The sequence below is a fragment of the Microbispora sp. H10949 genome (genome assembly GCF_014161435.1).
Lineage (GTDB): Bacteria > Actinomycetota > Actinomycetes > Streptosporangiales > Streptosporangiaceae > Microbispora > Microbispora triticiradicis.
The window spans coordinates 130,235-245,577 of the sequence record NZ_JABBWZ010000010.1 but is presented as its reverse complement, the minus strand read 5'-3'; the positions used below and the strand labels follow the sequence as shown (position 1 = coordinate 245,577).

Below are 115,343 nucleotides of genomic sequence, written 5' to 3'. Positions count from 1 at the left end.
GCCGACGAGGGTCAGCCCGTCCGCCGTGTGCAGCTCGATGTCCTCGCGCCGGGCAGGCAGCACCGTGGAGGCCCTGATGTCCATTCCCACCTCGTATACGTCGTGTCAGTAGCGACTGCGGCCCGGGCCGCGGTTGACCCGGTTGCGCCAGCACGCGGTGTGCCAGTGCCGCCGCTCGTCCTCGCCCCCGGACCACGCCGGCCAGCTCACCACGTGCGGCAGCCCCGGCCTGATCTCCTGCTCGCAGCCGGGACACCGGTAGGCCTTGCCCTGGGTGACGCCGGAGACGTTGCGGACGACCCATTCCCCGTCCGGCGCGCTCTCCACGCGGTCCACGCCCGGAACCGAAGCGCCGACCGGTCGTGCCGCGCGGCCGTCCGGGCGTTCGAACGGGCCGCGGCGGCGGGCACGGCGGGGGCTCACGGCGGGCGTCCTTCCGGGGCGTTCATGTCAGGCGGAACGGGAGATCTCACTCCATTCTTCCAGCACCGGTTCACGCGCGTACGCCGGGATGCTCGTCGCGTCGGTCACGCCGGGACGACCGGGCGACGGCGCGGACACGTCGCGCCCCGGCGGACGGTGCCGCAGAACGGCTCCGGCCCTCCGGAAGCCCGATAGGGTTGGCGCTCATGCGGCTGGTCATCGCGCGGTGCAGCGTCGATTACGTGGGGCGGTTGACGGCTCACCTTCCCATGGCGCCCCGGCTCATCCTGATGAAGGCGGACGGCAGCGTGTCCATCCACGCCGACGACCGGGCGTTCAAGCCTCTGAACTGGATGAACCCGCCCTGCAAGGTCCGCGAGGAGACGATCGACGGTGTGCTCACCTGGTCGGTGGTGCACGGCAAGACCGGCGAGAAGCTGGTGCTGACCATCGAGGAGGTCCTGCACGACTCCAGCCACGAACTGGGCATCGATCCGGGGCTGCGCAAGGACGGCGTCGAGGCGCACCTGCAGGAACTGCTGGCCGAGCACATCACCACGCTCGGGGACGGCTGGACGCTGGTGCGCCGGGAGTACATGACCGCCATCGGGCCGGTGGACATCCTCTGCCGCGACCACCTTGGCGGCGCGGTGGCCGTGGAGATCAAGCGGCGCGGCGACATCGACGGCGTGGAGCAGCTCACCCGCTATCTCGAACTGCTCAATCGCGACCCGCGTCTGGCACCGGTGAAAGGGATCTTCGCCGCCCAGGAGATCAAACCGCAGGCACGCGTGCTCGCCACCGACCGCGGCATCGACTGCGTCACGCTCGACTACGACGCCCTGCGCGGCATCGAGCCGGAGAACCCCACTCTTTTCTAGATACTTTCCAGAGACTTCGCGAAGACCGGCGAAGCCGGCGTCACGTTCCTCCAGCTCCACACCCCGTCTCGCCACGGGCCTGACCGGCCCAGGTGAGACGGGTGATCGACGTGCGGCGGGCCCGGTCCCGGCGCGTCCCCGGGACGGCACGCGGCGGGTCACGGCTGCCGCTCGCCGCGGGGATGACGACCGCCTCGCCCCCGAACGGTCCGAAATCGCAGATGCAATTGCATCTGTACCGGTTCACACCTATTGCTAATAGTCGTGAGGATTGATGCTTATGTCAAGCCATTCGGCCGGTTTAGCATGTTCCCAAATCAGCTAATTCCCAGCACTTCCACTAAAAGGATCTTGCGTTCATAATGGGGAGTTCTGGGGGACTAGGAGAGCGCGAGGTGAAGAGTGGCGGGAAGGGACTATCGGGGGATGTCGGCTGCCGAAAGGCTGGCAGACAGGCGGGAACGGCTCATATCAGCCGCTTACTCCTTGTTCGCACACCCCGGCTTCCACTCCACCACCATCGAGCGGCTCTGCGCGACCGCGCGTATCTCGAACCGCGCCTTCTACGAATGCTTCTCCAGTCGCGAGGACCTGATGCGGGCGGTTTATGACCGGTGCATCGAGGAGACTCTGACCTCGGTGGGCGAGGCCATCGAGAAGGCCCCGCCCACGCTCGACGACCGCATCGTCGCGGGCATCGCCGAGTACGTCCGCTTCGTCACCGCGGACGTGCGGCGCGCCCGGGTGATGCACCTGGAGGTACGGCGCGCCGGCAACGTGCTGAGCGGCGCCAGGCAGCAGGCCGTTGCAGCCTTCACGAAAATCATCGAAAGCTCGGCGCGGGGCGCGGGCCGTACGCCTCCCCTGGACCTTCACCTGCTGGCGCTCGGGCTCATCGGCGCCATCACCGAGTTGCTCATCGAGTGGGTGCTGACCGACCCGGCTCCGCCCACGGACGAGCTCGTCGAGACCTGCGTGTTCATCTTCCGCCGGACCTTCGCCGCGGACGGATCCCAGGCGGCCTCCGCTTACTGAGGCGGCGGACGGCGGCTACGCTGAGCGGCATGACCCGAGCCGACAACGACAAGCCCGTCGTCCTGTCCAAGATCTACACCCGTACGGGCGACGACGGCACGACCTCCCTCGGCGACATGAGCCGCACCCGCAAGACCGATGCCCGCCTGGCGGCGTACGCCGACGTCGAGGAGGCCAACGCGGCGATCGGGGTCGCCCTGGCCACCGGCGGCCTGCCGCAGGACGTGGTGGCGGTGCTGGGCAGGGTGCAGAACGAGCTGTTCGACGTGGGCGCGGACCTGTGCAACCCCGTCGCGGAGGATCCCACGCAGCAGGAGTACGCCCCACTGCGGGTGGAGGAGTCCTACATCGTCTGGCTCGAAGAACAGTGCGACCGCTTCAACGCGACCCTCAAGCCGCTGCGTAGTTTCATTCTGCCCGGCGGGGCCCCCGCCACGGCCTTCCTCCACCTCGCCCGCACGGTCGTACGCCGGGCCGAGCGGATGGCCTGGGCGGCGCTGGAGGCGCACGACGACGTCAATCCCCTGACGGCCAAGTACCTGAACCGCCTGTCGGACCTGATGTTCATCCTGTGCCGCGTGGCCTCCGCCGGCGACGACGTCCTCTGGAAGCCGGGCGCCACGCGCTAGCGCGCTCACCGAGCGCCGCGCCGGAGGCGCGGCAGTTCTAAGCCGCGTCGAGGTGGGCGCTGGGCGGGGCGGACTCCAGCCAGGCGAGGAAGCCGGTCAGGGCGTCCTCGCTCATCGCCAGGCACAGCGGGCCGGCCATGACGGGCCGGGTGGCGCTCGCCGCCGAGCGGTCCGTCGAGCAGACGACGGTCCAGTAGCCGGCGGGCCCCTCACCCGAGCCGAGCATCCTCCGGCTGGAAACCGTGAGGCCGCGCCTCGCGATCGCGTGGCGCGGCCTCAGGCCGAGTCCCAGGAACGGGATCCAGTGGAGTTCTCCCCCTACGTAGCGGGCGACCCCGCTCTTCCAGCCTCCCCGGCCGTCGCGTACCCGGCAGACGATCGTGCCCCGGGCCCTGGCCAGGGCGAAGCCCCGGAGGACGAGGAGTGCGAGCACGGCGACAACGCCCGTCAGAACCTCAAGCGCCGCCACTGCCGCCTCCTCTGCCGTGTCAGACCTCTTCGCCGGCGGCCCGCAGCCGGGCGGCCGCCCGCCTGGCCTGGTGCCGCGCGTCCGCGTCCTCCTGGTCGGCCTCGATCGAGGCCTGCGCACGCTGCAGCGCGTCCTTGGCCCGTGCGACGTCGACCTCGGAGCCGAGCTCGGCCGTCTCCGCCAGAATCGACACGTCGTTGTTGGCGACGGAGATGAACCCGCCGTGCACCGCCGCGACGAGGTCGGCGTCGCCGTCGCGCTTGACGCGCAGCACCCCGCCCTCGACGAGGACGCCGAGCACGGGAGCGTGTTCCGGCATAATACCGATCTCGCCGTCCACGGTCTTGGCAATGACCATGTCGGCCTCGCCCGTCCAGAGCTCACGTTCCGGCGAGACGACGCCCACGCGAAGCTTTGCCACTTCTCAGCTCCCTTTCGACGGACGCCTGCACGGCCCGGCGGACGCCGGGCCGTGCAGGCGCCGAAGGTGTCCTAGCGCTCGAGGTCCTTCGCCTTGGCGATGGCCTGCTCGATGCCACCGACCATGAAGAAGGCCTGCTCGGGCAGGTGGTCGTACTCGCCGGCGCACAGCCCCTTGAAGGAGGCGATGGTCTCGTCCAGCGGGACGAACTCGCCCGGCTGGCCGGTGAACGCCTCGGCAGCGTACATCGGGTGGGACAGGAAACGCTCGATGCGGCGCGCCCGCTGAACGGTGACCCTGTCCTCTTCGGAGAGCTCGTCGATGCCCAGGATGGCGATGATGTCCTGCAGTTCCTTGTACTTCTGCAGGATCCGCTTGGTCTCCTGGGCGACCGCGTAGTGCTCGTCACCGATGATCTGCGGGTCGAGGATCCGCGAGGAGGAGTCGAGCGGGTCCACCGCGGGGTAGATGCCCTTCTCCGAGATCGGCCGGGACAGCACGGTCTGCGCGTCGAGGTGCGCGAACGCGTTGTGCGGGGCCGGGTCGGTGATGTCGTCCGCGGGCACGTAGATCGCCTGCATGGAGGTGATCGAGTGACCGCGGGTGGAGGTGATGCGCTCCTGGAGCACGCCCATCTCGTCGGCGAGGGTCGGCTGGTAACCCACGGCGGACGGCATGCGGCCGAGCAGCGTGGAGACCTCCGAACCCGCCTGGGTGAAGCGGAAGATGTTGTCGATGAACAGCAGCACGTCCTGCTTCTGCACGTCGCGGAAGTACTCCGCCATGGTCAGAGCGGACAGCGCCACCCGCAGACGGGTGCCCGGGGGCTCGTCCATCTGACCGAAGACGAGCGCGGTGTCCTTGAGGACGTCCGCCTCCTCCATCTCCAGCCAGAGGTCGTTGCCCTCACGGGTGCGCTCGCCGACGCCCGCGAACACCGAGGTGCCCGAGAACTTCAGCGCGACGCGGCGGATCATCTCCTGGATCAGAACGGTCTTGCCGACGCCCGCGCCGCCGAACAGACCGATCTTGCCGCCCTTCACGTACGGCGTGAGCAGGTCGATGACCTTGATGCCGGTGGGCAGCATCTCCGTGCGGGCCTCGAGCTGGTCGAACGCCGGGGCCGGACGGTGGATGGGCCACCTCTCGCTGACCTGGATCGAGGCCTTGTCCGCGTCGAGCGGCTCGCCGAGGGCGTTCCACACGTGGCCCTTGACGGAGTCGCCGACCGGCACCGAGATCGCGACGCCCGTGTCGGTGACGGCCGCGCCGCGGACCAGACCGTCGGTGGGCTGCATGGAGATGGCCCGGACGATGTTGTCGCCGAGGTGCTGGGCGACCTCCAGCGTCAGGGTCTTGGTCTCGCCGGCGAGGTCGACGTCGACGGTGAGCGCGTTGTAGATGTCCGGCATGGCCTCGACGGGGAACTCCACGTCGACGACCGGACCGGTGACGCGGGCGACACGGCCCACGGTGGTCTCAACAGTCTGTGCGGTCATTTCACTCTTTCCCCGCTGCGGCGTCAGCCAGCGCGTTCGCGCCACCGACGATCTCGCTGATTTCCTGGGTGATCTCGGCCTGACGCGCCTGGTTCATCTGCTGGGTGAACACGCGGATGAGTTCGTTGGCGTTGTCGGTGGCCGACTTCATCGCACGGCGCCGGGCGGCGTGCTCGGACGCGGCCGACTGGAGCAGCGCGTTGTAGATACGCGACTCGATGTACCGCGGCAGCAGCGTGTCGAGCACATCACCGGCCGTCGGCTCGAACTCGTAGTACGGCGGGATGCCCTCGGGGGGCGTCTCCGACTCCTCGACCTCGAGCGGCAGGATCCGCTTGACGATCACGTTCTGCGTCAGCATCGAGACGAACCCGGTGTAGACGACGTGGATCTCGTCGATCCCGTCCTCCACCTTGAACGACTGGATGAGCGCGTCGGCGATCTCCTTGGCGTTGGCGTACGACGGGTTGTCGGAGAAGCCGTCCCACTCGCCGAACATCTCCCGGCCGCGGAAGCGGTGCCAGGTGAGGCCCTTGCGGCCCACGACGTACGGCTTCACGGCCAGGCCGCGCCCGGTCAGGTGGCCCTTCAGCGCCTCGGCCTCACGGAGGATGTTGGCGTTGTAGCCGCCCGCGAAGCCGCGGTCGCTGGTGACGATCAGGACGCCCGCGCTGGCGGGCTGCTCCTTGGCCACCGTGAGCGGGTGGTCGACGCCCGAGGTGTGCGTCAGGACCGCCGACACCGCGTGGGTGATCTCCCGCTCGTACGGCACGGCCGCCTGCATCCGCTGCTGCGCCTTGACGATGCGCGACGAGGCGATCAGCTCCTGCGCGCGGGTGATCTTCGCGGTGGACTTGACCGACCTGATCCGCCGCCGCAGCTGTCGAAGCTGGGCACCCATGGGTTACGCCTCGGCCTTGCGGACGTGCCTGACGACCTTCTCCTGGCCGACCTGGCTGGCGTCCAGCGCCTCCACCGGCTCGTCCCTGACGAGCAGCTCACCGCTGGAGGTGGTGAAGCCCTTCTTGAACTCCGTGATGGCGTCCTTGAGAGCGGTCACCGTGTCGTCCGCCAGCTCCCGGGTCTCCCGGATGCTGTCGAAGACGCCCTTCTGGGTGGACCCGAGGTAGTCGAGGAACTCGGCCTCGAAGCGGCGGATGTCCTCGATCGGCACGTCGTCGAGCTCGCCGGTGGTGCCGGCCCAGACCGAGACGACCTGCTTCTCGACCGGGAACGGGCTGTACTGCGGCTGCTTGAGCAGCTCGACCAGTCGGGCACCACGCTCCAGCTGGGCGCGGGAGGCGGCGTCGAGGTCGGACGCGAAGGCCGCGAAGGCCTCCAGGTCGCGGTACTGGGACAGCGACAGACGGAGCGTGCCGGCCACCTTGCGCATGGCCTTGACCTGGGCGGAGCCGCCGACTCGGGAGACCGAGACACCGACGTTGATCGCCGGGCGGACACCGGCGTTGAACAGGTCGGTCTCCAGGAAGCACTGGCCGTCGGTGATGGAGATGACGTTGGTCGGGATGAACGCCGACACGTCGTTGCCCTTGGTCTCGATGATCGGCAGGCCGGTCATCGAACCGCCGCCCATGTCGGCCGAGAGCTTGGCGCAGCGCTCCAGCAGACGCGAGTGGAGGTAGAAGACGTCGCCGGGGAACGCCTCACGGCCCGGCGGACGGCGGAGCAGCAGCGACACGGCGCGGTAGGCGTCGGCCTGCTTGGTCAGGTCGTCGAAGACGATCAGCACGTGCTTGCCCTGGTACATCCAGTGCTGGCCGATGGCCGAACCGGTGTACGGGGCGATGTACTTGTAGCCCGCCGGGTCGGACGCGGGAGCGGCGACGATGGTGGTGTACTCCATCGCGCCCGCCTCCTCCAGACGACCGCGGACCTGGGCGATCGTGGAGCCCTTCTGGCCGACGGCGACGTAGATGCAGCGAACCTGGCGGCTCGGGTCGCCGGAGAGCCAGTTCTCCTTCTGGTTGAGGATGGTGTCGACCGCGATCGCGGTCTTGCCGGTGCCGCGGTCGCCGATGATCAGCTGACGCTGGCCGCGGCCGATCGGCGTCATGGCGTCGATCGCCTTGAGGCCGGTCTGCAGCGGCTCCTTCACCGGCTGACGCTGGACGACCGAGGGGGCCTGCAGTTCCAGGGCGCGGCGCGCCTCGGCCTGGATCGCGCCCTTGCCGTCGAGCGGGTTGCCCAGGGGGTCGACCACCCGGCCGAGGAAGTCGTCGCCGACCGGCACCGACAGGACCTCGCCGGTGCGGCGGACCTGCTGGCCCTCCTCGATGCCGCTGAAGTCGCCCAGGACGACCGCGCCGATCTCGCGCACGTCGAGGTTCAGCGCCAGGCCGCGGGTGCCGTTCTCGAACTCCAGCAGCTCGTTCGCCATCGCCGAGGGCAGACCGGAGACATGGGCGATGCCGTCGCCGGCGTCGACGACGGTCCCGATCTCCTCGCGCGCTGCGCCTTCCGGCTCGTACGCCTGGACGAAGCGCTCAAGGGCGTCCCGGATCTCGTCCGGCCGGATCGTAAGCTCCGCCATCTCTTTCTTGTCTCCCTATTCGCCTCAGCCGGCCAACCGGCGGCGGACTTCTTCGATACGTCCGGCGATCGTGGTGTCGATGTAGTCGTCCCCGACCCTCACGGAGAACCCACCGAGCACCTTCGGGTCCACCTCGACGTTCAGGTGGACGTCTCGCCCATAGGTGGCTCGCAGCCAGGCCGCGAGCCGCTGCTTCTGCTGCTGCGTGAGCGGCACCGCGCTGCGGACCACGCCGACGAGGCGCTCGCGCGCCCGCGCGACGATCCAGCCGAACTCCTCCAGTGCCGTCTCCAGGCTACGTCCTCGCGGGTGCACAACCGCCTGCGTGACGAGCCGTACGGTGGAGGGCGCGGCCTTTCCGCCGAGCAGCGTGGCGAGCAGGCCGCTCTTGCGCTCGGCCGGGATGGCCGGGTCGCTGAGCGCGCGGCGCAGCTGCGGGTTGGCGGCGAGGATGCGGCCGAAGCGGAACAGCTCGTCCTCGACGTCGTCGAGGCGGCGCTCGGACTCGGCCTCGGCGGCGGCGGACATCACGCCGACGCGCTCCAGGGCGTCCGGCAGGTCGCCGGCCCTGGACCACCTGGCGCCGACCGCGGCGACCGCGATCTCCAGCGTGGCGTCGCCGACCTTGCCCTGCAGCAGGGAGCGCAGCACGCTCTCCTTCTGCCCCGCCGGGCGCGAAGCGTCCGAAAGCCCCCGCCGCAACCCGTGCTCACGGTCGAACAGGTCGGCGACGGCGAACAGCTCCTCGGCGAGGGCGCCGAGGTCGGCGGCCGCGGCGGCGGTGTTGAACCGCTCCTCGACCTCCGCAAGGGCGGTCCTGCTGAGGCCGCGCATCAGCGGACCGCCTCCGGACGCGCCTCGAGCTCCTCGAGGAACCGGTCGACGACGCGGCGCTGGCGGGCCTCGTCCTCCAGCGACTCGCCGACGATCCGGCTCGCCAGCTCGGTGGACAGGCGCCCGATCTCACCGCGCAGCTGGGTCAGCGCCTGCTGGCGGTCGGCCTCGATCTGCGCGTGGGCGGTCTCGATGATGCGCCGCGCCTCGGCCTGGGCCTCGTCGCGGAGCTCGGCCTTGATCTGGGCACCCTGCTCCCGGGCCTCCTCGCGAAGGCGGGCCGCCTCCTGGCGGGCCTCCGCGAGCTGGGCCCGGTACTGCTCCAGAGTCCGCTGGGCTTCGGCCTGGGCGTCCTCGGCCTTCTTGATGCCGCCCTCGATCACCTCGGTCCGCTCGGCCAGCGTCTTCTGGATACGCGGGGTGAGGATCTTTCCGACGACGACGAAGACGACGAGGAAGGCGAAGCTGCCGACGACCAGCTCGTAAACGTGCGGGATGAGCGGGTTGTTCATCTCCGCCGCGAGGGTGTTAGCTGCCGAAATCATGGGTGCAGCCTTCCGTCAGAGTGGGTACGTCAGCTCGTGGGGTAGATGAAGGGCGCGACGAGGCCGATGAGGGCCAGCGCCTCGGTCAGAACGAAGCCGAGCAGCATGTTCTGGCGGATCAGGCCGTACGCCTCGGGCTGGCGGGCGATCGCCTGCACGCCCTGACCGAAGATGATGCCCACGCCGATGCCGGGGCCGATGGCGGCGAGGCCGTAACCGATCGCGCCGAGGTTGCCGGTGACTTCAGCGAGAACGCTCATTGGTGTTCTTCCTTTACTGGTCGGCCGGTGAGTGCCTCACTCACCGGTCTGGTCTACGTCAGGGGCGGGTCTCAGGTGTCCGTCAGTGGTCCGCGTGCAGGGAGCCGCCGATGTACATGGCGGCGAGCAGCGTGAACAGGAACGCCTGCAGGAACTGGATGAACAACTCGAAGCCGGTCATCGCGATCGTCATGACGACACCCACGACGCCGAGGCCCGAGCCGAGCGGCGTGAGCTTCTCGAACAGGAACCAGAATCCGACGGCGCTGAAGAAGGCCAGGATCAGGTGACCGGCGAACATGTTCGCGAAGAGCCGGACGGCGTGCGTGAACGGCGCGATGATCAGGTTCGACAGGAACTCGATCGGCGCCAGCAGGAAGTAGATCGCCTTCGGCAGTCCGGGCGGGAACATCATGTTCTTGAAGTAGCCGCCGAAGCCCTGGTGCTTGATGCCCAGATAGATCTTGAGAATGTAGATCGTGGCCGCGAAGACGATCGGGAACGCGATGTGCGAGGCGATCGGGATCTGGATCAGCGGGATGACGCCGAAGAAGTTCCACAGCAGGATCAGGAAGAACAGGCTGATCAGCAGCGGCATCCAGCGTTCGGCGTCCTTGCCCAGGAACGGGCGGGCGACCTGGTCGCGGACGAACTGGTAGCCCATCTCACCGATGTTCTGCATGCCCCGGGGCACCAGCTTCGGATTGGCGAAGGCGCTCCATGCGAGAGCGGTCACCAGGAGGGCGCCGACGACGGCGAAGAGCACGGGCTTGGTCAGCCAGTAGGGCGCGCCTTCGAAGAGAGGCGGGAAGTCGAAGATCGACGGCCCCGGCGCCGTGAACGCGTCCTCGGCGACGAGAACGAGGGGGGTCACCTTGTCACCTCGCCTACCCGCTCGGGGCGCAATGCCCGAAGCATGTGCTTGTTCGTCCGTTCGCTACGCTCGCGCACGGGCGTTCCCTTCAACGATTGGATCAACGGAAGAGCGTGGGAAGCGGGCCGGCTGTCAGCGGCCGTACTTCAGATAGATGAGGTAGGCAGCCAGCCCGACCCCGAGAACGACGCCTATGGGGATGAACGCGTGCACGCCGGTCCACCAGCTCAGCAACCAGCCGATGCCGCCCCACAACAGGATCCCGGAGATCAGATAGCTCGGGACCGACCAGGCGGCGTCGGCGAAGTCGCGGCCGTCGGTCTCGGGCCTGCGCTCCTGTTCGCTCATCGCGGGCACGACGATAGCAGGAGCCATGCGGACTAGTCATATCGGGCTGCCCCGTACGCATGGTCATCCGCGTCCCCGCCCGGGGACCTCGGCGTCCGGCTCGACGTAGAGCATCTTGAGCTTCATGAATCCGCGCATCTCACCGATGGTCCACGCGAGCGTGCAGGCGATGACGCTCAGCGCGAGCACCCGGGAGTCGAACGCGGTCGTCCCGTCGAGGGCCCGCAGGATCGCCATGATCACGAGGACCTTGACGGCGTAGCCCACCACGGCCGCCGCCATCATCGCCATGGGCGAGACCCGGCCGGCCCAGGAGACGACGGCCAGGCCGACGGTGAAGAAGACGGCGACGATGACGAGACCGATGCCGGCGCCCAGAGCACCCTTCGCACCGGTCGCGATCGCCGCGACGAGGACGGCGACGAGACCGACGATCAAGGTCGGCACGGCGGCGCCCTTGAGCACGCGCACGTCGTTGGCCTGCATCGGAACTCCAGGATCGGTTGTCAAACGAGCGATTGCTACCTGCCGGGGCGTCGTGTGCCTCACCCCTTGCTAGTGAAAGCTATCACAAGCCTCGGAGTGCCACCTTTACCTGGCGTTTCTGCTGGTGCGGGCGCGCCGGTCGGGGGTCAGCGGAAGGTTTCCGCGTCCGTGCGGGAGGTCGTGGGCGGGATGGCTCCGGCACCCGAGGGGCCCTGTCCGGGGTAGGGATTCCGGCCGTTCGCGGGAAGCCTGCCGGGCGCGGCCTGCCCCGGCACTACGGGCGGGGCCTGCCCGGGCGCGCCGGGCGCGTGCCGCCCGGTAGTCAGGGGCGGCGCCGGCGGGGGGACGACGGGGAAGACGAGCGTGTCGTGCTCGGTGGTCGTGGGGCGCGAGGGGCGAGCGGGGCGGGAGGCGGCCGCAACGGCGGCCGCGTGCGCGCCGGCCTTCTGGTCGCGCGCCAGGGTGCGGCGCGACCGCCACCGCGGCAGGCCCATGATGACCAGCACCGCCACCGCGAACACGATCGTCAGCGGGAACACGACGACCCCCACGCCGACGATCGACAGGCCGACGATCGTGAAGGCGAACAGGAACGTCCACGCGTACATGATCAGAACGCTGCGCCGGTGGGAGTGGCCGATGTCGAGCATCCGGTGGTGCAGGTGGCCGCGGTCGGGGGCGAACGGCGACAGCCCGGCCGACGTGCGGCGGACGACCGCCATTATCAGGTCGGCGAGAGGCAGGACCACGACCGCGATCGGCAGCACGAGCGGCAGGATCACCGGGAACTTGTTGATCTTTCCGGCGATCGCGTCCGGCTCGACCGACGACAGGATCGTGATCATCGAGGTGGCCAGCAGCAGGCCGATCAGCATCGCCCCGGTGTCACCCATGAAGATCTTGGCGGGGTGGAAGTTATGTGGCAGGAAACCGGCGCACATCCCGATGAGGATCGCCGCGATGGCGGCCGTTCCGTTGATCCGCGAACCGCTCGCGGTCTGCTGGAGCACGATCGAGTAGGCGAAGGTCGCCGCGGCCGCGATCCCGACGATGCCCGCCGCCAGGCCGTCGAGGCCGTCGACGAAGTTCACCGCGTTGATCACGACGACCACGATCATGATCGTGAGGATCGTGTACAGGGTGGTGTCGAGCGCCTGCGACCCGCCCATGAACTGCGGCAGCGGGAGCCACTGGAGATACATGCCGAACTTGACGAGCACGGCTCCGGCCGCGACCTGGCCACCGAACTTGACCAGCGCGTCCATGCCGAGCCAGTCGTCCAGGAAGCCGGTGACGACGATCAGGCCGCCGGCCGCCAGGAGGGCGAGCACCGTGTTGCCCGTCTGACCGCTGTCGAACGCTCCGCCGACGTACGGGAGGTTGGCCGCCACCAGCAGCGCCGCCGCCATCCCGCCGAACATCGCCAGGCCGCCCAGTCGCGGGGTGGGCACCTTGTGCACGTCCCGCTCCCGCACCTCGGGTGCGGCGCCGATGCGCAGCGCGAACACCCGGACCGGCGGCACGAGCAGATACGTCACCGCTGCCGCCACGAGTGCCAAGAGGAGATATTCCCGCACGGACCTAGTTTCCTGGATAGGCGGTTCAATTGTGACGGGCAAAAGACACAGATCGCCCTATCCCTGGGGATATGCCGGATGCTCCGCGGTCAGCCCCTTTACCCGTTCGAGAACTGACGGTATCGCACCCGGCCGCCGGATGGCCCGGACGACGAGAGACCCGATCTCCTCCATTCCGGCCGCGCCCACGCCCTCGGCGCCGCGCGGGAGACGCCGAAGTCCGTCCCGGAGCGCCCGATCCGGGAGGGCACGGTCAGGTGCCCGGCGTACGGCCGGTGCGGCGGCCGGCGGGCCACCGGCGGCGTGACAGGTGCCGGCGGGTGCCGGCAGGTGCCTCGGAGGCACCCTCAGGTGTCAGGAGGTGAACGCGTGCGGCGCGCTTGTCTTGCCGGGGATCCAGCGCGGCGTGTCCGCCGCCTGGTCGCTGATCGCCGTGAGCACCGCCTGGCGGTACATGCCGAGCCTGCTGCGCCACTCGGCGACGTCCTGGACGTACCGGCCGGCGACGGGCGCGTCCCAGACGTCCCTGCTGCGCGCCATCTCGTACGGCTTGTCGAGGGACTTGGTGAGCTGGTCCAGCAGCGGGAGCACCTGCATCCACAGGTCCACGAGCTTCTGGTACTCCGGGTTGAACACCCAGTGCGTCGGCTGCCCGCCGGGCGAGAGCAGGTCGGTGCTCGACGGCGCCGGCGGGGTCTCGCCGGGCTGCAGCGGGGTCGGCGCCGGGGGGTCGGCGTAGCTCACGATCGCGCCTCCTGTGCGGGGCCGGCGGGAACGCCGGCGATGGTGATCGCGTGCCCTGCGGCACGGTGCCCGATACGGCGCCCGGCGGGGGACCAGGCCGCGGTCCCCACGCCCGGCGACAGCGTCGTTCGTGCTCGCACGGTCAGTTCTCCGGGGTCGGCGGACCGGGGTCGACGGCCTCGACACGTCCCGGAGGCCCGTCGGGCTGGATCTTCCTCGCCGACCAGTCGCCCTCGCCCCACTCCCCCTCGGGGACTCTGACGTCCGGCATGTCGTGGGGAGCGATGTCGCGGTGATGGTCCGTCAGCATCTGCAGCGCCGCGTCGTCGTGCATGTGACGGGCCGGATAGGTGAGCACGTCCCCCGGCTGCGTGGCGGCGACCGCACGCGGATCGGGCCACGAGTAGCCGTCGCCGTCACCGGTCCGCCCAGCCGCGCCGTCCCGGTCCGTTCCCGTCACGCCGGACCCGGTGCCGTCACCCCCGGTCGCTCCGTGGCCACCCCATCCCTGGCCGTTCCCCGCTCCCTGGCCACCCGCTCCGTGGCCACCAGCCGTGCCATGGCCGTCCGCTCCGTGCGTACCGTGGCCGCCGGCTCCGTTACCACCCGCGCCGTGACCATTCGCACCGTGACCACCCGCGCCATGACCACCCGCGCCATGACCACCCGCGCCATGACCACCCGCGCCGTGCGTTCCGTGTCCGTCCGCCGGGCCGCAATCACCTGTCTCTCCCTGAGCACCCCCGCCGGGCCAGCCCGCCGCACCATGCCCACCCGGCGCACCGTGCCCACCTGTCCCACCGTGCCCGGCGTGCGTCGCGCCGCAGGTGCAGCCCAGCCCGCCCGCGGAGGCCGCTCCACAGGTGCAGGAGAAGTTGGAGGTCGTGCCCGAGGTCCCGGCGGAATCGTCGAGGTGGGTGATGTCCACCTGCTTGGGCGATTGCGCCGTGCCGTTCCCCGCGCCCGGGTGATCGGCCAGGCCGCCCGTGGCCGTGCCGTTCGGGTGGTCCTTCAGTGTGCCGGTGGCCGTGCCGTTCGCGGCACCGCTGTGACCGCTGCCAGTCCCGGTGTGACCTCTCTCCACGCCGTCCATCGCGACGCTGGCCGTCGTGCCGTTCGTCGCACCGCCGCCGGTGCCCGTATGACCGGTGCCTGTATGACCGCTGCCCGTATGACCGCTGCCCGTGCCCGGGTGATCGGCCAGGCCGCCGGTGCCTGTGCCCGTGCCACTGGCCGTGCCGGTCGCGGTGCCGGTGCCCGAATGATCGGCCAGGCCGCCGGTGCCTGTGCCTGTGCCCGTGCCGCCGGCCGTGCCGGTCGCGGTACCGGTGCCCGCCGGACCGTTATCCGCCCTGTTCATCTCGAGACTGGCCGTCGTCGTGCCGTGCGTCGCGCCGCTGCCGCTGCCGCTGTCGGTGTAGCTGGTAGCGGAGTTGTACGTGGCCGTCTGGCCAGTGCTCGCGGTGTGGGTCGTCGCCGTGCCGTGACTGTCGGGAGTCCCCGGAACAGAGGTCGCGGTGCCCGCCGCGTACGGATCCTCCGTGGCGTTGTCGGCAGGCGTGCCGACGTAGTCGCCGTCGGGATCGCCGGGCGCGAGCCCGGTGTGAGAGGGCTGGTCCGCCGTCTGGTGGCTCGGTTCGAGCGGGTTGACGTACCCGGGCGCCCCGTTCGGGTGCGGACCACTCCCGTTCGCCGTCTGCTGGGCGTGGGTTGTCGCGCTCCCCGCGTCGGGCTGGTTCAAGGGAGTGCTGACGACCCTGGTCCCGTCGACCGTCATCTCCTGCCGGCCGGCCCTCTGGTCGACGTCGTCCGGATGGTCGATGCCCGGAGTGTCGATGATCTGCGAGTCGTCGCGGACGCCGGGCTGCTGCCCCTGCCTCGACCCCTCCGAAGTCGCCTGCCCGTGGCCCTGGCCCTGGGTCTGCCCGGGGCCGGAATCGCCTGTGTCGGAGACGTCGACCGGCTGGACGGGGTGGGTGATCTGGGCCGCGTCCTGTGCGGGCCGCATCTGCGGAAGCTCGCCCGTCGCCGTGCCGTGGGTCTTCTCCGCGTGCTTCGCCCCGGCCGAGCCGCCGCCGTCCGTGGCGGAGCGAGGCGCTCCGTCGGACGCGCTGTGCACCTGGTGGGAGCTCTCGCCCCGCCCCGCCGCGCCGGAGTCGCCCGAGCCGTGGCCGGCGGGCGAGTTGCGAACGGAGTGCTCCTTGTCGTGGACCTGCCTGTCCCCGGGCTGCGTGGCCGTGCTCTCCGCCCCGCCCCCCGCCGTCCCGTGCTTCGGGGCGGGCTTGTGGTCGGCCTTGGAATCGGCCTTCTGGTCAGCCTTGTGATCGGCCTTGTCTCCCTGCGAGTCGGACTTCGGCGCCGGGTCGTCCGCCGGCGCCGTGATGTCCTTCTCCTGCGTGTAGGTGGTGCCGTTGACCGTGGGCGCCTTGCCGGTGCTCTGCTTCTCCTTCTTCTCCAGCAGTTCAAGCCGGCCGGTGACGTCCTTGACCATCGTGGAGCAGGCGTCGGCGACCTGCGACGGCCGGTGCGTCACGTGCACGGACACGCCCGCGTTGCGCGTCAGCTGGGTGACGCGGGCCTCGATGGTGCCCATCTGATTCGCTGCGTGCTGAACTTGCGACAACAGCTCACGGACGAGCTTCGGATCCATCCCGTCGAGCTTGGCCATGGACGCGCCTCCACAGAGATATCGGCGCACTTCACGGTAGCCGGGGTGACTTCAGTAAAGAAGACCGATAGCCAGACGGCATCGATCATCCTGCTCAGAGCCGTGACAGCGTCTCAGAATGTGAGACGCAGGCCCGGAGCGCGGTCACTCCTCCGTCGCGAGATACCCCACCACGTTCCGGATCTTGTCCACGGGGATCGCGCCCTTGCGCAGCACCCGGGGCACGGCGGTGGTCAGGTCGAGGATCGTGGAGGGGACGTCGTCGCCGCAGGGGCCGCCGTCCAGGTAGACGGTCACCAACTCTCCGAGCTGCTCCTGGGCCTGGTCCGCCGTCGTGGCGGGCGGGTTGCCGGACCGGTTGGCGCTGGAGACCGCCATCGGACCGGTCTCCTTGAGGAGGTCCAGCGCGACCGGGTGGAGCGGCATGCGGACGGCGACCGTTCCCTTGGTGTCGCCGAGGTCCCACGACAGCGACCGGTTGGCCCTCAGGATGAGCGTGAGCGGCCCGGGCCAGAAGGTGTCCACCAGGTCCTGCCCGTACGTCCCGAGGCTCTCCACGAGCGCGTTGGCGGCCCGCACGGTGCCCACGAGAACGGGGACGGGCATGTCCCTGCCCCGCCCCTTCGCCTCCAGCAGCGCGTTGACCGCGGAGGCGGTGAAGGCGTCGGCGCCGATCCCGTAGACCGTGTCGGTGGGAAGCACCACGAGTTCGCCATTGCGCACGGCAGAGGCGGCGTCGGTCAGGCCACCGGTCCGCTCGGTCGGGTTCGCGCAGTCATACCGTCGGCTCACGAAGCCATCCTTCCACGTCTTTCGCCCGGCGCCGCCGTCGTGACCGGCTCGCCGGGCCGATCGAAATCAGTCCTGACTCAGTCCTGGGTCAGCCGCGCGGTGACGAACCGGTCCCGGCCGGTCAGGTCCTGCCGCAACCGGACGTCGCGCCAGCCCTTCTCCTCCGAGAACAGCCAGTACACCGCGTTGCCCTGGAGGTCCGCGTGCTCGACCACGACGAACCCGCCCGGCCGCAGCAGCCTGCGGGCCGTACGCTCGACGGCCCTGACCTCGTCCAGCCCGTCCTCGCCCGACCCGTACAACGCCCGGGAGGGATCGTAGTCGCGCACCTCGGGGTCCCGGGGAACCGCTCCCGGCGGAATGTACGGGGGGTTGGAGACGACCAGGTCCACCTGGCCGTTCAGCTCGGGCAGGCAGTCGGTGAGGTCCTCGGGGTGCAGCGTCGTGCGTCCCTGACCGTGTTCGAGGACGTTGCGCTTGGCCCAGCCGTACGCCACGGGGTCGATCTCGACGGCGTGCACCTGCGCCAGCGCGACCTCCTGCGCGATCGACAGCGCGATCGCCCCCGAGCCGGTGCCGAGGTCGACCACGACCGGGGAGGCGACGTCCATCTCCTGGAGCCGGTCGATCGCCCAGCCCGCGACGACCTCGGTCTCCGGGCGGGGCACGAAGACCCCCGGGCCGACCTCCAGGGACAGATAGCGGAAGTAGGCCCGCCCGGTGATGTGCTGCAGCGGCTCGCGCGCCTCGCGCCGGGCGACCCCCTCCCAGAAGCGCGCGTCGAAGTCGGCGTCCTTCACCGTGTGCAGCATGCCGCGCGGCACGCCGTGGACGAAGGCCGCGATCTCCTCGGCGTCCGTTCGCGGTGACGGCACTCCCGCCTCGGCGAGCCGGGCGGTGGCGAGGGCGATTTCGTCGAGCAGGAAGGTCATGGTCTCTTACGGCACGGGGTTCGCGGCTGGGCGTGGCGGTCGCCGGTCCGCGGAGCACGGGCCGGTGGGTTGGCGCGCGGCGGGGTCGCCGAGTCTCCGGGTCTCACGCATCATCTCCCAGGTCCTCCACGGTCTCCCATCGTCCCCCCGCCGCTACCTCGCCCGCCGCCGTCTCACGTACGGGCGGCCAGCTTCTCCGCGAGTTCGGCGTCGAGCAATGCCTGTATCACCGCGTCGAGATCGCCGTCCAGGACTTGGTCCAGGTTGTAGGCCTTGAAGCCCACACGGTGGTCGGAGATGCGGTTCTCGGGGAAGTTGTAGGTGCGGACCCGCTCGGAGCGGTCGACGGTGCGCACCTGTGACTTGCGCTCGGCCATCGCCGCGGCGTCGGCCTCCTCCTGCGCCATCGCGAGCAACCGCGCGCGCAGGATGCGCAGGGCCGACTCCTTGTTCTGGAGCTGGCTCTTCTCGTTCTGGCAGGACACGACCACGCCGGTCGGCAGGTGCGTGATCCGCACGGCCGAGTCGGTGGTGTTGACGCTCTGCCCGCCGGGCCCGCTGGAGCGGAAGACGTCGATCCGCAGGTCGTTCGGGTCGATCTGGACGTCGACGTCCTCGGCCTCGGGATACACCAGCACGCCCGCGGCGGACGTGTGGATGCGGCCCTGCGACTCGGTGACCGGCACGCGCTGGACGCGGTGCACGCCGCCCTCGAACTTCAGCCGCGACCAGACGCCCTCCCGCCCCTTGATGGCGACGGTGACGTCCTTGTAGCCGCCGAGGTCGGAGTGCTGGGCGTCGATGACCTCGGTCTTGTAGCCGGCCCGCTCGGCGTACCGCAGGTACATCCTCAGGAGGTCTCCGGCGAACAGGGCGGACTCCTGGCCGCCCTCACCCGCCTTGATCTCCATGATGACGTCCTTGTCGTCGTTCGGGTCGCGCGGGACGAGGAGATGGGTGAGCTTCTCCTCCAGCACCGGGATGCGGCCCTCCAGCTCGGCCGCCTCGTCCGCGAACGCCGGGTCCTCCGCGGCCAGTTCGCGCGCCGCCGCGAGATCCTCCCGTACGCCTTCGAGCTCCCGGTACGTCGTGACGATCGGCGTGAGCTGCGAGTACCGCTTGCCGTACGTCCTCGCCCTGCTCTGGTCGGCGTGCACGGCGGGGTCGGCGAGCCGCAGTTCGAGGTCCGCGTACTCGCTCATGATCTCGTCGAGGTTCACCGCACGCTCCTTACGCTCAGTCCTCGGTAAAGGCCGCAATCACCAAGAACGCCGACCCGGTGACGCCCCCGAACAGAGGGCGCCCCGAGCCGGCGTGTTGGAGGAGCTACTTGCCCTGGGCCTTCTTGCCGAAGCGCGCCTCGAAGCGCGCCACCCGGCCACCGGTGTCGAGGATCTTCTGCTTGCCCGTGTAGAAGGGGTGGCAGGCGGAGCAGACGTCGGCGTGGATGACGCCGTTCTTGGCGGTGCTACGGGTGGTGAAGGAGTTCCCGCAGCTGCAGGTCACCTGGGTGACCACGTACTCCGGGTGGATGTCGGCCTTCATGTCTCAGTCCTAACGCTAGGTGCGGTCGCCGGGTCGCTCTGCCTGTCGGGGCTGCGCGCATCGGGCACACCACGATGCGCTGCGCGGGAACCGGTACCGCTGCGGTCGGCTACCAGTGTGCCAGATCCTCCAACCATCCCAGGCCATGCGCTATTCCCACGCGCAGGAGGGCTGCCGGGCGGGGCCGCCGGTCTGACAGAAACGCCGTGAAACAGGACCGGGGTTGACAGCTGTGTGGACGAGCCACATCCGTACCACTAGGCTCCCGTGTCCAAACCCGACTTTTCCCTCAATTTTACCAATGTAAGGGGTAACCATGAGGAAGGGCTTGCGGCTCGCCTTGGCGACCGCAACGGGGGCCGCTGTCCTCGCCGCAGGAGCGGCCATCACGACAGTCACCCCCGCGTACGCCGCTGCGGCGGTCGCAGACATCAAGATTGACACCACGGTGAGCTTCATCCCGCCCACCGGCAGTGACTCGATTCCGTTCGTCGTCAAGGTCAACGACCCCTACGTGGGTTCCAAGGCCCCGGACATCAAGGCCGAGTTCTGGAAGGAGGGGGAGGCGACCACCAGCGCGGGGCACGCCGCGTCGGTGACCGCCCTGAGCGACCTGGCGAACACGACTCCGGCTCCGACGCCGGCGAGCTCTGTGGACGTCAAGGGCAGCATCCCGGTCTCCTCCAGCGACAAGCCGACCACCGCCACGGGCAAGTGGACCCTGAAGGTGACGGTCGACCCCGAAGGCAGTGCCGGTCCGGTCAGCAGGACGGAGACCTTCGAGGTCAAGGCCGCGACGCGGGTGACCAGCGCGAACGTGGACCCGGACCCGGTGTATCTGAAGTCGGGCAAGGAGGTCGACGTCTACGCGGCCTTCCACCTGGAGAAGTTCGGCGACGAGAAGATCACCGACGTCCGGCTGGAGTCGAAGGACTCGGACGACTACTACTCGCTGACCACGGGCCTCGAGGCGGACGACTCCTACCACGACTCCACGTCGATGGACTACAGCACGTCGACGGGCAGCTGGCAGCTGCGGATCAGCATCAGCCGGGCCACCAAGAAGTACTCCTTCACCAAGGCCTTCGAGGTGAGGAAGAGCGGCAGCTCGAAGGCCAAGTCCAAGATCACCCTGTACGCCTCCCCCAGCAAGGTGAAGAAGGGCAAGGCGACCAAGCTCTACGGCAAGGTCTACCGCGGCTCGAAGGCGTGGAGCAAGAAGATCCTGAAGCTCTACTTCAAGAAGAAGGGCACCAAGAAGTGGAAGTTCGTCGGCTACGTCGGCGCGACCTCCACCGGTAAGTACACCAAGAGCGTCAAGCCGAAGTACGACGGCTACTGGCGGACCACGGCCGCCGCGACCAGCCTGACCTACGGCTCCCTGTCGAACATCAAGTTCGTCGACGTGAAGTAGCCCTCGGCTGTACGGCTCGCCCCATCAACCCCTGGCGCCGGCCGTACAGCAGCACAGATCGCCGAAGGCCCGCGCGGACCAGTCCGTGCGGGCCTTCCCGCGTCTCCGGGCGCGGACGCCGTGCCCGGAGACGCGGACGCCCCGGACGGGCGGGCCGTCCGGGGCGTCGGCGAGTGACGTCCTGGTGTCAGTCGCGGTCGTTGCTGACCGTGGTCTTCTGCACCTGGAGCAGGAACTCCGCGTTGGACTTGGTCTCCTTCATCTTCTCCAGAAGGAGCTCCAGCGCCTGCTGCATGTCGAGGGCGTGGAGGACGCGGCGGAGCTTCCAGACGATGGCCAGCTCCTCCTTGCCCATCAGGATCTCCTCCTTGCGGGTGCCGGAGGCGTCCACGTCGACCGCGGGGAAGATCCGCTTGTCGGCCAGGGAGCGGTTGAGCTTGAGCTCCGCGTTGCCGGTGCCCTTGAACTCCTCGAAGATGACCTCGTCCATCTTGGACCCGGTCTCGACGAGGGCCGTGGCGAGGATCGTCAGCGAGCCGCCGTTCTCGATGTTGCGGGCGGCGCCGAAGAACCGCTTCGGCGGGTAGAGCGCGGTCGAGTCGACACCACCGGACAGGATCCGGCCGCTCGCGGGCGCCGCGAGGTTGTAGGCGCGTCCGAGACGGGTGATCGAGTCGAGCAGGACGACGACGTCGTGCCCGAGCTCGACCAGCCGCTTGGCCCGCTCGATGGCGAGTTCCGCGACGGTGGTGTGGTCCTCGGCCGGGCGGTCGAAGGTCGAGTGGATGACCTCGCCCTTGACCGACCGCTGCATGTCGGTGACCTCTTCCGGACGCTCGTCCACGAGGACGACCATCAGGTGGCACTCCGGGTTGTTGCGGGTGATCGCGTTGGCGATCGCCTGGAGCACCATCGTCTTGCCGGCCTTGGGCGGCGACACGATGAGTCCGCGCTGACCCTTGCCGATCGGCGACACGAGGTCGATGATCCGGGTGGTCAGGACGTTCGGCTCGGTCTCCAGGCGCAGCCGCTCCTGCGGGTACAGCGGCGTGAGCTTGTTGAAGTCGGGCCGCTGGCGGGCCTGCTCCGGGTCCATGCCGTTGACGGTGTCGAGGCGGACGAGCGCGTTGAACTTCTCACGCCGCTCGCCGTCCCTCGGCTGCCGGACGGCGCCGGTGACGACGTCGCCCTTGCGCAGGCCGTTGCGGCGGATCTGCGCGAGCGAGACGTACACGTCGTTCGCACCGGGCAGGTAGCCGCTGGTGCGCACGAAGGCGTAGTTGTCGAGGATGTCGAGGATTCCGGCGATCGGGATCAGGACGTCGTCGTCGCTGATCACCGGCTCGTTGCCCTCGAAGCGGTCGCGCCCGCGGCGGCCACGCTCGCGGAAGCGGCCACGCCGCCCGCGGGCGTCGTCGCCCTGCTGGTCGCCCTTCCCGTCGGAGCGGTTGTCCTGACGGTTGTCCTGGCGGCTGTCACCACGACTGTCGCCACGGCTGTCACCACGGCTCTGCTGGTCGCGGCGGCCCGGGCCGTCGCCGCCGTCGGCGACGCGCTGGTCGCCGCGCTGGTCGCCGCGCTGGTCACCACGGCTCTCGCGGCTCTCACGGCTGTCGCGGTCCCCGCGCTCGCCACGCTCCCGGCTGCGCTCGCCGCGCGTGCGGCGCTCCCGGCGCTCGCCGCGCTCGGGGCGCTCGCCCCGCACCTCGGACGGCGCGGACTCGGCCTGCGGCTCGGTGGAGAGCACGGCGGCGGATCCGTTCTGCGCGGCCTCGGCGACCACGGCGGGCGCGTGCTCGATCGCGGGGCGCTCATCGCGCGGCGCGACGACCGGCTCGGCGGCGGCCACGGGCTCGGCGGGCGCCGTCGCGGGCGCGGCCGAGCGGGAACGTTCCCTGCGGGTACGGGTGGGGCGCTCCGCGACGGCGGGCGCCGCCTCCGCGGCGGCCTTCGGCTCGGCCGCGGCCTCTCCCGCTCCGCCCTGCTTCTCCTGGATGGCCGCGATGAGCTGGCTCTTGCGCATCCGTCCGGTCCCCGTGATGCCGAGGCTGGTCGCCAGGGCCTGAAGCTCGGGGAGCACCATGCCTGCCAGGCCCGTGCCGGAGCGACGTCGCGGACGGGCCGGGGCGGATGTGGGGGTGTCGCCGGCGGCCTGGCCGTCGGAGAGGAGTTCGGTGGTGTCGCTCAACTAAGGGTCCTTCCCAGGGGTCGGGCGCCAGAATCGTGCGTCCAGGCGTCCCGGTGATGCGACCCGGCGGGACAGACCGGGTCGGGCTTCGCGAATCTCATGTGTCGGCGACCCTCGGGATTCGCGAGCGGTAGGTGCCCGGGGGCGATCCCCCGGATTGCCGCCACCGACCAGATGTCTTGGTGGTTCGAACGCGCATGTCTCCGAGCGCGCCGCCTCCGGTCATGCCACCCGAGGGTGTGCCGACTGGAAGAAACGGTTTCGGGGAAATCGCCTTGCCCGCGTCGCGGGACGCGAGACGAAGTGCAGCGATGTGCGAATGACAAGCACGCACCCAACACGGGGGCACCTGGTGCGGCTATCAGCCTAACATCACCAGCGCGCACAGCTATTCCCTGAAGGTCGAAGAAGTATCAGCGTGTCTCGGGAAACCGAACGAACGCACCAGACGGGTCGACGTTCATTGGCTGGATGTGCCAGTCATTACCCACTTCTGCCGCGATCAAATCCTTGGCATCCGTTGTCGTCAACGCGAGCACCGTCGGACCTGCCCCCGAGACGACGGCGGGCACCCCCGCCGTACGGAGCCGTCGCACCAGGTCGGCGGTGCGCGGCATCGCCGGCGCTCGGTACCTCTGGTGCAGGCGATCCTCGGTGGCGGCGAGCAGGAGGCCGGGTTCCGGTCTCTCCGTGAGCGCCGCGACGAGCAGAGCCGCCCGCCCCGCGTTGGCCGCCGCGTCCGAGTGCGGTACGTCCTTCGGCAGCAGCCCCCGTGCCTCCTCCGTGGACAACCGGAAATCCGGGATCAACGCCACCGGCCGGACGTCCTCGTGCGGAGTCAGTTTCACCATACTCGCCGCCCCCGACTGGTCGGTCCAGGCGATGGTGAGCCCGCCCGCCAGGCAGGGCGCCACGTTGTCGGGATGCCCTTCCAGCTCGGTGGCCAGCGCGAACACGTCAGCGTCCGGAAAATCTTCCGCGCCGCGCCCCCGCGCGAGGGCGCGGGCGGCGAGGATGCCCGCGCAGATCGCGGCGGACGACGAGCCGAGCCCCCGCGCGTGCGGGATCCGGTTGCGGCACCGCAGTTCGATGCCGCCGGGCTGGGCGAACCCCATGCGGTCGAAGGTCGCGCGCATGGTCCTGACGACGAGATGGCCCTCGCCGTCGTCGAGTTCGCCGGCGCCCTGACCCTCCACCTCGATCCGCACGCCGGGCGAGTCGGAGATCGCCGCCTCAACCTCGTCGTACAGGTCGAGGGCGAGGCCGAGGCTGTCGAAGCCCGGGCCGAGGTTGGCGCTCGTCGCGGGCACGCGTACGACGACGCCGTGACTGTCGGTCAATTCGTCACCTGGAGATGTGCTGAGTGTCAGAGGGAGGGTCAGGCGAGTCCCAGCGCCGCCGCGGCCGCGTAGGCGTCGGTCGGGATCGTCACCGGAGCGGGAGCGCCGGAGATGGCCCAGTCCGGGTCCTTCAGGCCGTTGCCGGTCACGGTGCACACGACCCGCTGTCCCGGCGTGAGCAGGCCCTGCTCGTGGGCCTGCAGCAGGCCGGCGACGCTCGCGGCCGAGGCGAGCTCGACGAAGACGCCCTCCTCCTGCGCGAGCAGCTTGTACGCCGCGGCGATCTGGCGGTCGGTCACGGCCTGGATGTCGCCCCCGGACTCGTCGCGGGCGGCCTCGGCGAGCCGCCACGAGGCGGGGTTGCCGATCCTGATCGCCGTGGCGATCGTCTGCGGATGGGTGACCGGCGAGCCGCCGACGATCGGCGCCGCGCCGCTGGCCTGGAAGCCCAGCATGCGGGGCCGCTTGGTGGCCACGCCGTCCTCGGCGTACTCCTTGTAGCCCATCCAGTACGCCGAGATGTTGCCGGCGTTGCCGACCGGGATGCAGTGGACGTCCGGCGCGTCGCCGAGCGCGTCGACGATCTCGAAGGCCGCCGTCTTCTGCCCCTGCAGGCGGTGCGGGTTGACGGAGTTGACCAGCGCGATGGGGTAGGTCTCCGCGAGCTTCCTGGTCATCTCCAGGCAGTCGTCGAAGGAGCCCTCCACCTGGAGCAGCTTCGCGCCGTGGACCAGCGCCTGGGCCAGCTTGCCCATCGCGATCTTCCCGCGCGGCACGAGGACGGCGCAGGTCAGCCCGGCCCGTACGGCGTATGCGGCGGCCGAGGCGCTGGTGTTGCCGGTCGAGGCGCAGATGACCGCCTGGGCGCCCTCCTCGACGGCCTTGCTGATCGCGAGGGTCATGCCGCGGTCCTTGAAGCTGCCGGTGGGGTTGAGCCCCTCGACCTTCAGATGGACGTCACATCCCGTGATCTCGGACACCCGCCTGGCGGGGACGAGCGGCGTACCGCCTTCGAGCAGGGTCACCACGGGCGTCGTCGCGGAGACCGGCAGACGGTCGCGGTACTCCTCGATAAGGCCACGCCAAGCCCTGAACATGGTTGCTCCTCCCACGCGTGCGTACGCGTGTCACCAGGGGTATCGGTCACCGAGTCTACGGCCAACCGTTTGACGTGCGGACTCCGTTGTCCACCGACTGGACATATTGGGCGTCACCTTAGGGAACCGTCAGTGGCTTTCGCTAGTGTGGGCGAGCCCTTTGACCATCGCTGTGAAGGATGAGGCGTGGCCCACCTGACGGGCGTCGAGCCCCGGCCGAGGATTCGCCACAACGACTACTCTCCGCTCACGCCGCCACCCCTCGGCGGTTGGAGCCCCACGCTCGGCGCGAGTGTCGTGATCCCCGCGCACGGTGGGCAGCACCGCCTCGATCTGACGCTGGCCGCGCTGGCCGCGCAGACCTATCCCGCGCACCTCACCGAGGTGATCGTGGTGGACGACCGCAGCGATCCCCCGCTGCGCCTGCCCGAACTGCGGCCCGAGAACACCAGGATCGTCTCCGTGCCGGACGGCGGGTGGGGCGCCGGGCACGCGATGAACGCCGGCATCGCGGCGGCCGAGGGGGAGATCGTGCAGCGTCTCGACGCCGACATGGTGATCTCGCGTGAGCACCTGGAGGCGCTGTTCCGCTGGCACCACCTCACCGACTACCTCGTCACCATCGGCGGCAAGAGGTTCGCCGAGGAGCCGGCGCTCACGCCCGGCCAGGTCCACGACGCCGTACGGCACGGCTCGCCGGAGGACCTGTTCGACCCGTCGGCGCTGGTGTCCAGTTCGACCGAGGAGACCATCCGCCGCCTCGACGGCCTGCGGGCGAGCAAGAACCCCTACCAGGTCTGCACCGGGCCGACGGTCTCCCTGCGGCGGGCCCTGCTGGACGAGGTGCGGGGCTTCGATCCCGAGGTCGTGCGCGGCCAGGACACCGAGTTCGCCTACCGGCTCGCCCAGGCGGGGGCCGTCTTCGTCCCCGACCCGGAGGCCCGCGCCGTCCACCTCGGCCTGCCCGCGCAGCGCGGCGAGCACGGCAGGGCGATCGTCCGGCTGGTCGAGGCTCATCTGGCGCACCGGGTGCCGCTCCGCCGCGATCTGCGCAAGGAGCCCGGCAGGCGGTGGCGCGTGCCGTACGTCGAGGTCGTCTTCGACGTGACCGGGGCGGACGAGCCGCGGATCGTCGCGGCGGTCGACGTCGTGCTGCGCGGCACGCTCCCGGACGTCGCGGTGACGCTGACCGGCCCCTGGACGCTGCTCGACGGGGGCCTCAGGTGGGCGCCGGGGACGGAGGCGTTCGATCTCGCCCTGGTGCGGGCGGCGTTCGGGCACGACGCTCGGGTGCGGTTCGCCGAGAGCGCGGCGCCGACGGCCGCGCCCGTCCCCTTCCGCTACACCGCGCCAATCGACGCGCCGCCCGCCCCGGCGCTGCTGGAGCGGGCGGTCAAGGCGATGCTGGAGGAACGCATCGGCCTGCTGGTGCTGGAGGCGCCCGGCGGCCGTACGGCCACGCTGGAGCGCACCGAGGCCGCGGCCCGCGCCCGCCTCCTCGCCGCGCCCGGAGAGGCGATCGCCGACGTGATCGCGCAGACCCACGGCGTACGGCACGCCGCGCCGGGCGAGTTCGACGGGGCCTCGACGACCGGCCGTGAACCGGCCGCGCGACCAGCCGCCCGATCCGCGCAGCCCGCCCAGCCCGCGCAATCCTCCGGGACGGCGCGGGCGGGGAACGGCACGCCGGGCGGGAGCGACGGCGCGGGCGGGAACGGCGCGGCGCGGCCGGAGGACCGGGCGCCGCGGCAGCGCCGCGGTCTGTTCCGCCGCTCCTGACCACCGCGCGTCCTGCGCCGTTCCGCCGCGCGTCCCGCCCCTGCCCCGTTCCGGCGCGCGGCGGTTCAGCGGACGGCAGCCAAGCGGGCGCGGCGGCCCGGCGGGCGGCGGTTCAGCGAGCGGCGGTTCAGGAGGCGGATCAGCGGGCGGCGGTCAGCGCGGCGGGGGCCGCGGTCAGGACTTCTTGAAGGTGAAGGGCCGGCTCAGGCCCCGGGCGATGCCGCGCAGGCCCTGGCCCTGGTTCTGGCCCTGGGCGCGGCGCAGCGCCGAGATCTGCTTGCGCAGGGCGCCGATCTCCCGGCGGAACTCGACGGCCGACTTGCGCCATCGCCCCGCCTCCTCGCGCCACTTGGCGACCTGACCGCGCAGCCGCTCGACCTCCTTGGTGAGCCGCTCGACCTCGGCCTGCGCCGACACCCTGGCCCGGTAGGCCGCACGGGGGTTCAGGTACGGCGCGGCCTCTCCGAAGGCGCTGAAGCCGAAGCTCTCACCGTCGACCCAGTAGGTGCCGAACATCTCGTCCACGAGGTCGTCTGCGTTCTCTCCCTCGGCCGCGATCAGAGCGGCGCGGGCGAAGGCCTCGGTGCGCTCCAGGCGGGCCGCGACGATCCCCTCCGCGTCCTCGGCCAGGAGCACGCTGACCAGCCCGCGCTCCCGCCCGCGCAGCACTTCGAGCAGCCGGCCGAGGGTGTCCTCACCCGGCGACCAGCCCGGCGGGACGCGCAGGCGGTACGGCGACGTGGTGTCGGGCGGCGTCGTGGCGAGCCGTACGCGGCCCTCGTGCGCGTAGTGCGCGCGCAGCAGCACCAGATCCAGGCGCGGGTCCCTGAGCGGCGCGCGCTGCTCGGGCGCGAGTTCGTCCCACGGTCCGGTCATGACGACGGCGAGGTCGGTCACGGTGCCGGCGAGCACGCCGTCCACGGTCGCCCGGACCTCGTCGTACGACCCCGCCGTCGCGTCGACGACGACCTCGACCTGCGGGACCTTCCACTGCCGGGAGGGATGGGTGCGCAGCCACCGGTAGCCGGGGACGCGGTCGGTCACCAGGGCGTGGCTGACCCGGTTGATCCGCTCGCTGTCGCGCATGCGCATGGACGGCCCGAGGTGGTAGGCCCTGGCCTCGGGGTCCGGGATGAAGACCGCCCCCGCCTGCGCCAGCCGGTAGCCCATCTCGGTGTCCTGGCCGAGGATCATCTCGGGGTCCATCGCCCCGGCCCGCTCGAACAGCCTGACGTTCGCCGACGACGCACCGCCGATGTGGATGCTGAACGGCCGCGGCGAGCGGGTCAGCCCCTGCGACCGCGCGACCAGGTCCTCGATCCAGGCGTGCGGCTCGGCGGGCTCGAAGAGCCCGGCCAGGTCGTCCGCGCCCGCGACCTCCTCGGGAGCGGGCAGCGCCGCGGTGCTGAAGCGCAGATAGGAGGTGACCGACAGGTACGGCGCGAGGTGGTGCCAGCGCATGTGGGCCTCCACCTCCGCACGCTCCGGCACCACGTCGGAGTCCATCCAGTGGATGACGTCCCCCGTCGCGGCGGCCAGGCCGGCGTTGCGCGCCCTGGCCCGGCCCGGCGCCTCGCAGACCAGCAGCCGCGTGCCGCGCGGCCGGATCTCGGGCAGGCGCAGCGGCGGGTCGCTGCCGTTGTCGACGACGATCACTTCGAGCAGGTCGGCCGGGTACGTCTGCGCGGCCAGCCCGGCGAGCGTGAGGTCGAGCTTCGCCTGGGCGCCGTACGCCGGGATGACGACGCTCGCCCGCAGGCTCGGCGTCCACGCCGATCCGAGCGCGGGCGGCTCCAGCACGGTGTAGTCGTTTCCCCTGATACGTGGCGTCATGGCGTGTCCAGCAGCAGACTCGGGCGAAAGCCGCGCCATTGGTTCGTCGCGACTCGCAGGAAGTGGGCAAGGGGAAGGTTCCAGGTGTGGTCGGCGCTGAGGGACCGCCGCAGGACGTAGCCGAGGCCGTGCGTGCGGTAGATCCGCCCGCCCGCCTCCTCGACGGAGCGCCGCAGGTGGGCGTCCTCACCCCGGTCCTGCGGACCGAAGCCGCCGACCTCCTCCAGCAGGGCGCGGCCGAGCAGGATCGTGCCTCCCGCGACGTGGTCGGTCCACACCTCGCTGCTGTAGTCGGTGCGGCGGATCGTGACGTCCAGAGGCTGGAGGTAGAAGAACTCGGGAGCGGTCCCGACCAGGTCGGCGCCCGAGTAGGTCATGGCCAGCAGCAGGTCCGACAGGTGTTCGGGGCCGTACCAGTCGTCGTCGTCCCATTTGGCGACGATGCCGGTGGACGCCCGCGCGGCGGCCTCGTTGAGGACCGTTCCGAGCGGCGTCTCCTCGGCGGCCTCGACCACGGTGACGGGGCGGGGGAACTCCTCGATCGCGGACCGCACCCGCGCCGCGGGGAAGCCGTGCAGCGCGACGACCACCTCGAAGTCCACCCCGCGCTGGCGGGCCATCTGCCGCAGCGCGTCGCCGACGTACCGGGGCCGCCGCGTGGCCATGACGACGGTGACCGGCGCCGGGCTCACGGCCACTCCCCCGGCGCGCAGCGCGTGCCTGCGCAGGCGCACACTGTGCTCCTCCCGGCGCAGGTCGGCGACCGACGCCGGAGTGCCGTCACCGGGCTCGGGCGTCCAGGCCGCGGCGAGCCCGGCGAGGACCGGATCGGCCTCGCGTACCCAGGCGGGCGGGTCCGGGCAGGTCAGCGGCACTCCCGCGGCGGCGAGCGCGATCACCGGCTCCAGGGCCGCGGCGACGGGCTGCGCGGGCCACTCCACCGTCAGCCCGCGCAGCGGCCGCAGTTCCTCGACGTCGGCGGGCCGCGGCGGGCCGGGCAGCGGGCGATCTCCCACCGTCCAGCCGCCACCGCTCCAGGACAGCGTGGCGGACTCCTGGGTGGGACTGCGGGTGAAGCCGTACGGCGAGCACATCTCCGTCGCGACCGTCACGTGTCCCTCCCGCTCGTCTCTTTACGAGGTTTGTGGACTTATATCATCAGAAGCTGGTAAGAACCTGTGACTTTGAGTACTCGGACCGTCTCTCACATGTCGTCGGGGACCGGCCAGACCTTTCCTCCGACGAGGTCGCCCAGCGCCCTCACCTGGATCTTCCCGGCCTTCCGCTGCCGCGCCACCCAGTCGACGAAGGCGGCGAACTCCTTCGGCGCGGTCGCGTACTGGTCCCGCGGGTTGTTCTTGATCTCGTGGAAGACGAAGGTGACCAGGCCGCGGCCACCCTCCTCCTGCGCCCGGGTGACGAAGCTCTCCAGCGTGCGGGCCGTACGCGGCAGGCGGGTCTGGCTCGTGGCACGCACGGCGGCGAGGTCCACCGGCGGCAGCTTCTCGGCGATCGGGCACGATTGGCAGCTGTCGGGCCGGTACAGGCCGTTGATACCGCGTGCGGTGGTGTAGCCGCACCGCATGGCGAGCTGCTTGGTGGTCTCGTCGTAGTCGCCGAAGGGATAGGCGAACGAGCGGGGGGCGAAGCCCAGCTTCAGCAGCGCCCGCCTGTCGTCGCAGATCTCGCTCTGCTGCACGGCCTCGGACTCGTCCGACAGGTGCGGATGACGGAGGGTGTGGCCGCCGATCTCGTGCCCGGCCCGCGCGATGGCGCGCAGCGCCGGCACGCTCAGGTATCTGCCGGAGGTGCCGAGGCGCGCGCTGTTGACGTAGAAGGTGCCCTTCAGGCCGCGTTTGCTCAGCATCTTCGCCACGGCCAGGTGGTCGGCCGTCCCGTCGTCGAAAGTGAGCGCAACGATGGGCACCGCGCTCCTGGCCGCCTTCCGCGTGCCGTGAGCGGGGGCGGCCGCCTGCCGGGCGGCGTGCGCGGCCGCCTGCCCCGAGGAGGGAACGCCGGCCGCCCCGGCGGGGGCCTGCTGAAGCCCCGCGACCGACGCCGCGGCGACGAGACAGACCGGTACGAGTCTCTTCACCGTAAGTCGCATAGGCGAAGACTTTACTTGCATCGGGCAATTACTTTGCCGTCACCCTGACGATCGGGTATCGCCCCGGCGGTCAGTTTCCGCGCCGGCCCCGCTCGAACAGCGCGACGGTGAGACCGGGGAGTTCGGCGGAGTGCCAGGCGGTGGACAGGCGATATCCCGCCGCGCGTACGGCCGCCACCCGCCGGATCTTCGTACCCTCCAGGCCGGCCTGTTTCGTCCCCCGCCAGACGACCCAGACCCGGCGGCGCCCGGCCAGGGCGTCCGCGAGGCCGGGCTTCTCCGCGTACTCGAAGGCCGGGCCGGGCCCCGCGAGGAGCACGTCGTCCGGAAGCCCGTCACGGCCGTAGTAGCGGAAGCCGGTGCGCAGCCTGCTCTGGCCGTACACGACGGCGTCGCCGGGGCGCAGCTCCGCCCTGATCACCTCCACCGCTCCGGGGAAGTCCTCGTAGTGGCCGTTCTGCCGCCGGTAGTCGGCCTGCGCGGGCAGCCCCAGCGCCGCGACGGCCAGTACGGAGGGCACGGCCACCAGCGCGGCGGGGAGGGCGGCCGGGCGCACGGAGGCCAGGGCCACGCCGGCCGAGAGCGCCAGGGCGGGCGCCGCGACGAACACGTAGCGGTCCACGTAGGCGGGGGTCACCAGCGCGTCGACCACGAGCAGCAGCAGCGGCGGGAGGACGAGCCATCCGCCGACGAGCACACCCCAGAGGACGGACGCGCGCAGCAGGATTACCACCCCAGCGACGGCCAGGGCGAACAACACCGGACCGGCGAGATCGGAGCCCGCGACGTGCTTGGGCACCTTCAGCAGCACCTCCGGCCCGTGCGGCTGAATCCAGCTGATCGCGGCACGCTCGCCCCATCCCACCAGCCCGAGAACCACGACGGGGACGCACCCCGCCGCCATCGCGGGGACGACCCTGGTCCACGCCGTACGGCCTGGCAGCGCGAGCAGGGCGGCCAGGAACTGGGCCGGGAGCACCAGGACCGAGAACAGGTGCGTGCAGCCGAGCAGGGCCACCGCCGCCGCGTACCCGCCTGCCCGGCCCCAGGTGGGCGACTCGGCGACCCGGTGCAGCGCCCAGGCCGAGACGACGGCCGCCGCCGCCGCGAACGCGTACGGCCGGGCGTTCGCTCCGTGGAAGGACACCGACGGCAGCACCGCGAACAACGCGGCGGCCACGATCCCGGCCCGCGGACCGGCGAGCCTGCGGCCGAGGTCGGCCAGGAAACCGGCCGCGACGCCCGCCGCCAGGGCCGACGGCAGGCGCAGCCACCACTCGGCCTCGCCCAGGAAGGACCAGAGGTGGATGAGCAGGTAGTAGGGCAGGAAGTGGCCGTCGACGTGCTGGACGAGCACCAGCAGGCCGCTCAGCGGCCGGGCCACCGCGGCGCTGTAGGTCGCCACCTCGTCGCCCGACAGCGACGCCGTACCGCCAGACACGGCGACGCCGGTGGTCACGACGCCCGCGACGATCGGCGTCCACCGCGTTCGCCCTGTCCACCGCGTTCGCCGGGGCCGTCCGGACCATCCTGTCGCGGCCTGGGCCGCGCCGTCGTCGGCAGTACGGGCCGCCTCGCCCGTAACCGCGCTCTCCCCCGAGGCAGCGATCATTTCTACGAGATTAGGGTCATCCCGTTTCCACCGCCGCGAAGATCCAACTGGTCGTTACCGGATCGAGTCGTGCCTCAGAGGCCGGTCCCCCGAGGGCATCCGCCGGACGGATTCCGAAGACGGGATGGGACGCAAACTGTTTGATTGTTATAGTCATATGCAAACAGTCGGAGGTGGTCCCATGAACGGCTACCCGCACCGCGACGCCGGTTGGCTCCGTCGGTTGATCCTGACCGTGGCGTCGCCGCCCCTGATCCTTCTCGTTCCGTTGCTGCTCTTCGCGGTCTTCCGGGACCGGCTGCCCCACCTGGCGTACGTTTCGGGTGCCGCAGGAGACCACGGCTCCGAATGGGGCCGATGGCTGCGAATGGCGCTGTTCCCGATAGTGTTCGCCGAGGTGGTGTTCGTCGCCATGTTCGCGCACTATCAGCGCTGGCCGGAGCTGCAGCGCCTGCTGGCCGTCTTCGGCTTCAGCCAGAGCGTCCTGGCGGCGGCGGGGAACGGCGTCGCGGTGGCGGCGCTGATCGACGCGGACGGTCCGGCTTCCCAGCCGTCCTGGGCGATTCCCACGGAGATAGTGCTGGCGGTTCTCGCGGGAATCGCCGCCTGGCGTCTGTCGGGGCCGCTGCCCCCTGCCGCGCCCGCGTACGGCACGCCGCCTCCGGACGTCCCGCTCCTCCCGCTGGCGCCGGGCCAGCGGGCCGTCTACGCGGTGTCCGGCTGGAACCGTCTCACCCTGTTCCAGGGGGCGGCGTTCCTCGCCTTCGCCTGGTTGTCCGCGCCCGACTTCGCGGAGCGCTGGCAGGCGACCACGATAGCCGCGCTCCTGGGGAGCTTCCTGATCCTGCAGGCCCGCAGCCGGCTCCGGATCGACGGACGGGGCGTGGAGGTGAGCCTGCCCTGGCTCGGGGGGCTGCGGCGGGCCGTGCCGTACGAAGCGGTGGTCTTCGCCTCGGTGCGGCTGAAGACGTCCGGCAGGGGGCTCGGCGGCATGCTCGGCGGCAGCAGAGGATGGGGTTACGTCGGCGGCGGGGATCCGGTGCTGGCGCTGCGGCTCACCGACGGCCGGGAGTTCCTCTACTCGGCCCGGGACGCCGAGGCCGCCGCGGCTCTGGTCAACGGGACCCTCACCCGCATGCGGGCAGGCACCGGATGCTGATCGTCGTCGACCCGTCCTCGGTCCAGCCCCTGGCCGACCAGGTGGCGGCCTCGGTGCGCGGGGCGGTCGCCAGGGGCGAGGCGGTCCCCGGCGACAAGCTGCCCTCGGCGCGGGCCGTCGCCGCCGCGCTCGGCATCAACCTGCACACCGTGCTGCGCGGCTACCAGCAACTGCGCGACGAGGGCCTGGTCGAGCTGCGCCGGGGCCGTGCGGCGACGATCACGGAACTCGCCGCACAGGGAGGTCGCCTGCACCTGCGCGAGGCCGCCGAGGAGTTCGCCGGCGCCGTGCGGCAGCTCGGGGCCTCCGAGGAGGAGGCCCTCGACGCGGTCCGCCGAGCCCTGGCGGACCGCTGACCCGCCGTCCACGAGGCCGATACGGGGCGTACGGCGTGCCCGCTCGGGCCGGGCAGGCCGCCGGGTCAGGCCGCTTCGCCGTGCATGGGACGGCGGCGGAACCGGCGCAGGCCGGCGACCAGGAGCCCCGCCGCGGCCACGGCCGCCGCACCGCAGGCCGCGAGAACCGGCACCGAGGGACCGTCGTAAGCCGCCGCCCGCTCACCGGCCGCGGGGAAGGTGATCGTGCCGGTGGCCGTACGGCTGACCCGGCCGCTGCGCAAGGTGAGCCGGAACCTCCAGGGCCCGGCGGGCAGGTCGTGGCCCAGCAGCACGGTCACCTGGCCGTGTCCGCCGGGAGGCAGGGTCGTGGCGCGGGCGCTGCGGAAGGGCCCGGCGCTGAGCGCGCTCGGCCCCTCCGACAGCCGCACCTCGCCCTCCAGGTCGACGGCGCGCTCCCCCCTGTTGCCGACCTCGGCCACCAGGCGCGGGGTCGCGTCGTCGGTACGCCCGGCGGTCACCTCCCCGATCCGGAAGCTCGTCGGCGGTTCGCCGCCCGGGCCCACGTCGAGGTAGGTGCGGACGCCCACCCGGTTGACGAGCGCGACGTTGCCCGACGGGCCGGGCGAGGCCGAGGAGATCTCCGCCCAGATGACGGCGTACCGCTCGCCCTTGGAAGCCGCCGGCGGCACCGCGACGGTGGCCGTCACCGGGACGTGGCCGTGCGGCGGCAGCTCCACGGCGGTCCGGTCGAGCCTCATCCAGGAGGTCAGCTCGTTGGGCGTGCGCGCGGGGGCGAACCTGAATCCGGCGTCGCCCACCTGTGCCGCCGCGGCGTAGAGGTCCACGTGCTGCCGGGAGGAGGAGGTGCTGAACACCTCCAGGCGCCTGGTGAAGGTCGTGCCTGGATTGACGTGGTCGACGATGAACGCGTGCGAGCGCGGGTCGTCCAGGCGGTTCTCGGGAATCTCCAGCAGCCGGATCCCGAACCTCCCCTGGCGGTTCCCATGGGCGTCGTCGCCGGTGGCCGCAGCGGGGGCCACCGGCGCGAGCACCGCGGTCACGAACAGGCCGGCGGCGGCGAGCCCCCGGACCGGACGGTCAGGCAACGGAGTGGTTCACCGTTCCGGTGTAGGTGCCCGCCACGGCCGCAGCGGGCACGTTGACGACGATGGTCGGATTCCAGGTGGCGGAGTTGTCGCCGGAGCCGCTCGTCTTGCTGAACGCGGTGCGCGGCACGTCGAGCGACTGGGCGGCCGCCGCGTTCGCCTGCCCCGGCACGAACGTGCCGGTGCCCGTGGTGGCCGTCGCCGCGCCGGACCAGTAGAGGACGGCGCTGTTGGGAACGGTCTCGGCGGCGGTGCCGCCGCCGGTGGTGAAGCCTCCCGAAGCGGCCGACACCGTGGCCACCCATGTCGCGGTGAGCGCGGCGCGCTGGTCGGACACCGTGACCGGACCCAGCAGGCCGCTGATCTGAGTTCCCGGCGCGCCGCTGCCGATGTTCACCGGCCCGTCGGGAACGGTGATCGTCAATCCGTCCGGGGCGGTGACGGTGAAGGTGACGGTCGTGGGACACGTGGTGGACGCCGGACACGTGGCCGCCGCGGCGGGTGACGCGGCCGACGCCACGGACAGCGCCGCCGTCAGCGCCAGCACTGCCACGCCCGCCGACGGCGCGGCGACACTCCTCTTGCACACAGCCGATCTCCTCCGTGGATGCGCCGCCCCGTCCGGGCCGCGGTCGGTGACATAGTGGCCGGTCGGCGGCTCGCGGCGAGATCACGCCCAGCGGCGTCTGGAAAGCCTTTGTGATCAAATGACGAGCGGCGGGGACGCGCGGCCCGACGCCCGCGGTCACGTGGCGTCACGGCGTGGCGACGGCCGCGGGCCGCGCCGATGACCTAGCCTGCCGTGGATCGTTCACGGCGAAGATCGGCCGCACGAAGGCGACTCATGCGGCAGGGGCGGCGAGGAAGGCCATATGCGCAAGGTCCGTGCGGATGCCCTGGTCGTCGCGGCGCTGGCCGCGTCGGCCGCACTGCCGATCGCGCCGCCGATCGCACTGCCGATCACGCCGTTCACCGCTCCGCTCGCGCTCGCCGCCGGGCCGGGCGCACGACAGGCGGAACGAGACGGCGTGGGCGGAGCCGGGCTGGTCGCCGTGCGGGTCGACCCCCTGACGATCACCGTGCCGGGCTCGGCCAGCCTCGGCAGCGGAGCCCGGGGTGGCACCATCAGCGCCTCTATGGGCACGGTGACCGTGGCCGACCAGCGCAGCGGCATCCCTCCCTGGACGGCGACCGTGTCCGCGACGAACTTCACCACCGGCAGCGGCACTCCCGCGCAGACCATCACGACCGCGAACGTCGCCTACTGGTCGGGGCCGGTCACCGCGTCGTCGGGCGCCGGAACGCGCTTCCCCGGACAGGCCACCGCCGCCGACCGGGTGCCCCTCACCTCACCCGTCGTCGCCTTCAGCGGACGCAAACAGGTGACGCCGATGTCGACGAGCTGGCAGCCCACTCTGGTCATCACCATCCCGTCCGGCGCCGCCACCGGCGTCTACACCGGGACCATCACCCATTCGGTGGCCTGACCACCCCGATCCGTCCAGGAGTTGGGTCTCCCGTGACCCGCCACGGACGCGGCGGAGCGGCCTCCGGCGAGGCGGCTCGGACATAGTGAGGCCTCGCCCCCGGCCCCTCATGTCTCCGCTCAGCCGAAGGGATGCCATGCCCCGCTTCTCACGACACCTCCGCCGTCCACTCGCGGCGATGGCGCTGGCTCTGGTGACGGCCGCGCCGTTGCTCAGCGGCCCGCCCGCCACCGCCGCCGCCCCGGGCCCGCGTCCCAAGCCGCTGCCCCCGTGGGTGCTGATCTGCAAGAAACTGAAGCGGATGCCGGAGCACCGGCATATGCGGTGTCCCGTCCAGCGGCCGCGCCCGCCCGTCCGGCCGTTCCGGTCCGGTGACGTCACGCGGGTTCCGACCGTGACCGAGTTGAACATCCCGACCGGCACCTCGGGCCCTGTCGGCATCACCTCGGGCCCGGACGACGCGCTGTGGTTCGCCGAGAACTACGCCGGCCAGATCGGCCGCGTCACCACGGACGGCGACTTCACCGAGTACGCCGTGCCGACCGAGGACTCCGAGCCCGCCCACATCGCCACCGGCTCGGACGACGCCCTGTGGTTCACCGAGTCGGCCGCCGACAAGATCGGCCGCATCACCACCTCCGGAGTCGTCACGGAGTACGCGCTGCCCAACACGGGGTCCTTCCCCTGGGGCATCACCGCCGGCCCCGACGGCGCACTGTGGTTCGTCGAGATGACCGGCAACAAGATCGGCCGGATCACCACGTCGGGGACCATCACGGAGTACGCCCTGCCGACGAGTAGCGCCTTCCCGGTGCGGATCACGACGGGGCCGGACGGCGCCCTGTGGTTCACCGAGTCGTTCACCGGCAAGATCGGTCAGATCACCACGTCGGGGACCATCACCGAGTACACCGTCCCCTCCTCGGGGGCGACGCCCATCGGGATCGTCACCGGGCCCGACGACAATCTGTGGTACACCGACGCCAACGGGAAGGTCGGCACCGTCACCACCGGGGGCGACTTCACCGAGTACCCGCTGGACGACCCCAACGCCTTCCCGTGGGGCATCACCAGTGGATCCGACGGCAGGCTGTGGGTGGCCGAACAACTCGGCAACGCGGCCGCCAGCGTCACCACCTCGGGGATCATCATCGAGTACAACATGCCGACCGTCCTCGCCGGGCCGTTCGACATCACGAGCGGACCGGACGGCAACGTCTGGCTCACCGAGGACTACGTCGACCAGATCGCCAAGGTGACCCTCTGACCGGCCGACCCGGTCCCCGACGGGCCGCCGCCGGGAGCGGCGGCGGCCTCCGCGGTCTCACGACCGCTCAGGGCGCCTCGTCGCCCTCCACGCGCATCACGCTGGCGACCGCCCGGACGGTGTTCAGTTCGCGCAGATCCTCGATCGTGCCGGACAGGGCCGCGTCGCTGGCCCGGTGGGTGACCAGCACGAGCCTGGCGTCGTCGCCCCGCCCCTCCTGCCGCACCGTCTGGATCGACACGTCGCGCCGGGCGAAGATGTCGGCCACCCGGGCGAGCACGCCGGGCTTGTCCGCCACGTCCAGCGACACGTGGTAGCGGGTGACGCTGTCGCCCATCGGGTGGACCTTGAGGTCGGCGTACGTCGACTCCTCGGGACCGCGGGTCCCGGCGAGGCGGTTGCGGGCCACCGCGACGATGTCGCCCAGCACGGCGCTGGCGGTCGGCGCGCCGCCCGCGCCCGCGCCGTAGAACATCAGCCGCCCGGCCGACTCGGCCTCCACGAAGACGGCGTTGTACGCCTCCCGGACCCCGGCCAGGGGGTGGGACCTCGGGATCATGGCGGGGTGCACGCGGACGCCGGCCGACCGGCCGTCGTCGGAGCGGGCGCAGATGGCCAGCAGCTTGATGACGTACCCCATGCCCTTGGCGGAGGCGACGTCGGCCGCGGTGATGTCCGTGATGCCCTCACGGTAGACGTCGGCCGCCGTCACCCGGCTGTGGAAGGCGATGCCGGCGAGGATCGCGGCCTTGGCCGCGGCGTCGAAGCCCTCGACGTCCGCCGTCGGGTCCGCTTCGGCGTAGCCCAGCGCCTGGGCCTCCTCCAGGGCGTCGGTGAACGAGGCGCCGGTGGAGTCCATCTTGTCGAGGATGTAGTTGGTCGTGCCGTTGACGATGCCCAGCACCCGGCGCACCCGGTCACCGGCCATCGACTCGCGCAGCGGCCGCAGCAGCGGGATGGCCCCGGCCACGCTCGCCTCGAAGTACAGGTCGGCGCCGTTCTCCCGGGCGGCCCGGTGGATCGTCGCGCCGTCCTCGGCCAGCAGCGCCTTGTTGGCGCTGACCACCGACTTGCCCCGCGCCATGGCGGCGAGGATCAGCGAGCGGGCGGGCTCGATGCCGCCGATCACCTCGACCACGATGTCGACGTCGTCACGGGTGACGAGGGCCTCGGCGTCGGTCGTGAGCAGCGCGGGGTCGACGTCGGCGTCCCGCTTGCGCCCCAGCCTGCGCACGGCGACGCCGGCCAGCCTCAGCGGCGCTCCGACGCGGGCGGCGAGGTCGTCGGCCTGCTCGCCGAGCAGGCGTACGACCTGCGACCCGACGACGCCGCAGCCCAGCAGCGCGACCCCGAGCGCCGGTTTGGCGTTACTCACGACCCCTCCTCGCTCCGCCGCCGGACCGCCGGCGGCGGCTGGTCACAGCTGCCCCCTGAGCAGGTCGTCCTCGGTCTCCCGGCGGATGATCACCCGCGCCTGGCCGTTGGACACCGCGACGACGGCGGGCTTGGGCAGATAGTTGTAGTTGCTGGCCAGGGACCGGCAGTAGGCGCCGGTGCCGGCGACGGCGATCAGGTCGCCGGGGGCCAGGTCGCCCGGCAGGTGCAGGTCGCGCACGACCATGTCGCCGCTCTCGCAGTGCTTGCCGACCAGGCGCGACAGCATCGGCGCCGCCTGGCTCTCGCGGGAGGCGAGCACCGCCGTGTACTCCGCGCCGTACAGCGCGGTGCGGACGTTGTCGCTCATGCCGCCGTCGACGCTCACGTAGGTGCGCAGGCCCTCCACGTTCTTGACGGTACCGGCCTCGTACAGGGTCACGCCGGAAAGGCCCGCGATCGAGCGGCCCGGCTCGACCGTGAGGCGCGGCACCGGAAGCCCGGCCGCCTCGCAGACCTTGGTGACGATCTCCCGCAGGCCGTCCGCGATGACCTTGACGTCCAGGGACTCGTCACCCGTGACGTACGGGATGCCGTATCCGCCGCCGAGGTCCAGCTCGGGGAGCACGACGCCGTGCTCCTCCTTGATGTCGACCAGCAGGGTGGCGAGACGGCGGGCGGCGACCTCGAAGCCGCCGACGTCGGTGATCTGCGAGCCGATGTGCGAGTGCAGGCCGACCAGTTCGAGCTGCGGGAGCGCGAGGATGCGGCGCACCGCCTCCGCGGCGGCGCCGCCGCTCAGCGACAGGCCGAACTTCTGGTCGTCGTGGGCGGTCGCGATGAACTCGTGGGTGTGCGCCTCGACCCCGACGGTCACCCGGATCATGACCTTGGGCCGTACGCCGTGCTTCTCGGCGAGGAAGCCGAGACGGGCGATCTCCTCGTACGAGTCGACCACGATGTGGCCGACGCCGGTCTGGACGGCCCGCTCCAGCTCCGCGAGCGACTTGTTGTTGCCGTGCAGGGTGATCCGCTCGGGCGGGAAGCCCACGCTGAGCGCGACGGCGAGCTCGCCCGCGCTGCACACGTCGAGGCCGAGCCCCTCCTGGTCGATCCAGCGGGCGACCTCCCGGCACAGGAACGCCTTGGCCGCGTAGTGGACCTCTCCGTCGTGGAAGGCCGACCGGTACTCGCGGCAGCGGGAGCGGAAGTCCTCCTCGTCGACGACGTACAGCGGTGTGCCGAACTCCTTCGCCAGGTCGCGTACGTCGATGCCGCCGATGGTGACGGCTCCGCCGGTGCGGCCCGACGTTCGCGGCCAGATGGCCGGTTCGAGCGCGTTGAGGTCGGCGGGCGTGTGCGGCGGACGCTCCTCGGGCGGTCCGGCGGTCACGGCGACGATCGAGGAGGCGGCGTGCAGGTCGCCGGCTGGGTGGGCGAATCGACTCACCCGCACGAGGCTAGCCGACCCGGCGATTCTCCCGCGCCCGCTGCTCACCCTGCGAGACAACGTGTGGAAGATATTCTGGATCCCAGGTCATCATGCGTACTGTTTCCGGCTGTCTTCTGGTTTTGCTCACATTTTGCAGCCCTAGATTTGGCGGGGCGGGGTGAGGCCGAGTTCCCGCAGGCCCGTGGCGAGCACCGCGCGCACCGCGTCCCCCATCCGCACCCGCGCGGCGTGGACGTCCGACGGCTCCTCGTCGCCCCGGGGGATCGGCGAGGCGTGCTCGAAGGCGTCGTGGTAGGCCGCGGCCAGCCGTTCGAGATACGCCGGCCAGCCCGGATCACGGCTCTCCCGCCTGCTCGGCAGCTCCGCCAGGACCCGCAGCACCGCCCGGTCGTACGGGCCGGTCAGCCGTCCGGGGCGCACGCCGGCCCCGGTCGCGACGCCGAGATCGCGCGCCCAGCGCCGTACGGCCTCCGCCCGCGCGTACGCGTACCTGACGGCGAAGCCGGGGTTGTCCCACGTGCGGGGGAAGTCCGGCCACGGCCCCGCGCCGTCCGCCGGGCAGGACGGGGCCGTCTCCACGGGTTCGGCGGACGGGACGTCGTCGAGCACGTCTTCCGGTCCGGTGACGGCGATGACGAGGAAGCCGTTCGGCCGGACGTCCACCCGCCCGACCCCCGGGACGGCCCGGAGCCGTCCGGCCAGCCGCTCCGCCGTCTCCTTCGCGGGCGCGCCGCTCCCTCGCAGCGCCGCCGCCGAGGCGAACGTCGCCTCCCGTTCCCACGACCCCTGGGGCACGGGCGGCGAGCCGAGGACGGCGGCCAGCGCCCCGACGATCATTCGCCGGCCTCCACGGGCGGCGTCCGGCGCCCGTGGTCTCGTTCGGCATGGCCGGCGGTGGTCATCGCGGCCAGCCTAACGCCGGAGCCGGGGGCGGTCAGAGCAGGAGGGCGAGGGGCTCGGCCGGGACGTACCCCTCCAGGCGCGCCGAGGAGAGCAGCGCGCCCTCCGCCGAGTCGCGGACGCAGACGTAGGAGTAGCGGTCGGCCGAGTAGACCCGCACCCCGTCCGTGCGGCACTGCCGCATCAGGACCTCGCCCCACTCCTCCGAGACGTCGGCGAGACCGAGGTCGGTGAGGGTCTGGCGGCGGGCCAGGACGGTGCCCCCGGCGACCTCCGGCAGGAACCGGTGCTCGGCCCCCGGCTGGCGGAGCAGCGTGGCCCCGGTTCCGGGCAGGTGCGCGTAGAAGGACGCCTTTCCCAGCACCTCGGCGTCGGTGGAGGCGAAGTGCCGGACGAGGTCGGCCAGGTAGTGCTCGCCGTACAGGTCCCTGGGGTCGAGCACCGCCACGTGGTCGCCGTCGGCCAGCCGGACGGCGCGGTCGAGGGCGGCGCCCCGGGTGATCGGCTCCTCGGTGACGCGGACCACGACGTCGAGGCCGGGGCACGCCTGGCGGACGGTCTTGTCCACCAGCCCGGCGTCCAGGCCCTCCGCGACGATCACGAGCTGGCCGGGCCGGTCGATCTGGCGGGCCACCTGGGCGAGCAGGTGGTCCAGCTCGGCCTGACCGGCGACCGCGGCGATCGCCGTGATCACTCCGCTGCCCCGCACGCTGGGCACGCCCAGCGTGTCGAGGATCGGGTCGAGCAGCGGCGTCACGCCGGCGCCGGCCCGCCAGGCCAGATGGGCCTCCCTGGCCAGCCGTTCGGCGTCCGCCATGAACATCTCGGCCGCCGCGACGATCTCCTCGCCCTTGGCCCCGGCCCGCACCTGGAGCACCGGGGTGCCGCAGGCCGTGACCTCTCCTATCGTCCTCGGCTCGGCGTCGGCGCCCGCGATCACCAGGGCCGGCTGCCGGTAGGCCGTCAGCACGTCGTCGTACGGCGTGTCGTCGTCGCCCTGACCGGCCAGCGGCCTCCAGGCGGCCGATCCGTCGCCGGGAGGGGTGACGGTGCCGAGGGTGACGATCTCCCCCGTACGGCCGCCCTCCGCCGGGATGGGGTTGTGCACCCGGGGCTGGATCGCGTGCGGGAGCACGCCGATCCGGTCGTGCCGCAGCGCCGAGCGCCACTCGCGGGCCCGGGCCTCGGTGGTGGTCAGCACCCACTCGAAGTGCTCGGCCGCCGGGACCCCCCGCGACACCGCGCCTCCGGAGTGCCAGAAGACCGTCTTGATCCCGCGCTTGCGGCAGGCCGCCACCAGGTCGCGCAGCGCCCGCGTCTCCCCGGCCAGCGCCTCCAGCCAGCGTCCGCCGTTCCCCTGGCGCGGGCCGGGCCGTACGGACTCGACGAACAGCACGTGCGGCCGCTGCTGGTCGAGCATGGCCTCCCAGTTGTCCGGGCCGAAGTTGGTCACCAGCCGCCACTCGTACCGCAGCAGGGCCTCGGTCTGCCGGTCGACGATCGCGGCGACCGTCATGTACGGCCGCGCCGTCGGGCCCTTGGGCACGACGAAGTGTTCGGCGAGCGGCGCGGAGACCTGCGGGGGCTTCGGCTGGGGCGCGGCCGGAATGGCCTTCGCCTCATCGACGACGGGGATCTCCGGCTTGAAGTCCGAGCGCCTGGGCGCCGGGCGCTTCCTGGTCGGCGCCTTCAGCGTCTTGGCCACCGAACCGGGGTTCTTGCTGTGGATCGCGTCGCCGAGCTTGCTCCACCGGCTGTCCTGGAGCGAGGCGAGCTTCCAGTTGGCCACCTCGGTCTGGTAGCGCTGCTCGGCGAGTTGCTTGGCGAGCTGCCTGTTCTGCCGCTCCGCCGTCTTGAGCCGCGCCTCGGCCTCGCGCGTCTTCGTCACGGCCTCGGCCTCCGCGCGCGCCACCTCCTCCAGCCGCCGCTGGTAGTCGGCGATCAGCCGGGTGAGCTCCGCCGCTCCGGCCGCCCGCTCCACCGCCTCCGCCAGCGCCCGCCGCAGCGCCGCCGGGTCGCTCCGCTCAGGCTGTCCGGCTGCCGATTCGCTCAGCTCGCTCATAAGGGGTGACTCCGCGGTAGGCCATCAGGACGCAAGTCACAATATTCGCAGAACCCCCTGATCATTCTCAGCCGGAGGCGACGCCTCGTCCCTCGGCGAATCATCGTGACCGGCGACCGGACGACCACATCCCCCGCGACCAAGTCATCAGCGATCACGCGGCCGACTGTCCACGTGACTTACGCCCAAAGTTCCACACACCAAGCGACCAGACGACCACGAGACCCGCGACCGATCTTTCAGCGATCATGCGGCCAGCGTTTCACGTGACTACCCTCACATGCCATCCTGAGCTGGTGAGAAGCACCTCGCAAACCCCTCTCGGCCGCGTCGTCCCCCGGCATGCGGAAAAGCCCGCCGCTGACGCGTTGAGCGACACGCGTGTCGTGCTGGTCAACGGCGCCCGCCAGAGCGGCAAGAGCACGCTCGTACGCCTCCTGGCGAAGGAGAGGACCGCGGAATGGCGCAACCTGGACGCCCTCGTCGCACGACAGGCGGCGCAGGAGGATCCGGCGGGCTTCGTGGCGTTTCCCGACCTCATGGTGATCGACGAGATCCAGCGGGTGCCCGAGCTGTTGCTGGCCATCAAGGAGCAGGTGGACGGCGATCCCCGGCCGGGACGCTTTCTGCTCACCGGAAGCGCCCGCGTGCTGGGGTTGCGGGCCCTTCCCGACACGTTGCCGGGGCGCATGGAGACCATCGAGCTGTGGCCGTTCTCGCAAGGCGAGATCGACGGCGCTCCGGACGGGTTCGTCGACGCTGTCTTCGCCGAAGGCGAGAACCTGCGTCACACGTCCACGCTGTCACGCGCCGACTATGCCGAACGAGTCGTGCGCGGCGGCTTCCCCGAGGCGGTGGCACGTGAGAATCCGCGCAGGCGCGAGCGCTTCTTCGACTCGTACGTCTCGGACCTCATCTCCCGAGACGTCAGTCAGTTGTCGGAGATCGAGCGGACGGCCGAGATGCGCGCCCTGGTGCGGTCGGTGGCCGCCCGATCGGGACAGCTGCTCGTCGGCAGCTCTCTCGGTGCGGCCGTGGGGCTGTCCAACGTGACCGTGAACCGCTACCTCGGCCTGCTCGAGGAAGTGTTCCTGATCAAGCGAGTCCCCGCCTGGTCGCGCAATCTGAGCAGCCGGGCGGTCGGCACCCCCAAGGTGGCCTTCGTCGACTCCGGCGTGGCCGCGAACCTGCTGGGCGCCGACGCCAGGAGCCTGGTGCGACCCGACGGTCAGTTCGGACCGCTGCTGGAGGGCTTCGTCCTGATGGAGCTCGCCCGCCAGCTCACCTGGTCGGACGAGCGGGTGGAGCTCTTCCACTACCGGACCAAGGACAAGGTCGAGGTCGACGCGGTGCTGGAGAACCGGCAGGGCCGCGTCGTCGGCGTCGAGGTCAAGGCGTCCTCGACCGTACGCGCGGACGACTTCCGCGGCCTGCGCCACCTCGCCGACCGCCTGGGCGACGACTTCGTGGCCGGCGTCGTCCTCTACACCGGCACGCAGACCCTCCCCTTCGGCCCGCGCATGCGCGCGGTGCCGGTCAGCGCCCTCTGGCAGGTCTGACGGCCGGTCCGAGCCCAGGACCGGCTGACCCACGCCACCGAAGGCGGTGCCCCGGGGCCGGGAGGTCCGTAGACTCGGCTGCGGTTCAAGGGAGGGCAAACCGTGCGCAAGGGTGAGTGGCCGCGATTCCAGGCCAGGCCGTACGTCTGCGGGGCCGTCGGCCCCTACGAGCAGGCCAGGCTCGACCTGCTGGCGCGCTCGGGGCCCGCCGTCCAGGCCGCGCACACCGCACCGGAGGCCGCGCTGCTCGCCTCCGCCCCCCTGGCGCCGTACGCGTCGGGTCCCGAGGCGACGGCGTACGCCTGGGAGGGCCGGCGGCCGGAGGCCGCGCCGGGCGCGAACGCGTGGCTGCGGGTCGCGGAGACGTACGAGACCCCTGGACTGGTGGACGGCCCGGAGACGGTGGTCCTGCACACCGGCGGGCTGGGCCTGATCGACGTCTACTACCTCTCCGACGGGGACGCGGTCTACTTCTCCTCGCTCATCGAGCCGCTCCTCGCGCTGGCCCGGCGGCCGTACGAGGTGAACTGGGACGCGTGGGCGGCGATCCTGCGGCTGACCTACCCGCTGCTGGAGGACACGCCGTACCGCCAGATCCGGCGCCTGCCGGGCGCGACCGCGCTGACCTGGTCGCGGCGGGAGCGCACGCTGCGCGTCGACCGGCGCACGCCGCGCTGGGTGCGGGAGGAGCCGGTCGACCGCGGCGTGACGGCCGGCGACCTGGTCACGTTGCTGCACGACGCGCTCGCGCCGTACGAGCGGGTGCTGGTGCCGGTGAGCGGCGGGTACGACTCGCGGCTGCTGGCCAGCGTCGCGATGGCGCGGAAGATGGACGTCGAGTCGTGGACCACCAGCCCCGACGACGGCCTGGACCACGACATCGACTTCGCCCGCTACATCACGCGGGAGCTCGGCATCCCCCACCGGATCGTGCCGCAGCACCCGGAGAGGTACCCCGACGAGGCGCTGTGGGCGGCCCGCCGCCTGGAGTACCTCACCAGCCACCACGCCTGGTACTCCCCCTTCGCCAGGGAGGTGCACGCGGCGGGCCGGGCGCTGGTGGACGGCCTCGCGGGCGGCCCGCTGATGAAGAACTTCCTGATCACGGCGGACGCCGTCGGCGCGGGGACGGGCGCGTCCCGCCGCGCGGCGCTGCTGAAGGCGCTGGCGACCGGCGACGCCCACATCCCCGTGCTGGGCGAGCAGGCCGCCGCGTGGATGGACGACCGGGTGGGCGCGGCCTTCACGCGGGCGACCTCGATGCTGCACGGCCACCGGGCCGAGCTGCCGCTGAGCGTGCTCCACACCCGGACCGTGCGGGGCATCGCCCGCTCCCCGGTCAACCTCGTCGGCCCCGAGGCCACCCCGGTCTTCCCGTTTCTGCACCCGGAGTTCTTCGACGCGGCGCTGTCGGTGCCGGTCGCGGCGAAGGAGGGCGGGAAGTTCTACCGGGAGGTCCTGCGGGCCGCCAACCCCCGGGTGGCCGCGCTGCCGTCCACGAACACACCGCTGCTGCCCAACCGCCGGGTGCCGCTGCGCTCGAACGGCCCGGCCGCCCGCGAGTGGAACCACAGAATGCTGGTCAAAGCCACGGAAATCCCGGGCCTGATGTCGCCCCAGATGCTGGAGGCGGTCGCCGCCGGACCGGACGCGCTGACCGCCTTCGGCTCGTGGAACTCGCGGTTCTGGCTGCGGGCGCTGGTGGCGTTCGGGGCGTGGCTCACCGACTACGAAGACCTGCTCGGCGACCTCACCCCGCCCTGGAGCCTCCGCCCCGCGGCCGCCGTACCCACCCCGTCGTAGAAGCTCACCCCTATAGGGGTTACGGCCCCGCACAGTTCGGATACGCGGGTTGTGATCGCCGTACGTGATCACCTGTAAGCAGGTAAAAACCGCATGTTAGGGGGGTGTCAGGCTTTCCAGTCAGGCCTATACCGATGGTACTTTTGGCCAAATAGAGCCAAACAACACGGCGTGAGCTTCAAAGCTCGGGTGTGACCTGACCACGCGCCCCTTCTTTCCTCAAGCGAGAACCGAATGAACGCTGCTGCGCCCTGCCCTGACCCGGTTCCCGGGTCGTCCGGCGATCTCCCGGAGATCACCGACTTCGCCTCGCAGGACCCCCGCTGGTACAAGCGCGCGGTCTTCTACGAGGTGCTCGTACGCGGCTTCAAGGACTCCAACGGCGACGGCACCGGCGACCTGCGCGGGCTGACCGAGAAGCTCGACTACCTCTCCTGGCTGGGCGTCGACTGCCTCTGGCTGCTGCCGCTCTACCAGTCCCCGCTCAGGGACGGCGGATACGACATCGCCGACTACCTCAAGATCCTTCCGGAGTTCGGCGACCTCGGCGACTTCGTGAAGCTGATCGAGGCGGCCCACGAGCGGGGCCTGCGGGTCATCACCGACCTCGTCATGAACCACACCAGCGACCAGCACCCGTGGTTCCAGGCGTCCCGCACCGACCCCGACGGCCCGTACGGCGACTTCTACGTGTGGTCGGACGACCCCTCGAAGTACTCCGGCGTCCCCATCGTCTTCGTGGGCACCGAGGAGTCGAACTGGACGTACGACCCCGTGCGCAAGCAGTACTACTGGCATCGTTTCTTCCACCACCAGCCTGACCTGAACTACGACAACCCGGACGTCCAGGCGGCGATGATGGAGGTCATCCGCTTCTGGCTCGACCTCGGCGTCGACGGGTTCCGGCTGGACGCGGTGCCGTACCTGTTCGAGCGCGAGGGCACCTCCTGCGCCGGGCTGCCCGAGACGCACGCCTACCTCAGGAGCATCCGCGCCGAGGTGGACCGGATCTACCCCGACCGGGTGCTGCTGGCCGAGGCCAACGGCTGGCCGGAGGACGTGGTCGAGTACTTCGGCGACCCCACCCGGGGCGGCGACGAGTGCCACATGGCCTTCCACTTCCCGCTGATGCCGCGGATCTTCATGGCCGTGCGCCGGCAGAGCCGCGAGCCGATCTCCGAGATCATGTCGCGGACCCCCAAGCTGCCGGAGAGCGCCCAGTGGGGCATCTTCCTCCGCAACCACGACGAGCTGACGCTCGAAACCGTGACGGAGGAGGAGCGCGACTACATGCACGCCGAGTACGCCAAGGACCCGCGCATGCGCGCGTACCTGGGCATCCGGCGGCGTCTGGCCCCCCTGCTGGACAACGACAGGGACCAGATCGAGCTGTTCACCGCGTTGCTGCTCAGCATGCCGGGCTCGCCGGTCATGTACTACGGCGACGAGATCGGCATGGGCGACAACATCTGGCTGGAGGACCGCGACGCGGTCCGCACGCCGATGCAGTGGACCCCCGACCGTAACGCCGGGTTCTCCGAGGCCGACCCCGGACGGCTGTACCTGCCCGTGGTCATGGACCCGGTGTACGGCTACCAGGCGGTCAACGTGGAGGCCCAGATCAAGAGCGAGTCGTCGCTCCTCCACTTCACCCGGCGGATGCTGCAGATCCGGCGCGAGCACCCGATCTTCGGCACCGGCGCCTACACCGAGCTGTGGTCGCCGAACCCGAGCGTGCTCGCCTTCCTGCGGGAGGAGGGCGACGACGTGGTCCTGTGCGTCAACAACCTGTCGCGCTTCGCCCAGCCGGTCGAGCTCGACATGCGGCGTTTCGCGGGGGTCACCCCGGTGGAGTGCCGCGGCGGGGTCGCCTTCCCCACGATCGGCGACCTGCCCTACCTGCTCACGCTGCCGGGGTACGGCTTCTACTGGCTGTCGCTGCGCCGGGCCCCGGGCGACCACGCCCCGGACGCCTGAGCCGTACGCTCAGCGGGCGGTGACGGGCACCTGGGCCCGCGCCGCCCGGCGGGCGGGGATCAGGGCCACCAGCGACGCGGCGCCGATCGCGATCAGGAGGGCGGCGGCGAGCATCCCGGGCGTCGGCGCGCGGCCGATGCCCGCCCCGACGCCGCTGCCCCGGCCCTCCAGGTCGATCAGCGCCCGCGACCAGAACGCCCCCGCCGCGGCCCCGGCCACGACCCCCACCGCGGCCGGCAGACCGGCGGCGGTGACCAGGGTGGCCGTGACCTGGCGGGGGGTGAGGCCCATGGCCTTGAGCACCGCCAGGTCGAGAAGGTGGTCGCGCAGGCCGAGGGCGCTGGCCGTGAGCAGGTTGGCCAGCCCGATCAGGGCCAGCACGACGACCAGCGCGACGATGATCACCCGGACGACCGCCAGCCGCTCGGCCGGGTTCACCGCCCGGGAGACCTCCAGCCCCTGCTCCTGCAGGCGTGCGCGCACCTGCTCCGCGTCTGCGCCCGGCCGCAGCACCAGGGCGTAGAACCCGGGCGGCAGCGCGTCCTTCGCCGCCAGGCTGTCCAGCCCGAACGACAGCACCTCGCCGTCCTGCTCGGGCTCGATCACCCGGCCCACGATCCGCACGATCAGCGGCGTGCCGCCGATCGTCATCCGGACCCGGTCGCCGACCCGCACACCGAGCAGGTCGAGCAGTCCCTGCCCGGCCACCGCCTCGCCCCGGTCGGCGAACATGCGGCCCTCCACGACCGGGAAGGGGTACGGGTCGGAGGAGAGGCCGAGGGCCCGGGTCCGCACGGTCCTCGTCTGCCAGGGCACGAGCGCGTCGAGTTCGGCCCCCGGATACGCCGCGACCACGTCCGGGTCGGCCATCACCCGCTGCCGGGCCTCCTCCGCGGTCATGTCGCCCGGCCGGATGCTCAGCGCCGCGGCCTGTCCCACCCTCTCCGGGTGGCGGCCGAAGTCGTCCAGCGTCGCCCAGCAGCCGAGCCCGATGGTGATCAGCATCATCGGCAGGGCCACCCCGCAGGCTGTGAGCGCGGCGGGCGTCCTGCGGGTGAAGGCGTCCCTCGCGCCGAGGACGAGCGCGGGCGGCAGCCGTACGAGCAGGGCGACCCTGGCCAGCCGGGACAGGCGCCCGCGCGGCGGCGCGGCGGGGGCGGCCGGGAGCGGCGGGACACGCCCGCCTCGCCAGGCCGGGACCAGGACCGCCACCAGCACCGCCAGCGCCGTCCCCGCGACGATCGCCGCGAGGGGCCCGGCCGACAGCGGCACCGCGACCGTCTCCCCCATCGCGTACGCCGTGACCAGCCGGGCGGCGAGCACGCCGAGGGCGATGCCGAGCAGCCCCAGGGTGCCGTGCTCGGCGAGGAGCATCCGGACGACCTGGCCCCGGGTGAACCCGAGCGACTTGAGCGTGGCGATGTCGCGTAACTGGGTCAGCACCCGGCCGCCGGCGGCGTTGGCGAGCGCGAGCGCGGCGGCGACGAGGCCGGCGGCGCCGAACAGCGCGAGCAGCAGGCCGAGCAGCCGGTCGTCCAGCTCCATGGAGGCGCGCACCTCGCGCCAGGTCGTCACCCGCTGCACCTGGTTGCGCAGTGTGAAGACCGCCCGCTGGACGACGAGGTCGGTGTCGGCGGGATCGGCCAGCCGCAGCCCGGTCACGGCCTCCGTACGGCCGGGCGCGGGCTCCACGACGTCGAGGGTCTGGCCGAGCGTCCAGGCCAGGCCGGGGGTCCACTCGGGGTAGAAGCCCTGGTCGCCGCTCTCGGCCAGCCCGGCGACGGTCAGCCGGTGGGTCGCGCCGTTCAGGCCGGTGACGGTGAACGGGCTGCCGGGCCGCAGGCCGAGGGCGCGGGCGAACGACCGCTCGACGACCACGCCGTCCGGGCTGCGCGCGTCGAGCCAGCGGCCCTCGCGCGGCAGCGGGCGCGCCACGGAGGTGAAGGCGGCCGGGGTCTCCCGCAGGGTGATCGGCACCCGCCGCCCGCCGGTGGCGAGCGTGGCGGGCGCGCTGCGGTACGGCCCGGCCACGTCGGTCACGCCGGGCAGCTCGCGCAGGGCGGACACGTCGGGGACGTCCTTGCTGTGGATCCAGATGTGCGCGCCGTGGCCGCGCTCGAACAGGCCCCGCCAGGGGTTGGTGCCGCCCTCCAGCAGCGTGGCCGCGACGATCAGGGCGGTGACGATGCCCGCGACCGCGAGCACCGTGAGCGCCGCCTGGCCCCGGCGGGCCCGCAGGTCCGCCCGGATCCAGCGCAGCTCCGCGCTCCTCGGCACGGTCAGGTCACCCCCTCGCGGTCGTCTCGTGGCTGCCCGGAGCGCATCCGGTTCAGCTCCGGAGTTCGACGACGTCCCCGGCCCCGCCGGGCGGCCGCCGGCGCACGCGGGGGATGGCGCCGTCGTCGACGATCTGGCCGTCGAGCAGGCTGACGACGCGGTCGGCCATGCTCGCGACGCGCGCGTCATGGGTGACCAGCACGATCGTCTGCCCCTGGCGGTGCACGCGCCCGAGCAGGCGCAGCACGTCGCGGGTGTTGCGGCTGTCGAGGTTGCCCGTGGGCTCGTCCGCGAGCAGCAGCCGGGGCTGGTTGGCGAGCGCGCGGGCCAGCGCCACCCGCTGCTGCTCGCCCCCGCTGAGCTGCGCGGGCGCGGCGTCCGCCCGGTCGGCCAGGCCCAGCTCGCCGAGGAGGTACTCGCGCCGCTCGCGGGCGTGCCGGGGCGAGGCGCCGCCGAGCAGCGCGGGAAGCTCGACGTTGTCGGCCACGGTCATGTTGCCGACGAGGTTGAAGAACTGGAAGACGAACCCGATCTGCTCCCGGCGCAGCACCGCCCAGCCGCTCTCCGACAGCGTGTCCGCCCGCCTGCCGTCCAGCCAGATCTCGCCGCTGGTCCGCGTGTCCAGGCCGCCGATCATGTGGATCAGGGTGGACTTGCCCGATCCGGACGGCCCGGTGACCGCGACGAACTCCCCCGCCTCCACCGTCAGGTCGACCCCGCGTACGGCCGGCACGGGCAGCCCGCCGGTCTGGTAAATCTTGACCAGGTTGACCACCCGGACGACGGGTGTGTCCGACATACCGCCCACCCTAACCGCGCCGCGCCGCCGCCTCGCCCGCGTCGCGCCGCACCGGATCGTGATTGGGCGCGCCCGGCCGCGGGATCACTGCAGCTCCTCCTGGCAGCGCTCCAGCCAGTCGAGGTCGGCCTGCAGGTGGAGCATCGCGCCCTCGATGAGCAGGAGGGCCGCGCGGTTGGCCGGATCGGTCCGCTCGGCCAGCTCGGCCAGCTCGCCCAGGTCTCTCATGAGCGAAAGGTAGTGCCGGCGCTGCCGGTTCACCAGGGCCATGCGGTCGGCCAGTCCCGTCAGCGGGGCGAGCACGAGCTTCATGAAGAACTCGTCGCGGACCCGGGGGCCCTCGGTGGGCTCGTCCACCCAGGTCTCCAGCGCCTCCCGCCCGGCCGCGGTGATGTAGTAGACCTTCTTGTTCGGCCGGTTGGCCTGCTCCACGTCGACCGCGCGGACGTACCCGTCCTTCTCCAGCCGGCCCAGCGTCACGTAGATCTGGCCGATGTTGGGCGAGGGATAGGCGATGCCGAAAATCGTCTCAAGTGCCTGTTTGAGCTCGTACCCATGGGCAGGTTCCTTCGCCAGGAGCGCCAGCAGCGCCTGCCGCACGCGCCCACCCCCAGACCGTCAGCAGTTACCGGAGCGTTACCCGCCCATCCGTTGACGGTCACATTATCGCTATGCATAACATGCATGCACCTACCTAACACGTATGTAACCGTTTTTTCACGCGGAGGCCATATGGTTCGCCGAGCCGTCGCCGTCCTGGCCGCCTTCCTGGTGGCCGGATGCGCGGGGCTCACGGACACCGGAGCCGGCCCCACGACCGGCACCGGCGGCACCGGGCCGATCACCCTCGCGATCGGCCGCGACACCACCGCCTACCTCCGCCCGCTGCTGGACCGGTGGAACCAGGGCCACCCGGACGAGCGGGTCACGCTGCTCGAACTGCCCGAGGCGTCCGACGAGCAGCGCGCCCAGATGGTGGCGAACCTGCAGGCCCGCAACGACGTGTACGACGTGCTCGCGCTCGACGTGATGTGGACCGCCGAGTTCGCCGACGCCGGGTGGATCGTGCCCCTCGACCGCAGCCTGTTCCCCCTCGACAAACTGCTCGGAGGGGTCGCGGACACCGCGATCCACCGCGACCGGCTGTGGGCGGCGCCGTACACGAGCAACGCCGGGTTGCTCTACTACCGGTCCGACATCCTGAAGAAGGAGCACCTCAAGCCGCCCAGGACCTGGGCGGAGCTGCGCGACCAGGCCAGGCGCCTGGGCGCGAAGTATCACATCGGGGGGTACGCCGGGCAGTTCCTGCCGTACGAGGGGCTGACCGTCAACTTCGCCGAGGCCGTCCAGTCGGCGGGCGGGTCCATCCTCAGCCCGGACGCCCGCACGGTCACGATGGACCTCGGCAGCGCGCGGGCCGCGCTCGGCTTCCTGGTCGGCGGCGTCAAGGAGGGGTGGATCCCCCGCGAGGCGCTGACGTACAAGGAGGAGGAGTCGCGGCTCGCCTTCCAGGAGGGGCGGCTGCTGTTCGCCCGCAACTGGCCCCACGCGTACGGACCGGCCACCCACTCCCCGCTCGCCGGGAAGTTCGCGGTCACCCGCCTGCCCGGCCTGAACGGGCCCGGGTCCAGCTCGCTCGGCGGCTACAACCTCGCCGTCAGCGCGTTCTCCAAGCGGCAGAAGTCGGCCCTCGACTTCATCCGCTACTTCACCGGCCGGGACAACGAACGGCTCGTCCTCACCGAGGGGTCGTTCCCCCCGGTCTGGGCGGACCTGTACGAGGACCCGGAGCTCATCAGGCGGTTCCCCTACCTGCCCGTGCTCAAGGAGGCCATCCTCTCGGCGCGGCCCAGGCCGGTCACCGCCGGTTACAACCAGGTCAGCCTGGTCATCTCCAGCGCCGTGTCCGGCGCTCTCGCACTCGCCAAACCCGTAGACGAGACCGTCGCCGACCTGAAACAGGGGCTCGGCGAGGTCATCCAGCCCGGAGGATAGATATGCGGAAACTTCCCCCCATCATGGTCGCGTGCCTCGCTCTCGCCGCCGCCGCGGCGTGCGGCAGCGACTCCGGCGGCGACACCGGCTCCGGCAGCGCGCCGGCGGCCTCGGGCGCCCCCTCGGCCGCCGGAGGCGACAAGCCCCTGGCGGGAGAGAAGATCGAGATCGCCGCGAAGTGGACCGGTGACGAGCAGGCCAACTTCGAGAAGGTGCTGAAGGCGTTCGAGGAGAAGACCGGCGCCACCGTCACCTACGCCTCCACCGGCGAGGACACCGGCGCCTACCTCGGCCCCCGCATCGAGGGCGGCAACCCTCCGGACGTCGCGATCCTGCCCCAGCCGGGCCTGGTGCAGCAGTACGCCGACGAGAACGCGCTGAAGCCGCTGAGCCCCGAGGTGCAGGCGCAGATCGACCAGAACTACACGCCGTACTGGAAGGATCTCGGCTCGGCCAAGGGCGAGGTCTACGGCGTGCTCGTCAAGGCGGCGCACAAGTCGCTCATCTGGTACCGCCAGGGCGCCTTCGACGACGCCGGGGCGCAGCCCGCGTCCACCTGGGACGACCTCATCAAGAACGCGCAGACGCTGAGCGACTCGGGCGTCGCGCCGTTCGCCCTGTGCGCGGCCTCCGGCTGGACGCTCACCGACCTGTTCGAGAACGTCTACCTCTCCTCCGCCGGCCCGGAGAACTACGACAAGCTGGCCAAGCACGAGATCCCGTGGACCGACGCCTCGGTCAAGACGGCCCTGGAGAAGATGGCGCAGATCTTCGGCAAGAAGGAGTTCATGCTCGGCGGCTCGTCCGGCGCGCTGCAGACCGACTTCCCGACCTGCGTCACCCAGGTGTACGGCCAGAAGAAGGCCGCGATGGTCATCGAGGCCGACTTCGTCGCCGCCTCCGTCGGGCAGTCGGGCGCGAAGGTCGGCGAGGACGCCAAGATCATGCCGTTCCCCAAGGCGGGCGACACCGCACCCGTCGTCCTCGGCGGTGACGTCGGTGTGGCGATGAAGGACACCAAGGGCGCGATGGCGCTGCTCGAGTTCCTGGCCAGCAAGGAGGGCGGCGAGGTCTGGGCCAAGCAGCCCGGTTACCTCTCCCCCAACCGCAACGTCTCCCCCGACAACTACCCCGACGACCTCACCAAGCAGCTCGCCCAGACGATCATCTCGGCCGGTGAGTCGGTGCGGTACGACATGTCCGACCTCGCCCCCAGCGCCTTCGGCGGCACCGACGGCAAGGGCGAGTGGAAGGACCTGCAGGACTTCCTCCGCAACCCCTCCGACGTGAAGGGCGCGCAGGAGAAGCTCGAGGCCGACGCCGCCAAGGCCTTCAAGAAGTAGAGGGGGGACGGCCGTGACCGAACGGTTGGACGGCCCGCAGGCCTCCGGCGGCGACGACTCCGCCGCCGGGGCCTCCTCCGGACCGCACGACACCCCCGCGGAGTCCGTCCAGGGCTCCGCCGACCCGGCCCCGGCGGAGCCGTCCGCGCGCCTGGGGACGGCCGAGGCCGCGCCGGACGAGCCGCCCGCGGGCCCCGCGGCGGCGGGCTTCCCGACCGCCGCCCCGCCCGGCGCCGTCGCCACGACCGGCACGGCGACGTCCCCGCCCGCGCGGCTGGGACCGTCGCCGCGGCTGGCGGTGATGTTCCTGCTGCCCGCGGTGCTGCTGCTCGCCGCGTGGATGATCTATCCGCTGATCTACTCGATCTGGCGCAGCCTGTACGACGCGACCGGCGGCACCTTCGTCGGGCTGCGCAACTACATCTCGATCTTCACCGACTCCGGGACGCTCACCACGATCAGGAACAACATCATCTGGGTCGTGGTGGCCCCCGTCATCGTCACCGCGCTCGGCCTGATCTCGCGGTGCTCACCGAGCGCATCCGGTGGTCGACGGCGTTCAAGCTCGTGCTGTTCATGCCGATGGCCGTCTCCCTGCTCGCCGCGGGCGTCATCTTCCGCCTCGTCTACGAGCAGGACCCGGACAAGGGCGTCGCCAACGCCATCATCACCACCGTCCACGACACGTTCTCCGCGAGCGCCGGCTATCCCGGCGCCCGGCCCCGGGACAACGACCAGGCGCCCGCGGTCGCGCAGGGCGGCGCGGTGGTGACCCGGCAGCCGGCGCGGCCGGGGACCCCGGTGCTGATCCCGCTCGTCGGCCTGACCCAGGACGTGGTCAAGGACGCCGCGCCCGCCAAGGCCGCCACCGGCGGAGACGGCCTGAGCGGCACCGTGTGGCTCGACGTCGTACGCGGCGGCGGAGGCACGCTCAACCAGGTCGACCCGCAGGAGAAGGGCTTGGCCGGCGTGACGGTCGAGGCGGTCTCCGGCGGGGTGGTCAAGGCGACGACCGAGACGGCCGCCGACGGCACGTTCCGCTTCGCCGGACTGCCCGCCGGGTCCTACGACGTACGGCTGCCGCAGTCGAACTTCACCGCGCCCTTCAACGGCATCACCTGGCTGGGCCCGTCGCTGATCACTCCCGCGATCATCGGCGCGTACATCTGGGTGTGGGCCGGCTTCGCGATGGTGCTCATCGCCGCGGGCCTTTCGGCGATCCCGCGCGACGCCCTGGAGGCGGCCCGCATCGACGGCGCCACCGAATGGCAGGTGTTCCGCAGGATCACCGTCCCCCTGCTCGCGCCGGTCCTGCTGGTCGTCTTCGTCACGATGATCATCAACGTGCTGAAGGTCTTCGACCTGGTGTTCATCATCGCGCCCGGCTCGGTGCAGCCGCAGGCCAACGTGATCGCGCTGGAGATGTGGCGGGTCTCGTTCGGCGGCGGCGGCAACCAGGGCATGGGAAGCGCGCTGTCGATCTTCCTGCTCCTGCTGGTGGTGCCCTTCATGATCTTCAACATCCGCCGGTTCAGGAGGGACGAGCGATGACGACCCTGGCCGAGCCGGCCATCGAGCCGAACCCCGCCTCCTCGATCCGGCGCGGGGTGGTGTCCCGCGTCGCCGACCGCCTGGGCGGCGGCCTGGTCCAGGTCTTCCTGATCCTGGTCGCGCTGTTCTGGCTGCTCCCGACCCTGGGCCTGCTCGTCGTGTCGCTGCGCGGCGAGACCGACAACAACTCGTCGGGCTGGTGGACGCTGTTCACCAAGCCGGCCCAGCTCACCGTCGAGAACTACTCCAACCTGCTCGCGTCGGGCTTCGGCTCGTCGTTCTGGAACACCGTGCTGATCACGGTGCCCGCGACCCTGCTGGTGATCGGCATCGCCGCCATGGCGGCGTACGCCTTCGCCTGGATCGAGTTCCCCGGCAGGGACACGGTGTTCCTCGTGGTCATCGCCCTGCTGGTCGTGCCCGTGCAGATCGCGCTGATCCCCATCGCGAAGTTGTACGGTCTCCTGGGGATCTTCGGCTCGATCCTCGGGGTGGTGCTGTTCCACGTGGCCTTCGGCCTGCCGTTCGCCATCTTCCTGCTGCGCAACTTCTTCGCGGGCATCCCGCGGGAACTGCTGGAGGCGGCGCGGATGGACGGCGCGCCGGAGTGGCGGATCTTCGTCACCGTGGTGTTCCCGCTGGCCAAGCCCGCGATCGCGTCGCTCGGCATCTTCCAGTTCCTGTGGGTGTGGAACGACCTGCTCGTCGCGTTGGTGTTCGCCGACACCGACAACCAGCCGATGACGAAGGCACTGCAATCCCAGATGCGGCAGTTCGGCACGAACGTGGACATCCTCGCGCCGGGTGCGTTCCTGTCGCTCCTCGTCCCGCTGGTGCTGTTCTTCGCCTTCCAGAGGTACTTCGTGCAGGGCATGCTCGCGGGTTCGGTCAAATAAGGCCGGCCGGAGGCCCCTTCCGGGGCCTCCGGAACCTCCGCATCAGATCGGCATACCGGGGAAACGTCCCATCTGTGGCAGGCTGTACGAGAAGAACGTCGGATGCCCGCTTCACGGGGGTAGGCGGGCATCCGATCTTTCCGCCGCCGGGCCGTACGGGGCCGGAAAAGCCGATAGAGTCCGCGGACATGTCAGGACGTCCGTTGCAGGAACTCGTGGAAACCGGATGGGCCGAGGCCCTCGAACCCGTGGCCGGGCGCATCGCCGCCATGGGCGACTTCCTCCGGCAGGAGATCGCGGAAGGCAGGCAGTACCTCCCGGCGGGGGACAACGTGCTCCGCGCCTTCCGGCAGCCGCTGAGCGAGGTCCGGGTGCTGATCGTCGGCCAGGACCCCTACCCCACCCCCGGCCACCCCGTCGGCCTGAGCTTCTCCGTGGCCCCTGACGTGCGGCCGCTGCCGGGCAGCCTGGTCAACATCTACAAGGAGTACACGGCCGACCTCGGTCATCCCCTGCCGTCGAACGGCGACCTCACCCCCTGGACCGAGCAGGGCGTGCTCCTGCTCAACAGGGTGCTGACCGTGATGCCGGGCAAGCCCGCCTCGCACCGGGGCAAGGGCTGGGAAGAGGTGACCGAGCGGGCGATCACCGCCCTGGTCGAGCGCGGCGGCCCGCTCGTCGCGATCCTGTGGGGCCGTGACGCCCGCAATCTGCGCCCCCTGCTCGGGCAGGTGCCGTGCGTCGAGTCGGCCCACCCGAGTCCGCTGTCGGCCCGCAGCGGGTTCTTCGGCTCCCGTCCGTTCAGCCGTGCCAACGCCCTTCTGGAGCAGCAGGGCGGAACACCGGTCGACTGGAAGCTGCCGTGACGGCCCACCGATAGGATCACCACCATGAGCGATGGAACGGACACCGGTCGCTATCTGCGGCTCACCGTCGACCTGGTGGTCGAGGTCCTCGACGTGGACGCGCTGCAGGCGGCGGCGCTCGCCGAGATCCGCGACCCCCAGGCCGAACTGGACGACGCCGAGCGGCAGGAGCAGATCGAACTGGTCAACTCCGACGAGACGGGCGCGGCGGCCCTGCAGTGGCTGATCGAGCCCGATCACGTGCTCGGCCTGGTCGAGCACGTCACCGAGGTCGAACCGCGGGAGGCGATGCTCGGGGTCGAGCCGTCGGACGGCATGCTGGAAGACGAAGACGACCACGATCACGACCACGATCACGACGAGCCCGGCCACTGATCAGCCGTACGGCTCACGGCGCGGGCCGCGCCCGTCTCCCGGCGCGGCCACGGCGCGGTGAAGGACGACGACGGGCGTCAGGGGGAATGCGGTTGCCCGGCGGACCGCGTACGTCGTAAGGTCGGGCCACTCTGAACCGGGCACTCCCCAGAAGTACGCCGCAGAACGGGGAGCGTATCGCGAAGGCCCTGAGAGGGCAGCACGTTCTGTCCGCACGCCCTTTCGGAGGCAACTCATGAACGTGGGTCTCGGCCTGCCCGTCACCGATCCCGAATCCCTGCTCGACTGGGCCCGGCGCGCCGACGCCGGTCCCTTCACCACCCTCGGACTGCTGGACCGTCTGGTCTTCGACAATCCCGAGCCGCTGGTCGCCCTCGCCGTCCTCGCCGGCGCCACCTCCCGCGTACGCGTGCAGACCGAGGTGCTCCTCGCGCCGCTGCGCGAGACCGCCCTCCTCGCCAAGCAGGCCGCGACCCTCGACCGCCTCACCGGCGGGCGCCTGGTCCTCGGGCTGGGCGTCGGCGGCCGCGAGGACGACCACCTCGCCGCCGGCACCGACATCCGCACCCGGGGCCGCCGTCTCGACGCGCAGATGGCCGTCCTGCGCCGCGTCTGGGCCGGTGAGCCGTACGGGGAGGGGGCCGGTCCCATCGGCCCGGCGCCCGCCCGTCCGGGTGGCCCGGAGATCCTTTTCGGCGGGTTCAAGCCCGCCGCCCTCCGGCGGGTCGGCCGCTGGGGTGACGGCTTCCTCTGCGCCGCCGCGCCCTCCTGGGCCGGCCCGCTGTTCGAGACCGTCCGTACGGCGTGGCGGGAGCACGGGCGGGACGGCGCCCCGCGCATGGTCGCCCAGATCAACGCCGCGCTCGGGCCCGAGGACGTGATCGACGAGGCGCGCCGGGCCATGGCCGTCTACTACCGGTTCACGGAGGCGGCCGACCACATGGTCGCCGGAATGCGCACCACCCCGGCCGAGATCCGCGAGGCGATCGCGCGGTTCGAGGACCTCGGCGCCGACGAGGTCATGCTGTACTGCCACGGGCGCGACCCGGACCAGGTCGGCCGCTTCGCCGACATCCTCTGACCGGCCGGCCTCCGCCGGGCGGCTCCGGTGATGGCGGGGCCCGGCGATGCCGCAGGGTGTCAGCACTCGCTTAGGCCGGCGGGCGAGCCGGAGGCGTCAGACCGGCTGGAGCGGGTGGTGGGGACCGGCGGGCAGCTCGACGCGGATCGGGTCGCCCGGCCGGACCTCGCCGCCCGTCACGACGACACCCATGATCCCGGCCTTGCGCACCAGGTTGCCCTCCTCGTCCCGGTCCAGCACGGCCTTCATCAGCCCGTCCTGGAAGCCGTTGAGCTGGCCGCAGGGGTTGCGCAGGCCGGTCACCTCCACGACGGCCGACTCGCCGAGGTGCAGCCGCGTCCCGGTGGGCAGCCCGAGCAGGTCCACGCCCCTGGTCGTGACGTTCTCCCCCATGTCCCCCGCCCGTACGGCAAAGCCCGCGTCACGCAACTCGTCGTGCAGTTCGGCGTGGACGAGATGCACCTGGCGGAGGTTCGGCTGGTCCGGATCGCGGGCCACCCTCGACCGGTGCTTGACCGTGGTCCCGGAGTGGGCGTCCCCCTCGACGCCCAGGCCGGCCAGCAGCCTGACCGAGTCCAGAGGCGCCTTGCTGAAGGTGTGGGTCGCGCTGCGGCTCACCGCCGTGACACTTCCGGTCATCTCCGTTCCTCCTTCGCTCACCCGAGCATGCTCGCATCCGTGTGCGGGCCCGGGAAGCCGGTCGGACCGCCGCTCCTCGCCCCGCGCCCGTTTCCCGGTGTGCGCCAATCGTCCCGGCTTCGCACGACGCGCCACGACCGGGCGCGCAGCGATCGGGAGCGCGGGCGTCAGGAGCTCAGCAGCTCCTCGCGGCGGCGGGCGAGGGACTCCTGCTCCCGCGCCAGGTGACCGCACCGGGCGGACAGTTCGTTGACCATTCCCCCCACCCATTCGGCCACCTCCCGCACCGCCTCCCCCGTACGCGCGATCCGCTGGTGCTTGATGGCGTCGGTGATGATGTTGTCGAAGAAGACGTCGGCGAACCAGCGGGTGTCGACCTTCGGCAACTGGGGCGCGGCGGCGACGCCGATGTCGGCGAGCTCCCGCGAGAACCGGTCGAGCGCGCCCTGCGCGTGCCAGGCCGCCTCGTCGGCCTGACGCAGGTGCCCGTGCTCGACCATGTCGGCGAAGCCGCCGCCGCTGAACATGTCCCAGGTCGAGGCGCCCCGCGCGCCCCCGAGATGCCGCAGGACGTAGCCGACCGCCTGGCCCGCGGCCGCCCCCGCCTGCCGCGCCTCCTCGTGCTCGCGCAGGTCCGCGGCCACGTTCGCGAGCCGCGCGGCGACGTCGGAGAGCTCCCGCCCGCGCGGGTCGCCCGACTCGACCAGCATCCGTTCCTTCCGCGCGAGCAGCACCTCCAGCTCGTGGTGGGGGTTGCCGAGCTCCGCGAGCGACTGGTCCGTGGTGCGCAGGTCACCGCTGAGCCACTCCAGGCGGGACCGCTGGCCGCCGACCCGCTGGCGGGCCGCCACCGCCTCGGCCCGTTCCCGGGCGAGGCGCTCCTCCTTGTTCCCGGTCAGACCTGCCAGGAAGCCGGCGAAGCCGCCCTGCTCCAGCTTGGCGACGTCCCGGTCCTCCTTGGCGAGCTGCCGTTCCAGGTCCGCCAGGACGCCACGGACCTCCTCGATCTGGGTCAGGAGAGTCGCACGCTGCCGCATGAGCTGATCCCGGCGGCGGGCGCGGTCCCTCGCGTCACGGATCTCGTCGTCGATGGCACCAAAAGGAATCACATCTCACAGACGTACGAAAACCGCCCTGATGTTCCCACCCCGGCACCGCGCCGGTCACCAGGCGTCAGGGCACCAGCACGATCTTTCCCGTGGTCCTGCCGGCCTGTCCCTGCTCGTGGGCCCTCGCCGCCTCGGCCAGGGGCACGGCCAGATCCACGTGGACCGTGAGCCGGCCCGCCTCGACGAGTGCGGTCAGCTCCGCCAGATCGGGCGCCGAGGGACGCACGGAGACGATCTGAAGCCGGACGCCGAGCGCGGCCGCCTCCTGCGGGGTGATGCCCGGGTTTCCGCCCACTGCCGAGACCAGCAGGCCTCCCGGTTTCAGGGTGGCCGCGGAGCGCTGTCCGTACTCACCGCCCACCAGATCGAAGACCACGTCAACCGGCCGGGCGGCCGTCACGAAGTCCTCCGCGGTGTAATCGATCAAGGCGTCGGCACCCAGACCACGCAGGAACTCGTGCTTGTCCGCCCGGGCGGTGCCGAGGACGTACGCCCCGCGCGCCTTGGCGATCTGGACCGCGAGGTGACCCACTCCCCCGGCGGCGCGGTGGACGAGCACCCGGTCGCCCTCCTTGATCCGGGCGATGCCGACCAGCGCCTGCCACGCGGTGAGACCGGCCAGCGGCAGCCCCGCCGCCTGCGGGGCCGTCAGCCCGGCCGGCCTGCGGACGATCTCGTTGTGCGAGGCGAGCACGTACTCCGCGTACGCGTTGCCGGCCGCGGGGAAGCCGAGCAGCCCGAGCACCTCGTCTCCCGGAGCGTAGGCGGACACGCCCGGCCCGGCCTCCTCGACCACGCCCGCCACGTCCCAGCCCACGGTGAACGGCGGGTCGCCGAGCAGGGGGAAGGCTCCCGCCCGGACCGCGGCGTCGACGGGGTTGTACGCCGCCGCCTCCACTCTGACCAGGACCTGCCCCGGGCCCGGCTCGGGCCGGTCCACCTCGGTCACCCGCAGGACGGACGGCTCCCCGAAGGCCGACTGCGTGACTGCTCTCATCGTCTTCTCCTCACTGCCGGATCGGCCGGGGGCCGACCTGCGTGGCCGGCCCCCTCATCGCGATCAAGCGTGGACGACCCCGTATCCCGTGGAAAGAAGGCACCTTTCCGGTATATAGGTACCTCGTGGAAACCATGTCACGACTGCTTCCCCGGGGCGCGGCAGACGCGTACCTGCGCGACTGCGCCTCCCGGAAGGTCCTGGACAGCATCGCGAACAAGTGGACCTGCCTGCTCGTGGACGCCCTGCGCGACGGCCCGGTCAGATTCGGGGCGCTGCGGCGCAAGCTCGACGGGATCACCCAGAAGAGCCTCACCCAGACGCTGCGCGCCATGGAGCGCGACGGGATGGTCGTCCGGACCATGTATCCCACGATTCCTCCCCGGGTGGAGTACGAACTGAGCGACCTCGGGCACAGCCTGGTCGTGCTCATGGAGGGCATCCGGGTGTGGTCGGAGACGCACGTCGGCGAGATCGAGGCCGCGCGGGCGGCCTTCGACAGCCGGGCCACGGAGGAACCGCAACCGGTCCGGCCCGGCTGACCGCGCCCACTCGGTGGTCGCATGCCCCGGCCGGCCCGGCGCGCTCCACATGTCAGGCCACCAGCAGGCCGGGCGTGTGGTGCGGATGGCGGTTCCCCTTGTCCCGACCGCTGTCCTGACCGCCCGACCGCCCGGGCCTGAGGCAGGAACAGGCCGCGGCCTCCGAGGCGAGCCGCACACGCAGAAGGCCGCCGTGGCCCGGCCCGCCGAGCGAGGCGTCGGACTCGGCCCCGGCCACCACTGGCGGTTGCCGCCGCCCGCCTGCCTCGTCCCACCCGGCCGAGACGAGCGCGTATTCGGCCCCGGCCACGCGCAGGCGCTGATCGATGCTCCGGAAGGGCGCCGCAGGACTCGTCGAGAGCCAGGTGAGGTGACCCTCCAGCAGCGCTTCGGCGGCGGTCCGCAGCGCGGTGACCGCGCAGAGGCTGTGCACGCAGGCGAGCCCGGTCAGCGTGATCTCCGGAAGCCCGAAGCGTCGCAGCCCTCGCGACACGGCGACGAGACAGGCGCATCCGCCCGCGCCCGCGTCACCATCGGCACCCGGACAGACGCCGTCGCCCGCGCCCTCACCCGTGCCCTGATCCGTGCCGTCGCCGGGATCGGCAGCGCCACCGGCGTCGAGCGCGCATCCGGCCGCGGATTCCGCGCACGACAACCTCCAGCCCAGCCAGTCGTCACCGAGATCGAAGTCCTCGCGCTCCCCCGGGCACTCGGCGCAGTGGTAGACCGCCCCGCCGACGAGCGGGTCGTACAGCGTGCCGTGGCAGGCCTCCGCGATTCCGCGCGCGGCCGCCCGGGCGACCTGCGCGGCCTCGGGTTGTTCCCCGACGGGGGCCGTGCTCGTCACCACCACGTGGTGACGAGCACGCCGTACCCGTTTCAGATCGTCGCGGCCCAGGTCCATCCGCCGCCAGGGAGACCGTGCCGAACGGAACTCCGCCAGCTCCAGCCGGGCGGTTCCGAGCGCCTCCCTCGCGCTCCGCCGATGGGCCGGGCCCATCCGCCAGGGCACGACCGACGACAGGTCGGCCGGCGTACGGTCGGTGACCACGACGAAGACCGACGAGGTCTGCGCGGGCACGGGATAGGTGAGACGCATGGCTCCTCCTCGAAGGGTGCTGCGTACGCGGACCGCGTGAACGGCCGCGATCTGCCGCGGGAAGTGCCGGAGGAACGGCCGCACACCGCGCCGGCCGCTCCTCCGATCGCCGCGTGCACAGCCTGCGCCATTTCCGCGGCACGCGTCCCACCCGAACGCCGCTCTGTGGATAACCGATCCATCGAGCCGATCGTCGCGGCCCGTATGGCCGGATTGGTCCATAGATCAGCGGCGTGACCCGCCACAGGGACGTCCGCTACTCGGCACAGAGGTCCGTGAGCAGCACGTATGGCTCGACGCCGCGCCTCTTGGGCCGAACATTACCCTTAATGTCACAAACTTGGACGATTCGATGACTTGAACTGTTCATGTTTAGGGAGATAGGTTGGCGTCATGACCGCACCCAGGACTCCGACCGCCGCCGAGGAGCTGCGCGGTGCCGGCCTGCGGGTGACGGCCGCGCGCGTCGCACTGCTGGAGACGGTCCGGCACGGTGACCATCTCGACGTCGAGACGATCGCGTCAGGGGTCCGCGACCGCGTCGGCCACATCTCTCTCCAGGCCGTCTACGAGGCCCTCCACGCGCTCACCTCGGCGGGCCTCATCCGTCGCATCGAACCGGCCGGCAGCCCGGCCAGATTCGAGGGGCGCGTCGGTGACAACCATCACCACCTCGTGTGCCGGTCCTGCGGTGTCGTCGCGGACGTCGACTGCGCGGTCGGCGAGGCCCCCTGCCTGACCTCTTCCGACGACCACGGCTTCGCCATCGACGAGGCCGAGGTCATCTACTGGGGCCTGTGCCCCGGCTGTTCCAGCGCACGCAGCTCCTGAGCCCCATGATCCGCTGATTCAGAAGGATTTCCATGACTGAGAACCATGACGCGATCGTTGTCGACCCGAAGACGGAGGGCGAGGGCGGCGGCTGCCCGGTCGCGCACGAGCGCGCCCTGCACCCCACCCAGGGCGGCGGCAACCGCCAGTGGTGGCCGGAGCGGCTCAACCTGAGGATCCTCGCCAAGAACCCCGCCGTGGCCAACCCCCTCGGCGAGGAGTTCGACTACGCCGCGGCGTTCAACTCCCTCGACCTCCCGGCCGTGAAGCGGGACATCGCCGAGGTGCTGACCACCTCGCAGGACTGGTGGCCGGCCGACTTCGGCCACTACGGCCCGCTCATCATCCGGATGGCCTGGCACAGCGCGGGCACCTACCGCATCAGCGACGGCCGCGGCGGCGCCGGCGCGGGTCAGCAGCGTTTCGCCCCGCTCAACAGCTGGCCCGACAACGCCAACCTCGACAAGGCCCGCCGCCTGCTGTGGCCGGTCAAGAAGAAGTACGGCAAGAACATCTCCTGGGCCGACCTCATGATCCTCGCCGGCAACGTCGCGCTGGAGTCGATGGGCTTCAAGACCTTCGGCTACGCGGGCGGCCGTGCGGACGTGTGGGAGTCCGAGGAGGACGTCTACTGGGGTCCCGAGACCACCTGGCTCGGCGACGAGCGCTACACCGGCGACCGGGAGCTGGAGAACCCCCTCGCCGCGGTGCAGATGGGCCTCATCTACGTCAACCCGGAGGGCCCGAACGGCAACCCCGACCCGCTCGCCGCGGCCCGCGACATCCGTGAGACGTTCCGCCGGATGGCGATGAACGACGAGGAGACGGTCGCGCTGATCGCGGGAGGCCACACCTTCGGCAAGACCCACGGCGCCGGCCCGGCCGACCACGTGGAGGTCGACCCCGAGGCCGCCCCGATCGAGCAGCAGGGTCTCGGCTGGAGGAACACGTACGGCACCGGCAAGGGCGGCGACACGATCACCAGCGGCCTCGAGGTCACCTGGACGCCCACCCCGACCACGTGGGACAACAGCTTCTTCGAGGTCCTGTTCGGCTACGAGTGGGAGCTGACCAAGAGCCCCGCCGGCGCCAACCAGTGGAAGCCGAAGGACGGCGCCGGCGAGGGCACCGTCCCCGACGCCCACGACCCGTCGAAGCGCCAGGCGCCGAAGATGCTCACGACCGACCTCGCGCTCCGGTTCGACCCGATCTACGAGCAGATCTCGCGGCGCTTCCTGGAGAACCCCGACGAGTTCGCGGACGCCTTCGCCCGGGCGTGGTACAAGCTGACCCATCGCGACATGGGCCCGGTCGTGCGTTACCTCGGCCCGGAGGTCCCGTCCGAGGTGCTGCTGTGGCAGGACCCGCTCCCCGAGCGGACGTACGAGCTGGTCGAGGCCGCGGACATCGCCTCCCTCAAGGAGCGGATCCTCGCCACCGGCCTGCCGGTGTCGCAGCTGGTGTCCACCGCCTGGGCGGCGGCCGCGTCCTTCCGCGGCAGCGACAAGCGCGGCGGCGCGAACGGCGGCCGCATCCGCCTCCAGCCGCAGAGCGGGTGGGAGGTCAACGACCCCGACCAGCTCGCGACGGTGCTGAGCGCCCTGGAGGGCGTCCAGCGGGAGTTCAACGCCCAGAGCGGTGACAAGCAGGTCTCGCTGGCCGACCTGATCGTGCTGGCCGGATGCGCCGCCGTCGAGAAGGCCGCCAAGGACGCCGGTTTCGACGTCGAGGTGCCCTTCGCGCCGGGCCGCGTGGACGCGTCGCAGGAGCAGACGGACGTCGAGTCGTTCGCCGCGATCGAGCCGAGCGCGGACGGCTTCCGCAACTACTACGGGAAGGGCAACCGGCTGCCCGCCGAGTACCTTCTGATCGACCGGGCGAACCTGCTGAACCTCAGCGCCCCCGAGATGACGGTCCTCGTCGGCGGCCTGCGCGTCCTGGGCGCCAACCACCAGCAGTCGAAGCTGGGCGTCCTCACCGAGACCCCCGGCGTGCTGACCAACGACTTCTTCGTCAACCTGCTCGACCTGGGCACGGAGTGGAAGTCGACGTCCGAGGACCAGACCGCGTTCGAGGGCCGCGACGCCGCCACGGGCGAGGTCAAGTGGACCGGCACCCGCGCCGACCTCGTCTTCGGCGCCAACTCCGAGCTGCGCGCGGTCGCGGAGGTCTACGCGAGCGACGACGCCAAGGAGAAGTTCGTGACCGACTTCGTCAAGGCGTGGGACAAGGTCATGAACCTCGACCGGTTCGACCTGCGCTGATCACGACCGTTCAGGCCGGCCCCACTCGGGCCGGCCCGAACGCTTTTCCGTTCAAGAACCCCGCCGAGCGGGACACGACCCATACTGAGTGGGTGTGAGCTCAGGAGTTCGGCTCGAATTCGCCGGCCTGGACGCCGAGGACGAATGCCTTCCACTCCTCGGGGGTGAAGAACAACGCGGGCCCGTCAGGGTCCTTCGAGTCGCGGAGGGCGATCAACCGGCCGCTCTTGTGATCAGGTCCTCCGTCGACCTCCGCCACCTCGACGCAGTCGCCGCCGTTGTCGCCGGAGAAGCTCGACTTGCGCCAGCGGGCGGTGCTCAGGTCCATCTGTCCTCCATCGCCTTCCTGATCAGTTCGAGGGACATGGTCAGCGGAAGCGCCTCGGTGCGGATAGCCTCGAACCGCTCGATCGCCGCTGCGACATCCTCCACGTCACTTGTGGTGATGCCGCGGACGGCGGTCTCCGCGTACAGCACATCACTTCCGCCCTCCAGAGTCGCGATGACAAACCCTCCGAGCAACCCCGAATGCATCCCGTGTGGGACAACCTGCACGCTCAGCCGGGAGCCGACCACCGCGACCAGGTGTTCGAGCTGTTCGCGCATGACTGCCGGGCCGCCGATCGGACGGTACAGCACCGCCTCGTCCAGGACGCACCGAAAGATCGGCGGCTGCGGGTCCTCGCGGGTGAGGATGCCCTGCCGGTTCAGGCGAGCCGCCACCGCTTCCTCGCTCCCCCGCAAAACCGTCCGCGCGTACGCCTCGGTCTGCAGCAGGCCGGGCACCAGGAGCGGCTGGTAGGTCCGCAGCGTGGTGGCGACCTGCTCCTTGTCGCGCCACTTGCCGAACCAGGAGGGGAACACCTGGCCCTTGCGCCAGTCGAGTAGGCGGAGCAGCGCCCCACCGGTGGACAACGCCTCGTCGCAGCACTGCGCGAACTCCGGGCTGGCCGGAAGGTGACCGGTCTCGATACCGCTGATCAGGGACTCGCTGAAGTGCACCTTCTGGGCGAGTTGCGCCTGCGTCAGGCCCACCGCCTGCCGATAGTGGCGCAGTTCCCTGCCCCATATCGCCTGCGGCGCATAGCTGTCCACCATGGCCTCCCACCTCGGTTCAACGACAGGGACGCAGCCTTCAAATGTCGGCCTTGGTAACGAAATCGATACTCACAGTAGCCAGAACTCGACAGCCTGGATGTGGATTTCCGACATCAGGAGAACAGCGATGACAGAGGCAGTCGTGGCCCGCAGGGTGCTGACCGAATACCGCTACAGGCCGGACCGGCCGACGCTCGTCCTCGCCGAGAAACGGCTGCCGCGCGACATCCGGTGCGTCGCCTCGGCTCGGCGGTTCGTCAAGGACGTGGCGGCCGACTGGAACGCGGCCGAGGACGTCCCGGAGGTCGCCGAACTCCTGGCGTCGGAACTCGTCACCAACGCGCTCACCCACGGCGTCACCGGCACCTCGGCGGCGAGCACGATCCGCGTCACCGTCAGCCGGGAGGACTCCCTGCTCGTCGTGGACGTCCACGACCCCTGCCCGGCACTCCCCCGGCCTCGCGCGGCCGGCTCACTCGACGCGTACGGCCGGGGGCTCGCGATCGTCCAGGCGTTCTCCCACCGCTGGGGCTGGGCTCCCACCCCGTACGGCAAGTCGGTCTGGTTCCAGCTCCTCGCCTGGCCCTGACCCGCCCTTCTACTCGTCGTATTGATCGAGGCGAGCGATATACCCGTCGATCTCAACCACCTCGGGTGAATGATCCCCGAAACGCTCGGCCCGCTCGTCCCGGATCTCCTCGAATGCGGCTCGTGCCTCGAGGAAACGCCGCGTCCGGGCCAGGAGCACGCCGACCTGGAGATGGATCTCTTCAGTTCGCGGATCGTGCTCGTCCACGACCAGGAGCCACTCCGGCAGCAGGTCCTGGAACGCCGCCAGCGCGGCAGTGTCCTCCCCCAGGAGAGATCTGCAGTTGGCGGCGTAGTAGCGACATTCGAGCACGTCCATGTCGCCGTCCCCGTACAGAGCGGTGAGCGCTGCTCCGGCGGCTTCGAACTCGCCCAGCGCGCGCCGGTAGGATCCGGCGGCGAAGAGCACGCCCGCGAGGCCGAGCCGTAGATCTGCCGCGAGCCCTCGATCGTGCCCGGCTCTGGCGATCGCCTCCGCCAGAAGGTCGGTGGCCTCGGCGAACTGCTCGGCCTTCGCCAACCGAGCGGCCCGCTCCCTGATCTCGTCGGCCTCCTCGACCGGCAGAGGTTTGTGAGACACGGGCAGCGGTTCCGGCCTTCTGCGCGGCACCGCCGCCAGGGGCTTGGTGAAGGGCCGCGTGGGATCGAACTCCGGGCGTACGGCTTGCGCCCCGTCCGCTCTCACGTACGGCAGGAGCGCATCGTAGACGGACTCGGCGTCAGGGCGGTCGTCGGAGTTCTTCGCGAGCATCCGCAAGATGAGCGTCTCGATGGGCGAAGGGACGTCCGCGCGGAGCGTGGTGACCGCGGGCGGCTGGGTGTGCACGTGGTTGTATCTGATGGAGGCGTCCGGCTCGAAGACGAGCTCACCGGTGAGAAGCTCGTGCAGCACGCACCCCAGTGCGTACACATCGGTTGCGGAACCCAGGCCGCTGGAAAGGCACTGCTCAGGGGACATGTAGGGCGGTGTGCCGATGGTCTGCCCGACCATGGTCAGCCTGGCGCCGTCTCCCCCGTCGAGCAGGGCGGCGATGCCGAAGTCCAGTACCTTGACCACGCCGCCGTTCGTGACGTACAGGTTGCGCGGCTTGATGTCCCGGTGAACCACGGAGACCTGGTGCACCTCGGCGAGGGTCGCCGCGACCTGCGCCGCGATCGCCGCCGCCCAGGCGATCGACGGCGGATCGTCCCCATAGTCCTGTTCACCGATGAGGTCGTGGACCTCGGCCCCAGTGAGCAACTCCATGACGACGTAGAGCTGCCCACTGTCGCGGTCCTCTCCGGCGTCGTGAACAGCCGGAATCCCCACGCAGCTGAGGCTCGCGGCTGTTTTTACCTCACGCAGGAACCTCTTGCGCGCGGTCTCCCGATCGCCGGAGAGGACATGCGGTTCCTTCATCAGCTTGACGGCAACGCGGCGGTCCAGCACGGGGTCGTAGGCCGCCCACACCTCGCCCATGCCGCCCTGACCGATCGGCTGGTGGAGCCGATACCGATCAGCGATCAGGCGGGCCCTGGTGAGATCGGTCATAGCCGCCAGCGTGACAGCCGCGATCAAGCTACGGCAAGCGGGACATTACCCCTCCGACTTGGTATTAGCTGACATTCCGCCCGTCTGGCGGAGCCTTCGTTCGGCTTCCCTGCGAGCCGGACGGCGGATCAGGTCGTAGGCCTGCTTCCTCGCCACCTGAGTGAACACTTCCTTGAACTCCGGGTCCTCACCGAAGAACCGCTTCACCAGGGTGTCGTTGGCCTCCGCTCGCTCCCCGACCACCCGGCGCAGGTGCTTGTCGAAGACCTGGCCGAACTTGTCGAGATCGTCGAGGACGAGACCCGCCTGCTGGATCGCCTCATTCTCTGCGAGGGCGACGACCTGCTGGCCGAACCAGACCTGGTCACCAGTGTCGAGGTTCCAGCCATGCCTGTTGTTGATCTCGGCGATGACCTGGGAAAGCGGCACCTCCTCATCGTCCTGCCCGCCCCCGCCCCCTTCGACGGAGAAGCCGGGCAGCAGCTGCGCGCCCTGGGGTTCGAGGCTCACGTCCTGTTGGCCGGATCGGACGATCCGCAGGTGGGTGAGGTCTACGGGGCCGATGTCGACACCGGCCCCGGCGTCCGGCCTGATGCGGTTGGCGAGGTATCGGGCGAAGCGGTAGAGCGCCTCCAGCTCGCGATCGGGATAGCCGGCGACCTGGGAGAGATAGCTGTAGGCGCGGACGAGCTGGTCGAGCGCCTTACGGAACCCTTCGGCCGCCTCCGGGTCCGTCTCCTCGACGTGGAGGTAGCGATCTCTCGCGGGCTCGGTGAGCCGGTTGAGCTGGGCGTGCGCCTTCTCGATCTGCGCCCTAGTGGCCTGCGGACTCTCCGCTTCCAACTGCACTAGGGCGAACGCCTCGATTTCGCTGTCGTCCAGCAGCTGATAGCCCCTGAGCTCGTGTTCCTTGGCATAGAGCAGGTTGGGGTCGGCCGGCTGGGCGTTGGCCTCCTCGTAGTAACGCTGGAACGACTTCTGGATCTGTTCCGCGTCGTTGGCGAAGTCGAGAACGAAGACGTCTTCCTGCCGCTTCAGCGGGTGGGTGCGGTTCAGCCTGGACAGGGTCTGGACCGCTGCCACCCCCTCCAGCTTCTTGTCGACGTACATCGCGGTCAGAAGCGGCTGGTCGAATCCGGTCTGGTATTTGTCCGCCACGACCAGGATGCGATATTCGGCCTGGTCACGGGTGGCGGCGTGCGGGTCGTCGGCCTTCACGTAGCCGAACTTGGCCGGCGTCTCCCGGTCGGAGAACCCGTTGAGCTTCCCTTCGATGTAGTCGTTCTCGTCAAGGGTGAGCACCCCGGAGAAAGCGACCAGGGCACCGCAGTCGGTGAACTCCCGCTTGTCCACGTAGGCGCGGATCGCCTGATAGAGCCGTACGGCATGCTTGCGGCTGCCGGTCACGACCATCGCCTTGGCCCGCCCGGCCAGCCGGTGCATGATGTGCTCGCGAAAATGGTCGACGATGATCTGTGCCTGCTGGTCGAGCGCGGCGGGATTCAGTTTGACCGCGCGGACCAGCGCCGCCTTGGCCTTGCGGGCGTCCACGTTCGGGTCGGCTTCGACCTCGGCCTCGAGAGCGGCGTTGCGCAGCCGGAAGTAGGTGTCGTACGTGCTGTAGTTGCCGAGCACATCAAGGATGAAGCGCTCTTCGATGGCCTGCCGCATCGAGTAGGTGTGGAACGGCTTGCGGACCCGCTCTCCGTGCTCGTCCACCTCATCCGACGGGATGCCGAAGAGGTTGAGCGTCTTGTCCTTGGGCGTCGCGGTGAACGCGAAGTACGATAGGTTGGGATGACGTCCCCGCTTCGCCGCCGCGGCGGTCAGCGCGTCCGCCTCGTCGTCGCCGTTGCCGCTGCCGAGCAGCCGCTTCACCGCGTCGGCCGACTCCCCCGACTGCGACGAGTGCGCCTCATCGACGATGATCGCGTAACGCCGGTCATTGAGCGCGGCCACCTTCTCCTGGACGAACGTGAACTTCTGCAGCGTGGTGATGACGATCCGCGCGGTCTGCCCGATGAGAGCGCGGGCGAGCTGCTCGGAGTCCTCGTCGATCCGCTCCACCACGCCGAGCACATGGTCGAACTGGTGGATCGTGTCCTGCAGTTGCTTGTCCAGCACCCGCCGGTCGGTCATCACGATGACCTTGTCGAAGACCGGCTCGTTCGGCCCGACTCCCCTGTCCCGAGCCTCAGGAGCGATCAACCCGGCGTCCGCAGGGGTGTGCAACGAGGACAGCCGGTGGGCCAGCCAGGCGATCGAGTTCGACTTGCCGGACCCCGCCGAGTGCTCCACCAGGTAGTTGTCACCCGCCCCGTGCCGGGCCGCGTGCTCGGTCAGAGCCCGTACGGCATGCCACTGGTGGTAGCGGGGGAAGATCAGCGGCTTGCGGTGTGCGTCGCCTCGCTTGGCGACCGGCGCCTTGCCCTTCTTCAGGCTCTCGTCCTCGACATGCAGGAACCGATGGATCAGATCGAGCCAGGCATCGGGCTGCCATACCTGCTCCCACAGGTAGGACGTCCGGTAGCCGGTGGTTCCTTCGGGAAGCGGCGGGTTGCCCGCCCCGCCGTACTTCCCGGGTCCGCGGCTTCCCGTGTTGAACGGCAGGAACCGCGTCTTCTCCGAGGCGAGGCGGGTGGTGATGAAAACCATGTCCTGGTCGACCGCGAAGTGCACCAGGGTACGGCGGGCGAAAAGCACTTCTTTGGGGTCGCGTTTCCGATACTGCGCCTTGGCGTGGGTGACGTCACTCCCGGTGCCCTGGTTCTTCAGCTCGGCCGTGGCGACTGGGATGCCGTTGAGGAACAGCGTCAGGTCGGGGGCCTTGTGCGTGTCGTCGGCCGAGTAGCGCAACTGCCTGGTGACCGTCAGCCGGTTCGCGTCATACTCCTTGAGCGCGTCGGCGGCCAAGGTGTGGCTCGGCCGGAAATAGGCCAGCCGGATCTTGACCCCCTGGTCCTTCACGCCGTGCCGGAGCACGTCCAGCGCTCCCCGGCTGTCGATCTCCCGAGCGACCAGTTTGGTGAACTCCCGCATCGCGGTCTCGGTCTCCACCGACTGCGGGTCTCTGCCCGGATCGTACGGCTCGCGCGCGCCCCGGCGCCGCAGCAGTTCCTCCCACTCCTCGGCCTGCGTCGCGCCGATGAATGGGAACATCTCGCTAGTGTCGAGCCCAAGCTCCCGCTTGTAATGGGAGGAGGCGCCCTTTCCCCAGCCGGACCTGAGCAGCGCGCTCTCGATCACGTCCTCGAACGGCTTCTCGGTGTGCGCCCTGCTCATGCATCCACCCCAAAGGGAAGTCGACTACACGCGTCCCACTCGGCCGGGGTGAAGAACGAGGGTTCCCCCCGGTGTCCACATACCGGGAGGGAACCCCATCTCCGCCGCGCACGCAGGCCGGTCATGAGCCACCTCGCAAGAGTCGTTCGATGTCTCGGCAGAACTTGTCGAACGATGGCGCTGCCTTGCGCGCCAACTCCAGGTCGAAGGCATTGGCCAGCGGAGCCTGGTCCACGGTCGGTTTGTACGGTGTGCCATCCGTCTTCCGAGCGGAAAGCCATTCCTTGGCACCGCGAAGGGTCTCTGGATTCGGCGGTGGCTCAAGCGGGTTTGCGAGACCGCGGTGTCCGGCCAGCGACGGCGCGGCGGCCAGGAACCATGCCTCGAACTCCCGATGAGCCAGCACGACGGAGATCTCTTTGTCGCCGCGTGCGCGCCGAGCCCGATCGAGGAGTGCGGGTCCGAGCGTGGCGGGACAATCATCGTCGGAGTCGATGAGCAGCAGGATTCCGCCCGCACCGGTCACCTGGTACGAGGCCTGCAGCACAGCATCCTCGACGCCTCCAGGGGCGACGAGCTTGGTTCGCGGGACGCGGCGAGGCGGGGGAATCCGGACGTTCCAGAGCGACAGTGTGCCGGCGATCCTGCGCAGCAACACGGGGAGCGCGGACACTTCGCCCTCTCCCTCCACGACGGAGGCGATGGTGATCGGGCCGGTCACCTGGGGGGATGCGGCGATCGGAGCGGTCATGCGCCCGCCTGCGGGTTCATGGTGGAGGCTGCCGCGATCGGGTAGCTCATTCACCCACCTCCGGCTGAAGTTGGCCACTTCGCATCAGCTCACCAAGAGTGGTCCGCTTGTCCTCTACGAGACGCCGACTCACCTGATCTATCTCGCCGATCACGGTAACTCCTCCGGTCATCGCCACCACCCGCACGGAGGCCGGATCGAATTCGTCACGGTCGAGCAGGTCAGCGCTCTGTGTGGTGACCACAACCTGGACGCGCTCGCTCGCCTCAGTCAGCGCGTCGAACAGCGCTCCGGCAGCGGCCGGGTGGAGGGCGGTCTCTGGCTCCTCGATGGCGACCAGCTCCGCTTCCCCATCCACTACGACGGGCTGAAACAATGCCGCCAGCACGCCCGCCGCGTGCAGCGTCCCCTCGGAGACCGCCTCCGGACCGAAGGGGCGCTCCCCCTCCCGGGTACGCAACTCCACGGTCGAATAGCTGTCGATCACACGCTGGTTCACGCTCACCGCTTCGGGAACGATCGCCCTGAGGTAGTCATCAATCCGGGCCTTGAACACGGGGTGCCTCCATGCAAGCTCCCCCAACACGGATCCGAGACGCTCCCCCGCGTAGCCGAGGGTCCCAAGCCGCTGATCCGGCTCGATCTTCCGCATCCGATCCACGTCCAGGTGGTGGAAGAGCATCGCCCGCAGGCTGTGGTAGACCTCGCTGAACTCGCCTCGGGTGCCGGCCAGCGGCAGGTAGAGCCGATCCCGCTCGATTCCGCCTCCATCGACGACCACTCCGGCCAGCACGTCGAACCGAGTCTCCGCCCCCTCATCCCGTTCACGATGGATGACGCAGTACTCCTCTTCAACCACAAGCGGGCGGCGTTCGGTGCTGTCTCGCCCGATCGTGAAGCCGTACTCGGCAGAAATCGACTCACCGTACAGGTGGACCGTGAACTCCAGGTGGATGCCGAAGTGGTCGGCGGGCTGGGGGACCTGGCGGAGCACCTCGTCAAGACCACCCCGTTTGGCCACAGCGTCGGCGGGGGTCGATCCCAGCGCGTCCACCACGAACAGCAGCGCGTCGATGAAGTTACTCTTTCCCGCGCCGTTGGGGCCTAGCAGGACCAGCAGCGGACTAAAGGTGACCTCGCAGGAGGCGATGCTCTTGTAGTTGGCCACCCGCACCCGCCGAAGAAACGGCACCGTCTGCCCCATCACGCCCCCCGCGCCGTCGCCACATCGATCTGCCCGGTGACCGCTGCATCAACCAGCGCCTGCTTCCACTCAGAGATGAGTGCGAGCTTCTTAGTCAACTGCCCGCGAAGAGCTTCATTCCATGAAAGTGCCTCGTCTATGAGTTTGATATGATGAGCTTGAGTGCTCAAATTCGGCAGTGAAATGCTGGTTTCTGCTACTTCGGCCAGACCTAGCCCCACCTTGGCACCACCATAGCTGGACATTCTGAGTGCACGGTTTGCCGCAGGGGCTTTGATCGCATACGCCAACCATCTTGGATGGCATATCGACTCGCGGGCACGGAGCAGGCAGATGTGCTGACTTACATTCCCATCAACTGTATGAGCGTCGATAACACCGACTGAGCCGATATCGGCAGTGATGCTCACCAGCACATCACCTACCTGCGTCCGGGTTCTTTCTCGCTCAGACCCCGCGGGGGGATCCACGTAAGCCAGATCCTCAAGGGATAGTGCGATACCTCGTCGCGGAATATTTGCAATTCGGATAAATGGCACACCCGAATCGCCAACCAATTCGCCCCACCCTCGTGGCCCACTGGTCAACCTGCTCACAACATGCTTGATTCGTGCGGCCGGGGCGCTATTAACTGATGTCAGCTCGTGAAGAACGCTATCTTCGCGCGACTCCAAAAGTTCAATCTGCCTGCGGAGGGCCTGGGCGGAGTCAGTTAGCCGGGAGCACTCAGAGTCGAGGAATTTGACAATTCTTAGCTGCTCCTCTAGGGCGGGAACGGGGATCGGCATATCCCTCATTGCGCCCACGTTGAAATGAGACTGGATACTACCGACGGACTGTTCAGAAATTCGCCGACGTGAATAGCCCGAGTTGAGCACATATTCAAGGTAGCGAGGTACTAGCTTACATCCGGGACGAATGATTATGAGGTCGATACAATTGGATCCATCCAGCTCGACAGGAACGACAGCCGCAGCCCCGGCTTGTCCTGTCCGAACAACTACGAGATCACCGGCGCGCAAGCGAGATTTCTTGTTAGCCGCATGACCATCATGGCTGATCTGAACGAGGCCGTCTTTCACGATGCGGCCCGGACGAATATTTACGCCCCGTAGCGCTGGTATGCCTCCCTCGTTGACGTACCAGACAGCTGGAGTGATCACAATTCCAACAGAAATAGATTCCGCCAGATACTTCAGCGGAGCGATGGTTGACACAACCGGATGTCCATTGACATTCACATTATCCTCGGCAATTTGACATACAGCGATCTAGATCGCGTTTACAAGAGTGCTCCTGGGAAGTCATGCGGTCGCCTCGCCGAGGAGTGACTGGATCTGAGACTCAAGTTCCTTGAGTTCGGCGTCGATCTCGGAGAGAGGGCGGGGTGGGGTGTAGACGTAGAAGTGCCGGGTGAAGGGGATCTCATAACCGATCTTGAAGCGCTCCAGGAGACCGGTCTTGGGGTTCTTCGTCTCGGCGATCCAGGCGTCGGGGACGTGCGGGAGGACTTCACGGGCGAAGTACTCGTCGATGTCCTCCTTCAACGGCACGTTCTCGTAGTCACGCAGGTCCGGGTCTGGAAGCGGCGCACCCTTCTTCGTCTGGACCTCCCCCTCGGGGTCGGTCACGGCGACCGCGTTCCAGATGGCCTTGTCGGCTGCCACACCGGGCCAGAGCACACCGCCCTCGGCGGCGGCCGCCGCCAGAGTTGCTCGGGCCTCGGCCCGGGTCGGCCAGGCCGTACCGATCAACGGCTTGAACGCCTCGATCAGCAACGACCCCTCCGCGTAGGCCGCGAACGCCTTGGCCTCGGCGAGAGCCTTCAGGGTCTCCTCGGTCACCTCGAACCGCTGGCGGAGCGGCCGGTCGATCGTGATGCGCTGGTAACCGAAGTCCTCGTTGTCGAAGACCTTCACCTTGCCGTGGGCCCAGTGCTCCGGATCGGCCGCCGCGTCGAGAGCTTCGCCGTACAGCTTGGTGATCTCGAAGATCTGGTCCTCCGTGATCTCCTTGCGCTTCTCGCCGAGGGACTTGCGCATCTTGGCCCAGTAGTCGCGAGCGTCCAGCAGGACGACCTTGCCCTTGTGGGAAGGGTCTTTGCGGTTGGACAGGATCCAGAAGTACGTGGAGATGCCGGTGTTGTAGAAGAGCTGGTCAGGGAGGGCGACGATCGTCTCCAGCAGGTCTCGTTCGAGGATCCAGCGGCGGATCTCCGACTCGCCCGAGCCCGCCCCTCCGGTGAACAGCGGGGAGCCGTTGAAGACGATCGCCAGGCGGGTGCCTCCCTTGGAGGCGGGCCGCATCTTGGAGATCATGTGCTGGAGGAAGAGGAACGACCCATCGTTGATGCGGGGCAGCCCCGCGCCGAACCGGCCGGAGTGTTTCAGCACCTCATGCTCGGTCTTGACGGCGTCTTCGACCTTCTTCCACTCCACGCCGAACGGCGGATTGGCGAGCATGTAGTCGAAGGTCCTGCCCTTGTGCTTGTCGTCGCTGAAGGAGTTGCCGAGCCGGATGTTGGCCGGGTCGTGGTCCTTCATCATCATGTCGGACCGGCAGATCGCGTAGGACTCCTCGTTGAGCTCCTGTCCGAACACCTCGACGTTGACGCCGGCGCGGCTCTGCGCCCTGATGTGCTCCTCGGCCGCACTGAGCATGCCGCCGGTGCCGCAGGCGGGGTCGAGGATGTTGATGACGTCGCCGGGGTCGTGCTTGCCCAGGTCGGGCGCGAGCAGCAGGTTGACCATCAGTTCGATGACCTCGCGTGGCGTGAAATGCTCTCCGGCGGTCTCATTGGAGGCGTCGGCGAACTTGCGGATGAGCTCCTCGAAGACGTATCCCATACCGTGGTTGTCGACCTGCGCCGGGCTGAGGGGGAAGCCGGCGAATGCCTGCACCACCTTGTAGAGCAGCCCCGCGTTGTCCAGCCGCACGATCTGCCGGTGGAAGTCGTACTTGTCGATGATCTCTCGGGCGGCCGAGGAGAACCCGTTGACGTAGTCCTGCAGGTTCTTCCGCACGTCGGCGGGGGCGGCGCCGATGGTCTCGAAGCTCTGCTTCGACCGGTTGAAGAACCGCAGCCCGATCTGGTCGCAGATCAGCTCGTCCTTGTCGGGGAAGTCATAGGCCTTGTCCTTCTCCCACACCAGCGCACGGGTGGGCGCCATCACGCAGTCCATCCGCCGCAGCACGGTGAACGGCAGGATCACTTTGCCGTACTCCGACTGTTTGTAGTCGCCGCGGAGCAGGTCGGCCACCTTCCAGATGAGGCCCGCCAACTGTCTGTGGGTGGTCTCCACGTCACTCGCCTTCCGGAAGGGGGTCGAATACTCCGGTCGTCAGACCGTCATGCGCGAGCCGTACGACATCATCACCGAGAGCCGCGGCACGGTGCAGCAGCTTGGCGAAGTCGGCGAGCCTGCGAAACTCGGCACCATAGCGCCGCTGCTCCTCCAGGGGAAGCCGTGGGATGACCGCTCGCCGCACGTCGTAGCGGAACGTGCCGGTGCCCGTGACGGCCTGGCGGACGTTGACCTCGCTGCGCAGGAATCCGGCGACGAAGTACGGGTCGAGCACGTCGGGGTCGCAGCGGAGAAGATGGCGGTCCGTTGGCGGTTCATTCAGAGGCTCCGTGAGGACAGTGGGTGCCGAGGCCGCATCCAGGACCGGCACGAGAATGTCGCCGGGGCGCGGGCAGAGGCCCGAGCCCGGGGCGTCGCGGTTGAGCAGCACCTCTACGGCTCCCGCCTTCACCAGGTCGGCGAGCGACACCGTCGGCAGCGGCACGGGCGGGTCGGCGCGGCCGTAGCGGACGGGCGGCTCCCGCACCAGCCGATGAAGCAGCGGCACGAGGCCGGCCAGAGCGGTGGTGTGGTCGTCGGCGACAGCGTGAACCGGGCGCTGGATATAACGGGACGGTGTGAGGTCCACCTCGTCGTCGAGCAGGTCGACCACGGGGACATCGGCCATCACGCCGGGCTCGCCAGCGAACGCGTCGGCCAGGCCACACAGCCGGTCCCGGTCGAGAGCCGAAGCGTCGATCATGCGCACCGTCATCGGGGATTGCGGAGCGTCCGTTCGGGGCCGAGTGATTATCCACAGGTGCAACCCGAGAGAGTGCCCGCTCGCCAGGCCGGGGGGCAATGCGACAACCTCGCGGAGCGCACCTCTGCGTAGCAGCTCGCCCCGGATGCGCCGCCCCGATCTACGGGAGGCCGCCGCGATCGGCATCACCATGATCGCGGTGCCGCCCGGCCGAAGGTGGGCGTAGCAGTGCTGGAGCCAGGCCAGCTCGGATTCCGCGCGGGGAGGGAGCCCGAACTCCCAGCGCGGATCGTAGCCGAGATCCTCATAGCCCCACTCCTTGACCCCGGTCGGCGGGTCACAGGCGACGAGGTCATAGCCGGGTGCCGTGGGGAACCGGTCGTCACGCAGCGAGTCACCGGCTCTGACATCACCCCGTCTCAGGCGGAACGCGGCGATCCGAGCAAGAGCCGGATCGATCTCCTGCCCGGCGGGGGATGCGCCTGTCTTGGCCGTCAGTGTCCTGAGCAGGTTGCCCGACCCACAGGCGGGGTCGAAGGCCGCGCTGCCCGGCCCAGCCATGGTCGCGATCAGGGACGCCAGCTCGACAGAGGTGGCGGGGGCCGTACGCGAGGTCGAGTCGAGGTAGCGGCTGTGCAGTTCCTCGAAAAGGTCGTCGGCCGGATGCTGATCGGCGATGTCGGCAAGCCTGCGCCAGAAGGGCACCTGCGCCGGGCGCAGCCCCTGCGGGAAGGGCACCTGACCGGGCAGTCGCGACTTCTGGGCGACCGCCCCGGGGAGTCGCTGTGCGATGACCTCATCCGGCTGGGATGCCCAGTCAGCCCACAGACCCTCACAGGAGAGGAACGAGGCCACGTCGCCCAATGCTTCGGCCAATGAGCCGTCTTCGCTGTAGACGCGCAGCTCCTGCCAGAGGCGGTCGAGCGGCTCGATCGAAGCCGTCCGGCCGCGCGCCGCGAGCCAGCGCTCGACTTCCTGAAGCGCGTACAGCGGGTTGGCCGCTGTGCCCCCTACAGGAGACGGAAAGTCCGCATGCCGGCGCCGCCAATTACTGACGGCGGCCCGCTCGACCTTGGTCAGCCGCGCTATCTCGGCAGCGGTCACCGTCACCTGATCCCCCATGTGAGCCACCTCCCTCTAGTCGGCGTTAGCTAGAAACTAGCCCATAAGGGTTGTTAACGCTACTCGAACACGTGAATCATTGTTAACTTTGCTAACACTCTGGTCTAATGAGCCCGAAGAAACAGGATCCTCCATCAAGGAGTCGCCTCGTGTCCGCCACCTCCCCCAGCACGGCACCGGACCTCCGGACCGGAGCGATCCACGAGATCGTCCACGCACGGCTGACCCGCTCCGACCTCCCCGCAGCCGTCAGTGAACTCGTCGAGAAGATCATGGGCGAGTCGGAGGAGCACGGCCTGGAAGTCCGGCTCCCGCAGGTGTACCTGAACGCGGTGACCGTGCACGGCTTCCGCGGCATCGGCCGCACGGCACGGCTGGAGATCCCGGAGGGCCCTGGGCTCACGCTGGTCACCGGGCGGAACGGCTCGGGCAAGTCCAGCTTCGCTGAGGCCGTCGAGGTCGCCCTCACCGGGGAGAACTCCCGATGGATCGGCAAGTCGCAGGTCTGGCAGACCTTCCGCAACGTCCACGAGGACGCATCGGCCGAGATCGAGCTGGAACTGCTCTTCGACGGCGACAGGGAACCCAGCATCGTCCGCCACGAGTGGACGGGAGCCAAAGTGGACGAGGCTGTCTCGACCATCACGCGCCCGGGGCAGCCCGCCGTACCGTTGGGCGAGTCCGGCCTGGCCGGACCCCTTGCCCTGTTCCGCCCCTTCCTGCCCTACGCCGAGCTGAGCAAGGTGCTCGACAAGCCCACCGGCCTGTACGAGAACATCGCGAAGATCCTTGGCCTCGGTCCCGTCGCCGACGCTATCGAGCGGATCAAACGGCTGGTCAAGGAACTCGACGAGACGGTCAAGCGTCCCGCGGCGCTGCTGCCCGGCCTGATCAGCGAGCTGGAGCAGGTGAACGATCCGCGCGCAGCCAAGGCCGTCGCGCTGCTCGGCAATCGCGCTCCCGATCTCGATCAGCTCGAAGCCCTGGTGAGTGGCTGGGAGCCAGAGGCGGACAGCGATATGGGAGCGCTGCGGCGCATCGCCGAACTCGTCGTCCCGAAGGCTGAAGCCGTACACGAGGCCGCGGAGCGGCTACGCGGGGCGGCGGCTGCCGTGGCCGCGCTGAGCGGCACCTCGGCCGAGGACGCCAGGCACCGCGCGGACCTCCTCGATCTCGCTCTCAGTCACCACCGGCGCCACCCGCTCGACGGCGCCTGCCCGGTCTGCGCCACCCCGGACCGGATCGACTCCGTCTGGGCCGAGCAGGCCGGACGCGAGGTCGGCCGGCTGCGGGGTGAGGCCGCGGCGGCGGACCGCGCCCACGCCGCGCGCCGTACAGCCCGCGAGGCCCTGCTCGGGCTACTCGGCGTCGCGCCGGGCTGGCTGCCCGAGCCGGTGGGGGACGCATGGCAGGCTCTGCTGTCATGCCGCGGCCTCACCGACGACGCGGAGCTCGCCGACCGGTTCGAGGAAGGCACCGAACGGCTTCGCCTTGCGGGCGACGACGCCGCGACGCAGGCCCGCGAGCGGCTCGCCGGGCTGGATGAGACCTGGCGGCGGTGCGCCGTATCCGTCGCCTCGTGGATCGGCGACGCGCGAGCCGCCGCGCGGGCCAGCACCCGCCTGACCGACGCGAAGAAGGCGGCCCAGTGGCTGCGCGCCGTCCACGACGAGATTCGCGACGCCCGGATGGAACCGCACGCCCAGGAGGCCGGGCTCTACTGGCAGGTGCTGCGGCAGGAGAGCAACGTCGGCCTCGGGCCCATCCAGCTCACCGGAACGGGGAACATGCGCCGCTTGCAGCTGGACGTCATCGTGGACGACGCCCCCGCCACCGGTCTCGGTGTCATGAGCCAAGGCGAGCTGCACGCGCTGGCGCTGTCGCTGTTCCTGCCCCGCGCGGCCACGCCGGAGAGCCCGTTCCGCTTCATCGTCATCGACGACCCGGTGCAGTCGATGGATCCGGCCAAGGTGGAGGGCCTGGCCAAGGCGCTCTCGATGGTCGCGCAGACGCGTCAGGTCATCGTGTTCACCCATGACACCCGGCTTCCCAACGCCGCAAAGCAGCTCGCGCTGCCCGCCACCATCCTCGAGGTGATGCGGAAGGAAGGCTCGATCGTCTCCGTCGTCGAGTGCACCGATCCGGTCTCGCGCGCCCTGCGGGACGCCCGTGATCTGGCCCGCACACCGGGCGTTCCGCAGGACGTGGCCGACACCGTCGTCCCTGGGCTGTGCCGGGTGGCACTGGAGGCCGCGTTCCTCGGGCTGGCACGCCGCAGGCTCGGTGCCGCAGGGATTGGCTACGACGAGATCGACCGCAAGGTCGTCTCGGCGCGGAAGCTCAGCCAGATCTCTGCACTCGCGCTCTTCGGCGACATCGGCCGGTCGGGTGACGTCATGGGCTGGCTGAGTCGCAGTTACGGGCGTTGGGCCGCGGACGTGTACCGGGCCTGCCTCCATGGAGCTGGGCGGAACGTACTACGGGGCTCGGGCGACGACCCGATCGCGCTGGTCGGCAAGCTGACCCGCAAGATCAAGGAGGAGCTCTGACATGAACCTGCTCGACCACGCCGACCTGCTCCTGCGCGGGCGTTCCGACACCGTGAAGCCCGGCGTCCCCGGGCTGTGGCCGCGGGCGGCGGCATTCCTCATCCGGCTGGCACTTGAGGAGGCCCTGGCCAGCTTCTGGAAGCGGTCCGCTCCTGGCGTCGAGACCTGCACGATGCGCGCGCAGCTCCTGTGCCTGATGGCCTACACGGATGTCGACACCGCACGGATCGCAGCCGGAGCATGGGGCGCCCTGAGCGCGGCCTGCCACTACCACTCCTACGAACTCGCCCCCACCTTCACCGAGCTTCGCACCCTGTACCTGGAGGTCACGACCGTCGCGACAAAGCTGTCACCGCCCGTCTGACCACGGATCCAAACGTGTTTCGCCTTTGAACCCTGGTCGGGGAGACGAGTAGACAGGCCGCCACCGCGCGGCCTCCATTGGAACGATTTAGCTATTTCGCCATAAGCACCACCTTTAACTCAACGTCACGCCATTATCAGTAGCCACCGTGCACGTCCCCCGAAAGAAAGCCTTTAGGTGAAACTTCTCCACGCTGCCGATCTTCACATCGACAGCCCGCTCCGCGGTCTCTCCTCGTACGAAGGCGCCCCGGCGGAGGAGCTGCGCACGGCCTCCAGGCGGGCGCTCGAGAACCTCGTCGCCCTCGCCACGTCGGAGCCCGTCGACGCGGTGCTGCTGGCCGGGGACATCTACGACGGCGACTGGCCTGACTACCAGACCGGCCTGTTCTTCATCCGTCAGATGATCAAGCTTCGCGAAGCCGGCATTCGCGTCTACCTGGTCTCCGGAAACCACGACGCGCAGAACAGGATGACCCGGAGTCTGCGCCTGCCCGACAACGTCTTCATGCTCGACATCGAGGGACCCGAGACGAGGCGGGACGAGGACCTGGGCCTGGCGGTACACGGGCAGAGCTTCAAGCAGCGTGACGTCACCGACAACCTCGCACTCGCCTACCCGGATCCCTGCGGCGGATTGTTCAATGTGGGTCTGCTGCACACCGCGCTCACCGGCCGGGAGGGGCACAACCTCTACGCCCCCTGCACCGTGGACCACCTCGCCGGCAAGGGATACGACTACTGGGCTCTGGGCCATGTGCACACCCGCGAGGTCGTGTCGCAGGACCCGTGGATCGTCTTTCCGGGTAACATCCAGGGCCGTCATGCCCGGGAGACCGGCCCAAAGGGCTGCACGCTGATCACTGTCGACAACCTGCGAGTCGTTTCGGCCGAGCACCGCGATCTGGACGTCGCCCGATGGGAACACCTCAGAGTCGACGTCGGCGCGGCGACCGATACCGACGGGGCGGTCGATCTGGTGGCCGAACGGCTCAGAGACCTGGAGACCGGACGGATGCGGGCGGTCCGGATCAGCCTCACCGGCCGGAGTGGGGCTCACCTGCGGCTGTGGAGCGAGCAGCACCGCCTCGTCAACGAGGTCCGTTCGCTTGCCAACGACCTCGGCGACGTGTGGGTGGAGAAGGTGCGGATCGAGACGCGGCCGCTGGAAAGTCCGGATGAAGGAGCGGCCGGTGTGCTCGCGGATCTGCGCCGCACCGCCGTCGAGCTTCGGGCCGATGAGGCGGCGTTCCGTCGGCTGATCACCGGGACGGCCCTGCTCAGCGGTCCGCTTCCCAATGAGGCCCGTGGCCTCGGACGGATAGATCCCAGTGACTCCGAGTGGCTCCGCCGGATCGGCGACGAGGCCGTCGGCCTACTGGAAGCCATGATCGTGGAAGGCCGGGAGGGCCGATGAGAATCGACAGGCTTGACCTCACCGCGTTCGGTCCCTTCAGCGGGAGAACGCTGGACCTCTCCGCCCCCGGCGTCCATGTGATCGCGGGGCCCAACGAGGCGGGCAAGTCCACCGCGCTGCACGCCCTCAACCAGCTCCTCTACGGCATCGATCAGCAGTCACCGTACGACTTCGTCCACCCGAAGCCGGAACTACGGCTTGGCGCCTTCCTCCGGCACCCCGGCGGCACCCTGGAAATGGTCCGGACAAGGAGTCGCAGGGCACCACTTCAGAAGCCGGACGGTTCCCCTCTCGCCGAAGCGGATCTCACGTCCGCCCTGGGCGGAGTCGAGCGGCTCACCTTCACCACCGTGTTCGCCCTGAACAGCGCCGAGCTGCGGCAGGGCGGTCAGGCGCTGGTGAGCGGCAAGGGAGATCTCAGTCAGGCTCTGGCCGCCTCCCGATCGGGGCTCAGCCTCACCAACGCACTGCGGGACATCGAGGCACGCATCGGGGAGCTCTACAAGCGCACCGGTTCCCGCCCCCGGATCAACGCGCAGCTCAACGTTCTGAGGGACGCACGTGAACGCAAGCGGAACGCGTCGCTCCGCCCAGAGGAGTACCTCACGCTGCAGAAGGAGGTCGAGGCGGCGCAGGAGCGGCTTGACCGGCTCGCCGCCGGGCTGATGGGCGCACGGAGCAGACAGTCCCGCCTCGCCCGGCTCCGTCAGACTCTCCCGGCGCTGCTCCGGTGCCGAGAACTCCTCGACGAGATGGAAAGCGTGTGCGCGGAAGGGGTTCTCGCCCCGGCCGAGGCAGCCGAGCGCCTGCCCGCTCTCCATCAGGAGTTGAGAGAGGCCACGAGCCGCTTGGCCGGAGCGGAGGGGCAGCTCGACCAGGTCCAGCAGGAGCTGGCGGGGCTTGTGGTAGACAACGACCTCCTGGCCCACGCCGACACGATCGAAAACCTATTCCAGGACCGCAGGGCCGTACAGGAGGCCAGTCGCCGCCTTGGTAGGTCCAGCGGCGACTCGGCCCGCCTCCGCGAGGACGCGGAAAGGCTGCTGCAGCAGGTACACCCCGACGCCACCCTCAGCGACACGGCACGGTACCGGGTGTCGAAGGCCGTGCGGTCCCGGATTCAGGATCTCCATGATCGGCGTATGTTGATCGACAACAGCCTGGGCCAGAGCCGCCAGGCTCTGGCCGCCAGGCGCCGCAAGCTTGAGCAGGCGGAGAAGAGGCTCATCGAACTGCCTCCCGCCGAGGAGATCGAACCTCTGCGCGCCGCCCTCGCCGCCGTCCCGCATGATCTGCTCAACGGCATGTCCACCGCCGAGGCGGACAAAGAACGGCACCAGCAGCGCGCCAGGCAATTCCTGCGGGACCTGAAGCTTGGGACTCTCCCGGTCGAGGAAGCCGGGTCGGTCATGACGCCTTCGCGCGAGCAGGTCGACGCGCACGCCGACACCCGCAACGAGCTCAAGCGTGACCGGCGTGAAATCGCCAAGAAGATTAAGACCTCCACAAAGCAACTGCGGGACAAGCATCTGGAGCTGGCATCGCTCCTGCGCAACGATCCCCCGCCCACCGAACATGACCTCGTCTCCGCCCGATCGAGCCGGGACGACCTGTGGCGGAGGATTCGCGACCAGCAGGGCTCGGATGGGGATGTGGCCGGAGAGTTCGAGCTGGCCATGAGCCAGGCCGACCAGATCGCGGACCAGATGCGCCGCGATGCCCAGAAGGTGAATGCCCGTCTCCAGTTGGAGCTTGAGATCGCGAAGGCCGAGCAGGAGTTGGCCGGGCTGACCAAGGAGCAAGAGGATCTCGCCGGCCAGGCGGAAGGTATGGAAGCCGAGTGGGCCCGGCTGTGGGAGGACTTCACCGGTCCCATCCCCAGGACCGATGCCGCTGTCACCATCCTGGACGACGCCAGGAGGCTCCGGGAGACAGTCGACGATCTCGGCGAGGCGGGCGCCCGGCTTGCCGTACTCCACGCGCAGGCGGTCCAGCACATCGCGCGGCTCCGCGAAGTTCTGCGTGACCCCGAAGGATCGGGTGCCATGACGAGCCTCGGTGCCGAGAACGTCCTGGCAGAGCTGCCCAATCTGCTGGAAATCGCCCAGCAGCGACTCAAGGAGCAGGACAAGGCGATCCAGGATCGTGCCGCGCAGGAGGAGCGCGTCGCCGTAGAGCGCGCCGAGCTAAGCGAAGCCGCCGATCGCGTCGCCGAGCACGAGCGCGAGCTGATCGAATGGGACAACGGCTGGCAGCATGTGCTCACGCAGGCCGGTCTGCCCGCGGATCGGGACACGGTCGGCGCCCTTGCCGACCTGGAACTGCTCAAGCAGGTAGCGGACAAGACGGCCGAGGCCAGTAAGACCGACCGCGAGACAACGCAGGCCGCCGCCAGAGTCGAGCAGTTCCACACGCTGCTGCGGACGACCGCAGGCGCCTGCGGATATCAGGTTCCTGAGGACGAGGCCGAACGCTATCTACTCGCCGACAGGCTTCACGCGGATGCCCTGCGGAACCGCTCGAACGCGGAGAAGCGGGAGTCGCTGCTCACCGAGCAGGAGCGGCTCCGGGCCGATGCGCACGGCTACCGCGGGTCTGCGGAGAAGGCGGAGGCGGAACTGACCGAACTGGTGTCGGAGGCGGGGGTGGAGAGCGTCGAGGAGCTCGACCTGGCCGTACGGCGACGCGTCCGCCATACCGAGTTGGAGAGCTCCTTTTCGGAGGTGAGCGGCACCATCGCCGCCGGCGGGGAGAGCCTGCACGACCTCATGGCGAAGGCCCAGGAGACCGACCCGGACCAGCTCACCGCCGAACTGGCAGAACTCAACGGCCGCATCGACGGCCTGGAGGCGGAGCGGAGCGAGCAGTCCACGCTCCTTGGCGAGAAGAAGGCGGAGCTTCGTGGGCTCGACGGATCCGCACTCGCCGCCCAGGCCGCTGAGGAAGTCGAGACCGCTGCCGCGAGCCTGGTGGAGGAGACGGAGGAGTACCTCCGCCTGGAGATCGCCCGCACCATCCTGCGCAGGCACATGGAGGAGTACCGCAACGCCCAGCAGGACCCCGTCCTCGCTCGCGCCGGCGGGCTGTTCCGGGAGCTGACGTTGTGCCGGTTCAGCGGGCTGGAACTCGACCCTGAGGACGACTCCCCCACAGTGCTGGCACGCTCTACGGCCCGCGGCCTCCTCCGGATCGGCCAGCTGAGCGAGGCCACCGCCGATCAGCTCTACCTGGCTCTGCGGCTCGCCACCCTGGAGCGGTACGCCGAGGAGGGCCGTGCCCTTCCCTTCGCCGTCGATGACATCTTCATGACCTTCGACGACCAGCGAGCTCGTGCCGCCCTCGCAGTGTTGAATGAGATGGCGGATCGATTCCAGATGATCGTGTTCACCCATCACGACCATCTGGTCGATCTCGCCCGTGAGGCGATTCCCCCCGGCCGGGTCCACATCCACCCCTTGCCGGAGTTCGTCCCACTTCAGGGAGAAGCGGCCGAGCCCACAATCCTCCAGGCTGTTGGAGAGCGCGTTTGCCGCGCCTGCGGTGCCGCCCTTATCTACTCAGGTCGAGGCAGGCCGCCGGTCCAGTGCCCAGACTGCTCCGGCAGCCGACGATAGGAAGCCGGGGCCTCATCTTCTAGCCGGTTGTCGCGTCGGACGTTCGGACCCACGCCCAGCTCCCTGGCCTCATGGCCGGAAGCTCAGACCTGGACGATGCCAGGGACTGGGCGGGGACGTAGACGTCACCCTCGATCGTGCGGGCACAGGAGGAGCGGCGACGAGGTTCGCCGCTCACGGCCGGCGGGCGGGCTCGCCCGGCCGGACGACTCCGTGGGTGAGGCCGTCGGCCACCAGGCGGGCCAGGTCCTCGCCGAGCGCCGCGGCCTCGCGCAGGGCCGCGCGGAAGTCCGCCAGGCGCCGGAACGCCTCGCCGTACCGGCGCTGCTCGGCCATCGGCAGCAACGGCACCTCCGCGCGTCGCACGTCCACCCGGTAGCGGGAGGACATGGTGCTGTAATGACGCACGTTCATGGACGCGCACACGAACCCGGCGAGGAAGTAGGGGTCGAGCGCCTCCGGGTCCGGCCGCAGCAGGGAGAGGTACGGGCCGAGCAGGGCGTCGCCGGTCGTCAGGACCCGGGCGACCGGGGCGGCGACGACCTGCGGCACCACGACGTCACCAGGCCGCGTGACGATCGCCTTCTCCATGGCCCGCTGCACCCCGGTGGCCGCACGGCCCTCCATCACGTCTTCGGCGGTGAGGACGGGCAGCCCGTACGGCGGCTCCGGTCCCTCCGGCACACCCGCGGGCCCCAGGGCGAGCATGCCCCGCCGCACCAGCTCGGGCAGCGGGACCAGCACGAGGTCCTCCGCCGGCCGCCCCCCGGCGCCGGGCATGAGGCCGGAGACCCGGTCGATCAGCCCGCCCAGCCGGTCACGCGCCCCGGTGATGCGTTCCGGTGACACGTCGTCGGCGGCCGTGGACAGATAACGGGCCGGGGTGAGGTCCACGTCCTCGTCGAGCAGGTCGACGAGCGGGACCGACCGGCTCACCTCCGGCTCGTCCAGCTCGCGCCCCTCGCCGAACTCCCGCCACGCCTCGACGGCCACCCTGGCGTAGTCGTCCTGCCTGCCCGAGGTGTCGACCATCAGGACGTGGCTCGGCGTGCCGCCCTCCGCGGGCTGGCGGAGGATCCACAGCGCCAGCCCGACCGCGACGTTGGGCACGACGCCCTGCGGGAGCGCGATGACCGCGCGCAGCGCGCCGCGCCGCAGAAGCTGGGCCCTGATCCGCCGGCCGGACCTGCGGGCGGCGACGGCCGGCGGCATCAGCAGCACCGCCACGCCCCCGGGCGCGAGGTGGGCGAGCGCGTGCTGCACCCAGGCGAGTTCGGGTTCCACGCGCGGCGGCAGGCCGTACTCCCATCGGGGGTCGGCGGTCAGCTCCTCGTAGCCCCAGTTGCGGTCGTTGAACGGCGGGTTGCACACCACCGCGTCCACCAGTTCGCCGGGAAAGGCGTCCGCGCGCAGGGAGTCGCCCGCCCTGATCTGGACGTTGTCACTGCGCAGCGCGAGCCGTACGGCGGTGAGCCGGGCCGACGCCGGGTCGACGTCCTGGCCGAACAGGCGGGCCCCGGGCGAGCGCTCCAGCGCGCGGCCGAGGATGCGCCCGGAACCACAGGCCGGATCGAGCACCGAGCCGACGCGGTCGCCCACGAGGTCGAGCGCGAGCAGAACGATCTCGACCGGGGTGGAGTAGACGCGCCGGGTGTGCACCTCGAAGTACCGCTCGCGCAGGAACTCGAAGGTGGCGGACGCGCCGCGCTCCGCCGCCAGCGAGGCGATCGACCTGACCAGCGGCATCCGGGCCGGCGCGAGCGCCTCCGGGAACGCCCGGTCGCTGATGGTCTTGGCGCAGGCGGCCCTGACCCTGGCCGGGATCTCACGCGCGACCGTCTCGTCGTCTCCGGACGAGAGCCTCTCCCAGTCGTCCGCCTCGTGCTGCAGGTAGACGAGGAAGGCCCCGAGGTCGGCGATCAGGTCGGCGAGTTCGTCGTCGTCGGCCGTCGTGCGCAGTTCCTGCCAGAGCCACTCGTCCGGGGGCAGTTCCCTGCCCTCCGCGTGCCCGCGCAGCCAGTCCCGGACCTCGGCCAGCGAGAACGCGGGGCTGGTGGACGTGCCGCCCACGGGCTGGGGGAAGTCGTCGTGGCGGCGTCGCCAGTTGCTCACCGCCGCACGGCCCACACCGGCCATGCGGGCGATGTCGGCCGCGGTGACGTGTACGTCTCGGCGCACGTCCACCGTCCTTCCCCCCCGTTCTACGAACAGAGGGGACGATAACCCACACCCGAGACACAGGCAACGTCGCGTCAAAGTCTGGTTGATGGCGTCAACACATGCTTCAATGGACGGCAAGCCCCGTCACAGAAGGGACCAGGGATCGTGACCTCTCCCATCACGCGACTCAGGTCGCTGCGCCGCGGACGCGCGATCCATCTCCTGGACATCGAGAACCTCGCCGGGTCCCCCCGGCCCACGACGTACGACGTGCGGCAGACGATGGGCGCCTACCGGCACGCGGTGCCGATCGGGCCGCTCGACCAGTTCATCGTGGCGGTCAACCACAACGCGCTGGTGCCGGTCGGGGTCGCCATGGGGCTCGCGCTCGGCGGCGTGCAGCTGCTGGTCCGCTCGGGCCCCGACGGCGCCGACCAGGCCCTCGACGAGGCCGCCCGTACGGACCGGGTCGACCTGCGCTTCGAGCGGGTCGTGATCGGGTCGGGCGACGGCTACTTCGCCGACCTGGCCGGGTGGCTGGCGGGATGCGGCCTGCACGTCACCGTCGCCTCCCGGCGCGACCGCCTGAGCTGGCGGCTCTACACGGCGGTCCCCGACACCGTCACCTTCTCGCTTCCCGTTCCCCAGGCCGCCTGACCGCGTTTCGATTTCGAGGGAATTCATCGGCCGGTCCGCCCGGGAGACATTTCGGCGGCGGATACGCAAAGGGAGTTCCACGGTCGGGGCGAATCTGGGAATATTGCCGGGCCAGCCGAGTACGGCAGAGCTTCGGGCACGGAATGCGAGATGACGCATGAACGTCGAGCCATCCGGCACCTCCCCCCAATCGTCTCTCAGAGCCGCGTCGGCCCTGCGACGCACCCAGGCGTTGTTCGACGCGATGTCGGGCGACCATCTGTTCCGCGAACAGTTCGTGACCGATCCGGCGCAGATTTATTCGGAGTACGTCCAGAGCGCGCCCCTCGATCGGCATCGGGCGGACGTCATCAACCAGTTCGTCTACGCCGTGCTGGCCAGCGACGAGCTGATGCAGTGGATCATCCGTTACCGCGGCGAGCGGAACGGCGTCGCGCCGTCGGACGGTGAGCTCGCGACACAGTTCGCCCGGGCGGTGGTCGACACGAACGCGCACCACGTGGCGCTCGCCCTGATGCGAGCGGCGACCGAGCAGCAGCCGATCTTCCCGCTGGACAGGTCGATCAAGGATCTGATCTTCGGTGGCGTCGGGATCGGCCAGGGCGGGACCGGAATCCAGCTCACCGGAACCGCGGAAGGCACCGGCACCATCACCGCCGAGACCAACACGGGAACCGGCACGGAGATGAGCACCGGCACCGGAACCGGCACAGAGATGAGCACCGGGACAGGCACCGGCACTGGAACGGAGATGAGCACCGGAACCGGCACAGGTACCGGAACGGAGATGAGCACCGGAACCGGCACAGGTACCGGAACGGAGATGAGCACCGGAACGGGCACCGGCACCGGCACTGGAACGGAGATGAGCACCGGAACCGGAACCGAGCCAGGGACGGAAACCGGAACAGGCACCGGGACAGGGACGGGGACGGGAACAGGCACCGGCACCGGCACCGGCACCGAGACGGGCCCCCCGGCCACCATTCCCGGCACCGATGTGACATTCACCTTCGGAAGCACTGAAGAGCACACATTTCCCCCAATTACCCATACGACCGAAATCACGTCAATCACCCAAATCACCACGCTGACGCCGCCGAGCACGTCCCCCGGGACATTCGGCGGAACGTCCCCGGGAACGTTCGGCACATTTGGCGGGACATTCGGTGGCACCTTTGGGGGAACGTTCGGGCACTTCAACATCAACGCCCTCGACTCGGGCGCGGCGCAGGTCACCCTGGAAACCCTGCGTGAATTCGCCGCTCAACTCCGCGATTCCGGTGTGCTCGACGAGATCGGGGGCGGCGGATGACCACCACCGGCACCGGCTCCCTGCGACAGACGACCCGGGCGCTGCTGGAAGCCGGCCACCAGAGCGAGGCCTTCGCGCTGTGGTCAGGCGCGGACTTCTCCGACGACGACCTGGGCTGGCTGTCCGAACAGACCGGCGAACTGATGCGGTCCACGGATCTCACGCTCGCGGGCGAGTTCGCGCACCTGCTGGCCTCCATCCGCCGGGGCAGCCGGTGGTTCCCCGTCCAGAGCGCGGACGGCGCCACGCGCCCGGTCAACCGTTTCATCACGATCCACAAGTTGCGGCACGACATCGAGCAGTTCACCTACCTGCTGGAGTCGGGCATCCTGGGCGGCGAGTTCGGGGCGGTCGTCCAGGCCTACGCGGACACGGCCGACCGCCTGCTGGAGGCCGGCGTCGATCCCGACCAGCACGTGCCGTTCGACGAGCAGGCGGAGGCGGCGATAGGGGACGTCTTCAACCGCATCGTCACGCTGCAACCGGCGCCGCGCCTACCGCGGGCGCTGTCGGCTTCGTGGAACGGTCAGGAGGTCACCGAACGCTACCTGGCGAGTCGTGCCGGGCTGGTAGTCGTGGACGACTTCCTCTCCCCGGCCGCGCTGGACGCCGTCCGGCGCTTCTGCCTCGGGTCGACGGTATGGTTCGGCAACCGCTACGCGAACGGCCGGCTCGGGGCGTTCTTCCACGACGGCTTCAACTGCCCGCTGCTCCTGCAGGTCGCGGAGGAACTCCGCGGCACGCTGCCGCAGGTGCTCGGCCCCTATCCGCTCCGCCAGCTGTGGGGATTCAAGAACAAGGACTACCTGCCCGGTGACACCACGACGCACGCCGACTTCGCCGCGGTCAACGTGAACTTCTGGATCACACCGTCGGAGGCCAACCTGGACGAGAGCAGCGGCGGCCTGATCGTGTACGGGGTCGACGCGCCGCCCGACTGGAACTTCCACATGTACAACGGCCGCCAGGACCTGATCAAGCCCTTCCTGGCCCAGCGGAAGGCTGAGGCGGTGCGGATTCCGTACCGCGCCAACCGGGCGATCATCTTCAACTCCGACCTGTTCCACGCGACCGCCGAGGTGCGCTTCCGGCCCGGTTACGAGAACCGCAGAGTGAACATCACCATGCTCTACGGCGAACGGGCCGACGACGTCCACCACCCCAGCCTGTCGCGGCAGGCGACGCCGAACCAGCTCCCCTACCGTCCGGCGTGGCGCTCCAACGCGCTGACCCGGCGGCGAGCGGGACGTTGACGTCGCAAGGTGACGTCGCAAGGTGACGTCACAACATGGCCAGGACGCCTACGTGCTCGCCGCCCTAGGGCACAAGCGGGCGGGATACTTCCTGGATTCGGGCGCCTCGAATGGGGTCCGATGCAGCAACACCAGGCTGCTGGAGCAGGAATACGGCTGGACGGGAATCTGCGTCGAGCCCAATCCGCACTACTACGCGGAGCTGACGGCGAACCGCCGCTGCCTCTGCGTGAACTGCTGCCTGTACGACCACGACGGCACGGTGGAGTTCGTGGAGGCGGGCACCATCGGCGGGATCCCCGGCGAGTACTCCCCGCAGCTGATCCCGTACGTGCGCCGGGCCCTGGACCTGCCGGACGACGCGCCGATGCCCGCGACGGTCATGCCGTGCCGGACGGTCGGCTCGCTGTTGCGGCAGTTCGACGCTCCCCGTGTGATCGACTACTGGAGCCTGGACACCGAGGGTTCCGAGCTGGCGATCCTCCGCACGTTCCCCTTCGGCCGATACCTGCTGCGGATGCTGACGGTGGAGCACAACTGGGGGCCCCAGCGCCGCCCCATCCACGAGCTGCTGGCGCGGCACGGCTATCTGCGCGTCGCCGAGCTGGGCTGCGACGACGTCTACGCGCACCGGTCGGTGGTGTCCCGGAGCGGGGGCGGGGTGTGGCGATCACGGGCGTCGCCGGTCCGCGGACGCCCCCGCTCGTCCTGATCCCCGCCCCGGCCCGGCTCTCAGATCTCGGCGACGGCCAGGGAACGCGCCGGCAGGTCGAGGACGTGATCGGTCAGGCGGGCCGACTCGTCGGAGGCGAGCAGGAGGCGCGACGCGGCGAGCCGTACGGAGACCGGGTCGAAGGCGAGGTTGGCGGCGACCCGCAGCGAGCCGCGCTCGATCACCACGACCCGGCGCTCCTCGTCCACGTCGACCCGAACCCGGTCCATCCGGGGGTCGGTGAGGTCGGAATGTGACCTGCGCAGGGCGATCAGGGCGCGGTACCAGCCCAGCAGGGAGGCGTGCTCGTCCTTCGACAGCTCCTCCCAGTCGAGCTTGGACCGCAGGAAGGTGTCCTCCTCGCCCGGCTCGGGGGCCTTCCAGTCGTAGCCGAAGCCCTCGAACTCCTTCCTGCGCCGCTCGCCCTCGCCCTCGGCGAGGTGCCGCTCGAAGTGGTCGGTGAAGAAGTAGAACGGCGTCGTGGCGCCCCACTCCTCGCCCATGAACAGCATCGGCGTGAACGGTGAGGTCAGCAGCAGACCGGAGGCCAGGCGGAGCTGGTCGGGCCGCATGCGGTCGCCCTCGGGCCGGTTGCCGATCTGGTCGTGGTTCTGCGCGCAGCAGACGAACCGGTGCCCCGGGATCCCGGCGGCCGGACGGCCGTGCGAGCGGCCCCGGAAGGACGAATAGGTGCCGTCATGGAAATATCCGGAGGTGAGCACCTTGGCCAGGGACGACAGCGTGCCGAAGTCGCCGTAGTAGGCGTTCGTCTCCCCGGTGACGTTCGCGTGGATGGCATGGTGGACGTCGTCGTTCCAGCTCGCGTGCATGCCGAGGCCGCCCGCCTCGCGCGGCGTGACCATGCGGGGGTCGTTGAGGTCCGACTCGGCGATGAGCGTGAGCGGACGGCCCACCGCGGTGGACAGCGCGTCGACCTCCACCGACAGCTCCTCCAGGAAGTGGACGGCGCGCTTGTCGTGCAGCGCGTGCACGGCGTCGACGCGCAGTCCGTCGACGTGGTAGTCGCGCAGCCACTGCAGGGCGTTCTCGATGAAGTAGCGCCGCACCCCGTCCGAGCCGTATCCGTCCAGGTTGACCGCGTCGCCCCAGTAGGACCCCTTCGCGTCGTGGAAGTACGGCCCGAACCTGGCCAGGTAGTTGCCCGACGGCCCGAGGTGGTTGTAGACGACGTCGAGGATCACGCCGAGACCGGCCCGGTGACAGGCGTTCACCAGGCTCTTCAACCCGTCCGGCCCGCCGTACTCCTCGAAGACCGCGTACAGCTCCACGCCGTCGTAGCCCCAGTTGCGGGTGCCCGGGACGGGCGGGACCGGCATGAGCTCGACGAAGTCGACGCCGAGGTCCACGAGGTGGCCGAGCCGGTCGGCCACCCCCTGGAAGGTGCCCTCGGGCGAGAACGTGCCGACGTGCAGCTCGTAGATCACCCCGCCGCGCAGGTCCCGGCCGCGCCAGTCCTGGTCGGTCCAGGCGAACCTGTCCTGGTGGTAGACCCGGCTCGGGCCGTTCACGCCGTACGGCTGCCGCCGGGTCCTGGGGTCGGGGAAGGGACCCTCGCCGTCCACGTGGAAGGCGTAGTCGCGGTCGTGCTCGTCACCGGGCGCGGTCCACCAGCCGCCCTCGCCCGGCGACATCGCGTGCCGGGCGCCCTCGTACTCGACCTCGACCCGCGCCGCCCCCGGCGCCCAGACCTCGAACATGCCTCTTCTCCCCTTACCGACCAAGCCCCTGCTGACCAGCCCTGCTGATCACGCTTCGAGAATCGCGACCGGATGAGCGGACAGCAGGTCGGCCATCCGCACCTCCCCGGTGTGCTCCGCCCCGGTGAGCAGGTCACGCCAGCGTCCCGGCGGCAGCGTGATCTTCTCACTCCCCCAGCCGCCCCGGCGCTCCAGCCCGGCCGGCAGCCGGGTCGCGACCACGGCCGCGGCCGTTCCCCGCCCGGGAACGCCCCTGGTGAACGCGACGGCGTGCTCCCCCGCCTCGATCGGCGCGTACGGCGCCTCGGGGTCGAGCCGTCCCCGCAGGCCGAGCGCGGCGGCGGTGACCCGGATCTTCTGGCCGTCCCAGCTGTCGTCGGGCTCGGCGAGCAGCCGGCGGCGGCGCTCGAAGTCCACCGGCCGCCGGTTGTCCGGGTCCACCAGCGAGAAGTCGGTGATCTCGTTGCCCTGGTAGACGTCCGGGATGCCCGGCATCAGGAGCTGGACGGCCTTCTGCCCGAGCGAGTTGACCCGGGCGTACCGGTCGACGACCTCGGTGAACGAGGCGACCGAGTAACCGCAGGCGTCGATCGCCCGCCGGGCGAAGTCCCTGATCCCCTCCTCGTACGCCGGGTCCGGGTCGACCCAGGAGATGGCGGTCTTGGCCTCCCTGGCCGCCTTGAGCAGGTAGTCGGTGAAACGGTCCAGGCTGATCGGCCAGGCCGCCATCAGCGACTGCCAGGCGAGGTAGTCGAGCCGGGGGTCGAACGACACGGCCGCCGACCAGGAGTCGACGGCCATCGTCCACTCCTCGGGCAGCTCCGAGAGCACCGCGAGACGGGCGCGCACGTCCTCCGACCGCTTGGTGTCGTGGGTGGACAGCGTGGTCATCGTCCGCGGCGGCAGCCCGGCGCAGAACTCGTGGAACTCGGCCGGCGAGACCCCGAACCGGTCGGGCTCCCCGCCCACCTCGTTGAGGCAGGCCAGCGGATACCACCGGTAGAGCGCGGTGTCCTCCACGCCCTTGGCCATGACGGGCCCACAGGTCTGCTGGAAGCGGGTGACCGCGTCCGGCGGGCCGTACAGGACCAGGTCGGCGGCCTTGGCCACCGCGTCGGGGTCGGCGCGGCCGGCCGCGAGCCGGGCCGCCTCCGCGACGATCGCCTGCGCGTCGGCGGACGGCCGCTCACCCGGGTTCACGTACGCCCGGTAGACGGGCATCGCGGCCAGCAGCTCCACGACGGCCTCGCGCAGCGCCGGGTCGCCGAGGTCGGTGGTCAGCCGGTCGACCTCCCCGCGGAAGAACAGGTCGATGGCGTGCTTCTTGGCGTCGTGACGCACGGTCTCGTAGTCGTCGCGCACGCCGGTGTGGCGGCCGAAGGTCTCGACCAGCGCGTCGCGGCCCGCCGGGTCCACGAACAGCCGGGTGATCATGTTGAGCGCGTCGTAGCCGGTGGTGCCGTCGCACGGCCAGTCGGCGGGCAGCCGCTCGCCGTCGATGAGGATCTTCTCCACCCACAGCGGGCCCGGCACGTGCGGGCGCAGCCACCGGAGGTAGCCGCGGGGGTCGGCCAGGCCGTCGGGGTGGTCGACGCGCAGCCCGTGGATCACGCCTTCCTCGATGAGGCGGAAGGTCACGGCGTGGGTCTCCCGGAAGACCTCGGGGTCCTCCACCCGCAGGCCCATCAGCGACGACACGTCGAAGAACCGCCGGTAGCCGGGGCTCTCCCGCCAGTGGGCCAGCCGGTAGTGCTGGGCCTCCAGCAGGTCCGGCAGCGGCAGGTGCTCTGTGCCGGGCCTGATCGGGAACGCGTGGTCGTGGTAGCGCAGCACCTGACCGTCCACGCCGCGTTCGACCCGGAGCGCCTCGTCGGCGTCGTCGCCGAGCAGCGGCAGGGTGACCGGCCACTGGAAGTCGAACCACCGGGAGGCCGGCGACCCCGGGCCGTCCCGCAGCGCCGCCCACAGCCGCGCGTTGTCCGACTCCGGCACCGGCACGGTCATGTGGTTGGGCACGATGTCGGACACCAGCGGCATGCCCTCGGCCGCCAGCGCCCGCAGTCCCTCCTCGCCGCCGAACTCCTCGCGTACGCGGGTGTGGTCGGTCACGTCGTAGCCGTGCAGGGACTCGCGGCACGCCTGCAGGATCGGCGAGAGGTAGAGGTGGCCGGCGCCCAGCTCCCGGAGATATCCGACGAGGCCGGCGGCCTGCGCGAAACCGAAGTCAGGCGTCAGTTGCACGCGGTAGGTAGAACTCACTGGACCGCCCTTCGAAACACGTTCCCGGCGTGGAGAACCGCCGGGCAGTGACCGTTCTTGCCCGCCTGCCCGGCGGCTCACACCATCGGCACTCTAATCGGCCGTCCTCGCTGGTCAGACCGTTCTCGTCCAGGCCGTCACGACGTACGGCGGACGCGGCGCAGGACCCGCACCGACCGGCCGGTGACCGGCACCGCCTCACCGGCCCGGCACATCCGCGACTCGCTCTGCCCGGGCATCGCCGTGTCCAGCTCGGTGCACCACAGCTCGCCGTAGTTCTTCGGCACGGTGAACTTGAGCATCTCGTGGTGGGCGTTGAACAGCAGGAGGAACGAGTCGTCGGCGATCCGCCTGCCCCTGCTGTCGGGCTCGGTGATCGCGTCGCCGTTGAGGAAGACCGCCAGCGCCTTGGCGTAGCCGTTCGTCCAGTCGGCGTCGGTCATCTCGGTGCCCGACGGGGTGAGCCAGGCGATGTCGCTGAGCTCGTCGTGGGAGCCGCGCACGGGACGGCCGTAGAAGAAGCGGCGGCGCCGGAAGACGGGGTGGTCGCGGCGCAGTCGGGCGAGGCGCCGGGTGAACTCGAGAAGCTGCCGCCTCTCGACCGTCCCCGCGTCCTCCTCGGCGGTGGCCCCGGCCTCCAGCACGGCGCCCCAGTCGACCCAGCTGATCTCGTTGTCCTGGCAGTAGGCGTTGTTGTTGCCCTGCTGGGTGCGGCCGATCTCGTCGCCGTGCGACAGCATCGGCACGCCCTGCGACAGGAACAGCGTGGCCAGGAAGTTGCGCTTCTGCCGCTCGCGCAGCTGCGCGACCGGGCCGGTCGCCGGACCCTCGACGCCGCAGTTCCAGGACCTGTTGTCGTCCGCGCCGTCGCGGTTGTCCTCGCCGTTGGCCTCGTTGTGCTTGCCGTTGTAGGACACCAGGTCCTGCAGGGGGAAGCCGTCGTGGCAGGTGACGAAGTTGATCGACGCGGCGGGGCGGCGGCTGTCGTCCTGGTAGAGGTCGCTCGACCCGGTCAGGCGGCTCGCGAACTCGGGCAGCGCGGCGGGCTCGCCGCGCCACAGGTCGCGGATCGTGTCGCGGTAGCGGCCGTTCCACTCGGTCCAGCGGGCCGGGAAGTTGCCGACCTGGTAGCCCCCCGGGCCGACGTCCCACGGCTCGGCGATGAGCTTGACCTGCGACAGCACCGGGTCCTGCTGGACGAGGTCGAAGAACGCGCTCAGCCGGTCGACCTCGTGCAGCTCACGGGCCAGCGACGCCGCGAGGTCGAAGCGGAACCCGTCCACGTGCATGTCCCGCACCCAGTAGCGCAGCGAGTCCATGATCAGCTGGAGCGCGTGCGGGCTGCGCATGAGCAGGCTGTTGCCGGTGCCGGTGGTGTCCATGTAGTAGCGGCGGTCGTCCTCGACCAGCCGGTAGTAGTTGGCGTTGTCGATGCCCCGCATGGACAGGGTCGGGCCCAGGTGGTTGCCCTCGGCGGTGTGGTTGTAGACGACGTCGAGGATCACCTCGATGCCGGCCTCGTGCAGGGCCTTCACCATCGCCTTGAACTCCAGCACCTGCCCGCCGCGCTGGCCCGAGCTCGAGTACGCGTTGTGCGGCGCGAAGAAGCCGATCGTGTTGTAGCCCCAGTAGTTGGCCAGCCCCCGCTTCTCCAGCATGTGGTCGGTCACGAACTGGTGGACCGGCATCAGCTCGATCGCGGTGACCCCGAGCGCGGTCAGGTGATCGATGATCTCCGGGTGGCCGAGCGCCGCGTACGTGCCGCGGATGCGGTCCGGGATCTTGGGGTGGGTGATCGTCAGGCCGCGCACGTGCGCCTCGTACAGCACCGTGTCGTGGTACGGCGTGGCCGGGGGACGGTCGTGCCCCCACCCGAAGAACGGGTTGACGACCACCGACCGCGGCACGTACGCCGCCGAGTCGCTGTCGTCCCGGCTGTCCGGCTCGCCGAAGCGATAGCCGTACACCGCCTGGTCCCAGTTGACCGAGCCCTCCACCGCCTTGGCGTACGGGTCGATCAGCAGCTTGTTGGGGTTGCACCGCAGGCCCTCGGCGGGTGAGTAGGGCCCGTGGACGCGGTAGCCGTACCGCTGGCCCGGGCCGACGCCCGGCAGGTAGCAGTGCCAGACGAAGCCGTCGACCTCGGCCAGCGACACGCGCTCCTCGTTGCCCTCGTCGTCGAACAGGCACAGCTCGACCCGCTCGGCCACCTCGCTGAAGAGTGAAAAGTTGGTGCCCGCGCCGTCGTACGTCGCCCCGAGAGGATAGGAATCCCCTGGCCAGATCTCCCTCACTGGACCTCCTCGCCGTCCGGCTCGGCGGTCCTGCCGGGAAGCCCCCGGAGTCCACCGGCTCTATTTTCGCGATCGTTCCCGGTCCGGTCCCGTCCGGGACGGCCGCTCACCCGATCGTGATGCTGAGTGTCGTTCACAAGACATCGTGCCTGCCCGCAAAAGGCTCCGACAGTCGCGCCACGTTAACTGCGTGTATGGCAAAGGGGTGAACCGGCCATCGGCGAGCAAAGCGCCGCCCGTTCCGGACGCCAACGCCGCTAGCTGGCCGTACTCGCCGAATGTGGGACACCTCATCCGTCCGCCGTCCGTACGGAGTCTCCCGGCCGGTCACCCACCGCAGTCGCGGGGGCCCGCACCGGCCCTGGATCGACCCGCTTATTAACGGTCCTTCCCGATGTGTCTTCCCCCTGGCGGGGTTACGGACACCGGAAACCGGCTGGTCATCGGACCGGCGAGGCGGCCGCGCCCCCTCGGGCGCGGCGCAGCAGGCCGCGGCGGGGAGCGCGGCCGTCGGTGCGCAGCCACAGGTTGACGCCGGTGCCGCCGAGCGCCGAGGGCTCGACGCGTACCCCGCCGCCCGTCGACTCCGCGAGGCGGCGGGCGATGTCGAGCCCCAGGCCGGTGGAGCCCGCCCCGCTGTTGCCCCGCCGCAGCGCCTTCTCCGGATCGGGGATGCCCGGGCCCGCGTCCGCGACGAGGACGCCCACGATCCCGCTCCCCCGGTGCAGGGTGACGCGGAAGGCGGTGCCCTGCGGGGTGTGCCGGAAGACGTTGCCGAGCAGCGCGTCGACCACCGCGCCGAGGTCGGCGGCGGCGACCGGCACGGGGGTGGTCTCGTCGGCGCCGACGAGCTGCCACGGCCGCCCCTGGTCCTCGGCGAGCGCCGACCAGAAGGCGAGCCGTTCGCACAGCACGAGCGCGGCGTCGCAGCCCGCGGGCACGGCCCGGCGGGAGGGCCGCCGGGACGCCTCGATGATCTCGTCGATCGCGTGTTCGAGCCGGTCGATCGCCAGCTTGCGCTGCTGCTCGGCCTCCGGGCCGCTGCCGCCGAGGTTGAGCCGCAGCGCGGTGAGCGGGGTGCGCAGCCGGTGCGACAGGTCGGCGGCGAGCTCACGCTCGGCCGCGAGCAGCACCGCCACCTGGTCGGCCATCGTGTTGAAGGCGTGCCCGGCGGCCACCAGCTCGGGCGGGCCGTCAGGGATGATCCGGACCGAGAGGTCGCCCGCGCCGAGCGCGGCGGCGGCCTGCCCGAGCCGCCGGGCGGCCCGGACCACCCGGGCCCCGAGCCGGTCGGCCACCACCACCGACCCCACCACCAGCGCGACGGCGACGCCGGTCAGCACGGCCCACGAGGTGGAGACCCCCTTCCTGGCGTCCGCCTCGGGCGCGTACGCCTCGATGACGGCGCTCCGGCCGCCGCCCAGCGCGACCGGCCTGAGCAGGACGTATCCCTTGGCGACCGGCACCGTCCTGGCCCGTTCCGCCGCGTTCGCCACGTCGGCGGGGCCGACGCGGGAGCGGCCGACGGTCCGCCCGCCGGACAGGTGGACGGCCAGGCGCGAGACCCCGGCCGGCGTGCTGGCCAGCGCGCGTTCGAGCGCGGCCACGTCGTCGGTGATCACCAGGGCGGGCACGATCGTGGCGGCCTGCCGTTCGGCGTCCGCCAGTGCCCGGCTCTCCGCGATCTCCATGACCCCCACGGCCAGCGGGATGAGGAAGGCCAGCGCGACCATCGCCGTCACGGCGACCGCCACCAGGGCCAGGCTCCGTCGCACCGCCTCTCCCGCCGCCGGCCCTCAGGCCTCTGCGGGAGGACTGAGACGTACGCCGACACCCCGCACGGTGTGCAGGTAGCGGGGCCGCGAGGCGCTCTCGCCGAGCTTGCGCCGCAGCCACGACAGATGCACGTCGATCGTCTGGTCGTCCCCGTACGACTGCCGCCACACCTCGGCCAGCAGCTGCCTGCGCGAGATCACGCGGTCGGGGCGGGCGGCGAGGTAGGCCAGCAGGTCGAACTCCCTGCGGGTGAGGTCGAGCGGCACCCCGTCGAGCCGCGCCTCCCGGCGGTCGGCGTCGACGACCAGGCCGCCGACCTTGACGACCGACGCCGGCGCCCCCGGCCTGGCCCGCCGCAGCACGGCCTCGAGCCGGGCGTTGAGGTGGTCGCCGGAGAACGGTTTGACCAGGTAGTCGTCCGCGCCGTCGCGCAGCAGGCGGACGATCTGCGCCTCGTCGTCGCGCGCGGTGGCGACGATGACCGGCACGTCGGAGATCGCCCGGAGCATCTTCAGGGCCTCGGCGCCGTCGAGGTCGGGCAGTCCCAGGTCGAGGATCACCACGTCGGGGGCGACGTGGGCGATCTCCCGCAGGGCGTCGAGCGCCCGGCCCGCGCTGCGGACGGCGTGGCTGCGCCCCGTCAGGTCGCGGATGATCGCGGAACGGACGAACTCGTCGTCCTCCACCACCAGAACGGTCGCCATGGGGCAGAAACGTACACTCTTCACCCCCGTCGCGTCCGCCGAAGAGCGATGCGGAAGATGCGGATCAAGGGAGATATGCCCCGCCCTTATGTCCATTGAGATCATCCGAAATCAGTCAAGGCATGGGCTCAGGACACGAGATAGAGTGAGCGGCCACATGAGACGGGCCACCGGTTACACGATCGCCTGGTGCGGGGCCACCGCACTGGCCGTCGGCGTGTCCTGGCTGGGCGTGCGCGACGTGCTGCGCAGCGCGGTCCTGGACGACGCCCCCCTCGCCCCGGTGGTGGCCGTCGCCGCCCCGGTCACCGCCTACGCGGCGCTTCCGTCCGCCGATCCGGGGACCGATCCGGACGCGGCCTCCACACCCGGCCCGCCCTCTCCGTCCCCGTCCCTGTCACGGTCGTTGTCACCGACGCCGCGTCCGGCGCGGCGGAACGCGACCGCCACCCCGTCGCGGACGGCCCGGTCCTCTCCCACGGCCCGCGCCGGCCGTCCGGAGGATCCGGCGGGATCGGCCCCTCCTCCGCCGAGCGCCCGGCCGCGCCGCGACCCGGCGGAGGAGACCCTGCACACGTTCACCCTGAAGGGCGGGCGGGCGACGATCGCCGTCACCTCACGGGACTGCCGGGTCGTCACGGCGACACCGAACGACGGCTACCAGGTCAAGGTCTGGGAGGAGGAGCAGTGGCTGCGCGTCGCGTTCCTCCGGGAGGTGCACGAGTCGTCGGCGTTCTGCGCGTGGAACGCCCTGCCGCCCAGGCTCGACACGTACGAGCGCTGAGCGGGGGCCCGGCCGGGCGGCCGGGGGTCACTTCAGCTTGGCGAGGTACTCCTTCAGCTCCTTGACCTCGGCGGACAGGGCCGTGGAGATGGCCGTGGCCAGCGCCTTCCCGCCGTCGAACGCGCCCTTCTTCTGCTCGACGCCTGCGATCGCGATCGCCCCGCCGTCATGCTTGATCATGAGGGTCGTGAACCGCTTGTCGAAGGCGGGGCCGCTGAGCTTGGCGAGGGCGTCGATCTCGGCCCGCGTCTGCATGCCGGGCATCTTGTGGTCACGCGGCAGCGGCTCGGCGCCCCACATGTCGAGCCAGCCCTTCAGCGTGCGGATGTCGGTGTCGCGGGCCGAGAGGATCCGCGACGCCATGTCCCTGACCCAGGGGTCGCCGGCCCGCGACTGGGCGAGCGTGGCCAGATCGACGGCCTGGAGGTGGTGCGGGATGATCCGGCCGGCGAACGCCACGTCGGCGGCGTTGTGATCGGCCGGCGCGTCCGTGGCGCCCGGCTCGGCCGGCGTGGCGGTGACGGTCGCGTCGTTCGAGGGCACGGCGGCGGCCGCCGAGGCCGGGGCGGGGGCCGGAGAGGGGGAGGCGCCGTCGGCCCCTCCGCAACCGGCGAGGAGGGCCATCGCGAGCACGGCGGTCATCGCGCCCGTCAGGCCGGGGTTTACAGGGAGCGGACGGCGGGGGGCGGTCGTCACTGGAGAGCCTTTCGGGTTGGGGCTGGGGGACGGCGGGCACGGCCACCGGGACCGGGCGTGGGCTTCCGGCTCGGGTCGCCGCCGACCCTGCGCCGCACCGGCCCTGGTTCCTGGCGGAGGACCCTACCGCCATACCGCCACCGTCACCATGCTGTTACGGGCGTCCACCACCCGCCGAGCCGTCCGCTTTACGGCACATTTACTCAGATTTACGGACAAGGTGGACATACGGGGTCAAAGCGAACTTTGACTACCCCAAGCAACCCCTGTGCTCTAGCCTCCAACTATGTCAAACGGGAGCGAAACTCTACGAAAGGTTTCACACCGAGGAAACCTCTGTTGACACGAGCGAAACAGTGATACTTTCGCTTGGGAGCGCTCCCAAGCCGTGTGAACCTTCGGGCCGAGGAGACCGGATGGCCGATCTTCCCACCCTCGCAGAGGTAGCCGCCGCAGCCGGCGTCTCCCCGGCAACAGCTTCCCGGGTCTTGACCGGCTCGGTACGCGTGACCACATCGACCCGTCGGCAGGTCCATGACGCGATGTCGCGTCTGGGCTATGTCCGCCGCCGTGCCCCTCGGGGTTCGGCGGGCAGGCGGGCCGAGCAGATCATCGCCGCGGTCGTCTGCGAGCACAGTCCACGCCTATTCACCGAGCCGTTCTATGCCAGGCTCCTGTCCGCGTGCGAGGAGGTGCTGGCGACCCACGGGGTGCCGATGGTCGTGATGACCGCGACCCCCGCGACCGCCTCCATCGCCGCGCCACCGCTGGTCGCGGGCGCCGTCGACGGCGTGCTCCTCATCGGAGCGCGAGCGCGGCACCCCCTCGCGGTAACGCTGGCGGCGTCTGGCGTCCCGGTGCGCTGTGCCGGGCGGCCGCCAGACGGGATCGACCTCCCGTTCGTCGACATGGACAACCGTGACGGCGGACGGCAGGCGGCCGAGCACCTGCTGCTCAACAACCGCAAGCACATCGCCACGATCGCCGGGCCGCCGACCCTGCCGGCCGCCCGCGACCGGCTGGAGGGCTTCCGGCAGACGCTGCGCGACGCGGGGGTGCTCGACATGCCCGTGGCGTACGGCGACTTCACCCACGCCTCGGGCGCGCACGCCATGCAGTGGCTGCTGCAACGGGCGCCGCACCTCGACGCCGTCTTCGCGGCGTCGGACGTGATGGCGGCCGGGGCCATGCAGACGCTGCGCCGTGCCGGCCGCAAGGTGCCCGACGACGTGGCCGTGATCGGGTACGACGACGCGCCGGTGGCCCGGCACACGTCGCCGACTCTGACCACGGTCCGGCAGCCCGTCGAGGAAATGGCCACGCTCGCCGCACGACTGCTTCTCATGACACTCGGGGACGGGGAGAATCCCAAGGGCAATCCGGTGCTCCCCACGGAACTGGTGGTTCGTGAATCGGCCTGAGCTTCGAGAAGGCGACATCCTGACCCGTCGTTACCTGCTCCAGGAGCGGTTGGCGACGGGCGGGATGTCGGTCATCTGGCGTGCCTTCGACCAGTCACTGCAGCGCATGGTCGCGATCAAGGTGCTGGACGGCTCGCTCGACGACGAAAACCCCGGCCGGGAACTCATGCGCAGGGAGGCCAGGGCCACCGCCCGGCTGATCCATCCCGACGCGATCGAGGTCTACGACTACGGGGAGACGGTCACGAACGGCGGCAGGCTCGCGTCCTTCGTGGTCATGCGGTTGCTGGAGGGCCGGTCGCTGGCCGACCGGATCATGGAGGGTCCCCTGCCCTGGGCCGAGGCGACGCAGATCGCCGCCGGGCTGGCGCAGGTGCTGGCGGCGGCGCACGACCGGGGCATCGTCCACCGTGACGTCACCCCGGAGAACGTGCTGCTCGCCGCCGACGGGCCCAAGCTGCTCGACTTCGGGATCGCCGCGTTCATCGGCGAGGCCGACGACCAGCTGGTGGCCGACTTCGGCACACCGCCCTACGTCGCGCCCGAGCGGCTGAGAGGGACGACCGCCGATCCGGCGGTGGACGTCTACGCGCTCGGCGTGCTGCTGTTCGAGATGCTGACCGGTCACCTGCCGTATCCCGAGAAGACCTGGGAGGCGATCGAGGCGGCGCGGCGGGAGGGCCCGCCACCGGTCCCCGAAGGGGTGCCCGGCCTGCCGCAGGAGGTCGCCGACCTGTGCCGGCGCTGCCTGTCCGGCGATCCCGTCGACCGGCCGAGCGCACGGGCGGTCGCCGCCGCCCTGGCCTCGGTGCGGAAGCCGCCGGGGCCGCGAGGCGCGGGCTGGGGCGCCGCCGCCGTCGGAGCCGCCGCTCTCGGCGGCATCCTGTGGGTCTCCCAGTCGGGCGGCCAGGGCCTCGGCGCCGCCGCCGTGCTCAACCCGGCGATCGCGCAGCCGGCGCAGGCCACCGCCACGCCGTCGGCCGCGCAGGCTGAACCCGTGACCGAACCCATGACCGAAGCCCGCCACACAGCGGGGCCGGTCGCCCGGCACACCGCGAAGCCGGTGGCCGACCCCGGGCGCCGGCACGGGCCCACTCCCTCCCCCTCCGCGACGAAGACCAGGGTCAAGAGCCGGCACGGCGGCGACTCCGCCCAGCCGCGCGCGACGGTCACCCGCAAACCCGGCGTGACCACGCTGCCCCTGGCCACTCCCGCCCCCTACCTGGCGGTCGAGACCGCGGTCCGCCGCTTCGCGCTGCTCGTGGACGGCGCAGAAGCCACCCACGACATCGACGACGACGTGGCGCTCGACCTCAAGCAGGTGCTGCGCAACGCGGTGGCGGCGGGACAGGGAGTCACCGAGGTGCGGACCAAACTCGAGGTCCGCTACGGCGAGGGACGGCTGCCGCTCCTGCTGAAGCAGGAGCTGCACCACGCGCTGGACGGCGTTGAGGCGGCCCTCGCCCGTTCTACTGGTACCTGATTTGGGAGCGCTCCCAGAACAACTTTCTGTTGTTTTCTGTCAGACCCGGTAGTCGGAGCGCGTCCGAAAAACACCCCGGCTCGGACCGAAATATTCGTCTGTTCGTCCGCCGGGCGAGCCCACCGCTCCGCCCGGCCCGGCGACGACAGGGTCTATCACCCTCCCCGATCCGCGTCAAGTCCTTGAATAGCGGTGGCAAAACCGGATACCTCGTTTCCTCATGAGCGGATTCAAGAAGTTCCTGATGCGGGGCAATCTGGTGGAGCTCGCCGTCGCCGTGGTCGTGGGCGCGACGTTCAGCGGGCTGATCCAGGCTCTCGTCAAGGACCTCATCACGCCCCTGATCGCGGCGATAACCGGAGGCAAGGAGCCCGACTTCTCCGGCTACACGTTCACCGTCAACGGCGCGGAGTTCAAGTACGGCGACTTCATCAACAGCCTGCTGTCGTTCCTGATCGTCGCCGCGGTGGTCTACTGGCTGGTCGTCCTGCCGATGACCCGCTTCCTGGCGCTCTTCGAGACCAAGAAGGAGGCCACCGAGAAGCAGTGCCCCGAGTGCCTGTCGGACATCCCCCTCGACGCCCGGCGTTGCGCCTTCTGCACGGTCGAGCTGTCCACGGTCGCCGCGGCGGACAAGCCCCCCGCCTGACCTTCGCCGCCCCCACCGGCCCTCGATGGACCCTCCATCGGGGGCCGGCGCGTCTCCGCGGCAGGAGATCTCTCGATCCTTATCCTCGCTTTAACATCTAGATGTCTAAAGTACTAGGCACCTAGATAAATGGAGCTATGGTGATCGAGTTCTACTTGGACGGCCGGTCCGGTGTCTCGCCCTACCTGCAGCTGGTCCAGCAGGTACGGCACGCGCTGCGGCTGGGCCTGCTACGCGAAGGCGACCGGCTTCCGACCGTCAAGGACGTCGTCGCGCGGCTGGCGCTCAACCCCAACACCGTGCTCAAGGCGTACCGGGAGCTCGAACACGAGGGCCTGGTGGCCGCACGGCCCGGGATCGGGACGTTCGTCACCAGGACGCTGACCGACGCCTCCCTGGCCGCGCACGGCCGGCTGCGCAAGGACCTGCTGCGCTGGCTGGCCGCGGCCCGCCTGGCCGGCCTCGACGACGAGAGCATCGAGGCCCTGTTCATGAGCGCCTTCAGGACCTCCTCCCAGGAGGACATCGCATGATCGGGCGATCGGCCGATCCGGCCTCGGGAGAGCCGATGACCCCCGTCCTGCGGGCCCGGGGACTCGGCAGGAGGTACGGCAGGCGGTGGGCGCTGAGAGACTGCACCCTCGACATCCCGGGCGGGCACGTCGTCGGCCTGGTGGGCCCCAACGGGGCCGGCAAGACCACGTTGCTGAAGCTGGCGGGCGGCCAGCTGGCGCCGACCGCGGGAAGCATCACCGTGCTCGGCGGCCATCCGGCGGGCGGCGCGGCGCAGCAGGCCAGGATCGGGTTCGTCGCCCAGGACACCCCCGTCTACGCGGGACTGAGCGTCGCCGACCACCTGCGGCTGGGGGCCGGGCTCAACCCCGGCTGGGACGCCGCTCTCGCCCGAGAACGCGTCGAACGGCTCGGCCTCGATCCCGCGCACCGGGCGGGCAGGCTGTCGGGGGGCCAGCGGGCCCAGCTCGCCCTCACCCTGGGCCTGGCCAAGCGGCCCGAGCTGCTGATCCTGGACGAGCCGGTCGCCGCGCTGGACCCCCTGGCCCGCCGCGAGTTCCTCCAGGGCCTGATGGAGGCCGTCGCCGAGCACGAGTTCAGCGTGGTGCTGTCCTCACACCTCGTCTCCGACCTGGAACGGACATGTGACTACCTGATCGTGCTGGTCGACTCGCGCGTCCGGCTCGCGGGACAGGTGGACGACCTGCTGGCCACGCACCACCGGCTCACCGGCCCGCGACGCGACCCCGACCGGCTCCCGGCCGGCCAGCACGTCGTCTCCGCCAGCCACACCGACCGGCAGAGCACGTTCGTCGTCCGCACCGAGGACCCGATCCACGACCCCGCCTGGACCGTCAGCCGGCTCACCCTGGAAGACCTCGTCCTGGCCTACATGGAGGGGCCGGCTCCCGCCCAGGGGCGCCCGGTTCTGGAGGTGCGGCGATGATCTGGCTGACCTGGCGCCAGTTCCGCGGCGCGGCCGCGACCACGGGCGCCGCACTCGTCGTGCTCGCCGTCGCCCTGGCGCTGACCGGGCCGGAACTGGCCTCCGACTACTCCGCCGGGATCACCGCCTGCGCCCGGGACGGCGGCTGCGGGCAGTTCTTCGACCGGTTCTTCGACGACTACCAGGCCCCCTTCCAGGCCGCCACCGTCATCGTGCTGCTCCTGCCGGCCCTGGCCGGTCTCTTCTGGGGCGCGCCGCTGGTCAGCCGTGAGCTGGAGGCCGGCACCCACCTGCTGGTGTGGAACCAGAGCATCACCCGCACCCGCTGGCTGGCCGTGAAACTCACCGTCGTCGGCGGCGCCGCCGTGGCCGCGGCCGGGCTGTTCAGTCTCGCGGTGACCTGGTGGTCCGCTCCTCTGGACAAGTCCGCCGCCCCGGGCTTCACGCTCATGGACCCCCTGGTGTTCGGCGCGCGCGGCATCGTCCCCATGGCCTACGCGGCATTCGCGTTCGTTCTCGGCGTGACCGCCGGGCTGGTCGTCAGGCGAACCCTGCCCGCCATGGCCGTCACCCTGGCCGTCTTCGCGGCGATCCAGATCGTCATGCCGTTGACGGTCCGGCCTCATCTCCTCCCTCCGGTCAGCTCCGCCTTCGAGCTCGGCCCGGAGAACGTGGACTCGTTCGGCAAGTCCAGCGACAAGGAGTTTCCCGAGGTGATCCTCGATTCGGCGATACCGGGCCACACGGGCGCCTGGGTGCTGTCCAGCCGCCTCGTCGATCCGTCCGGGCGCGTGGTGGGCGGCGACGGCGCCCCCGTCACCGTCCGCGTGTCCGTCACGTCGGGGCCGTGCGCGCCGTCGCAGCAGGCTCAGGAGGAGGGACGGGGCATGGACGGCTGCCTCGCCGAGATCAACCGGCTCGGCTACCGGCAGCGGGCGACCTACCAGCCGTTCGAGCGTTTCTGGGCGTTCCAGTGGATCGAGACCGGGGTCTACGCGCTCCTCACCCTCGGCCTCACCGCGTTCTGCTTCCGGTGGCTCCGGAGGCGGCTGTCGTGACCGTCAGGTCCGTGGCGTCCGGGCTCGTCCTCCTGCTCACGGTCGCCTGTACGGCACAGACGCCGCCCCGCGCGGAGCCCGGCCCGACGACCGCCGGTGGATCGCCCGTGTGCGCGCCGCCCCGGGGCGCTCCCGCGCCGGAGACGCCCACCACGATCGACGTGGTCGAGCAGGCGTACTTCTGCATCCTCGCCGACTACTACGGCGGGGCCACACTGGACGCGCGTTCGCTGCTGAGCGCGGGATTCGTCGCGTTCACGCAGGAGCTCAACCGCGGCGGGCGCGACGTGCCCGAGGCCACGATGCCGGCGTTCACCGGTGACCGGAAACGCGACTGGGCCGCGTTCGAGACGGTCTACCGGCGAGTCGTCGACCGCTTGCCGGACGACGCCGGGCTCCGGGAGAAGCTCGCCGCCGCCACGCTGGAGGCCGTCGTGGCCGCCCTGGACGACGACCACGCCCGCTGGAACCACGGCCGCCGGCGTCCGCCGGACTCCTACGACGACGACCAGTACGGCCTGGGCCTGCGGGCCAGCGCCGGTCCCCAGGTGAACGTCGACCCCGGAACCGCCCTGCCCCCGTTGTTCGTCACCGCCGTCCTGGGCGGACCGGCGAAGGCCGCGGGGCTGCGCCCGGGCGACGTCGTCGAATCGATCGACGGATCGGCGCCCTTCGTCGACGGAACGGTCACCCCCGCCGCCGTCACCGCGCTGTACCCGCAGTACCCGGAAGACCGGCCGGTCCGGCTCCGGTTGCTGCGGCAGAGCAGCGGCCGGCGCTGGACGGTGACGCTCAAGCCGGGCCTGTACCAGCCCGATCCGGCCGCCGTGCAGGTGGTGACGTCGAAGCTCCTGGGGGACGGCGTCGCCTACGTACGGCTGAGCGGCTTCGCGCCCGACGTCGCGGACCGGTCGCTCAGAGCCATCTCCAGGATGGGCGGCGGCCGCACCCTGACCGGTGTCGCCTTGGACCTGCGCGGCAACGGCGGCGGGAGCCCCGACGAGGTGAACAGGTTGCTCGGCGCGTTCGCCCACGACAAGGTCACCGCGTACCAGTGCGCCGCGGACGGCGGGTGCGAGGCCATGCGGACCGACGACAGCGTCGCGCTGCTCGGCCTGCCGCTGGTCGTACTCACCGACCGGGGCTGCGCCTCGGCCTGCGAGCACTTCAGCTCCGCCGTCAAGGACCTCCGTCTCGGCCGGCTCGTGGGGACGCGGACCGCGGGCGCCGTCTCCGGCCCGGCGCAGCCGTACCTCCTCGGCGACAACACCCTTCTGGCGTTCCCGTCGAGGCATCACCTGGCCCCCGGCCGCGAGGTGATCGACCGAGTCGGCGTCGCACCCGACTACCACGTGCCGCCGACCCCCGAGGACGCCGCCGCCGGGCGCGACCCCGCTCTGGACAAGGCCCTGGCCCTGCTGCACGGGTGACCCGCCCATCTCCCGCCGTGCCCCGAAAGGACGGATGCTTCATGAGTCATGCCGTCGGATCGGCGCCGGTCCCGCGCGGTGGCCTGCCGGCCGCCTCCGGACTGGTCGCCTTCTCCCTGACCGCCTTGTCCCTGGCCGCCTTCTCCCTGACCGGCTGCTCCACGCCCGCCCTCCCCCGGTCCGTCCCGGCCGCCGCGTCCGCCCGCCCGTCGGCCACCGGCGTCCCGGTCATTCCCGCGCCGACCGCCGGCGGGCGGCCCGTCGGGACCACCACCCTGTATCTGAAGGACGCCTCCCGCCCCGACCCGTGGGTGCCGGAGGCGGAGGCCAGGGAGCTTATGGTCACCCTGTGGTACCCGGCGCGGGCGAGCGGGGGCCGGCGGGCCCCGTACATGACCGCGAAGGAGTCGGAGCTCACGCTGAGGGGCAAGAAGGTGACCGGCGTGCCGTACGACCTGCTGAGCAGGACGCGCACCAACGCCTACCAGGACGCGGAACCGGCGGGGCGCAGGGCGGGCCTGCCCCTGGTGGTGCTCTCCCCGGGTTTCACCATGCCCCGCGGCACGCTCACGGCGCTCGCCGAGGAGCTGGCCGCCGGTGGGTACGTGGTGGCCGGCGTCGACCATGCCTACGAGAACTACGCGACGACCTTCCCGGACGGGCGGGTCGCCGAGTGCGTCGCCTGCGACAGCGACGGCGACCCCGGCTTCGGCACGAAAGTGGTCGGGGTCAGAGCGGCCGACGTGTCCTTCGTGCTCGACCGGCTCACCGGGCGGGGCGCCAAGTGGGAGGGCTCCGCGCTGATCGACGCGTCCAGGATCGCGATGGTCGGCCACTCCATCGGCGGGGCGAGCGCCGTGGCGGCCATGCTGAAGGATCCCCGGATACGCGGCGGGATCGACATGGACGGCACCACGTACGCCCGGATCCCGAAGCGCGGCCTGTCGCGGCCGTTCATGTTCATGGGGTCGGCGGGCCACGCGCCCGGAGGCCGCGACAACTCCTGGGACCGCGACTGGAGACTCCTGACCGGATGGAAGCGCTGGGTCGTGCTCCCCGGCGCGGATCACCAGTCCTTCACCGACGTGCCGCTCCTGGCGGGCGCTCTCGGCCTCGGCGTCCCGGGGACAGTGTCCGCGGCCCGCGGCGCCGAGATCACCCGCGCGTACGTCCGCGCCTTCCTCGACCTGCACCTGCGCGGCGAGCCGCGGCCTCTCCTGGACAAGCCCTCGTCCCGCTACCCCGAGGCCGAGCTGTGCGCCCCGGAACGCAAGACCTGCGGAGCGGGGCAGGTGGGCTGATACGGCGCGGTGGAAACGTACTGCTGCCACTCCTGCCGCGTGAAACCCCGGCCCGCGACGCGGCAGGCCGCCTGGAGAAGGTCACGGGGCAGCCCGACGTCCCATAGCCACACCCTCGGGTCCTTCCCGCCCGAGGCCAGGCGGCTGCCGTCGGGACTGAAGGCCAGCGTGCTCACCCAGCCGCTGTGGCCGCTCAGCGGGCCGCGAACCTGCGTACGGGTGGCCGTGTCCCAGATCCGCACCGTCGTGTCGGCCCCACCCGAGGCGAGACGAGCGCCGTCCGGGCTGAACGCCACCGCGTACACCCCGCCGGTGTGACCGGTCAGCGGCGCCCCCATCTGCCTGCCCGAGGCCGCATCCCACACCCGCACCGTCCCATCGGCCCCGCTCGACGCCAGGCGCCTGCCGTCGGGACTGAACGTCACCGACGTCACGCGGTCCTTGTGACCGGTCAGCGGGGCACCGACCTGCCTGCCCGAGGCCACTTGCCACACCCGCACCGTCCCATCGGCCCCGCTCGACGCCAGGCGCCTGCCGTCGGGACTGAACGTCACCGACGTCACGCGGTCCTTGTGACCGGTCAGCGGGGCACCGACCTGCCTGCCCGAGGCCACTT

The 115,343-nt window shown here is 70.6% G+C and carries 96 protein-coding genes and 1 pseudogene (1 of these 97 cut by a window edge); 40 read left to right on the top strand and 57 right to left on the bottom strand.

What is annotated here, in order from left to right:
• Both HHX40_RS26205 and HHX40_RS26200 read right to left on the bottom strand, forming a co-directional pair.
• Positions 1-84 carry the start of an alpha/beta hydrolase gene (locus tag HHX40_RS26205; protein WP_138462205.1) on the bottom strand. Its footprint begins 621 nt before the window's first position, so 84 of the gene's 705 nt are visible here — the first part of the coding sequence; its start codon is at positions 82-84; its stop codon lies beyond the left edge, outside the window.
• Positions 85-105: 21 nt separating this feature from the next.
• On the bottom strand, positions 106-423 hold the full coding sequence (locus HHX40_RS26200) for an ATP/GTP-binding protein (RefSeq protein ID WP_117409058.1): 318 nt from the start codon (positions 421-423) through the stop codon (positions 106-108).
• A 206-nt stretch (positions 424-629) separates the two neighbouring features.
• On the opposite strand from HHX40_RS26200, the gene nucS reads away from it, so the two are divergent.
• The 3 genes from nucS (at position 630) to HHX40_RS26185 (ending at position 2,968) form a co-directional block, all read left to right on the top strand.
• Positions 630-1,304, top strand: coding sequence for an endonuclease NucS (gene nucS / locus HHX40_RS26195; RefSeq protein WP_117409059.1), 675 nt, complete (start codon positions 630-632; stop codon positions 1,302-1,304).
• 426 nt (positions 1,305-1,730) lie between these two features.
• The gene (locus HHX40_RS26190; protein WP_117409060.1) at positions 1,731-2,339 is read left to right on the top strand and encodes a TetR/AcrR family transcriptional regulator; all 609 of its coding nucleotides are present in this window, start codon (positions 1,731-1,733) and stop codon (positions 2,337-2,339) included.
• Positions 2,340-2,368: 29 nt separating this feature from the next.
• Positions 2,369-2,968, top strand: coding sequence for a cob(I)yrinic acid a,c-diamide adenosyltransferase (locus HHX40_RS26185; protein ID WP_117409061.1), 600 nt, complete (start codon positions 2,369-2,371; stop codon positions 2,966-2,968).
• Positions 2,969-3,005: 37 nt separating this feature from the next.
• Here the strand turns inward: HHX40_RS26185 and HHX40_RS26180 are convergent, their stop codons facing one another.
• From HHX40_RS26180 to rpmE, 18 genes are all read right to left on the bottom strand, one after another.
• Complete coding sequence (locus HHX40_RS26180; protein ID WP_117409062.1) at positions 3,006-3,437, bottom strand: DUF2550 family protein; 432 nt, start codon at positions 3,435-3,437, stop codon at positions 3,006-3,008.
• Positions 3,438-3,456: 19 nt separating this feature from the next.
• Positions 3,457-3,858: a F0F1 ATP synthase subunit epsilon gene (locus tag HHX40_RS26175; protein WP_117409063.1), complete on the bottom strand. Its 402-nt coding sequence runs from the start codon at positions 3,856-3,858 to the stop codon at positions 3,457-3,459.
• 71 nt (positions 3,859-3,929) lie between these two features.
• Positions 3,930-5,357, bottom strand: a complete 1,428-nt coding sequence (gene atpD, locus HHX40_RS26170; protein WP_138462208.1) for a F0F1 ATP synthase subunit beta — start codon at positions 5,355-5,357, stop codon at positions 3,930-3,932.
• A 1-nt stretch (position 5,358) separates the two neighbouring features.
• Entirely contained in the window at positions 5,359-6,258 is a 900-nt protein-coding gene (locus HHX40_RS26165) for a F0F1 ATP synthase subunit gamma (protein WP_117409065.1), read from the bottom strand.
• A 3-nt stretch (positions 6,259-6,261) separates the two neighbouring features.
• Complete coding sequence (gene atpA, locus HHX40_RS26160; protein ID WP_117409066.1) at positions 6,262-7,908, bottom strand: F0F1 ATP synthase subunit alpha; 1,647 nt, start codon at positions 7,906-7,908, stop codon at positions 6,262-6,264.
• Between the two features lie 24 nt (positions 7,909-7,932).
• Positions 7,933-8,742 carry a F0F1 ATP synthase subunit delta gene (locus tag HHX40_RS26155; RefSeq protein ID WP_182876666.1) on the bottom strand — a complete coding sequence of 270 codons (810 nt, stop codon included), beginning with the start codon at positions 8,740-8,742 and terminating at the stop codon, positions 7,933-7,935.
• Positions 8,742-9,287, bottom strand: a complete 546-nt coding sequence (locus HHX40_RS26150) for a F0F1 ATP synthase subunit B (RefSeq protein ID WP_182876667.1) — start codon at positions 9,285-9,287, stop codon at positions 8,742-8,744. The genes HHX40_RS26155 and HHX40_RS26150 overlap by 1 nt, the downstream gene beginning before the upstream one ends.
• A 29-nt stretch (positions 9,288-9,316) precedes the next feature.
• Positions 9,317-9,547, bottom strand: a complete 231-nt coding sequence (gene atpE / locus HHX40_RS26145) for an ATP synthase F0 subunit C (RefSeq protein ID WP_182876668.1) — start codon at positions 9,545-9,547, stop codon at positions 9,317-9,319.
• Positions 9,548-9,629: 82 nt separating this feature from the next.
• Complete coding sequence (gene atpB / locus HHX40_RS26140) at positions 9,630-10,421, bottom strand: F0F1 ATP synthase subunit A (protein ID WP_182876669.1); 792 nt, start codon at positions 10,419-10,421, stop codon at positions 9,630-9,632.
• 132 nt (positions 10,422-10,553) lie between these two features.
• Positions 10,554-10,796 carry a hypothetical protein gene (locus tag HHX40_RS26135; RefSeq protein WP_244460565.1) on the bottom strand — a complete coding sequence of 81 codons (243 nt, stop codon included), beginning with the start codon at positions 10,794-10,796 and terminating at the stop codon, positions 10,554-10,556.
• A gap of 36 nt (positions 10,797-10,832) precedes the next feature.
• On the bottom strand, positions 10,833-11,255 hold the full coding sequence (locus HHX40_RS26130) for a hypothetical protein (protein WP_182876670.1): 423 nt from the start codon (positions 11,253-11,255) through the stop codon (positions 10,833-10,835).
• 146 nt (positions 11,256-11,401) lie between these two features.
• Positions 11,402-12,832 carry an MraY family glycosyltransferase gene (locus HHX40_RS26125; protein ID WP_310738284.1) on the bottom strand — a complete coding sequence of 477 codons (1,431 nt, stop codon included), beginning with the start codon at positions 12,830-12,832 and terminating at the stop codon, positions 11,402-11,404.
• A gap of 354 nt (positions 12,833-13,186) precedes the next feature.
• Complete coding sequence (locus HHX40_RS26120) at positions 13,187-13,576, bottom strand: hypothetical protein (RefSeq protein ID WP_182882715.1); 390 nt, start codon at positions 13,574-13,576, stop codon at positions 13,187-13,189.
• Between the two features lie 142 nt (positions 13,577-13,718).
• Positions 13,719-16,244 (bottom strand): hypothetical protein, encoded by a 2,526-nt coding sequence (locus HHX40_RS26115; RefSeq protein ID WP_182882714.1) that lies wholly within the window; start codon positions 16,242-16,244, stop codon positions 13,719-13,721.
• 144 nt (positions 16,245-16,388) lie between these two features.
• Positions 16,389-17,036 carry an L-threonylcarbamoyladenylate synthase gene (locus HHX40_RS26110; protein ID WP_182882713.1) on the bottom strand — a complete coding sequence of 216 codons (648 nt, stop codon included), beginning with the start codon at positions 17,034-17,036 and terminating at the stop codon, positions 16,389-16,391.
• A 77-nt stretch (positions 17,037-17,113) separates the two neighbouring features.
• On the bottom strand, positions 17,114-17,968 hold the full coding sequence (prmC, locus tag HHX40_RS26105) for a peptide chain release factor N(5)-glutamine methyltransferase (RefSeq protein WP_117409075.1): 855 nt from the start codon (positions 17,966-17,968) through the stop codon (positions 17,114-17,116).
• A gap of 173 nt (positions 17,969-18,141) precedes the next feature.
• Positions 18,142-19,188: a peptide chain release factor 1 gene (gene prfA, locus HHX40_RS26100; RefSeq protein WP_182882712.1), complete on the bottom strand. Its 1,047-nt coding sequence runs from the start codon at positions 19,186-19,188 to the stop codon at positions 18,142-18,144.
• A gap of 106 nt (positions 19,189-19,294) precedes the next feature.
• Positions 19,295-19,513 (bottom strand): 50S ribosomal protein L31, encoded by a 219-nt coding sequence (gene rpmE / locus HHX40_RS26095; RefSeq protein WP_117409077.1) that lies wholly within the window; start codon positions 19,511-19,513, stop codon positions 19,295-19,297.
• Between the two features lie 316 nt (positions 19,514-19,829).
• Here rpmE and HHX40_RS26090 point away from each other — a divergent pair, with 316 nt between their 5' ends.
• Entirely contained in the window at positions 19,830-20,927 is a 1,098-nt protein-coding gene (locus HHX40_RS26090; protein ID WP_182882711.1) for a hypothetical protein, read from the top strand.
• 187 nt (positions 20,928-21,114) lie between these two features.
• Here the strand turns inward: HHX40_RS26090 and rho are convergent, their stop codons facing one another.
• The 3 genes from rho to thrC all read right to left on the bottom strand — a co-directional run bounded on the left by rho (position 21,115) and on the right by thrC (position 25,552).
• Positions 21,115-23,115 carry a transcription termination factor Rho gene (gene rho / locus HHX40_RS26085; RefSeq protein WP_182882710.1) on the bottom strand — a complete coding sequence of 667 codons (2,001 nt, stop codon included), beginning with the start codon at positions 23,113-23,115 and terminating at the stop codon, positions 21,115-21,117.
• Positions 23,116-23,528: 413 nt separating this feature from the next.
• A complete protein-coding gene (gene thrB / locus HHX40_RS26080) occupies positions 23,529-24,455 on the bottom strand; it encodes a homoserine kinase (protein ID WP_182882709.1) in 927 nt (308 codons plus the stop codon).
• Positions 24,456-24,493: 38 nt separating this feature from the next.
• Complete coding sequence (thrC, locus tag HHX40_RS26075; RefSeq protein WP_111700011.1) at positions 24,494-25,552, bottom strand: threonine synthase; 1,059 nt, start codon at positions 25,550-25,552, stop codon at positions 24,494-24,496.
• A gap of 186 nt (positions 25,553-25,738) precedes the next feature.
• Here thrC and HHX40_RS26070 point away from each other — a divergent pair, with 186 nt between their 5' ends.
• Positions 25,739-27,331, top strand: a complete 1,593-nt coding sequence (locus tag HHX40_RS26070) for a glycosyltransferase (RefSeq protein ID WP_310738283.1) — start codon at positions 25,739-25,741, stop codon at positions 27,329-27,331.
• A 174-nt stretch (positions 27,332-27,505) separates the two neighbouring features.
• On the opposite strand, the gene HHX40_RS26065 is transcribed toward HHX40_RS26070, so the two are convergent.
• The 4 genes from HHX40_RS26065 to HHX40_RS26050 form a co-directional block, all read right to left on the bottom strand.
• Positions 27,506-29,164 carry a glycosyltransferase family 2 protein gene (locus HHX40_RS26065; RefSeq protein ID WP_182882708.1) on the bottom strand — a complete coding sequence of 553 codons (1,659 nt, stop codon included), beginning with the start codon at positions 29,162-29,164 and terminating at the stop codon, positions 27,506-27,508.
• Entirely contained in the window at positions 29,161-30,276 is a 1,116-nt protein-coding gene (locus tag HHX40_RS26060) for a glycosyltransferase family 2 protein (protein ID WP_310738282.1), read from the bottom strand. Before HHX40_RS26060 ends, HHX40_RS26065 begins: the two co-directional genes overlap by 4 nt.
• A gap of 92 nt (positions 30,277-30,368) precedes the next feature.
• Entirely contained in the window at positions 30,369-31,259 is an 891-nt protein-coding gene (locus HHX40_RS26055) for a polysaccharide deacetylase family protein (RefSeq protein WP_182882707.1), read from the bottom strand.
• A gap of 82 nt (positions 31,260-31,341) precedes the next feature.
• Positions 31,342-32,883: a glycosyltransferase family 39 protein gene (locus HHX40_RS26050; RefSeq protein ID WP_182882706.1), complete on the bottom strand. Its 1,542-nt coding sequence runs from the start codon at positions 32,881-32,883 to the stop codon at positions 31,342-31,344.
• Between the two features lie 181 nt (positions 32,884-33,064).
• On the opposite strand from HHX40_RS26050, the gene HHX40_RS26045 reads away from it, so the two are divergent.
• Both HHX40_RS26045 and HHX40_RS26040 read left to right on the top strand, forming a co-directional pair.
• The gene (locus HHX40_RS26045; protein WP_182882705.1) at positions 33,065-34,042 is read left to right on the top strand and encodes a hypothetical protein; all 978 of its coding nucleotides are present in this window, start codon (positions 33,065-33,067) and stop codon (positions 34,040-34,042) included.
• Positions 34,036-34,398, top strand: a complete 363-nt coding sequence (locus tag HHX40_RS26040; RefSeq protein WP_117408981.1) for a GntR family transcriptional regulator — start codon at positions 34,036-34,038, stop codon at positions 34,396-34,398. Before HHX40_RS26045 ends, HHX40_RS26040 begins: the two co-directional genes overlap by 7 nt.
• A gap of 65 nt (positions 34,399-34,463) precedes the next feature.
• On the opposite strand, the gene HHX40_RS26035 is transcribed toward HHX40_RS26040, so the two are convergent.
• On the bottom strand, positions 34,464-35,486 hold the full coding sequence (locus tag HHX40_RS26035; protein ID WP_182882704.1) for a peptidase: 1,023 nt from the start codon (positions 35,484-35,486) through the stop codon (positions 34,464-34,466).
• Positions 35,479-36,075, bottom strand: coding sequence for a hypothetical protein (locus HHX40_RS26030; protein ID WP_310738281.1), 597 nt, complete (start codon positions 36,073-36,075; stop codon positions 35,479-35,481). Before HHX40_RS26030 ends, HHX40_RS26035 begins: the two co-directional genes overlap by 8 nt.
• 283 nt (positions 36,076-36,358) lie before the next feature.
• Here HHX40_RS26030 and HHX40_RS26025 point away from each other — a divergent pair, with 283 nt between their 5' ends.
• Both HHX40_RS26025 and HHX40_RS26020 read left to right on the top strand, forming a co-directional pair.
• Positions 36,359-36,973, top strand: coding sequence for a hypothetical protein (locus HHX40_RS26025; RefSeq protein ID WP_182882703.1), 615 nt, complete (start codon positions 36,359-36,361; stop codon positions 36,971-36,973).
• Positions 36,974-37,151: 178 nt separating this feature from the next.
• On the top strand, positions 37,152-38,240 hold the full coding sequence (locus HHX40_RS26020; RefSeq protein WP_220499589.1) for a virginiamycin B lyase: 1,089 nt from the start codon (positions 37,152-37,154) through the stop codon (positions 38,238-38,240).
• 67 nt (positions 38,241-38,307) lie between these two features.
• Here HHX40_RS26020 and HHX40_RS26015 read toward each other — a convergent pair whose 3' ends face one another.
• The 4 genes from HHX40_RS26015 to HHX40_RS37890 all read right to left on the bottom strand — a co-directional run bounded on the left by HHX40_RS26015 (position 38,308) and on the right by HHX40_RS37890 (position 44,029).
• Positions 38,308-39,615 carry a homoserine dehydrogenase gene (locus HHX40_RS26015; protein ID WP_117408983.1) on the bottom strand — a complete coding sequence of 436 codons (1,308 nt, stop codon included), beginning with the start codon at positions 39,613-39,615 and terminating at the stop codon, positions 38,308-38,310.
• 42 nt (positions 39,616-39,657) lie between these two features.
• Positions 39,658-41,064, bottom strand: coding sequence for a diaminopimelate decarboxylase (gene lysA / locus HHX40_RS26010; RefSeq protein WP_182882702.1), 1,407 nt, complete (start codon positions 41,062-41,064; stop codon positions 39,658-39,660).
• 141 nt (positions 41,065-41,205) lie between these two features.
• Positions 41,206-41,904: a DALR anticodon-binding domain-containing protein gene (locus HHX40_RS26005; protein ID WP_182882701.1), complete on the bottom strand. Its 699-nt coding sequence runs from the start codon at positions 41,902-41,904 to the stop codon at positions 41,206-41,208.
• A 97-nt stretch (positions 41,905-42,001) separates the two neighbouring features.
• Positions 42,002-44,029: a glycosyltransferase family A protein gene (locus tag HHX40_RS37890; protein WP_182882700.1), complete on the bottom strand. Its 2,028-nt coding sequence runs from the start codon at positions 44,027-44,029 to the stop codon at positions 42,002-42,004.
• A 368-nt stretch (positions 44,030-44,397) separates the two neighbouring features.
• On the opposite strand from HHX40_RS37890, the gene HHX40_RS25995 reads away from it, so the two are divergent.
• The 3 genes from HHX40_RS25995 (at position 44,398) to treS (ending at position 49,368) form a co-directional block, all read left to right on the top strand.
• Positions 44,398-45,588: an ATP-binding protein gene (locus HHX40_RS25995; protein WP_259403935.1), complete on the top strand. Its 1,191-nt coding sequence runs from the start codon at positions 44,398-44,400 to the stop codon at positions 45,586-45,588.
• Positions 45,589-45,690: 102 nt separating this feature from the next.
• Positions 45,691-47,391 carry an asparagine synthetase B family protein gene (locus HHX40_RS25990; protein WP_182882698.1) on the top strand — a complete coding sequence of 567 codons (1,701 nt, stop codon included), beginning with the start codon at positions 45,691-45,693 and terminating at the stop codon, positions 47,389-47,391.
• Positions 47,392-47,625: 234 nt separating this feature from the next.
• A complete protein-coding gene (gene treS / locus HHX40_RS25985; protein WP_182882697.1) occupies positions 47,626-49,368 on the top strand; it encodes a maltose alpha-D-glucosyltransferase in 1,743 nt (580 codons plus the stop codon).
• A 9-nt stretch (positions 49,369-49,377) separates the two neighbouring features.
• Here the strand turns inward: treS and HHX40_RS25980 are convergent, their stop codons facing one another.
• From HHX40_RS25980 to HHX40_RS25970, 3 genes are all read right to left on the bottom strand, one after another.
• Complete coding sequence (locus HHX40_RS25980; protein WP_310738280.1) at positions 49,378-51,645, bottom strand: FtsX-like permease family protein; 2,268 nt, start codon at positions 51,643-51,645, stop codon at positions 49,378-49,380.
• Positions 51,646-51,697: 52 nt separating this feature from the next.
• Entirely contained in the window at positions 51,698-52,444 is a 747-nt protein-coding gene (locus HHX40_RS25975; protein WP_117410234.1) for an ABC transporter ATP-binding protein, read from the bottom strand.
• Positions 52,445-52,528: 84 nt separating this feature from the next.
• Entirely contained in the window at positions 52,529-53,044 is a 516-nt protein-coding gene (locus HHX40_RS25970; RefSeq protein ID WP_138462220.1) for a PadR family transcriptional regulator, read from the bottom strand.
• Positions 53,045-53,176: 132 nt separating this feature from the next.
• On the opposite strand from HHX40_RS25970, the gene HHX40_RS25965 reads away from it, so the two are divergent.
• The 7 genes and pseudogenes from HHX40_RS25965 (at position 53,177) to HHX40_RS25935 (ending at position 60,551) form a co-directional block, all read left to right on the top strand.
• Positions 53,177-54,439: an ABC transporter substrate-binding protein gene (locus HHX40_RS25965; protein ID WP_182882696.1), complete on the top strand. Its 1,263-nt coding sequence runs from the start codon at positions 53,177-53,179 to the stop codon at positions 54,437-54,439.
• Between the two features lie 2 nt (positions 54,440-54,441).
• Positions 54,442-55,782: an ABC transporter substrate-binding protein gene (locus HHX40_RS25960; RefSeq protein WP_182882695.1), complete on the top strand. Its 1,341-nt coding sequence runs from the start codon at positions 54,442-54,444 to the stop codon at positions 55,780-55,782.
• Between the two features lie 301 nt (positions 55,783-56,083).
• Positions 56,084-57,333 (top strand): annotated as a pseudogene (locus HHX40_RS25955) (ABC transporter permease subunit).
• Entirely contained in the window at positions 57,330-58,229 is a 900-nt protein-coding gene (locus HHX40_RS25950; RefSeq protein ID WP_117409986.1) for a carbohydrate ABC transporter permease, read from the top strand. The pseudogene HHX40_RS25955 and the gene HHX40_RS25950 overlap by 4 nt, the downstream one beginning before the upstream one ends.
• Positions 58,230-58,417: 188 nt before the next feature.
• Entirely contained in the window at positions 58,418-59,095 is a 678-nt protein-coding gene (locus HHX40_RS25945; protein ID WP_117409985.1) for a uracil-DNA glycosylase, read from the top strand.
• Positions 59,096-59,119: 24 nt separating this feature from the next.
• On the top strand, positions 59,120-59,470 hold the full coding sequence (locus tag HHX40_RS25940; RefSeq protein ID WP_117409984.1) for a hypothetical protein: 351 nt from the start codon (positions 59,120-59,122) through the stop codon (positions 59,468-59,470).
• Positions 59,471-59,705: 235 nt separating this feature from the next.
• The gene (locus HHX40_RS25935) at positions 59,706-60,551 is read left to right on the top strand and encodes an LLM class flavin-dependent oxidoreductase (RefSeq protein ID WP_182882694.1); all 846 of its coding nucleotides are present in this window, start codon (positions 59,706-59,708) and stop codon (positions 60,549-60,551) included.
• A gap of 96 nt (positions 60,552-60,647) precedes the next feature.
• On the opposite strand, the gene HHX40_RS25930 is transcribed toward HHX40_RS25935, so the two are convergent.
• The 3 genes from HHX40_RS25930 to HHX40_RS25920 all read right to left on the bottom strand — a co-directional run bounded on the left by HHX40_RS25930 (position 60,648) and on the right by HHX40_RS25920 (position 63,296).
• Positions 60,648-61,190 carry an MOSC domain-containing protein gene (locus HHX40_RS25930; protein ID WP_182876692.1) on the bottom strand — a complete coding sequence of 181 codons (543 nt, stop codon included), beginning with the start codon at positions 61,188-61,190 and terminating at the stop codon, positions 60,648-60,650.
• Between the two features lie 167 nt (positions 61,191-61,357).
• Entirely contained in the window at positions 61,358-62,227 is an 870-nt protein-coding gene (locus HHX40_RS25925) for a hypothetical protein (RefSeq protein WP_182882693.1), read from the bottom strand.
• Positions 62,228-62,363: 136 nt separating this feature from the next.
• On the bottom strand, positions 62,364-63,296 hold the full coding sequence (locus tag HHX40_RS25920; RefSeq protein WP_182882692.1) for an NADP-dependent oxidoreductase: 933 nt from the start codon (positions 63,294-63,296) through the stop codon (positions 62,364-62,366).
• A gap of 134 nt (positions 63,297-63,430) precedes the next feature.
• On the opposite strand from HHX40_RS25920, the gene HHX40_RS25915 reads away from it, so the two are divergent.
• Positions 63,431-63,838 (top strand): winged helix-turn-helix transcriptional regulator, encoded by a 408-nt coding sequence (locus tag HHX40_RS25915; RefSeq protein ID WP_182882691.1) that lies wholly within the window; start codon positions 63,431-63,433, stop codon positions 63,836-63,838.
• A gap of 52 nt (positions 63,839-63,890) precedes the next feature.
• On the opposite strand, the gene HHX40_RS25910 is transcribed toward HHX40_RS25915, so the two are convergent.
• The gene (locus HHX40_RS25910; RefSeq protein WP_182882690.1) at positions 63,891-64,937 is read right to left on the bottom strand and encodes a hypothetical protein; all 1,047 of its coding nucleotides are present in this window, start codon (positions 64,935-64,937) and stop codon (positions 63,891-63,893) included.
• Positions 64,938-65,330: 393 nt separating this feature from the next.
• Between HHX40_RS25910 and HHX40_RS25905 the strand changes: the two genes are divergently transcribed.
• A complete protein-coding gene (locus tag HHX40_RS25905) occupies positions 65,331-65,768 on the top strand; it encodes a Fur family transcriptional regulator (protein ID WP_138462226.1) in 438 nt (145 codons plus the stop codon).
• 32 nt (positions 65,769-65,800) lie between these two features.
• Positions 65,801-68,032: a catalase/peroxidase HPI gene (gene katG, locus HHX40_RS25900; RefSeq protein WP_182882689.1), complete on the top strand. Its 2,232-nt coding sequence runs from the start codon at positions 65,801-65,803 to the stop codon at positions 68,030-68,032.
• 100 nt (positions 68,033-68,132) lie between these two features.
• On the opposite strand, the gene HHX40_RS25895 is transcribed toward katG, so the two are convergent.
• Together HHX40_RS25895 and HHX40_RS25890 are read right to left on the bottom strand one after the other, a co-directional pair.
• Entirely contained in the window at positions 68,133-68,360 is a 228-nt protein-coding gene (locus tag HHX40_RS25895) for a DUF397 domain-containing protein (protein ID WP_182882688.1), read from the bottom strand.
• The gene (locus HHX40_RS25890; RefSeq protein ID WP_182882687.1) at positions 68,351-69,130 is read right to left on the bottom strand and encodes a helix-turn-helix domain-containing protein; all 780 of its coding nucleotides are present in this window, start codon (positions 69,128-69,130) and stop codon (positions 68,351-68,353) included. Before HHX40_RS25890 ends, HHX40_RS25895 begins: the two co-directional genes overlap by 10 nt.
• A gap of 127 nt (positions 69,131-69,257) precedes the next feature.
• Here HHX40_RS25890 and HHX40_RS25885 point away from each other — a divergent pair, with 127 nt between their 5' ends.
• Entirely contained in the window at positions 69,258-69,719 is a 462-nt protein-coding gene (locus tag HHX40_RS25885; RefSeq protein WP_182882686.1) for an ATP-binding protein, read from the top strand.
• 9 nt (positions 69,720-69,728) lie between these two features.
• Here the strand turns inward: HHX40_RS25885 and HHX40_RS25880 are convergent, their stop codons facing one another.
• The 7 genes from HHX40_RS25880 to HHX40_RS25850 form a co-directional block, all read right to left on the bottom strand.
• A complete protein-coding gene (locus HHX40_RS25880; protein ID WP_182882685.1) occupies positions 69,729-71,249 on the bottom strand; it encodes a serine/threonine-protein kinase in 1,521 nt (506 codons plus the stop codon).
• A gap of 45 nt (positions 71,250-71,294) precedes the next feature.
• A complete protein-coding gene (locus HHX40_RS25875; RefSeq protein ID WP_182882684.1) occupies positions 71,295-74,531 on the bottom strand; it encodes a type I restriction endonuclease subunit R in 3,237 nt (1,078 codons plus the stop codon).
• 121 nt (positions 74,532-74,652) lie between these two features.
• Complete coding sequence (locus tag HHX40_RS25870) at positions 74,653-75,282, bottom strand: DUF4276 family protein (RefSeq protein WP_220499588.1); 630 nt, start codon at positions 75,280-75,282, stop codon at positions 74,653-74,655.
• 46 nt (positions 75,283-75,328) lie between these two features.
• Positions 75,329-76,486, bottom strand: coding sequence for an AAA family ATPase (locus HHX40_RS25865; RefSeq protein ID WP_182882683.1), 1,158 nt, complete (start codon positions 76,484-76,486; stop codon positions 75,329-75,331).
• The gene (locus HHX40_RS25860) at positions 76,486-77,703 is read right to left on the bottom strand and encodes a restriction endonuclease subunit S (protein WP_182882682.1); all 1,218 of its coding nucleotides are present in this window, start codon (positions 77,701-77,703) and stop codon (positions 76,486-76,488) included. Before HHX40_RS25860 ends, HHX40_RS25865 begins: the two co-directional genes overlap by 1 nt.
• A gap of 87 nt (positions 77,704-77,790) precedes the next feature.
• The gene (locus HHX40_RS25855; RefSeq protein WP_310738279.1) at positions 77,791-79,788 is read right to left on the bottom strand and encodes a class I SAM-dependent DNA methyltransferase; all 1,998 of its coding nucleotides are present in this window, start codon (positions 79,786-79,788) and stop codon (positions 77,791-77,793) included.
• Position 79,789: 1 nt separating this feature from the next.
• A complete protein-coding gene (locus HHX40_RS25850; protein WP_182882681.1) occupies positions 79,790-81,655 on the bottom strand; it encodes an N-6 DNA methylase in 1,866 nt (621 codons plus the stop codon).
• Positions 81,656-81,804: 149 nt separating this feature from the next.
• Between HHX40_RS25850 and HHX40_RS25845 the strand changes: the two genes are divergently transcribed.
• From HHX40_RS25845 to HHX40_RS25830, 4 genes are all read left to right on the top strand, one after another.
• A complete protein-coding gene (locus HHX40_RS25845) occupies positions 81,805-84,204 on the top strand; it encodes an AAA family ATPase (protein ID WP_182882680.1) in 2,400 nt (799 codons plus the stop codon).
• Position 84,205: 1 nt separating this feature from the next.
• The gene (locus tag HHX40_RS25840; RefSeq protein ID WP_182882679.1) at positions 84,206-84,568 is read left to right on the top strand and encodes a hypothetical protein; all 363 of its coding nucleotides are present in this window, start codon (positions 84,206-84,208) and stop codon (positions 84,566-84,568) included.
• Between the two features lie 177 nt (positions 84,569-84,745).
• Positions 84,746-85,984, top strand: coding sequence for a metallophosphoesterase family protein (locus tag HHX40_RS25835; protein ID WP_182882678.1), 1,239 nt, complete (start codon positions 84,746-84,748; stop codon positions 85,982-85,984).
• Positions 85,981-89,598: a YhaN family protein gene (locus HHX40_RS25830; RefSeq protein WP_182882677.1), complete on the top strand. Its 3,618-nt coding sequence runs from the start codon at positions 85,981-85,983 to the stop codon at positions 89,596-89,598. The genes HHX40_RS25835 and HHX40_RS25830 overlap by 4 nt, the downstream gene beginning before the upstream one ends.
• 174 nt (positions 89,599-89,772) lie before the next feature.
• Here HHX40_RS25830 and HHX40_RS25825 read toward each other — a convergent pair whose 3' ends face one another.
• Positions 89,773-91,776, bottom strand: a complete 2,004-nt coding sequence (locus HHX40_RS25825; RefSeq protein WP_310738278.1) for an N-6 DNA methylase — start codon at positions 91,774-91,776, stop codon at positions 89,773-89,775.
• Between the two features lie 147 nt (positions 91,777-91,923).
• Here HHX40_RS25825 and HHX40_RS25820 point away from each other — a divergent pair, with 147 nt between their 5' ends.
• From HHX40_RS25820 to HHX40_RS25805, 4 genes are all read left to right on the top strand, one after another.
• Positions 91,924-92,415 (top strand): hypothetical protein, encoded by a 492-nt coding sequence (locus HHX40_RS25820; RefSeq protein WP_182882676.1) that lies wholly within the window; start codon positions 91,924-91,926, stop codon positions 92,413-92,415.
• A gap of 157 nt (positions 92,416-92,572) precedes the next feature.
• Positions 92,573-93,730, top strand: a complete 1,158-nt coding sequence (locus HHX40_RS25815) for a hypothetical protein (RefSeq protein ID WP_182882675.1) — start codon at positions 92,573-92,575, stop codon at positions 93,728-93,730.
• Positions 93,727-94,983: a hypothetical protein gene (locus HHX40_RS25810; protein ID WP_182882674.1), complete on the top strand. Its 1,257-nt coding sequence runs from the start codon at positions 93,727-93,729 to the stop codon at positions 94,981-94,983. Before HHX40_RS25815 ends, HHX40_RS25810 begins: the two co-directional genes overlap by 4 nt.
• 22 nt (positions 94,984-95,005) lie before the next feature.
• Positions 95,006-95,695: an FkbM family methyltransferase gene (locus HHX40_RS25805; protein ID WP_182882673.1), complete on the top strand. Its 690-nt coding sequence runs from the start codon at positions 95,006-95,008 to the stop codon at positions 95,693-95,695.
• 20 nt (positions 95,696-95,715) lie between these two features.
• Here the strand turns inward: HHX40_RS25805 and treZ are convergent, their stop codons facing one another.
• The 5 genes from treZ to HHX40_RS25780 form a co-directional block, all read right to left on the bottom strand.
• On the bottom strand, positions 95,716-97,413 hold the full coding sequence (gene treZ / locus HHX40_RS25800) for a malto-oligosyltrehalose trehalohydrolase (protein ID WP_182882672.1): 1,698 nt from the start codon (positions 97,411-97,413) through the stop codon (positions 95,716-95,718).
• Positions 97,414-97,461: 48 nt separating this feature from the next.
• A complete protein-coding gene (gene treY, locus HHX40_RS25795) occupies positions 97,462-99,672 on the bottom strand; it encodes a malto-oligosyltrehalose synthase (RefSeq protein ID WP_310738277.1) in 2,211 nt (736 codons plus the stop codon).
• A gap of 137 nt (positions 99,673-99,809) precedes the next feature.
• Positions 99,810-101,966, bottom strand: coding sequence for a glycogen debranching protein GlgX (gene glgX, locus HHX40_RS25790; RefSeq protein ID WP_182882671.1), 2,157 nt, complete (start codon positions 101,964-101,966; stop codon positions 99,810-99,812).
• Between the two features lie 440 nt (positions 101,967-102,406).
• Entirely contained in the window at positions 102,407-103,741 is a 1,335-nt protein-coding gene (locus tag HHX40_RS25785; protein WP_117409968.1) for a sensor histidine kinase, read from the bottom strand.
• A 21-nt stretch (positions 103,742-103,762) separates the two neighbouring features.
• Positions 103,763-104,446 carry a response regulator transcription factor gene (locus tag HHX40_RS25780; RefSeq protein ID WP_117409967.1) on the bottom strand — a complete coding sequence of 228 codons (684 nt, stop codon included), beginning with the start codon at positions 104,444-104,446 and terminating at the stop codon, positions 103,763-103,765.
• A 157-nt stretch (positions 104,447-104,603) separates the two neighbouring features.
• Between HHX40_RS25780 and HHX40_RS25775 the strand changes: the two genes are divergently transcribed.
• Positions 104,604-105,230 (top strand): hypothetical protein, encoded by a 627-nt coding sequence (locus HHX40_RS25775; RefSeq protein ID WP_182882670.1) that lies wholly within the window; start codon positions 104,604-104,606, stop codon positions 105,228-105,230.
• A 27-nt stretch (positions 105,231-105,257) separates the two neighbouring features.
• Here HHX40_RS25775 and HHX40_RS25770 read toward each other — a convergent pair whose 3' ends face one another.
• On the bottom strand, positions 105,258-105,926 hold the full coding sequence (locus HHX40_RS25770; RefSeq protein WP_182882669.1) for a DUF305 domain-containing protein: 669 nt from the start codon (positions 105,924-105,926) through the stop codon (positions 105,258-105,260).
• A gap of 416 nt (positions 105,927-106,342) precedes the next feature.
• On the opposite strand from HHX40_RS25770, the gene HHX40_RS25765 reads away from it, so the two are divergent.
• From HHX40_RS25765 to HHX40_RS25730, 8 genes are all read left to right on the top strand, one after another.
• Positions 106,343-107,347 (top strand): LacI family DNA-binding transcriptional regulator, encoded by a 1,005-nt coding sequence (locus tag HHX40_RS25765; RefSeq protein ID WP_117409964.1) that lies wholly within the window; start codon positions 106,343-106,345, stop codon positions 107,345-107,347.
• Positions 107,334-108,830, top strand: coding sequence for a serine/threonine-protein kinase (locus HHX40_RS25760; protein ID WP_138462233.1), 1,497 nt, complete (start codon positions 107,334-107,336; stop codon positions 108,828-108,830). Before HHX40_RS25765 ends, HHX40_RS25760 begins: the two co-directional genes overlap by 14 nt.
• 220 nt (positions 108,831-109,050) lie before the next feature.
• Positions 109,051-109,479, top strand: coding sequence for a large conductance mechanosensitive channel protein MscL (gene mscL, locus HHX40_RS25755; RefSeq protein WP_182882668.1), 429 nt, complete (start codon positions 109,051-109,053; stop codon positions 109,477-109,479).
• Between the two features lie 137 nt (positions 109,480-109,616).
• On the top strand, positions 109,617-110,012 hold the full coding sequence (locus HHX40_RS25750) for a GntR family transcriptional regulator (RefSeq protein ID WP_138462235.1): 396 nt from the start codon (positions 109,617-109,619) through the stop codon (positions 110,010-110,012).
• 35 nt (positions 110,013-110,047) lie between these two features.
• Positions 110,048-110,938 carry an ABC transporter ATP-binding protein gene (locus HHX40_RS25745; RefSeq protein WP_182882768.1) on the top strand — a complete coding sequence of 297 codons (891 nt, stop codon included), beginning with the start codon at positions 110,048-110,050 and terminating at the stop codon, positions 110,936-110,938.
• Positions 110,935-111,996, top strand: a complete 1,062-nt coding sequence (locus HHX40_RS25740; protein ID WP_182882667.1) for an ABC transporter permease — start codon at positions 110,935-110,937, stop codon at positions 111,994-111,996. The genes HHX40_RS25745 and HHX40_RS25740 overlap by 4 nt, the downstream gene beginning before the upstream one ends.
• Positions 111,993-113,426, top strand: a complete 1,434-nt coding sequence (locus HHX40_RS25735; RefSeq protein ID WP_310738276.1) for a S41 family peptidase — start codon at positions 111,993-111,995, stop codon at positions 113,424-113,426. The genes HHX40_RS25740 and HHX40_RS25735 overlap by 4 nt, the downstream gene beginning before the upstream one ends.
• A 41-nt stretch (positions 113,427-113,467) precedes the next feature.
• Positions 113,468-114,727, top strand: coding sequence for an alpha/beta hydrolase family protein (locus tag HHX40_RS25730; RefSeq protein ID WP_182882665.1), 1,260 nt, complete (start codon positions 113,468-113,470; stop codon positions 114,725-114,727).
• Here the strand turns inward: HHX40_RS25730 and HHX40_RS25725 are convergent.
• Positions 114,664-115,343: WD40 repeat domain-containing protein (locus tag HHX40_RS25725; RefSeq protein ID WP_182882664.1), on the bottom strand; the 680-nt coding region annotated here is incomplete at its 5' end. The genes HHX40_RS25730 and HHX40_RS25725 overlap by 64 nt on opposite strands.

What these genes read in the sequence shown, in the direction of transcription:
- nucS (WP_117409059.1), top strand. Translation starts at nt 630, where the DNA reads ATGCGGCTGGTCATCGCGCGGTGCAGCGTCGATTACGTGGGGCGGTTG.
- HHX40_RS26190 (WP_117409060.1), top strand. Translation starts at nt 1,731, where the DNA reads ATGTCGGCTGCCGAAAGGCTGGCAGACAGGCGGGAACGGCTCATATCA.
- HHX40_RS26185 (WP_117409061.1), top strand. Translation starts at nt 2,369, where the DNA reads ATGACCCGAGCCGACAACGACAAGCCCGTCGTCCTGTCCAAGATCTAC.
- atpD (WP_138462208.1), bottom strand. Translation starts at nt 5,357, where the DNA reads ATGACCGCACAGACTGTTGAGACCACCGTGGGCCGTGTCGCCCGCGTC.
- HHX40_RS26165 (WP_117409065.1), bottom strand. Translation starts at nt 6,258, where the DNA reads ATGGGTGCCCAGCTTCGACAGCTGCGGCGGCGGATCAGGTCGGTCAAG.
- atpA (WP_117409066.1), bottom strand. Translation starts at nt 7,908, where the DNA reads ATGGCGGAGCTTACGATCCGGCCGGACGAGATCCGGGACGCCCTTGAG.
- HHX40_RS26155 (WP_182876666.1), bottom strand. Translation starts at nt 8,742, where the DNA reads ATGCGCGGCCTCAGCAGGACCGCCCTTGCGGAGGTCGAGGAGCGGTTC.
- HHX40_RS26150 (WP_182876667.1), bottom strand. Translation starts at nt 9,287, where the DNA reads ATGATTTCGGCAGCTAACACCCTCGCGGCGGAGATGAACAACCCGCTC.
- atpE (WP_182876668.1), bottom strand. Translation starts at nt 9,547, where the DNA reads ATGAGCGTTCTCGCTGAAGTCACCGGCAACCTCGGCGCGATCGGTTAC.
- HHX40_RS26135 (WP_244460565.1), bottom strand. Translation starts at nt 10,796, where the DNA reads ATGGCTCCTGCTATCGTCGTGCCCGCGATGAGCGAACAGGAGCGCAGG.
- HHX40_RS26130 (WP_182876670.1), bottom strand. Translation starts at nt 11,255, where the DNA reads ATGCAGGCCAACGACGTGCGCGTGCTCAAGGGCGCCGCCGTGCCGACC.
- HHX40_RS26115 (WP_182882714.1), bottom strand. Translation starts at nt 16,244, where the DNA reads ATGGCCAAGCTCGACGGGATGGATCCGAAGCTCGTCCGTGAGCTGTTG.
- prmC (WP_117409075.1), bottom strand. Translation starts at nt 17,968, where the DNA reads ATGACCTTCCTGCTCGACGAAATCGCCCTCGCCACCGCCCGGCTCGCC.
- rpmE (WP_117409077.1), bottom strand. Translation starts at nt 19,513, where the DNA reads ATGAAGGCCGACATCCACCCGGAGTACGTGGTCACCCAGGTGACCTGC.
- HHX40_RS26090 (WP_182882711.1), top strand. Translation starts at nt 19,830, where the DNA reads ATGAGGAAGGGCTTGCGGCTCGCCTTGGCGACCGCAACGGGGGCCGCT.
- thrC (WP_111700011.1), bottom strand. Translation starts at nt 25,552, where the DNA reads ATGTTCAGGGCTTGGCGTGGCCTTATCGAGGAGTACCGCGACCGTCTG.
- HHX40_RS26065 (WP_182882708.1), bottom strand. Translation starts at nt 29,164, where the DNA reads ATGACGCCACGTATCAGGGGAAACGACTACACCGTGCTGGAGCCGCCC.
- HHX40_RS26050 (WP_182882706.1), bottom strand. Translation starts at nt 32,883, where the DNA reads ATGATCGCTGCCTCGGGGGAGAGCGCGGTTACGGGCGAGGCGGCCCGT.
- HHX40_RS26045 (WP_182882705.1), top strand. Translation starts at nt 33,065, where the DNA reads ATGAACGGCTACCCGCACCGCGACGCCGGTTGGCTCCGTCGGTTGATC.
- HHX40_RS26040 (WP_117408981.1), top strand. Translation starts at nt 34,036, where the DNA reads ATGCTGATCGTCGTCGACCCGTCCTCGGTCCAGCCCCTGGCCGACCAG.
- HHX40_RS26025 (WP_182882703.1), top strand. Translation starts at nt 36,359, where the DNA reads ATGCGCAAGGTCCGTGCGGATGCCCTGGTCGTCGCGGCGCTGGCCGCG.
- HHX40_RS26020 (WP_220499589.1), top strand. Translation starts at nt 37,152, where the DNA reads ATGGCGCTGGCTCTGGTGACGGCCGCGCCGTTGCTCAGCGGCCCGCCC.
- HHX40_RS26005 (WP_182882701.1), bottom strand. Translation starts at nt 41,904, where the DNA reads ATGATCGTCGGGGCGCTGGCCGCCGTCCTCGGCTCGCCGCCCGTGCCC.
- HHX40_RS37890 (WP_182882700.1), bottom strand. Translation starts at nt 44,029, where the DNA reads ATGAGCGAGCTGAGCGAATCGGCAGCCGGACAGCCTGAGCGGAGCGAC.
- treS (WP_182882697.1), top strand. Translation starts at nt 47,626, where the DNA reads ATGAACGCTGCTGCGCCCTGCCCTGACCCGGTTCCCGGGTCGTCCGGC.
- HHX40_RS25975 (WP_117410234.1), bottom strand. Translation starts at nt 52,444, where the DNA reads ATGTCGGACACACCCGTCGTCCGGGTGGTCAACCTGGTCAAGATTTAC.
- HHX40_RS25965 (WP_182882696.1), top strand. Translation starts at nt 53,177, where the DNA reads ATGGTTCGCCGAGCCGTCGCCGTCCTGGCCGCCTTCCTGGTGGCCGGA.
- HHX40_RS25960 (WP_182882695.1), top strand. Translation starts at nt 54,442, where the DNA reads ATGCGGAAACTTCCCCCCATCATGGTCGCGTGCCTCGCTCTCGCCGCC.
- HHX40_RS25950 (WP_117409986.1), top strand. Translation starts at nt 57,330, where the DNA reads ATGACGACCCTGGCCGAGCCGGCCATCGAGCCGAACCCCGCCTCCTCG.
- HHX40_RS25945 (WP_117409985.1), top strand. Translation starts at nt 58,418, where the DNA reads ATGTCAGGACGTCCGTTGCAGGAACTCGTGGAAACCGGATGGGCCGAG.
- HHX40_RS25940 (WP_117409984.1), top strand. Translation starts at nt 59,120, where the DNA reads ATGAGCGATGGAACGGACACCGGTCGCTATCTGCGGCTCACCGTCGAC.
- HHX40_RS25935 (WP_182882694.1), top strand. Translation starts at nt 59,706, where the DNA reads ATGAACGTGGGTCTCGGCCTGCCCGTCACCGATCCCGAATCCCTGCTC.
- HHX40_RS25930 (WP_182876692.1), bottom strand. Translation starts at nt 61,190, where the DNA reads ATGACCGGAAGTGTCACGGCGGTGAGCCGCAGCGCGACCCACACCTTC.
- HHX40_RS25925 (WP_182882693.1), bottom strand. Translation starts at nt 62,227, where the DNA reads ATGCGGCAGCGTGCGACTCTCCTGACCCAGATCGAGGAGGTCCGTGGC.
- HHX40_RS25920 (WP_182882692.1), bottom strand. Translation starts at nt 63,296, where the DNA reads ATGAGAGCAGTCACGCAGTCGGCCTTCGGGGAGCCGTCCGTCCTGCGG.
- HHX40_RS25915 (WP_182882691.1), top strand. Translation starts at nt 63,431, where the DNA reads ATGTCACGACTGCTTCCCCGGGGCGCGGCAGACGCGTACCTGCGCGAC.
- HHX40_RS25910 (WP_182882690.1), bottom strand. Translation starts at nt 64,937, where the DNA reads ATGCGTCTCACCTATCCCGTGCCCGCGCAGACCTCGTCGGTCTTCGTC.
- HHX40_RS25905 (WP_138462226.1), top strand. Translation starts at nt 65,331, where the DNA reads ATGACCGCACCCAGGACTCCGACCGCCGCCGAGGAGCTGCGCGGTGCC.
- katG (WP_182882689.1), top strand. Translation starts at nt 65,801, where the DNA reads ATGACTGAGAACCATGACGCGATCGTTGTCGACCCGAAGACGGAGGGC.
- HHX40_RS25895 (WP_182882688.1), bottom strand. Translation starts at nt 68,360, where the DNA reads ATGGACCTGAGCACCGCCCGCTGGCGCAAGTCGAGCTTCTCCGGCGAC.
- HHX40_RS25890 (WP_182882687.1), bottom strand. Translation starts at nt 69,130, where the DNA reads ATGGTGGACAGCTATGCGCCGCAGGCGATATGGGGCAGGGAACTGCGC.
- HHX40_RS25885 (WP_182882686.1), top strand. Translation starts at nt 69,258, where the DNA reads ATGACAGAGGCAGTCGTGGCCCGCAGGGTGCTGACCGAATACCGCTAC.
- HHX40_RS25880 (WP_182882685.1), bottom strand. Translation starts at nt 71,249, where the DNA reads ATGACCGATCTCACCAGGGCCCGCCTGATCGCTGATCGGTATCGGCTC.
- HHX40_RS25875 (WP_182882684.1), bottom strand. Translation starts at nt 74,531, where the DNA reads ATGAGCAGGGCGCACACCGAGAAGCCGTTCGAGGACGTGATCGAGAGC.
- HHX40_RS25870 (WP_220499588.1), bottom strand. Translation starts at nt 75,282, where the DNA reads ATGACCGCTCCGATCGCCGCATCCCCCCAGGTGACCGGCCCGATCACC.
- HHX40_RS25865 (WP_182882683.1), bottom strand. Translation starts at nt 76,486, where the DNA reads ATGGGGCAGACGGTGCCGTTTCTTCGGCGGGTGCGGGTGGCCAACTAC.
- HHX40_RS25850 (WP_182882681.1), bottom strand. Translation starts at nt 81,655, where the DNA reads ATGGGGGATCAGGTGACGGTGACCGCTGCCGAGATAGCGCGGCTGACC.
- HHX40_RS25840 (WP_182882679.1), top strand. Translation starts at nt 84,206, where the DNA reads ATGAACCTGCTCGACCACGCCGACCTGCTCCTGCGCGGGCGTTCCGAC.
- HHX40_RS25830 (WP_182882677.1), top strand. Translation starts at nt 85,981, where the DNA reads ATGAGAATCGACAGGCTTGACCTCACCGCGTTCGGTCCCTTCAGCGGG.
- HHX40_RS25815 (WP_182882675.1), top strand. Translation starts at nt 92,573, where the DNA reads ATGAACGTCGAGCCATCCGGCACCTCCCCCCAATCGTCTCTCAGAGCC.
- HHX40_RS25810 (WP_182882674.1), top strand. Translation starts at nt 93,727, where the DNA reads ATGACCACCACCGGCACCGGCTCCCTGCGACAGACGACCCGGGCGCTG.
- treZ (WP_182882672.1), bottom strand. Translation starts at nt 97,413, where the DNA reads ATGTTCGAGGTCTGGGCGCCGGGGGCGGCGCGGGTCGAGGTCGAGTAC.
- HHX40_RS25780 (WP_117409967.1), bottom strand. Translation starts at nt 104,446, where the DNA reads ATGGCGACCGTTCTGGTGGTGGAGGACGACGAGTTCGTCCGTTCCGCG.
- HHX40_RS25775 (WP_182882670.1), top strand. Translation starts at nt 104,604, where the DNA reads ATGAGACGGGCCACCGGTTACACGATCGCCTGGTGCGGGGCCACCGCA.
- HHX40_RS25765 (WP_117409964.1), top strand. Translation starts at nt 106,343, where the DNA reads ATGGCCGATCTTCCCACCCTCGCAGAGGTAGCCGCCGCAGCCGGCGTC.
- mscL (WP_182882668.1), top strand. Translation starts at nt 109,051, where the DNA reads ATGAGCGGATTCAAGAAGTTCCTGATGCGGGGCAATCTGGTGGAGCTC.
- HHX40_RS25750 (WP_138462235.1), top strand. Translation starts at nt 109,617, where the DNA reads ATGGTGATCGAGTTCTACTTGGACGGCCGGTCCGGTGTCTCGCCCTAC.
- HHX40_RS25745 (WP_182882768.1), top strand. Translation starts at nt 110,048, where the DNA reads ATGACCCCCGTCCTGCGGGCCCGGGGACTCGGCAGGAGGTACGGCAGG.
- HHX40_RS25740 (WP_182882667.1), top strand. Translation starts at nt 110,935, where the DNA reads ATGATCTGGCTGACCTGGCGCCAGTTCCGCGGCGCGGCCGCGACCACG.
- HHX40_RS25730 (WP_182882665.1), top strand. Translation starts at nt 113,468, where the DNA reads ATGAGTCATGCCGTCGGATCGGCGCCGGTCCCGCGCGGTGGCCTGCCG.